This is a genomic window from Hyphomicrobium sp. B1 (assembly GCF_049532635.1).
Taxonomy (GTDB): domain Bacteria; phylum Pseudomonadota; class Alphaproteobacteria; order Rhizobiales; family Hyphomicrobiaceae; genus Hyphomicrobium_B.
Map to the genome: position 1 here is coordinate 2,265,898 of NZ_CP134871.1, position 115,343 is coordinate 2,381,240.

At 57.5% G+C, this 115,343-nt stretch carries 105 protein-coding genes and 1 tRNA gene (2 of these 106 only partly in view); 47 read left to right on the forward strand and 59 right to left on the reverse strand.

What is annotated here, in order from left to right:
• Positions 1-478: the 5' portion of a response regulator gene (locus RLW55_RS10890; RefSeq protein WP_423414185.1), read on the reverse strand. 224 nt of this gene lie to the left of the window's left edge; 478 of the gene's 702 nt are visible here — the first part of the coding sequence; its start codon is at positions 476-478; its stop codon lies beyond the left edge, outside the window.
• A gap of 572 nt (positions 479-1,050) precedes the next feature.
• On the opposite strand from RLW55_RS10890, the gene RLW55_RS10895 reads away from it, so the two are divergent.
• The 11 genes from RLW55_RS10895 (at position 1,051) to RLW55_RS10945 (ending at position 13,054) form a co-directional block, all read left to right on the forward strand.
• Complete coding sequence (locus RLW55_RS10895) at positions 1,051-1,350, forward strand: cysteine rich repeat-containing protein (protein WP_409560762.1); 300 nt, start codon at positions 1,051-1,053, stop codon at positions 1,348-1,350.
• 88 nt (positions 1,351-1,438) lie between these two features.
• Positions 1,439-2,281: a sterol desaturase family protein gene (locus tag RLW55_RS10900; protein WP_423414186.1), complete on the forward strand. Its 843-nt coding sequence runs from the start codon at positions 1,439-1,441 to the stop codon at positions 2,279-2,281.
• 289 nt (positions 2,282-2,570) lie between these two features.
• Positions 2,571-3,983: an ammonium transporter gene (locus RLW55_RS10905; RefSeq protein ID WP_423414187.1), complete on the forward strand. Its 1,413-nt coding sequence runs from the start codon at positions 2,571-2,573 to the stop codon at positions 3,981-3,983.
• A 68-nt stretch (positions 3,984-4,051) separates the two neighbouring features.
• The gene (locus RLW55_RS10910) at positions 4,052-4,243 is read left to right on the forward strand and encodes a hypothetical protein (protein ID WP_013948718.1); all 192 of its coding nucleotides are present in this window, start codon (positions 4,052-4,054) and stop codon (positions 4,241-4,243) included.
• Between the two features lie 322 nt (positions 4,244-4,565).
• Positions 4,566-4,655: a K(+)-transporting ATPase subunit F gene (locus RLW55_RS10915; RefSeq protein WP_035575846.1), complete on the forward strand. Its 90-nt coding sequence runs from the start codon at positions 4,566-4,568 to the stop codon at positions 4,653-4,655.
• Positions 4,656-4,668: 13 nt separating this feature from the next.
• Positions 4,669-6,372: a potassium-transporting ATPase subunit KdpA gene (gene kdpA, locus RLW55_RS10920; RefSeq protein ID WP_423414188.1), complete on the forward strand. Its 1,704-nt coding sequence runs from the start codon at positions 4,669-4,671 to the stop codon at positions 6,370-6,372.
• A 23-nt stretch (positions 6,373-6,395) separates the two neighbouring features.
• On the forward strand, positions 6,396-8,504 hold the full coding sequence (gene kdpB, locus RLW55_RS10925) for a potassium-transporting ATPase subunit KdpB (protein WP_423414189.1): 2,109 nt from the start codon (positions 6,396-6,398) through the stop codon (positions 8,502-8,504).
• An 11-nt stretch (positions 8,505-8,515) separates the two neighbouring features.
• Positions 8,516-9,121 carry a K(+)-transporting ATPase subunit C gene (locus RLW55_RS10930; protein ID WP_423414190.1) on the forward strand — a complete coding sequence of 202 codons (606 nt, stop codon included), beginning with the start codon at positions 8,516-8,518 and terminating at the stop codon, positions 9,119-9,121.
• A 40-nt stretch (positions 9,122-9,161) separates the two neighbouring features.
• Positions 9,162-11,885, forward strand: coding sequence for a DUF4118 domain-containing protein (locus tag RLW55_RS10935; protein WP_423414191.1), 2,724 nt, complete (start codon positions 9,162-9,164; stop codon positions 11,883-11,885).
• A complete protein-coding gene (locus RLW55_RS10940; protein ID WP_414463477.1) occupies positions 11,882-12,571 on the forward strand; it encodes a response regulator in 690 nt (229 codons plus the stop codon). The genes RLW55_RS10935 and RLW55_RS10940 overlap by 4 nt, the downstream gene beginning before the upstream one ends.
• A gap of 27 nt (positions 12,572-12,598) precedes the next feature.
• On the forward strand, positions 12,599-13,054 hold the full coding sequence (locus RLW55_RS10945) for a PTS sugar transporter subunit IIA (protein WP_409560754.1): 456 nt from the start codon (positions 12,599-12,601) through the stop codon (positions 13,052-13,054).
• Between the two features lie 22 nt (positions 13,055-13,076).
• On the opposite strand, the gene RLW55_RS10950 is transcribed toward RLW55_RS10945, so the two are convergent.
• The gene (locus tag RLW55_RS10950) at positions 13,077-13,994 is read right to left on the reverse strand and encodes a tetratricopeptide repeat protein (protein ID WP_423414192.1); all 918 of its coding nucleotides are present in this window, start codon (positions 13,992-13,994) and stop codon (positions 13,077-13,079) included.
• Positions 13,995-14,083: 89 nt separating this feature from the next.
• Positions 14,084-15,691, reverse strand: a complete 1,608-nt coding sequence (locus tag RLW55_RS10955; protein ID WP_423414193.1) for a cytochrome c3 family protein — start codon at positions 15,689-15,691, stop codon at positions 14,084-14,086.
• A 27-nt stretch (positions 15,692-15,718) separates the two neighbouring features.
• On the opposite strand from RLW55_RS10955, the gene RLW55_RS10960 reads away from it, so the two are divergent.
• Positions 15,719-16,165 (forward strand): hypothetical protein, encoded by a 447-nt coding sequence (locus tag RLW55_RS10960; protein ID WP_423414194.1) that lies wholly within the window; start codon positions 15,719-15,721, stop codon positions 16,163-16,165.
• A gap of 323 nt (positions 16,166-16,488) precedes the next feature.
• Here RLW55_RS10960 and RLW55_RS10965 read toward each other — a convergent pair whose 3' ends face one another.
• The 3 genes from RLW55_RS10965 to RLW55_RS10975 form a co-directional block, all read right to left on the reverse strand.
• A complete protein-coding gene (locus RLW55_RS10965) occupies positions 16,489-17,388 on the reverse strand; it encodes a hypothetical protein (protein WP_423414195.1) in 900 nt (299 codons plus the stop codon).
• Positions 17,389-17,461: 73 nt separating this feature from the next.
• Complete coding sequence (locus tag RLW55_RS10970; RefSeq protein WP_423414196.1) at positions 17,462-18,490, reverse strand: cytochrome c family protein; 1,029 nt, start codon at positions 18,488-18,490, stop codon at positions 17,462-17,464.
• 72 nt (positions 18,491-18,562) lie between these two features.
• Complete coding sequence (locus tag RLW55_RS10975; RefSeq protein ID WP_423414197.1) at positions 18,563-19,618, reverse strand: 2Fe-2S iron-sulfur cluster-binding protein; 1,056 nt, start codon at positions 19,616-19,618, stop codon at positions 18,563-18,565.
• Between the two features lie 556 nt (positions 19,619-20,174).
• Between RLW55_RS10975 and RLW55_RS10980 the strand changes: the two genes are divergently transcribed.
• Entirely contained in the window at positions 20,175-22,049 is a 1,875-nt protein-coding gene (locus tag RLW55_RS10980) for a multiheme c-type cytochrome (RefSeq protein ID WP_423414198.1), read from the forward strand.
• 125 nt (positions 22,050-22,174) lie between these two features.
• A complete protein-coding gene (locus RLW55_RS10985; protein WP_423414199.1) occupies positions 22,175-23,857 on the forward strand; it encodes a hypothetical protein in 1,683 nt (560 codons plus the stop codon).
• Positions 23,858-23,935: 78 nt separating this feature from the next.
• On the opposite strand, the gene RLW55_RS10990 is transcribed toward RLW55_RS10985, so the two are convergent.
• The 3 genes from RLW55_RS10990 to RLW55_RS11000 all read right to left on the reverse strand — a co-directional run bounded on the left by RLW55_RS10990 (position 23,936) and on the right by RLW55_RS11000 (position 25,409).
• On the reverse strand, positions 23,936-24,613 hold the full coding sequence (locus RLW55_RS10990; protein WP_423414200.1) for a YceI family protein: 678 nt from the start codon (positions 24,611-24,613) through the stop codon (positions 23,936-23,938).
• Entirely contained in the window at positions 24,600-24,791 is a 192-nt protein-coding gene (locus tag RLW55_RS10995; RefSeq protein ID WP_423414201.1) for a hypothetical protein, read from the reverse strand. The genes RLW55_RS10990 and RLW55_RS10995 overlap by 14 nt, the downstream gene beginning before the upstream one ends.
• 333 nt (positions 24,792-25,124) lie before the next feature.
• Positions 25,125-25,409, reverse strand: a complete 285-nt coding sequence (locus tag RLW55_RS11000; protein WP_409560744.1) for a hypothetical protein — start codon at positions 25,407-25,409, stop codon at positions 25,125-25,127.
• A gap of 377 nt (positions 25,410-25,786) precedes the next feature.
• Between RLW55_RS11000 and RLW55_RS11005 the strand changes: the two genes are divergently transcribed.
• Positions 25,787-26,758, forward strand: a complete 972-nt coding sequence (locus tag RLW55_RS11005) for an AI-2E family transporter (protein ID WP_423414202.1) — start codon at positions 25,787-25,789, stop codon at positions 26,756-26,758.
• Here RLW55_RS11005 and RLW55_RS11010 read toward each other — a convergent pair.
• A complete protein-coding gene (locus RLW55_RS11010) occupies positions 26,658-28,490 on the reverse strand; it encodes a metallophosphoesterase family protein (RefSeq protein WP_423414203.1) in 1,833 nt (610 codons plus the stop codon). The genes RLW55_RS11005 and RLW55_RS11010 overlap by 101 nt on opposite strands.
• Before the next feature lie 225 nt (positions 28,491-28,715).
• Entirely contained in the window at positions 28,716-29,285 is a 570-nt protein-coding gene (locus tag RLW55_RS11015) for an HdeD family acid-resistance protein (protein ID WP_409560741.1), read from the reverse strand.
• 552 nt (positions 29,286-29,837) lie between these two features.
• On the opposite strand from RLW55_RS11015, the gene ptcA reads away from it, so the two are divergent.
• Genes ptcA through arcC form a run of 4 tightly spaced genes read left to right on the forward strand, consistent with a single transcriptional unit; the run spans position 29,838 to position 34,337 of the window.
• Positions 29,838-30,869, forward strand: coding sequence for a putrescine carbamoyltransferase (gene ptcA / locus RLW55_RS11020; RefSeq protein ID WP_423414204.1), 1,032 nt, complete (start codon positions 29,838-29,840; stop codon positions 30,867-30,869).
• Between the two features lie 20 nt (positions 30,870-30,889).
• Positions 30,890-32,314, forward strand: coding sequence for an APC family permease (locus tag RLW55_RS11025; protein WP_414463464.1), 1,425 nt, complete (start codon positions 30,890-30,892; stop codon positions 32,312-32,314).
• A complete protein-coding gene (gene aguA, locus RLW55_RS11030; RefSeq protein ID WP_423414205.1) occupies positions 32,307-33,431 on the forward strand; it encodes an agmatine deiminase in 1,125 nt (374 codons plus the stop codon). The genes RLW55_RS11025 and aguA overlap by 8 nt, the downstream gene beginning before the upstream one ends.
• Before the next feature lie 3 nt (positions 33,432-33,434).
• Complete coding sequence (arcC, locus tag RLW55_RS11035) at positions 33,435-34,337, forward strand: carbamate kinase (RefSeq protein ID WP_423414206.1); 903 nt, start codon at positions 33,435-33,437, stop codon at positions 34,335-34,337.
• Positions 34,338-34,378: 41 nt separating this feature from the next.
• On the opposite strand, the gene RLW55_RS11040 is transcribed toward arcC, so the two are convergent.
• Positions 34,379-35,566 carry an SEL1-like repeat protein gene (locus tag RLW55_RS11040; protein WP_423414207.1) on the reverse strand — a complete coding sequence of 396 codons (1,188 nt, stop codon included), beginning with the start codon at positions 35,564-35,566 and terminating at the stop codon, positions 34,379-34,381.
• A 540-nt stretch (positions 35,567-36,106) separates the two neighbouring features.
• Here RLW55_RS11040 and RLW55_RS11045 point away from each other — a divergent pair.
• The gene (locus RLW55_RS11045; RefSeq protein ID WP_423414208.1) at positions 36,107-36,835 is read left to right on the forward strand and encodes a c-type cytochrome; all 729 of its coding nucleotides are present in this window, start codon (positions 36,107-36,109) and stop codon (positions 36,833-36,835) included.
• 154 nt (positions 36,836-36,989) lie between these two features.
• On the opposite strand, the gene RLW55_RS11050 is transcribed toward RLW55_RS11045, so the two are convergent.
• From RLW55_RS11050 to RLW55_RS11085, 8 genes are all read right to left on the reverse strand, one after another.
• Positions 36,990-37,562, reverse strand: coding sequence for a hypothetical protein (locus RLW55_RS11050; RefSeq protein WP_423414209.1), 573 nt, complete (start codon positions 37,560-37,562; stop codon positions 36,990-36,992).
• Between the two features lie 269 nt (positions 37,563-37,831).
• Positions 37,832-38,575: an arsenical resistance protein ArsH gene (arsH, locus tag RLW55_RS11055; RefSeq protein WP_423414210.1), complete on the reverse strand. Its 744-nt coding sequence runs from the start codon at positions 38,573-38,575 to the stop codon at positions 37,832-37,834.
• Entirely contained in the window at positions 38,572-38,985 is a 414-nt protein-coding gene (gene arsC, locus RLW55_RS11060; RefSeq protein WP_409560732.1) for an arsenate reductase (glutaredoxin), read from the reverse strand. The genes arsH and arsC overlap by 4 nt, the downstream gene beginning before the upstream one ends.
• 3 nt (positions 38,986-38,988) lie before the next feature.
• Positions 38,989-40,053: an ACR3 family arsenite efflux transporter gene (gene arsB / locus RLW55_RS11065; protein ID WP_423414211.1), complete on the reverse strand. Its 1,065-nt coding sequence runs from the start codon at positions 40,051-40,053 to the stop codon at positions 38,989-38,991.
• A gap of 2 nt (positions 40,054-40,055) precedes the next feature.
• Positions 40,056-40,580 (reverse strand): arsenate reductase ArsC, encoded by a 525-nt coding sequence (locus RLW55_RS11070; protein WP_409560730.1) that lies wholly within the window; start codon positions 40,578-40,580, stop codon positions 40,056-40,058.
• Positions 40,577-40,924, reverse strand: coding sequence for an ArsR/SmtB family transcription factor (locus RLW55_RS11075; RefSeq protein ID WP_013948685.1), 348 nt, complete (start codon positions 40,922-40,924; stop codon positions 40,577-40,579). Before RLW55_RS11075 ends, RLW55_RS11070 begins: the two co-directional genes overlap by 4 nt.
• A 71-nt stretch (positions 40,925-40,995) precedes the next feature.
• A complete protein-coding gene (locus RLW55_RS11080; protein WP_423414212.1) occupies positions 40,996-43,569 on the reverse strand; it encodes a cation-translocating P-type ATPase in 2,574 nt (857 codons plus the stop codon).
• A gap of 67 nt (positions 43,570-43,636) precedes the next feature.
• Entirely contained in the window at positions 43,637-44,074 is a 438-nt protein-coding gene (locus RLW55_RS11085) for a universal stress protein (protein ID WP_409560728.1), read from the reverse strand.
• Positions 44,075-44,236: 162 nt separating this feature from the next.
• Between RLW55_RS11085 and RLW55_RS11090 the strand changes: the two genes are divergently transcribed.
• From RLW55_RS11090 to RLW55_RS11100, 3 genes are read left to right on the forward strand one after another with little or no spacing between them, the layout of a single operon-like run.
• Positions 44,237-44,686 carry a DUF3775 domain-containing protein gene (locus RLW55_RS11090; RefSeq protein ID WP_409563293.1) on the forward strand — a complete coding sequence of 150 codons (450 nt, stop codon included), beginning with the start codon at positions 44,237-44,239 and terminating at the stop codon, positions 44,684-44,686.
• 18 nt (positions 44,687-44,704) lie between these two features.
• On the forward strand, positions 44,705-45,220 hold the full coding sequence (locus RLW55_RS11095; RefSeq protein ID WP_423414213.1) for a BCAM0308 family protein: 516 nt from the start codon (positions 44,705-44,707) through the stop codon (positions 45,218-45,220).
• A gap of 47 nt (positions 45,221-45,267) precedes the next feature.
• Entirely contained in the window at positions 45,268-45,597 is a 330-nt protein-coding gene (locus tag RLW55_RS11100) for an HPF/RaiA family ribosome-associated protein (protein WP_423414214.1), read from the forward strand.
• Positions 45,598-45,613: 16 nt separating this feature from the next.
• Here the strand turns inward: RLW55_RS11100 and RLW55_RS11105 are convergent, their stop codons facing one another.
• Genes RLW55_RS11105 through RLW55_RS11125 form a run of 5 tightly spaced genes read right to left on the reverse strand, consistent with a single transcriptional unit; the run spans position 45,614 to position 48,418 of the window.
• On the reverse strand, positions 45,614-46,294 hold the full coding sequence (locus tag RLW55_RS11105; RefSeq protein ID WP_414463454.1) for a phosphoribosyltransferase: 681 nt from the start codon (positions 46,292-46,294) through the stop codon (positions 45,614-45,616).
• Between the two features lie 9 nt (positions 46,295-46,303).
• Complete coding sequence (locus tag RLW55_RS11110; RefSeq protein ID WP_423414215.1) at positions 46,304-46,945, reverse strand: dienelactone hydrolase family protein; 642 nt, start codon at positions 46,943-46,945, stop codon at positions 46,304-46,306.
• Between the two features lie 10 nt (positions 46,946-46,955).
• Positions 46,956-47,375, reverse strand: a complete 420-nt coding sequence (locus RLW55_RS11115) for a CBS domain-containing protein (protein WP_013948679.1) — start codon at positions 47,373-47,375, stop codon at positions 46,956-46,958.
• A gap of 21 nt (positions 47,376-47,396) precedes the next feature.
• Positions 47,397-48,047, reverse strand: a complete 651-nt coding sequence (locus RLW55_RS11120; protein WP_013948678.1) for a BON domain-containing protein — start codon at positions 48,045-48,047, stop codon at positions 47,397-47,399.
• A gap of 41 nt (positions 48,048-48,088) precedes the next feature.
• Entirely contained in the window at positions 48,089-48,418 is a 330-nt protein-coding gene (locus tag RLW55_RS11125; RefSeq protein ID WP_423414216.1) for a hypothetical protein, read from the reverse strand.
• A gap of 200 nt (positions 48,419-48,618) precedes the next feature.
• Here RLW55_RS11125 and RLW55_RS11130 point away from each other — a divergent pair, with 200 nt between their 5' ends.
• On the forward strand, positions 48,619-49,149 hold the full coding sequence (locus RLW55_RS11130) for an Hsp20/alpha crystallin family protein (protein WP_409560721.1): 531 nt from the start codon (positions 48,619-48,621) through the stop codon (positions 49,147-49,149).
• Positions 49,150-49,243: 94 nt separating this feature from the next.
• Positions 49,244-51,268 (forward strand): protein-L-isoaspartate(D-aspartate) O-methyltransferase, encoded by a 2,025-nt coding sequence (locus tag RLW55_RS11135; RefSeq protein ID WP_423414217.1) that lies wholly within the window; start codon positions 49,244-49,246, stop codon positions 51,266-51,268.
• A gap of 21 nt (positions 51,269-51,289) precedes the next feature.
• Here RLW55_RS11135 and RLW55_RS11140 read toward each other — a convergent pair whose 3' ends face one another.
• The 9 genes from RLW55_RS11140 to RLW55_RS11180 form a co-directional block, all read right to left on the reverse strand.
• Complete coding sequence (locus RLW55_RS11140) at positions 51,290-52,078, reverse strand: creatininase family protein (protein WP_423414218.1); 789 nt, start codon at positions 52,076-52,078, stop codon at positions 51,290-51,292.
• Positions 52,079-52,133: 55 nt separating this feature from the next.
• Complete coding sequence (gene nikR, locus RLW55_RS11145) at positions 52,134-52,676, reverse strand: nickel-responsive transcriptional regulator NikR (protein ID WP_423414219.1); 543 nt, start codon at positions 52,674-52,676, stop codon at positions 52,134-52,136.
• Positions 52,677-52,767: 91 nt separating this feature from the next.
• A complete protein-coding gene (gene glnT, locus RLW55_RS11150; RefSeq protein WP_423414220.1) occupies positions 52,768-54,147 on the reverse strand; it encodes a type III glutamate--ammonia ligase in 1,380 nt (459 codons plus the stop codon).
• A gap of 85 nt (positions 54,148-54,232) precedes the next feature.
• On the reverse strand, positions 54,233-55,159 hold the full coding sequence (locus RLW55_RS11155; RefSeq protein ID WP_423414221.1) for an ABC transporter ATP-binding protein: 927 nt from the start codon (positions 55,157-55,159) through the stop codon (positions 54,233-54,235).
• A 5-nt stretch (positions 55,160-55,164) separates the two neighbouring features.
• Complete coding sequence (locus RLW55_RS11160; RefSeq protein ID WP_409560715.1) at positions 55,165-56,199, reverse strand: ABC transporter permease; 1,035 nt, start codon at positions 56,197-56,199, stop codon at positions 55,165-55,167.
• Positions 56,186-57,172 carry an ABC transporter substrate-binding protein gene (locus RLW55_RS11165; RefSeq protein ID WP_013948669.1) on the reverse strand — a complete coding sequence of 329 codons (987 nt, stop codon included), beginning with the start codon at positions 57,170-57,172 and terminating at the stop codon, positions 56,186-56,188. The genes RLW55_RS11160 and RLW55_RS11165 overlap by 14 nt, the downstream gene beginning before the upstream one ends.
• A gap of 286 nt (positions 57,173-57,458) precedes the next feature.
• Positions 57,459-58,586, reverse strand: a complete 1,128-nt coding sequence (locus RLW55_RS11170; protein ID WP_423414222.1) for an ABC transporter permease — start codon at positions 58,584-58,586, stop codon at positions 57,459-57,461.
• Between the two features lie 6 nt (positions 58,587-58,592).
• A complete protein-coding gene (rbbA, locus tag RLW55_RS11175; RefSeq protein ID WP_423416406.1) occupies positions 58,593-61,343 on the reverse strand; it encodes a ribosome-associated ATPase/putative transporter RbbA in 2,751 nt (916 codons plus the stop codon).
• A 2-nt stretch (positions 61,344-61,345) separates the two neighbouring features.
• The gene (locus RLW55_RS11180; protein ID WP_423414223.1) at positions 61,346-62,446 is read right to left on the reverse strand and encodes an HlyD family secretion protein; all 1,101 of its coding nucleotides are present in this window, start codon (positions 62,444-62,446) and stop codon (positions 61,346-61,348) included.
• A 380-nt stretch (positions 62,447-62,826) separates the two neighbouring features.
• On the opposite strand from RLW55_RS11180, the gene RLW55_RS11185 reads away from it, so the two are divergent.
• Positions 62,827-63,210: a c-type cytochrome gene (locus tag RLW55_RS11185; protein ID WP_423416407.1), complete on the forward strand. Its 384-nt coding sequence runs from the start codon at positions 62,827-62,829 to the stop codon at positions 63,208-63,210.
• Positions 63,211-63,612: 402 nt separating this feature from the next.
• The gene (locus tag RLW55_RS11190; protein WP_423414224.1) at positions 63,613-65,526 is read left to right on the forward strand and encodes a PAS domain S-box protein; all 1,914 of its coding nucleotides are present in this window, start codon (positions 63,613-63,615) and stop codon (positions 65,524-65,526) included.
• Positions 65,527-65,755: 229 nt separating this feature from the next.
• Here RLW55_RS11190 and RLW55_RS11195 read toward each other — a convergent pair whose 3' ends face one another.
• Positions 65,756-66,412: an HD domain-containing protein gene (locus tag RLW55_RS11195; RefSeq protein ID WP_423414225.1), complete on the reverse strand. Its 657-nt coding sequence runs from the start codon at positions 66,410-66,412 to the stop codon at positions 65,756-65,758.
• A 154-nt stretch (positions 66,413-66,566) separates the two neighbouring features.
• On the opposite strand from RLW55_RS11195, the gene RLW55_RS11200 reads away from it, so the two are divergent.
• Positions 66,567-67,562, forward strand: coding sequence for a GlxA family transcriptional regulator (locus RLW55_RS11200; RefSeq protein ID WP_423414226.1), 996 nt, complete (start codon positions 66,567-66,569; stop codon positions 67,560-67,562).
• 64 nt (positions 67,563-67,626) lie between these two features.
• Here RLW55_RS11200 and RLW55_RS11205 read toward each other — a convergent pair whose 3' ends face one another.
• From RLW55_RS11205 to RLW55_RS11260, 12 genes are all read right to left on the reverse strand, one after another.
• Positions 67,627-68,298, reverse strand: coding sequence for an alpha/beta fold hydrolase (locus tag RLW55_RS11205; RefSeq protein ID WP_423416408.1), 672 nt, complete (start codon positions 68,296-68,298; stop codon positions 67,627-67,629).
• A 253-nt stretch (positions 68,299-68,551) separates the two neighbouring features.
• The gene (locus tag RLW55_RS11210; RefSeq protein WP_423414227.1) at positions 68,552-69,136 is read right to left on the reverse strand and encodes a TetR/AcrR family transcriptional regulator; all 585 of its coding nucleotides are present in this window, start codon (positions 69,134-69,136) and stop codon (positions 68,552-68,554) included.
• Positions 69,137-69,168: 32 nt separating this feature from the next.
• On the reverse strand, positions 69,169-72,258 hold the full coding sequence (locus RLW55_RS11215) for an efflux RND transporter permease subunit (RefSeq protein WP_423416409.1): 3,090 nt from the start codon (positions 72,256-72,258) through the stop codon (positions 69,169-69,171).
• Positions 72,258-73,394, reverse strand: a complete 1,137-nt coding sequence (locus tag RLW55_RS11220; protein ID WP_423414228.1) for an efflux RND transporter periplasmic adaptor subunit — start codon at positions 73,392-73,394, stop codon at positions 72,258-72,260. Before RLW55_RS11220 ends, RLW55_RS11215 begins: the two co-directional genes overlap by 1 nt.
• Positions 73,395-73,691: 297 nt before the next feature.
• Complete coding sequence (locus RLW55_RS11225) at positions 73,692-74,255, reverse strand: TetR/AcrR family transcriptional regulator (protein WP_409560706.1); 564 nt, start codon at positions 74,253-74,255, stop codon at positions 73,692-73,694.
• Between the two features lie 355 nt (positions 74,256-74,610).
• The gene (locus RLW55_RS11230; RefSeq protein ID WP_409560705.1) at positions 74,611-74,814 is read right to left on the reverse strand and encodes a hypothetical protein; all 204 of its coding nucleotides are present in this window, start codon (positions 74,812-74,814) and stop codon (positions 74,611-74,613) included.
• 233 nt (positions 74,815-75,047) lie between these two features.
• Positions 75,048-76,616: an MSMEG_0569 family flavin-dependent oxidoreductase gene (locus RLW55_RS11235; RefSeq protein WP_423414229.1), complete on the reverse strand. Its 1,569-nt coding sequence runs from the start codon at positions 76,614-76,616 to the stop codon at positions 75,048-75,050.
• The gene (locus tag RLW55_RS11240) at positions 76,609-77,586 is read right to left on the reverse strand and encodes a sll0787 family AIR synthase-like protein (RefSeq protein ID WP_423414230.1); all 978 of its coding nucleotides are present in this window, start codon (positions 77,584-77,586) and stop codon (positions 76,609-76,611) included. Before RLW55_RS11240 ends, RLW55_RS11235 begins: the two co-directional genes overlap by 8 nt.
• The gene (locus RLW55_RS11245) at positions 77,583-78,128 is read right to left on the reverse strand and encodes an MSMEG_0567/Sll0786 family nitrogen starvation N-acetyltransferase (protein WP_423414231.1); all 546 of its coding nucleotides are present in this window, start codon (positions 78,126-78,128) and stop codon (positions 77,583-77,585) included. Before RLW55_RS11245 ends, RLW55_RS11240 begins: the two co-directional genes overlap by 4 nt.
• The gene (locus RLW55_RS11250; RefSeq protein WP_423414232.1) at positions 78,125-79,228 is read right to left on the reverse strand and encodes an MSMEG_0568 family radical SAM protein; all 1,104 of its coding nucleotides are present in this window, start codon (positions 79,226-79,228) and stop codon (positions 78,125-78,127) included. The genes RLW55_RS11245 and RLW55_RS11250 overlap by 4 nt, the downstream gene beginning before the upstream one ends.
• Positions 79,221-80,204: a Nit6803 family nitrilase gene (locus tag RLW55_RS11255; protein WP_409560700.1), complete on the reverse strand. Its 984-nt coding sequence runs from the start codon at positions 80,202-80,204 to the stop codon at positions 79,221-79,223. Before RLW55_RS11255 ends, RLW55_RS11250 begins: the two co-directional genes overlap by 8 nt.
• Positions 80,205-80,277: 73 nt before the next feature.
• Positions 80,278-80,760 (reverse strand): MSMEG_0572/Sll0783 family nitrogen starvation response protein, encoded by a 483-nt coding sequence (locus tag RLW55_RS11260; RefSeq protein WP_013948649.1) that lies wholly within the window; start codon positions 80,758-80,760, stop codon positions 80,278-80,280.
• 282 nt (positions 80,761-81,042) lie between these two features.
• On the opposite strand from RLW55_RS11260, the gene RLW55_RS11265 reads away from it, so the two are divergent.
• From RLW55_RS11265 to RLW55_RS11290, 6 genes are all read left to right on the forward strand, one after another.
• On the forward strand, positions 81,043-82,413 hold the full coding sequence (locus RLW55_RS11265) for a PLP-dependent aminotransferase family protein (RefSeq protein ID WP_423414233.1): 1,371 nt from the start codon (positions 81,043-81,045) through the stop codon (positions 82,411-82,413).
• 363 nt (positions 82,414-82,776) lie between these two features.
• On the forward strand, positions 82,777-83,643 hold the full coding sequence (locus RLW55_RS11270) for an ABC transporter substrate-binding protein (RefSeq protein ID WP_423414234.1): 867 nt from the start codon (positions 82,777-82,779) through the stop codon (positions 83,641-83,643).
• Positions 83,643-85,247, forward strand: a complete 1,605-nt coding sequence (locus tag RLW55_RS11275) for an amino acid ABC transporter permease/ATP-binding protein (protein ID WP_423414235.1) — start codon at positions 83,643-83,645, stop codon at positions 85,245-85,247. The genes RLW55_RS11270 and RLW55_RS11275 overlap by 1 nt, the downstream gene beginning before the upstream one ends.
• A gap of 46 nt (positions 85,248-85,293) precedes the next feature.
• Positions 85,294-86,535, forward strand: coding sequence for an acetamidase/formamidase family protein (locus RLW55_RS11280; protein WP_409560695.1), 1,242 nt, complete (start codon positions 85,294-85,296; stop codon positions 86,533-86,535).
• 102 nt (positions 86,536-86,637) lie between these two features.
• Entirely contained in the window at positions 86,638-88,983 is a 2,346-nt protein-coding gene (locus RLW55_RS11285; RefSeq protein WP_423416410.1) for an acetamidase/formamidase family protein, read from the forward strand.
• 13 nt (positions 88,984-88,996) lie between these two features.
• On the forward strand, positions 88,997-89,383 hold the full coding sequence (locus tag RLW55_RS11290; RefSeq protein WP_423414236.1) for a RidA family protein: 387 nt from the start codon (positions 88,997-88,999) through the stop codon (positions 89,381-89,383).
• A 650-nt stretch (positions 89,384-90,033) separates the two neighbouring features.
• Here RLW55_RS11290 and RLW55_RS11295 read toward each other — a convergent pair.
• Positions 90,034-90,855: a glycosyltransferase family 25 protein gene (locus RLW55_RS11295; RefSeq protein WP_423414237.1), complete on the reverse strand. Its 822-nt coding sequence runs from the start codon at positions 90,853-90,855 to the stop codon at positions 90,034-90,036.
• A 190-nt stretch (positions 90,856-91,045) separates the two neighbouring features.
• Between RLW55_RS11295 and RLW55_RS11300 the strand changes: the two genes are divergently transcribed.
• Genes RLW55_RS11300 through RLW55_RS11310 form a run of 3 tightly spaced genes read left to right on the forward strand, consistent with a single transcriptional unit; the run spans position 91,046 to position 94,216 of the window.
• Complete coding sequence (locus RLW55_RS11300) at positions 91,046-92,011, forward strand: polysaccharide pyruvyl transferase family protein (RefSeq protein ID WP_423414238.1); 966 nt, start codon at positions 91,046-91,048, stop codon at positions 92,009-92,011.
• A 5-nt stretch (positions 92,012-92,016) separates the two neighbouring features.
• Positions 92,017-93,012, forward strand: coding sequence for an alanine racemase (locus tag RLW55_RS11305; RefSeq protein ID WP_423414239.1), 996 nt, complete (start codon positions 92,017-92,019; stop codon positions 93,010-93,012).
• Positions 93,013-93,046: 34 nt separating this feature from the next.
• Complete coding sequence (locus RLW55_RS11310) at positions 93,047-94,216, forward strand: hypothetical protein (RefSeq protein WP_423414240.1); 1,170 nt, start codon at positions 93,047-93,049, stop codon at positions 94,214-94,216.
• Positions 94,217-94,678: 462 nt separating this feature from the next.
• On the opposite strand, the gene RLW55_RS11315 is transcribed toward RLW55_RS11310, so the two are convergent.
• The 4 genes from RLW55_RS11315 to RLW55_RS11330 all read right to left on the reverse strand — a co-directional run bounded on the left by RLW55_RS11315 (position 94,679) and on the right by RLW55_RS11330 (position 99,106).
• The gene (locus RLW55_RS11315; RefSeq protein WP_414463420.1) at positions 94,679-95,602 is read right to left on the reverse strand and encodes an acetamidase/formamidase family protein; all 924 of its coding nucleotides are present in this window, start codon (positions 95,600-95,602) and stop codon (positions 94,679-94,681) included.
• A 38-nt stretch (positions 95,603-95,640) separates the two neighbouring features.
• Positions 95,641-96,621: an ABC transporter substrate-binding protein gene (locus RLW55_RS11320; protein WP_423414241.1), complete on the reverse strand. Its 981-nt coding sequence runs from the start codon at positions 96,619-96,621 to the stop codon at positions 95,641-95,643.
• Positions 96,622-96,725: 104 nt separating this feature from the next.
• The gene (locus RLW55_RS11325; protein ID WP_423414242.1) at positions 96,726-97,589 is read right to left on the reverse strand and encodes a helix-turn-helix domain-containing protein; all 864 of its coding nucleotides are present in this window, start codon (positions 97,587-97,589) and stop codon (positions 96,726-96,728) included.
• A 125-nt stretch (positions 97,590-97,714) separates the two neighbouring features.
• The gene (locus RLW55_RS11330) at positions 97,715-99,106 is read right to left on the reverse strand and encodes a PLP-dependent aminotransferase family protein (protein ID WP_409560686.1); all 1,392 of its coding nucleotides are present in this window, start codon (positions 99,104-99,106) and stop codon (positions 97,715-97,717) included.
• A gap of 289 nt (positions 99,107-99,395) precedes the next feature.
• Between RLW55_RS11330 and RLW55_RS11335 the strand changes: the two genes are divergently transcribed.
• The 7 genes from RLW55_RS11335 to RLW55_RS11365 are packed head-to-tail and all read left to right on the forward strand — an operon-like array spanning position 99,396 to position 105,448.
• Positions 99,396-99,791 carry a RidA family protein gene (locus RLW55_RS11335; RefSeq protein WP_409563288.1) on the forward strand — a complete coding sequence of 132 codons (396 nt, stop codon included), beginning with the start codon at positions 99,396-99,398 and terminating at the stop codon, positions 99,789-99,791.
• Between the two features lie 13 nt (positions 99,792-99,804).
• Positions 99,805-100,605: an ABC transporter permease gene (locus tag RLW55_RS11340; protein WP_423414243.1), complete on the forward strand. Its 801-nt coding sequence runs from the start codon at positions 99,805-99,807 to the stop codon at positions 100,603-100,605.
• A complete protein-coding gene (locus tag RLW55_RS11345; RefSeq protein WP_423414244.1) occupies positions 100,602-101,477 on the forward strand; it encodes an ABC transporter ATP-binding protein in 876 nt (291 codons plus the stop codon). Before RLW55_RS11340 ends, RLW55_RS11345 begins: the two co-directional genes overlap by 4 nt.
• Positions 101,474-102,442 carry an aliphatic sulfonate ABC transporter substrate-binding protein gene (locus tag RLW55_RS11350; RefSeq protein ID WP_423414245.1) on the forward strand — a complete coding sequence of 323 codons (969 nt, stop codon included), beginning with the start codon at positions 101,474-101,476 and terminating at the stop codon, positions 102,440-102,442. Before RLW55_RS11345 ends, RLW55_RS11350 begins: the two co-directional genes overlap by 4 nt.
• A 24-nt stretch (positions 102,443-102,466) precedes the next feature.
• Entirely contained in the window at positions 102,467-103,102 is a 636-nt protein-coding gene (locus tag RLW55_RS11355; RefSeq protein WP_423414246.1) for a cysteine hydrolase family protein, read from the forward strand.
• A complete protein-coding gene (locus RLW55_RS11360; RefSeq protein ID WP_423414247.1) occupies positions 103,089-104,708 on the forward strand; it encodes a gamma-glutamyltransferase family protein in 1,620 nt (539 codons plus the stop codon). Before RLW55_RS11355 ends, RLW55_RS11360 begins: the two co-directional genes overlap by 14 nt.
• Before the next feature lie 41 nt (positions 104,709-104,749).
• Positions 104,750-105,448, forward strand: a complete 699-nt coding sequence (locus RLW55_RS11365) for a cysteine hydrolase family protein (RefSeq protein ID WP_423414248.1) — start codon at positions 104,750-104,752, stop codon at positions 105,446-105,448.
• Positions 105,449-105,669: 221 nt separating this feature from the next.
• Here the strand turns inward: RLW55_RS11365 and RLW55_RS11370 are convergent.
• Positions 105,670-105,745: transfer RNA gene (locus tag RLW55_RS11370), tRNA-Glu, on the reverse strand.
• 169 nt (positions 105,746-105,914) lie between these two features.
• Positions 105,915-106,289 carry a hypothetical protein gene (locus tag RLW55_RS11375; protein WP_409560679.1) on the reverse strand — a complete coding sequence of 125 codons (375 nt, stop codon included), beginning with the start codon at positions 106,287-106,289 and terminating at the stop codon, positions 105,915-105,917.
• Between RLW55_RS11375 and RLW55_RS11380 the strand changes: the two genes are divergently transcribed.
• The 3 genes from RLW55_RS11380 to RLW55_RS11390 all read left to right on the forward strand — a co-directional run bounded on the left by RLW55_RS11380 (position 106,281) and on the right by RLW55_RS11390 (position 109,506).
• Positions 106,281-107,366 carry an RluA family pseudouridine synthase gene (locus RLW55_RS11380; RefSeq protein ID WP_414463286.1) on the forward strand — a complete coding sequence of 362 codons (1,086 nt, stop codon included), beginning with the start codon at positions 106,281-106,283 and terminating at the stop codon, positions 107,364-107,366. The two genes, RLW55_RS11375 and RLW55_RS11380, sit on opposite strands and share 9 nt — an antisense overlap.
• Before the next feature lie 187 nt (positions 107,367-107,553).
• Positions 107,554-108,462 (forward strand): RNA polymerase sigma factor RpoH, encoded by a 909-nt coding sequence (rpoH, locus tag RLW55_RS11385; protein WP_423414249.1) that lies wholly within the window; start codon positions 107,554-107,556, stop codon positions 108,460-108,462.
• Between the two features lie 105 nt (positions 108,463-108,567).
• Positions 108,568-109,506, forward strand: coding sequence for a diacylglycerol/lipid kinase family protein (locus RLW55_RS11390; RefSeq protein ID WP_423414250.1), 939 nt, complete (start codon positions 108,568-108,570; stop codon positions 109,504-109,506).
• A 678-nt stretch (positions 109,507-110,184) separates the two neighbouring features.
• Here RLW55_RS11390 and RLW55_RS11395 read toward each other — a convergent pair.
• The 5 genes from RLW55_RS11395 to RLW55_RS11415 form a co-directional block, all read right to left on the reverse strand.
• The gene (locus RLW55_RS11395; RefSeq protein WP_409560676.1) at positions 110,185-111,465 is read right to left on the reverse strand and encodes an N-acetylmuramoyl-L-alanine amidase; all 1,281 of its coding nucleotides are present in this window, start codon (positions 111,463-111,465) and stop codon (positions 110,185-110,187) included.
• Between the two features lie 180 nt (positions 111,466-111,645).
• Entirely contained in the window at positions 111,646-112,110 is a 465-nt protein-coding gene (locus RLW55_RS11400) for a molybdenum cofactor biosynthesis protein MoaE (protein WP_423414251.1), read from the reverse strand.
• A 4-nt stretch (positions 112,111-112,114) separates the two neighbouring features.
• Positions 112,115-112,393, reverse strand: a complete 279-nt coding sequence (gene moaD, locus RLW55_RS11405; RefSeq protein WP_013948608.1) for a molybdopterin converting factor subunit 1 — start codon at positions 112,391-112,393, stop codon at positions 112,115-112,117.
• Between the two features lie 7 nt (positions 112,394-112,400).
• On the reverse strand, positions 112,401-112,988 hold the full coding sequence (pgsA, locus tag RLW55_RS11410; RefSeq protein WP_024276208.1) for a CDP-diacylglycerol--glycerol-3-phosphate 3-phosphatidyltransferase: 588 nt from the start codon (positions 112,986-112,988) through the stop codon (positions 112,401-112,403).
• A 98-nt stretch (positions 112,989-113,086) separates the two neighbouring features.
• Positions 113,087-115,343, reverse strand: partial view of a mechanosensitive ion channel family protein gene (locus RLW55_RS11415; RefSeq protein ID WP_423414252.1) — the 3' portion only. Its footprint extends 593 nt past the window's final position; 2,257 of the gene's 2,850 nt are visible here — the last part of the coding sequence; the start codon falls outside the window, past its right edge — the gene reads right to left on this strand; its stop codon occupies positions 113,087-113,089.

Below are 115,343 nucleotides of genomic sequence, written 5' to 3' on the forward strand. Positions count from 1 at the left end.
CGCTGGTCAATTCAATGGGAGCGGCGCTTGCGTCCGTCACCGAGCGCGCTTCGAGGTCTATGATCATATCGCCGAGCTTTAGGCGCTTCTTCTCGGCGGGCGGCGGCTCGTTGCGGCGCAGGATGGCGCGAATACGCGCCGTCAGCTCGCGAGGATTGAACGGCTTCGGAAGATAATCGTCAGCGCCGATCTCCAACCCGACGATACGGTCGATCTCTTCGCCGCGCGCCGTCAGCATCAGGATCGGCACACGGGACGTGGCGCGAAGTCTTCGGCAGATCGACAAGCCGTCCTCGCCAGGCAGCATGATGTCGAGCACGATCAGGTCCGGCTCTCCGAAAATTGTCAGATGCCGGTCAAGCGCCGCGCCGCCGTCTCCTGTCTCGACGCGAAACCCTTGCTTCTGCAGATAGCCTTGAACGAGCGACCGGATTTCGGCGTCGTCTTCGATGATGAGGATATGCGGGCGGTTGGTCATGTCGCGATGTGAAGCCAGCCCTCGTGTGAGTGCAAGCGTTCCGAGGTCCTGTTACAAAACGTAAAGTTCGGGGCGCGGTTTGAAATACACCGGATACGCGAGCGGGTGAGGTTCCCTGTCGTCACGCCACCCCGGAGTGACGATTGCAAAGGAGAACCCTCATGATCCTCAAGAAATTCGTCATAGCCCCGTTTTGTGTCGCGGCCGCTATGTTCGTCGCTGGCGCCACCGTGGCTGAGGCCGGATGGCAGCGCTCCGGTGGTGGCGTTGGCCCTCGCGGTGGAACTTGGCACTCGTCGGGATCAGGTTCGTGCGCCTACGGCTCGTGCGCTTCCCATCAGAGCTATACCGGTCCGCGTGGAAATACTGTGAACCGCTATGGCAGCACCAGCTGTTCTGGCGGGACGTGCAATCATTCCGCGACCTATAGCGGTCCATATGGCGGCAGCGTAACGCGCAATAGCTCGGTCACTCGAAACTGAAACCTGCCGCATAGAGACTATGCTCGGCGCGATGACGGCGCCAGGCCAACCCAAGCTATTTCATTTTTTCCTCTGACCTCGGAGTACGTGATGCGACCCGTCATTTTCGCTGCCTTGTTTGCCCTACCTTGGATCGGCTTTTCCGCGGGCGTCGCGCTCGCACAGGCTGCTTCCGACAAACCACTCACCAAGGCGCAGATTCAAGCTCTCGCCAATAATCCGAACGCCCGCGCGGCGCTCGCCGTCTGCAAGGACGATCGTGCGCGCCTCTGCGGCAGCGTGATGCCGGGTGGTGGCCGAATTCTCCGTTGTTTCTCGGAGAAGGCAGGAAGCCTCAGTCAGCCATGCCGCGATGCCATTATCGCCGTAAGGAATTCAGCGGCGAACTAACGCCGAAGACGACATGGCATCGAGACGGGGAGGGGAAATGCCCTCCCTGCCGTTGCGCGCACTCTCAAAATCAAAGGACGCAAGCCCCATGACGGATATTCCGGCATTTCTGAGCACTGCTCCCCGGCCGCTCTTCGGCTTCTTTCCTGTTGCGCTTGTATTCATTGCCGTCGAGCTTCTCTATATGCGGCTCGCACACCATGCTGACGAGCAAGATGGGCGGGAGACAGTAGCTTCGATGGGCGTCGCAGTCGGCGATCTTGCGTCGCGTATTCTGACCGGCGGCCTCGTCGCGATCCCGATGCTGTTCTTCTATCGGCATCGCCTTTTCGATATTCCGCTCGATACAGCATGGAGCTGGATCGCGCTGTTTCTCGGTGTGGAGTTCTTTTACTACTGGTTTCATCGCGCGTCGCACCGGGTCCGTTGGTTTTGGGCGACACACGCCGTGCATCACTCAGCGACGCACTTCAACCTGTCGGCCGCCATCAGGCTCGGCTGGACGGGCGTGATCAGCGGTGCGTTTCTGTTCTTCCTGCCGTTGGCGCTCATCGGATTTCATCCGGCTGCCATCGGGCTGACGCTCGGGCTGGGGCTAGTCTATCAGTTTTTCCTGCACACCGCCGTTCCCGTTCGCCTGGGTCCGCTGGAATGGGTCTTGAACACGCCGGCTCATCATCGTGTCCATCACGCGTCGAACGAAACCTGCCTCGACAAGAACTATGGCTCAGTCCTTATCGTCTTCGACCGGTTGTTTGGGTCGTTCGCGGCTGAGCCCGCTGGCGAGGCGCTGAAATTTGGCCTGAAGGGCCGCCAGCCCAGCACGAACCCGCTTCACATCGCGTTGTCGGAATGGGGCTATCTTTGGCGGGATTTCCGAAACGCGCCGAACCTCTCGCGCAAAATCAGGGTGTTGTTCGGTACACCGTAAGCTCGCACGTCTTCCGCGAACTCAAAAGATATTGAACGCAAATCATCCAACTCGAATGTCAAGTTAGACCGAACGGCATATCCGGGCGCTCGAGTGCCTACAATTTAAACAATTGCAAACGAATCGATCTATCTGGCCGTTTATTTTCTGGAAAATCGGCTGATTTTCCTGAGAAGAACATGAAAATACGACCAGGCACCATTTGGCACGATTCCTGCGCTTACGAATTTGTAAGGAAACTGCCTTGGACGGCCGCGACGGCAGGCCAGGCACGAGAGGGGAGTCGCTTATGGCCGATCAATCCGCGGCAATGCTGACGATATTCACCGAGTTCTATTTCTTTCTCACTATCGTCTTGATGTTCTTCATTCACATCGGCTTCTGCATGTACGAAGTCGGTGTCGCCCGCACCAAAAACGTCCAGCACACGCTTCTGAAGAACGCGATGGCGATCCCCGTCGTCGGCCTTGCGTTCTTCCTGTTCGGTATGTGGATCTACATCGCCTTGCAGGGTTGGCCTGTCAGCTCGACATCCGTCAGCTTCTCAACGGGCTTCGAGCCATGGTCCGATAAGCTCGCTCCCAACCTGTCTGACCGCATCTCCGGCGTTTTCTGGGGTGCATTCGCACTCTTCGGCATGACCGCGGCCTCGATCGTCTCGGGCTCGATCATCGAGCGCGCAAAGACGTCGGGCTTTTTGATCATCGCCATCTATGTCGGCGCAGTTGCCTGGGTCGTCCCCGCAGCATGGGGCTGGTCAGGCAATGGCTGGATGACGCAATACCTCGGGTTCCACGACCAGTATTGCTCGGCCGTCCTGCACTCGGTTTCGGGTTTTGTTACCCTCGGCATCCTGATGCACCTCGGGCCGCGCATCGGCAAGTTTGCGCCTGACGGCACGCCGCGCGAAATCCCGGCGCACAATCCGTGGATGGTCACCGTGGGTCTCTTCATGATCTACGTGGGCTTCTTCGGCTTCTATGCCGCTTGCCACATCCCGATGGCCAACGTCGCCGCCGAAGGCCAGCCCGCCTACTGGACCGCGACGAACATCTATGGCTTCCCGATCACGTTGTCGGGCGTCACGATGAACTTCTTGCTCGCCCTCTTCGGCGGCATGATGACGGCCTATCTGGTGTCCAACGGCAACGCCTTCTGGACGTTCTCCGGCGGCCTCACGGGCCTCATCTCGGCAAGCGCCGGCAACGACCTCTACCATCCCGTTGTCGCTCTTGCGATTGCCGTCGCCGGTACGATCATGGCGTACTACGCGCATAACTGGGTCGAAAAGAAATACAAACTCGATGACGCTGTCGGCGCGGTTGCGGTGCACGGCTATTGCGGCGTGTTCGGCGGCATCGTCGCCGGATTTGTGCTGTGGGGTTACCCGGCAATCATGCCGAGCTCCGGCGCAGCCGTTGCGCTTTCAGAAGGTGCAGGTTGGTTCGGGACGAACGCGCAAGGTCTGCCGGTCGTAACGCCGATCGGCAACGCCATCGCGACGCTCGTCTTCGCCCTCGGTTTCGGTCTGATCCCAGGCTACATTATCGGCTTTGTCCTGAAGATGCTGGGCCTACTCCGTGTCGATCCGAAGGTCGAGCTGACGGGTCTCGATGGCGAGCACATCGAGACGACCTACCCGAATCTCTCGGGAGCTGAAGCAGCCTTTGAGGCTCTGCAGCGTAAGGAACTCAAAATCTAATCTTTACGCCGGCGGCGGACTATGCCGCCGCCGGCTCTCTTATTCCATAAGATCCAAAGGAGAGCTTCATGAACACGGGTGTCTCTGGCTTCGAAAAACTTCCCGAGATGAGCGCTATCTATCCGTTCCATGGCGACGAAATTCTTTTCACGCTCGCCATCCTCGCATTCTTTATTGCCTTCTTCATTTTCCAGATCAGCATGGAAGCAAGGCATCACAAAACGATCATCGGCAATTTCACGGCCAGCCCGGCTGAGTGACGAACTGAGATATAGACGAGCCACAGAAAGGCCTCCCTTGCGGAGGCCTTTTTATTTTTGCTATCACGGTCATGCAGGCACCGAGCGCCTTTCGAGCCCCGCCGTCCTTATGAGATTCTTATACGGATCTCCCCCCGCCCAACTCGAATTCCTATGCGCCGCGTGTCACCTAAACGCGGCCCGCAATCCCTTTCGTGCGGGCGCTGCATGCCTCGGAGTAGGAAAACGAAAATGCTGGACATCATCCTTGTAGCGGGCGGGCTGGCGCTCTTTGCCATTGCTATCGCTTACGCTTTTGCCTGCGACCGATTGTGAGGTCTCCATGACATTCGACTACGCCCTGGCCGGCATCGTCACGGCCGGCCTGCTCGCCTACCTCGTTTACGCCCTTCTGCGTCCTGAGCGGTTCTGAAAGGCCAACGCATATGACACTTATAGGTTGGATCCAGATTGCGCTCTATTGCGCGATCGTCTTGGCGCTCGTGAAGCCGCTCGGCTGGTACATGACGCGCGTTTTCTCTGGCGAGAAAACATTTCTTTCGCCAATCTTGAGCCCGGTCGAAGCCGGTCTCTATAAAATCGCGGGCGTCGACGCACGCGGCGAGCAGGATTGGCTGCGCTATACCGTCTCGATGCTGCTGTTTCATATCGGCGGCTTCGTCATTCTCTATGCCGTGCTGCGCGTGCAAGGTGCTCTGCCTTTCAATCCGCAAGGAATGACAGCGCTGGCGCCCGACCTGTCTTTCAACACCGCCATCAGCTTCATCACCAACACGAACTGGCAGAACTACGGCGGCGAGACGACGATGTCGTATCTCACGCAGATGCTTGGACTGACGCATCAGAATTTTCTGTCGGCTGCAACGGGCATCGTTCTTGCGATCGTCTTGATACGTGGCTTTGCGCGCGCATCGACAAGAAATCTCGGTAACTTCTGGGTGGATGTTACTCGCTGCACGCTCTACATCCTGCTGCCGATTTGTATCCCTTACACGTTGTTTCTCGTCTGGCAGGGTATCCCGCAGACGCTTGGCGCGTATGTCGATGCGACGACGCTCGAAGGCGCCAAACAGACGATCGCCGTCGGTCCGGTCGCCTCCCAGGTTGCCATCAAGATGCTCGGCACCAATGGCGGCGGTTTCTTCAATGCCAACGCCTCACATCCGTTCGAGAACCCGACCGCGCTCTCGAACTTCGTCCAGATGATCTCCATTTTTGCGCTCGGCGCTGCGTTGACGAACGTCTTCGGTCGCATGGTCGGCAACCAGCGCCAGGGCTGGGCCATCCTCGCCGTTATGGGCGTGCTTTTCATTGCCGGCGTTGCAGTCTGTTACTGGGCCGAAGCCAACGGCACCACCGGCCTCAACGCACTCGGCCTGACAGGTGGCAACATGGAAGGCAAGGAAACCCGCTTCGGTATCGTGGGATCGGCCTTGTTCGCAGTCATTACGACGGCCGCATCCTGCGGCGCCGTCAATGCCATGCATGACTCCTTCACGGCCCTCGGCGGAATGATCCCGCTCCTGAATATCCAACTAGGCGAAATCATCGTCGGCGGCGTCGGGGCAGGGCTTTACGGCATGTTGCTGTTCGTCGTCCTCGCAATCTTCGTTGCCGGACTTATGGTTGGCCGCACGCCCGAATATGTCGGCAAGAAGATCGAAGCGACGGAAGTCAAGATGGCCATGCTCGCCATATTGATCCTGCCGCTGATGATCCTCGGTTGGACTGCTGTCGCGGCGGTGCTCCCATCCGCCTTAGCCTCCATCGCCAACCCCGGTCCGCACGGCTTCTCTGAGATCCTGTATCTCTTCTCATCGAGCACCGGAAACAATGGCTCCGCCTTCGCAGGCATCACAGGCAACACTTTCTTCTACAATGTAACGGGCGCGATCTCGATGTTTGTTGGGCGTTTCCTGATGATCGTGCCGGCGATGGCGATCGCAGGCGCGTTGGCAGAAAAGAAGACGCTCGCACCTTCTGTCGGAACGTTCCCGACCACCGGCGGACTCTTTGTCGGCCTTGTCGTCGGCGTCATCCTGATCGTTGGCGGACTGACGTTCTTTCCCGCGCTCGCACTCGGGCCCATCGTCGAGCACCTCTCGATGACGGCCGGTACGCTCTACTGATCTCTCTTTTCGGAGTTTCCAAGATGGATACGTCTATGGCGCGCAAGAAAAGCTCGGCGACGATGCTCGATCCCAAAATCGTGGTTCCGGCAATCGGTTCGGCCTTCGCGAAGCTTGATCCGCGCAAGATGATCAAAAATCCGATCATGTTCGTTCTCGAAGTCGTGACGGTCTTGACCACGATCATCTTTCTCCACGGCATGGTAACCGGCGAAGGTAACTTGGCGTTCACGTTCCAAATCATCCTGTGGCTTTGGTTCACTGTGCTTTTCGCAAACTTCGCGGAGGCCATCGCGGAAGGTCGCGGCAAGGCTCAAGCAGACTCCCTGCGTGTTCAGCGCCAGGAAACGCAAGCCAAGCTGATGACGGGATCTGGCCGCAACTACAAGCTCATTCCCGGAACCACGCTGAAAGTCGGAGACGTGGTCCTCGTCGAGCCGGGCGACACCATTCCCTCCGATGGCGAAGTCATCGAAGGCGTCGCGTCGGTCAACGAAGCCGCGATCACAGGTGAATCAGCGCCGGTCATTCGTGAGTCCGGCGGCGACAGGTCGGCAGTAACGGGCGGAACACTCGTGTTGTCGGACTGGATCGTCGTCCGCATCACGGCGGCCCAGGGTTCGACCTTCATTGATCGCATGATCAAGCTTGTCGAAGGCGCGGAACGCCAGAAAACACCCAACGAGATCGCACTCAACATTCTTCTCGCTGGCCTCACGATCATTTTCGTCTTTGCGACCGCAACGATCCCGAGCTATGCCGCTTATGCCGGCGGCACGATCTCGGTCATCGTCCTTGTCGCGCTCTTCGTTACGCTCATCCCGACGACGATCGGCGCGCTGCTTTCAGCCATCGGTATCGCCGGCATGGATCGCCTTGTGCGTTTCAACGTTCTTGCGATGTCGGGCCGAGCCGTTGAAGCCGCTGGCGACGTCGACACGCTCCTTCTCGATAAAACCGGAACGATCACGCTCGGCAACCGTCAGGCAACCGAATTCGTACCGCTGTCCGGCGTCAGCGAGTCGGAACTCGCGGATGCCGCCCAGCTCGCATCTCTGGCGGACGAGACGCCGGAGGGCCGCTCGGTGGTTATTCTCGCTAAAGACAAGCACGGCATTCGCGGTCGAGATGTTGCGGATATTAAAGCGCACTTCATTCCGTTCACGGCCCAGAGCCGCATGAGCGGTGTGGAATTCGAGGGATCGTCGATCCGTAAAGGTGCTGTCGACGCTGTGTTGAAATACCTAAATGCCCCGGTCGCGACGGCCTCGTCTGGCGCAACAGCACAAGTGCTTCGTCCGACAATCAGTGCTGAGGCAACACGCGAGATAAAGGCCATCACGGAAACGATCGCGAAAGCGGGCGGGACACCGCTGGCGGTCGCCAAGGACGGCCGTTTGCTCGGTGTCATCCACCTTAAGGATATCGTCAAAGGCGGTATTCGCGAGCGCTTCGCCGAGCTTCGCCGCATGGGCATTCGCACCGTGATGATCACCGGCGACAACCCGATGACGGCGGCCGCTATCGCCGCCGAAGCCGGCGTTGACGACTTTCTCGCCCAGGCGACACCGGAAGACAAATTGCGCCTCATCCGCGACGAGCAGGCAAAAGGCAAGTTGGTCGCCATGTGCGGCGACGGCACTAACGATGCGCCAGCGCTTGCACAGGCCGACGTCGGGGTCGCGATGAATACCGGAACCGTCGCTGCTCGCGAAGCCGGCAATATGGTCGATCTCGACAGCAACCCGACCAAGCTCATCGAGATCGTCGAAATCGGCAAACAGCTATTGATGACGCGCGGCGCGCTTACGACGTTCTCGATTGCGAACGACGTTGCTAAATACTTCGCGATCATTCCGGCGATGTTTGTTGCTTTCTATCCGCAGCTTAATGCGCTCAACATCATGGCGCTTGGTAGCCCGCAAAGCGCGATCCTGTCGGCGATCATCTTCAACGCTCTGATCATCATCGCGCTGATTCCGTTGGCGCTGAAGGGCGTCGCCTATCGCGCGATCGGTGCCGGACCTCTGCTCCGCCGCAACCTGCTGATCTACGGGCTCGGCGGCGTCGTCGTCCCCTTCATCGGCATCAAGGCCATCGACTTGGCCATCAACGCTCTGCATCTCGCTTGAGGTAATACGCCATGTTGAAAGAAATTCGCCCAGCCATCGTCGTGCTGCTCGCATTGACGCTCATCACCGGCCTCGTATATCCGCTCGCTATGACCGGCATAGCCGAAGCCATCTTTCCCAAGCAATCCCAGGGCAGCTTGATCGTCCGCAACGGCAAGGTCATCGGATCCGAACTCATCGGCCAGTCGTTCATGTCCGATAAGTACTTCCATGGCCGTCCGTCCGCGACAACGGGCTCGGACCCAGCCGACCCATCGAAAACGGTAGCGCAGCCTTATAATGCCGCGAATTCGATGGGCTCGAACCTCGGCCCCACAAACAAGGCCCTGATTGATCGCGTTAAGACTGACATGGCCAAATTGAAGGCAGAGAACCCCGGAGCGGAGGTGCCGATCGAGCTGGTTACGACGTCCGCGTCGGGCCTCGACCCTGACATTTCGCCGTCTGCCGCCTATTTTCAGATGACCCGAATTGCCAAGGCCCGCAACATGCCGGAAGCGGACGTTCGCAGCCTCATTGACCGCAACATCGAAAAACCGTTCCTAGGGTTGATCGGCGAGCCCCGCGTCAATGTCCTGGCGCTCAATCTGGCTCTTGACGGCACGACGGCACAGTGAATATTGCGCGGCGCGCTGGCGCCGCGAGGAAAGTAATAAGATGGCGGACGAAAACCGCACACCCGATCATCGACCGTCGCCGGAGGCGCTCCTCGAGGTTTTGAAACGCGAGGAGCGCCAGAAGGGACGGTTGAAGATTTTTCTCGGCGCGGCTCCCGGCGTCGGCAAGACCTATGAAATGCTTCGCACCGCCCGCGCCAAGGTTAAAGAGGGCGCTGACGTCGTTGTCGGCGTCGTCGAGACCCACGGACGCAAGGAAACAAAAGCACTTCTTCGCGGTCTTGACGTTATCCCTCCGCGTCAGGTCGAATACAAAGGTCAGACGCTGGAGGAACTCGATATTGACGCCGTCATCGCGCGGCGCCCCGAGATTGCGCTGATAGACGAGCTGGCGCACACCAATGCACCGATGAGCCGTCACCCGAAACGCTATCTCGATGTCGAAGAGTTGCTCGACGAAGGCATTGACGTTTTCACCACTATCAACATCCAGCATATCGATAGCCTGAATGACGTCGTTGCCCAGATCACTGGCATACGCGTCCGCGAAACGGTGCCGGATTCGATCCTCGCCCGGGCCGACGATGTCGAGCTTGTCGACATCACGCCAGAGGATCTTATTCAGCGATTGAAGGAAGGGAAGGTCTACGTCCCGGATCAGGCGCGCCGCGCGCTCGAAAATTTCTTCTCGCCCGTCAAGCTTACCGCATTGCGCGAACTCGCTTTACGCCGCACCGCCGAACGCGTCGATGAACAGCTCGTAACCCAGCTTCGCGCCAAAGCCATGTCCGGCCCGTGGGCGGCGTGTGAGCGCGTGCTCGTGTGCGTCAACGAAGATGTGCGCTCATCCGGGCTCGTGCGCTATGCGAAACGTGCTGCCGATCGCCTGCACGCGCAGTGGACTGCGGTCACTATCGAGACGCGCCGCAGCCTCAGATTTTCCGAAGGCGAGCGTAACCGCATTGCTGAAGCGATGCGTCTCGCCGAACTTCTCGGCGGCGAAACGCTGACAATGCCCGGAAGTTCCAAGTCGATCGCCGACGATATCATCTCGTATGCGCGCGCCCACAACGTGACGCAAATCATCGTCGGTAAATCCGATCGGCCGCGATGGTTCGAAATTCTCAACGGTTCGGTGGTCCACGATCTCGTCAGGCAATCTGGAAACATCAGCGTTCACGTCATTTCCGGAGAGCAATTGCCAGCCGAGCCGGCGACAGCGCAGGCGGTTCGAACAGCAAAGGATCAACCGCCGCATCGGCCGCTGAATTATTTCATCACGTTTGTAGCGATGGCTGTTGCGCTTGGCGTGGCCTGGGTGCTCAGACCATGGATCGGCGTGGAAAGCGTCGATCTTATATTCTTGACGGCGATTGTGGGCGTGGCAGCCAAGCTTGGCATCGGCCCCTCGCTTTTCGCCAGCGTGGCCGGCGCGCTGCTCTACAACTATTTCTTTCTGCCTCCGCTCTTCACATTTACCATCGCCGATGCCAAGAACGTCGCGGCGTTTCTTTGCTTCGTCGTCGTAGCGGTCGTCGTGTCGAACATCGCAGCGCGCATGCGCAGTCAGACTGTGATCGCCATGAACCGCGCCAGCACGACGGAGTCGCTGTATGGCTTCAGTCGCAAGCTTGCCGCAACCGGCACGCTTGATGATGTGCTTTGGGCAACCGTCTTTCAGATCGCCTCGATGCTGAAAGTCCGTGTCGTGCTGTTGCTGCCGGAGAATGGCTCGATTGCCGTCAAGGCGGGATATCCACCGGAAGATATGCTTGATCCGTCCGATATCGCGGCCGCGACGTGGGCTTGGACCAACGACCGCCCGGCAGGGCGCGGCTCCGATACGCTGCCCGGGTCGCACCGCCTTTTTCTGCCGCTCCGGACCGCACGCGGTATCGTCGGGGTCGTCGGCATAGACAGCGACCGTCCCGGACCGCTGCTGACGCCGGACCAACGGCGGCTGTTCGATGCGCTCGCCAACCAGGGCGCGCTCGCCATCGAGCGCGTCCACCTCGTCGAGGACGTCGAGCGCGCGAAACGCAGCATCGAGACGGAACGGCTCCGCGCTGCTCTGCTGACGTCGTTGTCTCACGATCTCAAGACGCCCCTGGCCGCTATTCTCGGCGCTGCAACGACGATGCGCGACCTGGGCGACAAGTTCGATGCCGAGGCGCAGTCGGAGTTGCTCGCTACGATCATCGATGAATCCGAACGCCTCAACCGGTTCATTGCCAACCTTCTCGATATGACGAAGCTAGAAGCCGGCGCCATCGTCGCCAAGACGGAAATTCAAGACGTTGGCGAGATTGTCGATGCAGCGCTCAAGCGCGCGAGAAAGATCCTTTCAAGACATAAGGTCCAGGCCAATCTTCCATCGGAGCCATTGAAGGTGGATGCTGATCCCGTTTTACTTGAGCAAGTGCTTTTCAATCTCCTTGACAATGCTGCAAAATACGCGCCCGAGAATACGTTGATTGAGGTCGGCGCTTGGAACGATCATGGACTCGCTGTCATTCAAATCCGAGATGAAGGGCCTGGCATCCCCGACCGTGATGTTGAAAAAATCTTCGATAAATTCTATCGCGCGAACAAGGCTGATCATGTCCGCGCCGGAACGGGGCTTGGATTGCCGATCTCCCGCGGATTTATCGAAATCATGGGCGGAACGATAACGGCGGGTAATCGGCCTGATCGCAGCGGTGCACTGCTGACCGTAACGCTTCCGGCATCCGCCCGATCAGAAACGCTGGAAAACGCCGCATGAGTGCGCCCGCCATCAAAGTTCTCGTCATCGATGACGAGCCACCAATCCGCAAACTTCTCCGCATGGGGCTTGCAACGCAAGGCTATCAGGTAATCGACGCGCCGAATGCGCGTAAAGCTCTGGAGCTGATGGCGGAGACTCCGGATATTGTCGTCCTCGATCTCGGCTTGCCGGATATGCAAGGCATGGACCTGCTGCGAGCCATCCGCGATCAGAATGAAGCCGTTCCCATCGTGGTGCTGTCGAGCCGCGCTGACGAAACCGCCAAGGTACAAGCCCTTGATTTCGGAGCCGATGACTATGTGACGAAGCCATTTGGCATCAACGAGCTTCTCGCCAGAATGCGAGCCGCACTTCGCCATCGGCTACAGATTCAGGGCGAGCGGCCCATTTTCCATGTCGGCGATCTGTCGGTCGATCTCGTGCGCCGCATCGTCAAGGTTGGCGAACGAGAGATCAAGCTATCGCCGAAGGAATACGACCTGCTGCGTCTCTTTGTTCAGCATGCGGGCAAAGTACTGACGCACAATTTCCTGTTGCGAGAGCTTTGGGATCCCTCTGCCGATTCCCAATACGTCCGCGTTTACGTCGCGCAGCTTCGGCAGAAAATCGAACCGCGTCCGAACAGCCCGGAATATATTCTGACTGAAACAGGCGTTGGCTACCGCCTCCGCGCTCCCGATTGAAGGTGGCGCGTGCGCCGAGGATTTCTCATGGCATCCTGCATTATTGACTTTCTTTCGCCGCGCGCCGTCATGCTGGACGTGCGCGTGCCGACGAAATTAGCGCTCCTTCGCACGTTGTCGGAACGGGCATCTGCGGCGACCGGGCTTCCTGCCGAGACGATCTTCGCCGAACTCAACAAACGAGAAAGTCTCGGCTCCACCGGAATGGGCGACGGCATTGCCCTTCCCCACGCAGCTTATGCCGATCTCAAGCAAACGTTCGGCCTTGTCGCGAGACTTAAGCCACCGGTCGAGTTCGAAGCGATTGATAGCAAACCGGTCGACTTGGCTTTTCTGCTTTTGACACCGGCTGGAGCAGAGAAGACGCATCTGAATGCCCTTGCCGCGGTTTCACGCCGACTGCGTAATCGCGACGTCGCAGAGAAGCTTCGCATGGCCAATAACGAGAACGCGTTTTACGACGTGCTTCGCGGTTCGGCTTAAAACGGGCGGTAAGACCGCGCCGTTAATCCGCTTTGATGCCAAGTTCGCGCGCGGCCGACACGAGGCGGACCTTGGCGGCAGCATCGCCGGAGAAGGCTTGGAGAGCTTTTGTCAACGCCGTTTTGGCCGCCTCGGTCTCGCCGAGCGTGACGCGCGAACTCATCAGACGCAACCAGCCGTTCTCATCGTTTGGGGAGGCCTCGAGTCTGGCGGTAAGCTTGTCGACCATGCCGCGGATCATGTCTTTGCTTTCTGTATTTGAAAGCTTTGCCGCCGCTGCGACGTCGTTGTCGGACGGCGACGCGACGCTGGGTGAAAATGTCTGCGGGGAGGCCTGCGCTGTGCGTGCCTCATCGAGCGCTTTCTTGAGCGTGGTATCGCCGGGCTGAAGCTTAAGGGCTGTCTCATAAGCCGTCGCCGCATCGCCTGGTCGCCCGGTATTGACATACGACCACCCGAGCATTTTCCAGCCATTGACGTCATTCGGTTGCTTTTCGAGACGAGCGATCAGTTTCGCAATCATCGTGTCGACGTCAGGCAAAGCAGTGGAAGTATTGTCCGGCGAGGCAACAGCCTTCGACGACGCGCCAGAATTTGTATTGGCCGCGTAGGCGCGAAGATCAGCAAACGCTTGTGCCGTGTCTGGTTCAATATTGCCGTCGGAGGCTTCCGGCGGCATCACATGCACGTCGCTACGGCTCATCACGGAAGAGCCGTCAACGCCGCTCGGGGCTTCTGCGATGTGCACAAAACAAGCCGCGGCGATCGCTACGAGAGATCCAAGGACAATGCCCGATGTGCGCGTGTCGACGTTAATCCATCGATGCGTAAGCGCAACGACCGGGCGGCGACCGTGTAGCGGCATGCGCAACAACAGAAGTACGGCGGCCAGAAGCGTGACAGCAGTCCCCACCGCGATCGATGCAAAAGCCTGGACCATATCCAACCTCGATGATCATTTGACGGAAGATTGGGATGCAAATGGGGGCCTAGCGTGGCGATGACGGCCATAGTGCCGACATCTTGGCACTACCGAGATGGATTACGCGTTGTCATGATCGGGGTGATAACGCCATTCACATGATAGTTGTGGCATGTTAGGCAGTCTTGGCGCACGCCGCTGCTGGCGTGGCAGCCCTGGCAGACATCCTTCTTCACCGCGCTGAAGTTCGACGCAAAATTCTGCGGATTTCCCTGCTCGTAGCTCTTCAGATATGGCCGGTCTTTTGCGAGGTCGTGGCATGTAAGGCAGCCGCGCTTGCCCACGATGCCGAAATGCGGCTCGTGAATAAAACGCGTAAAGCGTCCGTCTTTGGAGCTTGCCGAAAGCGGAGAAAAATTGACGACGCGCCCACCATTGCGGCCGTCATCGATGCTGTGGCACTTCGTGCATGATCCCGGTGCGTCCTTATTGGTCAGGATGTTGAAAACAGCCGTAGCGGCCGTCGTGCCATCTTTCTGCGTCTTCGGACCAGTCAGGAACAGCCAAGAGTAGATGAACTTGTCTTTGTGCCCGGTGGGTCGATAGAAAATCGCGTAATCCTGCCGATACCAGCCGCCATATTCAGCCCAGCTTTCAGCATCGATATCGCTTGCAATGCTGATAATCGGCGGCGTGCTCTTTTCTGTACTCGCAGTTCCCGAGGGCGACGCTGCGTCTTGTGTTGCACTGCTTTGACCGCCGGCGATGCCTTTGTTTCGCGCCTCAAGATCGCGACTCTCCTCTTCTGAGAGAGAGAGAAGGTCGTCGGATTGGCGCGAGGCCTTTGCCGCGGGTTGAGCACGTGCGTTGACCGCGGTTTTGCTCGTCGAAACTTGCGCCAATTGCATTGTGCGTTCGCCATCGGCTGTTGGCCGGAGATTTTTCAAGCCTGCTTGCATGGCAGACGGTAGAGGGGTGGCACGGGCCTTTTTCTTGTCCGTAGACGTGCTATCGCCATTGTCGTCGCCGTCCAAATGAGCCGCATCTGCAGAGTTCCCGGGCGCATTATTCATGATGCATTGACCGAAGACGCGTAGCAGGCACGCTGGAGGATCGCGCTTGACCTTATCCGCTGCCTGCCGCGTTTTTTCTTGATCGCCGTCAGCAGGAGGCGAACGTTTGTCCGTACTCGTCGCCTCGTCCTTCGCCGCAGAACGCAAAATACCGGGTGTTGAGTTGGACGCGCTCGGCGCCGGGGCATCTGGCAATGGGCCATTGGCAATCTCTCTCGCCAAATTTGGCAACCATTGCTGCTGCGCACCAATGACAACATCCCGCGGGATGTTCGCAGTCAAATCGGCGACGAGCGTCACACTCAACTTGGCGTTGCCGTTACCGATATTAAGATCGCCAAGAACGTCGGACGCTTTTCCGACGATCAGCGCGTAGAACAGCTTTTTTATGTTCCACGCCAGATCGGTCACAGCTTTGATTTGATCGTTGTTAGCCTGTGCAAGGTCCTGCAGATTGAGGCCGTCGACCGCTCTCAACGTCGCGCGACCTTCGTCGGTTCGACCGATCATCATTTTCATGAAAGGCGTGAGTTCGGCTTCCGACGCATCCGGCCATTCGCCGATTGCCGCGTTCTTCTTTTTCAGCGTTTCGAGATCGAGACCCGGCAGCGTCAGAAATGCAACGCCTTTCGGACCGTTCACGCGGTCCTTACCGGTAATTTGTCCCAGATGACAGCCACTGCACGTTCGCTCAAAAGGAACAACAGCCATAAACCGTCTGTCGTTTTGGCTGTCGTGACACGTCGAGCAGGCGACCGGAATCTGTCGCGACGGGTCTTTTTTCTCGACGTCCCGAAAGTGTTTGTCGAAATGTGCGGCGTGGTCATAGATGATCCGTGTGCGCCGCCGGAACGGGTAGGTATCGAATGCCGGATGACCATTATCGAAGCTGTCGAATTTCACCGAATGACAGGATCGGCATTGCTCATTGGAGATCTTGTCCAGATCGAAATTGATGCCCTGGTGCTCCTGATGACAGCTTGCGCAGTTAATGCCTCCGGAAATCATCTTCTGCATCGGCAGGGCAGCGGTTTGCGCGCGCGCGGACAACGGTTGAGGGCCGACAGCTGCAATATTTACAAGCCGCAGCGTGCTCTTCCTCAGGACATCAGCTGAAGCGCCGTGTGGGTTAAAGGCGCGTTCCGGGATCTTGTGACAGGTCAGGCAAGCCTTGCTGTCGGCGGTCGATCCAAGGGCGACGATGCCATGGACCCAACTCAATTTTCCGTCGCCGCTATGGGCATGGCACGAAGAACAATTCTTGATCGCACCGTGCGCGCTGCTCAATGGCCCCGGCATGAGAAATTGCGTACCGGGAGACGCGATGAACGCGGCGCTAACGCCGATGAATGTTGCGAGCGCCAGAATGCGCGCAAATCGGTCTCGCCCCAAGCTGGGAAGCGGACGCAGCTCCGTTGCTCGCCACGGCCGTAGCCGCATCACCAGGCCCCCGACGAATAGGAATAGACGACAAGGATGTGCAATGCCGACAGCACGAGGAGCGCGTAGGTGATGGGGACATGCACGAATAGCCACGCTCTTGTCAGAGCAAGATGAACGCGCGCAAAATCGAGACGATCTTTTTCAGCCGTCATTTTGCTGATCGTCGCGAGCTTGTCCTGTCGTGGGCCATCGACGTAGCGCGACAGGCGTTCGATCTCCGCCGTCAGGCGCTGGAGCGGCCGTCGCGAGCCGAAGAGATGCGACGAAAAATTGCGCGGCTCTGCGAAAAAGTGATTGAGATGGTTTGCGTAAAGATCGGTGATCCAAGCGTCATAAGGAGGAGCGGGCAGCGACAACTCCACAGCAATTTGATCTGGTGTAGAAATGAGTTCGCGCACGTCTCGCGCAAGATCAGCGCGGCGAGCGAGGATGCGCTCTAGGCTAATGTTGTCGTCGATTCCGCCCTTGGCGCGTGACGACCACGCGAGGTAAGTGCCGAACACACCACTGAGCGTCACCGTTACGAAGCCGCTCCACAGTGCCCACTCGAACGGGGTGTCTGGCATCGAAAAATTGGAATGTGAGAGGAATGCGGCGACAAGCGCGTAGCCGACGAAGATGTGAACACCCCGCCATCTCTTGAGGAGCTTCGGCGGAAGTTTGTTCGTCTTGACAGCGGCGTGAAAGCTGAACTGCAGGCTCATGCCGGCAGCAAGCACCCAGCCATCGAGATAGCGCGGATCGCGAAGCGCACTGGCATATATCCATACCCAGGAGAAGAAGCTCGCGGACAGCACGATCAGCAGGAGAAAGAGGCTCGCACGGCGGATGACTGTCCACGCCGAGCCAAGCACCCAGAACACGCTGCCGGGAACGCGTTGTGCTACCGTCTTCACGCGAGGCCACCAGATTTTCTCATTCCCACCCCCGTAGGAATCGCGCGCCGGTCGCGGCCGCGCTCCGATAACGTCAATTGACGGCTGAAGCTTTTCTCGCAGTGCCTTTGAACTGGCTTGGCTGCGGGATCATGATGTCGAGGCCGGCCATGGTGCTGCCGTCATACTTGTCGGTGATGCTGACGAGCAGCCGAGATATGCCATCGGCTGCCGCCGAGAGATCCTTCTCGTTGTTCAAGGTCAGCGCGGCCGAATGAGATAATTCCACGATCTTGGCGATTTCCGGCACGTTTGGCACTGCCGTTGCCACCGCTGCGAGCCTTCGTCGCGCTTTGTCTGCACGCTGAGCCATTTCGAGGGCATAAGCCTTTCGCACAGTCGCCTTTCCGACAGCGCGTAACGCGGTTTCAAGTTCGACGCCAAGGCCGATCAGATAAAGCATGCGTTTGCGCTCGGCATCGGCCGGAACATTTTCTTTGCCTCTTGAATACCATGTGTTGTGCAACACCTCGCCCTGCGACCAGGACACCAGCTCGAATAGGCTGCCAGCTCGATGTAGCCCTTTGTTTACGAGATCTTCTCGCGGCACGACGTGGCAGCCGTAGCAGTTCTTCGCCAGTTGATAGAGCGCATGACGTCGGATCATGCCTTTTGACTCCGCGAGCTTCCAGCGCGCCTGCGCTTCGCTTTTTGTTTCCGTCTTCGCGGTTTTACCGCTGAAGCTGCTATGGACTTTGATCCAATCCTTGGCGGCGCCATGACAGGACTCGCAGGAGATGCCGGACACGGCCGCATCGTTGTTATCCTTGCGTTGAACTGTGTAATGACAATTCACGCATAAGCTTTCCGATTTGATGCGCCGGACGTCCATCCTTTCCGCGATTTTCCTGGCTTCGGGGTTGCGCGGAAGCTCTCGGAACGTTTTGAAATGATGTGTGCCTTTCCAGGCATCGGCTTCCTGCTTGTGGCATTCGGCGCAGGCATTCGGCCCGACGACCTTCGTCGAATCCAACGCTACAGCGCGACCTATGTCGAGCGTAACGATCAATGGCAGTGCAACTAACAGACCGAACCGCACAGCATTGAAAACTGCGCTGAGCATCGACCAATTGATACGCTTTGAAAGAAGCAATGAAATATTCCTCGCGCATGTACCGTAAGCGAGCAGCGATTGCTACCTGAAACCTCCTGGGCGCTCGTAAGCGAGTTGAAGCATGTTGCGATCGAGGGGAGAGGAGAGTCTCTCGATGGTGCGCGCGAGAGGGCTTTGCCCGCCCGCTGTGTCAGGCGCCGGCAGAAATGGGTCGGCGTAACAGGTCGCGCCAATGTCTGCCGAAACTGCCCTTACCGACTCGACCATGCCCGGTGCCCCGCAAGCGTACAAAGCATCGGTGGGCAATAAGCGTGGAAGATAGTCGGTTGGCCGACCCGGTCTGACCGCCGGAATCGATACCTGCAAGGAACTGCAGACCGGTACGACGACGACGTTCGGAAAACGCGCCAGGCGCACAAGAGCGGGGGCCATATAAAGGGAATCCAAGGTGCGGCCGCCGGCAATGACCATCATTCTTCGTGAAGGATCTTCGCGAAGCGCTGCGACGGCGATTGCCCAGATCGGCGCAAAACCAGTGTTGGTTGCCACGAGAACGATCCGGCCACCGGGATTCGGCCGGAAGTGCGCAGTTCCGAAAGGTCCTGTGAGTTTGACACGGTGCCCGATCCCGATCCGCTTGCCGAGGGATGCGCTGACGCGGCCCTTCTCGACGCGGCGGACGTGAAACCACGTGGCATCGCAGTTGTCCGATTCATTCAGAGCATGCGTGATGCTATACGAACGGTTCGGATAACCGCTGAACTGTACGTGCGCGTATTGGCCGGGCAGATGCGGAAGGGGACGGTCCGTTGTAATGCCGATTTCCAGGACCTTCGACGACAGCGGCCGCAATGTGCCCAAGACGCCGTTGACGGAACGAATATCAGCGGGCTGCTCGCGCTCGATGACTGCGTCGGCAACGATCAGACACTGACAGGCGTGAATGAGCCCGGGCTCAGCTCCTTCGCCACCGTGTACGTCGCCGGATACAAGCCGCACGCAGCATGTTCCGCAATGTCCGGCGCGACAGCTGTAGGGCAGGTCGATACCGTTGTTCAACGCCACATCGAGCAGACGCGCACCGCGCGGCGCCAGAAAGCTTTTGCCGTCGATCGTGATTTTGTGGCGTTTTGACATAAGTTCATCCCAGTAGGGTTGAGGTTCATGATGTCGATCTATCCCGCTGAGATCAGGCGCTGAATTTCAAGTTCATCCGCCTGCATTTTATTTCCAGTAATGATCATTCGTGGTCAGACAATGGCCGCGCGAGTAATCGCACAAAAGCGGAAATGAAGACGGAATTGGAAACGAAGAAAAAGCAGTAATGAATGAGGCGATGAGAAAAATTAGATCAACGATATGAGGCTAGGCGCAGGCCGCAGTGGCCTACTGCGAACGGGAGTGCGAAGGGCACAAAAGTTTCGATAAACAGCAGCTTGCATTGGAAAGATAATCAGCAAGCTGATAGAGCGTGTTGCCGTAAGGAAGCGGGTGTCATCAGTAATTACGAAGGCGAGTAATTGTCCGAATTGAACGTTCCGGCGAGAGAATAAATTTGCGGCCATATCGCGGCCCATTTCGCGTTTCAATTAATCAGCAGGCCATCCATTCCAGACGGCTGTTCAGCGTCGTTTCGCGGGGCGATGCGAATTGAAATGATGCCCTGAAATGTACTGAGGACAGGGATAAGGCCATGACGCGATTATCAACATTCGCAATGCTCTCCGGTATGTTCGCCGGTGCCGCTCTCATATCTGCGGCACCTCCGTATAAAGCCGCAGCCGCGGAGAACAACAACGCATCAAGGCATACACAAGCCCTGCCGCGCACGCTTATGCTTGCTGAAAACGCAGGCGAGATCCGAAGGCCGGAGGCCGGCAAAGCCAAGCCTGACGGATTGGATAACAGCAAACCCGATGCGCACGGCAGTCCGAATAGCGACGAAGAGCTTTATCCGACCGCCGCGCAATGCGGCACTTGCCATAAGCAGATCTACGAAGAGTGGTCATCTTCGCAGCATGCTTATGCGTCGATCTCACCGATGTTCCACAAATTCGAGCAAAAGTTCCAAACGCTGACGCAGGGGACGGTCGGCACCTTCTGTGTGCGCTGCCATCAGCAGGTCGGCACGCAACTCGGAGAAGCGCGCGAGGCTCCGCTTTGGGCTAGAAGCCAAATCTCACGTGAAGGCGTCACTTGTATCACGTGCCACCGGGTTAAAGAACAGTACGGCAAGGTCAACGGCGAGCGTCGGGTTGAACCGGGTAAGATTTACGAACCCGTTTATGGCAGCGGCGAAAAAAGCGTCATCAAAAACGTCATAGCGAATAAGGAAACCTATTCGGTCAAGACGAGCGCAAAAGGCCGCGGCAACGACATCCATAAAGGCATGATCACGAACGACCAGATCACCAAGTCGGAGTTCTGCGTCAGTTGTCATCAGGTCGCCGTGAACCTCGGCATCAAGCTCGAAATCGTGTGGGACCAATATCGCGATAGCCCGGCGCGTAAAGCAGGGATTACTTGCCAGGACTGTCACATGGGCAAAGTTCCCGGCCAGTCGAAGGGCTATGCGACGGCGCCGTCGGCGATCGTCGGCGGCAAGGAGATCAATCCAGGTCGTAAACATGCCAACCACCGTTTCATCGGACCGGGCTATTCGATCGCTCATCCGGGCATCTTCCCGCACAACGTCAAAGCCCAGGCCTACAGCATTAAGGACTGGCTGCAGTTCGATTGGCGCGCTGGCTGGGGCACGAGCAAATTCGAAGACAAAGTCGCCGACGGCAAGATCAAAGTCTCGTTTCCGAAGCGCTGGAGCGATCCAAACGATCGTGAGGACGCGCGCGAAATTATCGACGAAAATCTGAAGAAGCTCGACGCACGAGATGTTCTTCGTCGTCGGGTGATGGAGAACAGCAGCAAAGTCGATGGCCCATTCATCGAAGGCACGCCGAAGGTCGGCTCGGTTCTTGCGTTCTCCTACAAGATCAAGAACACGAACACCGGCCACAACCTGCCGTCGGGATCTCTCGGCGCACAACCGCAGCTTTGGGTGAATGTCGCGCTTGTCGATCCGGACGGTAACAATGTCTGGGAGTCAGGTTACGTCGATAGCAACGGCGATATGGCCGATCTGCATAGTCTCGACGTCGCCGCCGGCCGCATCGATACCGACCAGATGCTGGTGAATTTTCAGACCAAGTTTCTGACGACCAACGTTAAGGGCACGGACCGCGAAATGTATCTTCCGGTCAATTTCGACATTGATCCGTTGCCGCAATTACGTCCGCCGAGCATCCCGACCACCGTCCTCAATCATCCGCCGCTGGTGCGCATGGAGAACCATTCGTTGACGCCGTTGGGTGTGAGGGAAGCCAAATATGAAGTGCCAGGTAATTTGATCAGCAAGCCTGGTCGATACCGCCTTGCTTTCCGCATGCGAAGCCGCGCCGAGCCGATCTATTTCATGCGCTTTGTCGGCGCCACCAAAGATATGGAGCGGAGCATGAACGAGCGCATCATGAACTTCCACGACTTCGCGGTTGATGTCGACGTAAAGGGCTAACGCCGAGAACCGAGCGTTTCGGATTTGGATCGAAGGAATGGTCCAAAGACGCGGGTCCGAAGCCTCTCTGAATCCTCCTGCCTGCGGTGAAGCGCTGGCCGGAGGCATGAAGTGGGAGCTTCAGCATGACTTCTGCCGTAAAAGGCAACTTGCGATCTTACGCCGGGACGGCAACGGCCATCGCGGCTTTGATCGCGGGCGGCAATCTTATGATCTCAGGTTCGCCTGCAGAGACGATTCTTTCCGAGGAACGCAACGACGCGCGCGAGCGGGACGATGTCGAGGGGGCGTCCGGAAAAGAAACGTCGGAGTGGAAGCCGGAAATAAAGCGCCACAACGAAACGATCGTTCCGAAGCAATATCTCGGCGCTGACGTTCCCGGCGATGGTAAGGCGAATACACCCGCGGAAGCGAATGCAAAGCCGCGCAAGAAAAAGACATCGACCAAGGGCGCCTTCCGTCCCGATCCGCAATACAACAAAAAGTACGATGCCAAGGGGCAGGCGGATATCTATGGCGGCAAAACCGCAGTCGAGCCGCCACGCCCGCTTTTGGAAATCGGTCGTGAGCAGTACACGTCGGGGATATACGACGAGAGCAGCACGCTGTTCGGCAAACTGAATCCGCTGCTTCCGGGGCTATCCGTCTATGGCGATTGGCGAACGGCGATCGCGTACAACAAGAACAACGGCAAGGATATCGCGCAGGTCGCAACCCGCTTGAACCTCGACGTCGATTTCAAGATCACTGCGACCGAGCGAATCCATGCGTTCTTTACGCCGTTTCAGGACGGGAATGCGAAATTCACTCGCTTCGAGTTCGGCGGTAACGATGGCGATCAGAAGTTTACCGACGAAATCGATCTTGATCCGCAGACGCTGTTTTTCGAAGGTGATGTTGGATCAATTTATTCGGGCGTGACAGGGAAATATGCTGGCTTCGATTTGCCGTTCACGGTCGGGCTCTTTCCGTTGTTCCTGCAGAACGGCATTTGGGCGAACGATGCGATCCTTGGCGGCGCCGTGACGATCCCTGCGCAGAACTCGCCGATGCTCGGCCTGTCAAACTACGATCTCACCTTCTTCGCGGCCTTCGACAACGTCGATAATGCGAGCCCTATCGATCGAAACGGCAAAGTCGATAACCACGCCGCTAATCTGTTTGGCGTTACAACTTTCATCGATGCGTACGGCGGTTATATCGAAGCGGGATACGGCTTCCTTCAAGGCAACGGAAGTCAGGAAGCCGTCGAGCAACACTTCCTAACCGCGGCTTATAGCCGGCGCTATGCCAACACCATTTCGAATTCGACCCGATTGTTCGCTAACTTTGGAGACGATGGTCGGGGAAGCGGAGATGGCTTTGCCTTCATCTCGGAAAACAGTCTGATCTCGCCCTTGCCGAGCACGCTTTTGCCTTATGCGAATTTCTTCGTCGGCGTCGGCAGTCCTGAACCGCTGGTCGATGGCAATAATGCGGGTATATTGAAGAACGTCGGTATCAACTTCGAAACCGACGCGCTGACGGGTTATCCGAAACTCGACGATACCGCATCAAATACGTTCGGCGGTGCGCTTGGCGTCGAATATCTCTTCAATCTCGACCAGCAGATTGTTTTTGAAGTGGCAACCGTGCAGCCATTCGAGAACGACGGCATCGGCGTAAGAGATCCGCAATATGGCTTCGGTGTTCGATACCAAATTCCGCTCGATCGAGCGTGGCTGTTTCGCGCCGATGCGACCTATCAGATCCAGGAAGGTGGCGAGGACAACTTCGGGTTCCGCACGGAACTCCGCAGGAAATTCTAGACGCCTCGCCAAAGGAATCGAATAGCGCCCCAAAAGTTGGGGCGCGTGGGGGATGAGATGAAAGGTGATTGGCGTGAGCTATCGCGGCCGAGCGATGGCTTCGATTTCGATATCAACATCATCGTCGACCATGGCTTGGTAGTCCACCATGTTGAACGCGCTGCGCCGAATGCGGGTCTTAGCAAGAAATTTGCGCGCGCCGACGTCATACTTCAGGGCGGGATCATCGTGCGGCTCAATTGTGACGTTCAGCGTCACCGGCTTTGTGATGCCATTAACGGTCACCTCGCCGGCAACCTCCGCGGAGGTTGCTGATCCGGCATGCACTTCAACGCTCTTGAACGTTATCACCGGCGACGTTGCGGCATTGAAAAAGCTCGCGCCCTTCAGCTCGCTGTCTATGAGCGTATCCCCAGTCGTAAGGCTGGAAGCCGCAATCAAAGCCTTGATTTTGCTCTTGCCGGGCTTGCCTTCGTCGTAGTCGAGAGTGCCGGAAACCTTGGTGAAGCGGCCGCGCTGTTTTGCATAGGCGATCTTGTAAATGAAGCGCACCTCGGTGCGGCGCTGATCGAATACGAAACGCGCCGCTTGCGCGATCGGAGCCGGTAACAAGTTGATCGCAAGCGCAGCACCAAACAGAACGCGCGTAAAAGTGGGTCTTTTATGACCCCGCTTCTCCAGCACATTTTGGCGCTTGCGGACACTGACAGTCCCGAAATCGCCATGAACATGATTGCCGGTCTTAGCGTTTTTCACTGCTCGTGCTCCCTCGTTTGGCGTGCGCGTCCGCGCCGCTGGGCTGCGTTAGGGCTGCCACGACCTGCGAAATCTCATCTCGAGCCGCCAGGGCTTTGATCGCAATGATCCATGCTACGGACAGAGAAATAAGTGGTCCGAGCAACAGAATGAGGAGGTCAGAAAAGACGTCGGCCATCGCGCTTCCCCCAATTGCGAGTGCGCTCTCTCGCTGCCAATCTCCCCTCCGACACGACGCGACGACAGAGTGGCGAAAATGGGTTCGGGAAATGCGCGATTGGTCGAAAACGCAGTGCCGGCGCGCGACGGCTGCCTCGTCAAAATGCAAAGTTTATGAGGCTGGTAGCGACGCGCCGACGTGGTCCGATCAGCTCTGCGCTGAGCAATCAAATTTCATTGCAGTGATTTTGACGCCGGTGCCAAACACGCCGTAAGGAAAGAGTTGCGGCGGCGCCAATTTTTTGCGCCGACGCCATTCGCAATGAAGTTAAGAAAAAGGTCATCAAAGGCGTCAATGGGGAATCTGGTTCTGTTCCTGCTTGACGATCGACTCATCGTTTCCCTGAGAGGCATTGGGATCGACGTCGGGCTTGGCGGAATCGCCGATCTGCTCATCCTCCTGCTTCACAATTGAGGAGTCTCCGCCCGTGGAGGCGTTCGGATCCACGTCGGGACGAGCTGAATCGCCGACTTGATCGTGCTCCAATTTGTTAAGTTCTCCCGCTCTCAAATCCGATACATAGGCCGTCGCAACGACGGTCGAAGCTATGAACAGCATCAAAACTTTTTTGGACATCGGAGCTTTATCCTTCAATGGCGTTGAATTTCATTGGGCAGTATTCGAGAAAGGATAGGGGACAGACCGAGCAACGCTCGGAGGCGGCATCGACGCCGTTCGCGAAATATGCAATTTTGTCCGATGACGGTCTTTTAGTTTCGCGCTTTTTTTAAAAAAGCCTAAATGGCATGTAAACGCCGTCGTCACAATCGATGCTTTGATGCGGCGCGGCAGAGTTTTCTCGACGGTGTCGAGCGCTCCTTGACCGAAGGCACGATGCCGGCTGATACTACGGCGTGGATTCTCATCAGCCGCCCTCACGACAAACCAACTCCCGTTCCCAGACTGCGATGCTGGGGGTGTGCGCCGCTATTCTCTCGTGCGCGGCGCTATATGTGGCCGAGACGATCTTCGCGCCGCTCGCTTTCGCGCTCTTCATCATCGCCATCACCTGGCCGTTGCAGAGGTTGCTGCAAGCCAGAATGGCCCGGCTCGTCGCAGTTGCAATAACAACAGCTGCGATCATCATCGTGATCGTCGCTTTTGCCATGTTGCTTGCCTGGGCCGCGGGGCGCGTGGGGCAATTTATCGTGAACGACGCAGCCCGCCTGCAGGCTCTCTATGGTTCGCTGACGTCGTGGCTGGAAGGTCATGGTGTCGAGTTGGCCGGGCTATGGGCGAGTTATTTCCGTGGCGATCAATTGTTGCGCCTGGCCCAGGAAGTCACCACACGGCTCAATACTGCGCTCAGCTTCCTGATTGTCGTCTTCATTTATGTGCTGCTCGGATTGCTCGAAGTTGACGACGCATGCGCAAGACTTCGTGCGTGGCGACAAGGAAGCCTTGGCACAGTTCTACTGACCGGAGGAGCGAACGCCGCCACCAAGCTTCGTCACTATATGCTCGTCCGCACACAGATGAGCGCGATCACTGGCCTTTTGGTATGTATGTTCGCGTGGCTTGCGGGGCTGCCGCTGGCGCTCGAATGGGGTGTGATCGCATTCGCCCTGAACTTCATACCTTTCATCGGCCCATTTATCGCGACCATGTTTCCGACCGTGTTTGCCGTCGCGCAATTTGCATCGTGGCCCGCGGCCGTCGCCATTTTCGCGTGTCTCAACGTCATCCAGTTTGTGGTCGGAAGTTATCTGGAACCGCGGTTCGTCGGGAACGCATTGTCGATATCGCCTTTCATCGTCCTATTTTCAGTCTTCTTCTGGACGTTCCTCTGGGGGCTTCCCGGAGCCTTCATTGGCGTACCGATCGTCATAGTGCTTCTTTCGCTGTGTGAGGTTCATTCGTCGACGCATTGGATTGCGGATCTTTTCGGCGCACCGCCGCTGCGGGGGCATGGGACACAGGATTGAGGGCGCCAGAAAGAACAACGCGCTCCGGCGTGAAGAGGGTAAATCGCCCGTCCGGTCCCGCGCCGAGCGTATGGATATAAAAATAGGTATCTTTATCGTCGGTCACGTCCATCACTGGCGACGGAGCAGAGACGATCGTCAGCTCGCCACAGCGCCCGATCCAATCGATATGACGATGGCCGTGCATGACGATGATCTTCTTCCCATGTCGTTGCATCCGACGAACGAACCAGCTGCCATTGATCAGAGCCGTGCCAATCCGCTCCGAAAGCGCCTTCGAGGCTTTGGGATACTCGACGACGTGATGATGAAGCGCAACGATCCAGTAGGCATTGGGAAATTGTGCGAAGACCTTGTCGGCGGCATGTATTTGCTCGGTGGTCACAAGGCCGAGCGCATTCGTGAACGAGAAATGGGTCTCGGCATTCGAATCCATCAGGATGACGCCGAGCCCGTCCGGCGTCTGCGGCGGCAGAATCATCGGAAAGCTTTGCGCCCAAACGTTTGCGAGGCGCCATGATAGGCGCATGGCGCCGCTATCGGCAAATTCTGCAATTTGCTCTTCCAAAGGCTCAAGCGACTTTTGCAAGCTCGCGCCGGACTGATCGCTCTCGTCATCGAAAATGCGGACACGCTTGCCTTGCACCTCGGTTATGGCGGCAAGCGCCCGAACTTCGCGCAATCGCATCTTGGGACTGAGAGGCAAATCGAGTCGCGCAGGATTTGCTCTGTCGACGACATTGAGATCGTGATTTCCCGGGAGTATCACGGTGAGTTCTAACAGCCGCGGATAGTGCGTCATTGCATCGAGAAATTCCGCCCATTCGGTCGAGCGGCCTGCGTCTGTGATATCGCCGGTGATCACGATCAAATCGAGTGGTGTTCGTGCGTGAATGGCGTCGAGCTTCGCCAAAAGCTGCATAAGGCGATTGTTGCCGCGTGGGCCGGAGCGTCCTCCTTCTATGCGAAAGCCATATCTCTCGCCGACAGTATGAATGTCGGAAAGGTGCACGACGCGCCAAAGTTTTGTTGCTGAAGCTGAAGCGGGCCTCGGAGAAAAATCCTGCGGCTGCGCCATCAGGGTATCGGGCAGTCCCCAAGTCAACGCCGCCGCCGCGAGATATGCGGTGACGATGGCGACGCTGTTGCAAAGCGCGATACCTATCAGTCTGGTCGGCGATGAAAGATCGCTGACGGAGCCCGTCCACCTCGTCTGCGGCCACACGAGCGTAAAGACCCAGATCGCAAATGCGCAAATCAGAACGCCGGCTACAGTAGCGCTCATTGCGCGCACGCGGCCGCGGCTTCGCTGGTCAGCGCTGGCGGTCATGAAGCGCTCGGCGAATTGACGGACCGCTTCCCGCACAATCGCGTAAGCCGGCTGCACCGCGAGTGCATTCAGTGACCAGAAATTCGTCTCGACGAATCGCCATAATGGCTTGCCGCCAAACCATCCGATCGCAATCAGGGCGAGCAACGCGATCGGCGCGAAGAGACCAGTATAAATCGCGGCCGTCTTCGATGAAACCGTTCCGATCCATATCGAAACGAGAACCGGCGCTGCTCCGAGCATGATCGCAGGAACGACGATCAGCGCAGTCCAGGCCGCAAGTAACTTTGGCAAACTGATTTCCGAGAGAAGCGTTCCGGCAAGGGATAACAATGTTCGTCGTTTCGTGCTCGATCCGTCGTCTTCGGCGTCGCCGTTCCGCGGGTCGATGATCGACTGCATGGTCGCTTCTTTCTGACGAGGTGGCAAAGCCACGAGACTTGCAACACTTAAGGCAAGCAGGCCGAAGTGTCAGCTCCGGCGTCCATGCTCTCTCCTCCCTCTCTCAGAGCTAGGGATCGACTGATTGTGGTCTCTACAGAATAAACGATAAAGAGGCGCCCCAGAAGAAGGCTCCATGCGAGCCTTCGCCCGGGGTGCCAAATGCCGCCGTCCGCGCAGCGTTCGTCAACCGAGTGCGGCGCTGTTCTCCTGGCGCACCCTGCTTCCGAAGAAGATCCACCAAATGCCATGAGACAGGAGATCGATGCCGACCAGAAGTCCCAAGACCCACAGGCCACTAAATGGCCATTTGGCGAGAATGACGAGGCCTGCCACGATGCCGATGATCCCGGAAATCAGCAGTAGTGGGCCGAACAAAGCCCAATACTGAAACGACTGGACGATCCGAACGCATCCCGAAGCGATCAGAGATAGCGCGAATACTAAGGTCAGGATAACCGAAGCACGTGCAGGGTCCGTGATCAGCATTATTCCGCAGACGCCGTAAAGAAAGCCGACAAGCAATCTCAAGATGAAGCCGCGCCAATGCTGTGTCGAAAACGCTTGGAATATTTCCGATATGCCTGCCACCAGCAGCAATATGCCAATGAGCATCGTACTGATTACCGTCGCAGCGACGACGTCTCCCAGGACGAAGATGCCAGCGAAGACGAAAATGGCTCCGACCAGAATAGCGCCCCACCAACTGGGGTCCGAGGCCTCTGTAGGTCTCGCAGAAACAGGACTGGCGGTCATGACGAACCTCTCAATCTATCGAACGAGGAACGGGAAATGCTGATCCATGAGTAGCGCCAAAGAGTGCGCGCCGACCGTTGGATCATAAGCGGCACGTGAAATGTTTAATGGCGCCATCGCCCAGCATATGACGTGCGCTTACGGACATCTGATCGTCTGCGATAGATGGCGTCGCTATGAAAGACAGAAGAATTTACCGGCGAAGCGGCCGCGAGGAGAGACTGCATGATACGGACTCCTTGGTTTGCTTGTTAGCTGCCAAGTGTCCCCCGTCTCCCACCATTATAGAGAGCGCGCCGAGGAACTGTCTTCTCTTTTGTTTCTCAATTGATTGTCTTGATGAATTCCTGATCACATGCCGCCAATTCGTAGGCGGGGAAAGCAAGGCGCCTGAAGCGGGTGATTGGATCGGGGGGCTGCCGCGTCATCGTTAAATCCCGAGTCGTAATGAGACGCGCCTCGACCGCATCCGTTCGACTGAACGTTGACCTCCATCAAGGCCGAAAAGAGCGCGAGCAACCAGAACTCCGATGAGCTCAACGGAGAAGACAGATGGCTGCAGCTTTAAGACACTTCATCGACACACAGGACTTCTCGCGCGAGGAGCTGCTGCGGATCATGGACCTTGTCCGCCTTCTTAAGGAAGCTGACAAGGCAGGCGCATGCCCGCGGCTCCTTCAAGGTGCGTCGCTGGGCATGATCTTCGAAGAGCCATCGACACGCACGCGTGTTTCGTTCGAAGTCGCGATGACCAAGCTTGGTGGTCACGCTCTCTATTTGAGACCGGGAGAGATCCACCTCGGCAAGCGCGAGAGCATCCGCGATACGGCAGAGGTGATCAGTCGTATGGTCGACGTGATTGAAGCGAGAACGCTCAAGCACAAGACGGTTCTCGATCTCGTGGCAAATTCGACCGTGCCGGTCATGAATGGCTTGACGGACTACAACCATCCGACCCAGGTCGTGTGTGACGTCTTCACGATGATGGAGCACAAGCTTCCGGATAAGTCGCTGACCGACGTCCATGTGACGTTCGTCGGTGATGCGACCAACGTTTGCTCCTCGCTGATGATGATTTGCACGCAGACGGGCATGCATTTCACGCACGCTGCACCTGTGCGTTATCAGGCCCCGAAGGCCTGGCAGGATATCGCCCGCGCCAATATCGCGAAGTCCGGCGGCACCCTTACTGTTACAGATGACGTTAATGCAGCGGTTAAAGACGCCGACTTCATCTATACGGATCTCTGGTGGTGGATCGGACAGGAAGCTGAAATTCCTGATCGCGAACGGGCTTTCATGCCGAAGTATCAGGTCAACGAAAGCCTGCTCGCACGTGCTCCCGCGCACGCCAAGTTCATGCACTGTTTGCCGGCATCACGTGGTGTCGAGGTGACAGATGCCGTCATGGATGGACCTCAATCAATTATCTACGACCAATCTGAAAATCGGCTCCATACCGAGAAGGCCCTGCTGGCCTACTTCGTCTATCCGCGCCTGAAGATCGCGGATCCAAGCGCTATCGCCCGGTATCGGAGCGCTGTCGATGACTTCCACATGCGTGCAACCGAACTCGTCAGCTAAAAACATAAGAGGATAATCCAATGGCGGTCTCAGCCCCGGGTGCAGTGCGGCCTCCGCGCTTCCAAAAGGTTCTCCACGGCTTGGATATGACCTTGTTTACCGTCTGTGCGGTACTCGTCATTGACCAGCTGACGGCAGCGGCCTCGATCGGCGTGCAATCGATCTTCTGGTGGATATTCACGCTCGTCTTGTTCTTCATTCCGTATGGTCTGATCACTGCTGAGCTTGGCAGCACCTACACGGAGGAGGGCGGCATCTATGCCTGGGTTCGCCGCGCCTTCGGACCCGTCTGGGCTGGACGTACCGCTTGGCTCTGGTGGGTCAACGTCGCCTTCTGGATGCCGTCTGTGTACATCCTCTTTGCAGGCATTCTGGCAGAATTGATTGCGCCGGATATGAGCCTGTGGACGAAGATTGTCATCACGCTGGGCCTGACGTGGCTCACCGTCGGCATCAATATCATCACCCTGGAGGTCGGGAAATGGGTGCCGAATATCGGCGCCATTTTCAAAGTGATTATCATGCTCGCGCTCGGCCTCGGCGGCATTGCCTACGCAATGCATAACGGTCCCGCGAACGAGTTCAGCCTCGCGACGCTCACGCCGCACTGGGGCGATAGTCTCGCGTTCCTTCCGGTCATTATCTATAATTTCCTCGGCTTCGAGCTGATGTCCGGAGCGGGTGAGGAGATGGAAAATCCTGGGCGGGACGTGCCGTGGGCAATCGTACGCTCGGGGTCGATCATCGCGTTCTTCTACATTCTGGCAACCGTCGGCATTCTGCTCGCACTCCCGCTTTCCGACATTGGCCTCATTAAGGGCCTGCCGGATACGTTTCAAAAGATCTTCGGCGCAGGCATCTCCGGCAATGTTCCGGTCATCGCCCTATGCGTGATGACGCTCTATACATTGATCGCCAACATGACGACGTGGTCGATCGGAGCAAACCGATCGGCCGCCGAAGCGGCCAATCGTGGTGATCTGCCGTCGATCTTCGCCAAGCTTCATCCTGTTTATAAGACACCCGCCAACTCGGCTATCCTGTGCGGTGTCATCGCCAGCGTCGTGCTGTTGATTTACGGGTGGCTCGCAAAAAGTTCCGAAGATCTCTTCTGGACGACCTTCGCGTTCTCGTCCGTCGTCTTCCTGCTTCCCTACTTCCTGCTGTTCCTCTCGTTCCTGAAACTACGTAAGGATGATCCAGATATTCGACGTCCTTATCGCGTTCCCGGCGGCTATCCGGTTGCTGTGCTGCTGAGCAGCATCTGCATGCTCTTTATCCTGCAGGCTATCGTCTTCTTCATCTACAAGCCCGGCGCGGTTGATATGACCTACATAGGCGCCGTGGTCGGAGGCGTCGTGCTCACGGTCATCGTCGGCGAATTCCTCGTCCATGGCAAACGTCCCGAACCAGCGAAACCGACGAAGGAGATTGCCCATGTCTAAAGTCCTCGCAACGACACCCAAGCAGGACGGCTTTCGTATGCCGGCGGAATGGGAGCCCCACATTGGTTGCTGGATGCTCTGGCCTGAGCGATCGGATAACTGGCGAAGTGGTGCAAAGCCTGCACAGCATGCTTTCGCGGCTGTCGCCGCCGCGATCGCCCAGGGAGAGCCGGTAACTGTCTGTGCATCTCCCGCTCAATATCTTATCGCCCGAGAGATGCTCGACCCGTCCGTACGTCTCGTCGAAATGACGAGCAACGACAGTTGGATCCGCGATTGCGGGCCGACATTCGTCGTAAATGATGCGGGCGCGGTGAGGGGTATCGACTGGAAATTCAATGCTTGGGGTGGGCTTGCCGGAGGGCTCTACTTCCCTTGGGATCAAGACGACCTCGTCGGTGAGAAAGTCATAGAACTCGAAAGGGATGATCGGTACGCGCCGGACTTCATTCTCGAAGGCGGTTCAATCGATGTCGACGGGCAAGGCACGCTCTTGACCACAGAAGAGTGCTTACTCAATCCGAACCGCAATCCCGATAAAAGCCGTGCCGAGATCGAGAAGTATCTCTGTGACTATCTCAATCTCGAGAAGATCATCTGGTTGGAAAAAGGCGTCTATCTCGACGAGACGAGCGGCCACACTGATAATTTCTGCCGCTTCGTTGCGCCCGGAGAAGTTGTGCTGACGTGGACGGAAGATCGCTCCGATCCGCAATATGCGATTTCGGCGGGCGCCTTGGAACGGCTCGAAAAGGCGACTGACGCACGCGGGAGGCGGCTGAACATTCACAAGCTCGTCGCGCCAAAACCAGTCTTGATCACGGCTGAAGAAGCCGCCGGAGTCGATAAGGTTGCTGGAACGCTACCGCGCGAAGCAGGCAATCGGCTCGCAGCATCATACGTCAATTTCTACATCGCCAACGACGTAATCGTGATGCCGCGCTTCAACGATCCAGCTGACGATCCGGCGCAGGATGCGTTGGCGAAACTCTTTCCGACCCGGCGGATCGTAAGCGTGCCCGGGCGTGAGATCGTTCTTGGTGGCGGCAACATCCATTGCATCACCCAGCAGGAGCCGCTCGGCCGACGTCTGCTCCGTATGGCAGGAGCCGCATAGCAGATGCGGATTGTCGTTGCCCTTGGCGGGAACGCGTTGTTGAAACGCGGCGAGCCTTTGTCTGCAGAAAATCAGCGGCGCAATATGCGCGCCGCTGCCGATGCATTGGCCCTGGCATGTAAGGGGCATGAAATCGTCATCGTGCATGGAAACGGTCCTCAAGTGGGCTTGCTCGCTCTTGAAGCCAATGCCTACAAGGCGCTCCCGCCTTATCCGCTCGATGTGCTCGGGGCCGAGTCGCAGGGGATGATCGGTTACGTCGTCGCTCAGGAACTGCGAAATGCGAGCCCGGAACGTCCCACCGCGGCGCTCATTACACAGACTATCGTCGATGGCAGCGATCCAGCATTTCAACGGCCGACGAAACCGATTGGTCCCGTCTACACTTCAGAAGAAGTTGCGTCGCTTCGGGAGCAGCATTCTTGGACGTACGCGCAAGATGGGAAGTCATTTCGCAGGGTTGTGCCTTCTCCCCAGCCGGTGGAAATCGTTGAACTCCCGATTATTGATAGTCTCGTTCGCAGCGGCGTTCTTGTCATCTGCGCCGGCGGCGGCGGCATACCCGTCCGTCGCAACCCGGACGGCAGGATCAGTGGCGTCGAAGCCGTCATCGACAAGGATCTAGCCGCAGCACTCCTCGCCGAGAAGCTTGGAGCCGATCAGCTGGCCATCCTCACTGATGTCGACGCTGTCTATCTCGACTGGGGAACGCCGCAACAAAAGGCCATCGGAAAAATCAAATCGCTCGATTTGCGCCGCCATGGCTTTGCGGAGGGCTCAATGGGACCGAAGGTAAGCGCAGCGTGCAACTTCGCCGAACGGACCGGTCGCGCCGCCGTTATCGGATCCTTGTCCGCTGTGCAGTCTGTATTGAGCGGAAAGGGTGGCACGATCGTGCTCCCCTGATGGCCTCATCGTTGCGGTGATTTCACCAGATCCGTGGATCCTTAGAAGGGCAGAAATCCCCCCAGGGACGATTCATAGGTAGGTTTTCGAACGGTGCGACGACCGCCGCTTCCTTTGCGCGCCAGATATCTCTTGGCGTCCGGGTCTCCCAAGGCGGCGGCTTTCTGCAGCCATGCACGGCCGTCTTTCGTCATGCGGGGACCGCCTTTCCCCTGGATCAAAGCAATGCCGTAGTCGTACATGCCGATGCGATCACCCGCATTGGCAGCCTTCTCGTACCACTGGCGGGCTTCCTGAAGATTTTTAGGGCCACCCAAGCCCCTTTCGAGGAGAAAGCCATATAGAGGCATCGCAAACGAACAGCCGGCTTCAGACGCGCTCTTAGCCCATGTACGCGCCGATGAATAATTCACGGCAACGCCTTGCCCGTGCGCGTAGATTGTTGCGAGCATCCCCATAGCGTCCGCATCACCTTTTTCGGCCGCTTTTTGAGCCCAGTCCCGCGCTCCGCTTAAATCCTTTCGACCGCCGGTCCCGTCATACAAAACTTTCGCATAGTAGGTCATGGCCCGAACGAGGCCCTTTTCGGCCGCCTTCTGATACATTTCGCGCGCGCCCTGGGGATTTGCCGGGCCACCCTTCCCGGTTTCAAAATAGTAGCCCATTCTGTACAAGCCGTTGGCGTCGCCCTGATCAGCCGCCCGCTGAAACCACGATCGCGCCGCCGCGAAATCTTGAGGGCCGCCCTCACCATCCTGATAAAGATAGCCCATCCAATCCATCGCCGGGACATTCCCGGCATTCGCTGCTTTCTCAAACCAGGAACGAGCAGAGGCAACGTCTTTGGGGCCGCCTTGGCCGTCATGCAGCATCATGGCCAGGCTGAACATTGCTTCTGATAGGTCACCGTTATTTGCGGCCGCTTCATACCATTTTCGAGCGGCTGGTAAGTCCGCGTCGCCCCCCAATCCTTTCTGTAGGATCGACGCCAAAAGGTTCATCGCAGAAGCATTGCCGGCGTCTGCTGCGTGTGACAGCAGCTCTCGCGCCTGAGTTAGGTTTCCGTCGTCGTATGCCTTGGAACCGGCTTCCCAGAGTGCCACCCCTTTCGGGTCAGCGTCCCTCGCGTAGGCGCCCGTGTGACTAAAGAAATTCATAAGCACGGCTGCCAAGGCGAAGACGAATATTCGTGCCAATTCTCTTCTCCGTCTTATGCCGTGCTTGTTCAAAACGATCCGCGATATGCGGCGGGTAGCTGCAACGGCTATCATCGCCTTCGAGGCATCGAATAGCTTCGCTCATGACATCACCGGCGGCACCAACGATTGCAGGATGTGTAAGATTCGCGCTAGGCCAAGGCATTGCATGCGCTGATGGCCATCTGACGTCTGCGGCAAATGTTTTAGTCATATCGCCCGGGCTCGTGCGGGGCACCGTAGACATGCATCAAGACATTGGTTTTCATTGATAAAATGGAATGGCGTGGCCATTTAAATGGCCGTTTTCAGACGCAGTTCCAAGTAATTTTGAGCCAACCTTCTAGGCTCGCGTGGTGCTAGCCCAGCTAAAAATTGATTTCAAACGGCTGGTACATCTCGGCCGCGGATATCGATCGTGCCGACTCGGTTGCTCCTTCGCGACGACATCTTTCAAAGAAGAGGCTTCCCTATGAGCCTCAGCTCTCGAGCAGATTTGATTGATGTGAATCAAGCATCACTGGCAGTGCATATGCGAGCCTCGAAGCCATTCATTGCTCGGGAGGTTTCGTCATGTCCAAGAGCGGGAATCACACGCCATTTCATTACGTCGCAATCGCGATAGGAGTTTTTGGGCTTCTGTTGGTCGGTAGCCCTGCGGCATTCTCCGAGCAATTTCAATCTGCGCAAACCACGTCCGAAACCCCAACGGATGCCGGGGAAGATGCTAAAGCGGCCATTGATGTCGCCAAGAAAGCCGCTTTGAACGCAATCGAAAAGGCAAGGCGAGCAGTCAAAGACGCAATCGACAAAGCGCGAATTGTCATTCCGCGTTCCATTGACAATGCTCACCATAAAACGACGGAAGTCTTGGACAAGGCGCAACGAAGCGCGGATGAGCTATTCGATAAGACCGAAGATGCGACGAAGGATGTCCTCGGCAAAGCTCGGGAAACTATCGATGAAGCGCCAAAGGCGATTCCCGATCAGAGGTTCAAAGCGGGCGAACAAACGTACCGAACCTACTGCGCCTTATGCCATGGAATAGGCGTAGGCCCTGGGATGTTTGCTGAAGCGCTGAAGAAGCCCGCTCCCGATCTAACCCAAATCTCCAAGCGCAACGGGGGTTGGTTCCCCAGAGGAAGGGTGGAACGAATTATCCGCGATGGCGGCATCAGTGGGCACGGAACAATGCGGCTGCTTGCGTGGGAAGGCTATTTCTACGAGAACATGCCACCTGATGCCGCTGATCGTGAAATTGATCAGCTGGTCTCCTATTTGGAGAGCCAGCAGGCACAGTGAACCCAATGCCAGTCTCGGCATCATTGTTAGCATGAGTTCATTGTAGCCGTGACCTGACAAGTTCTTCGGCAGTTGATGTTGGTCCCTAACGTATCGACGCGCCGAGGCCTGCGACGTCCGTCGATTGCACGCTCTTTTGAGAGCAGCTCCACGATCATCCCGACGGAATTCTCTCCAGGTGCACAGTCGCTTGCGCCAGTCTACGAAACAGATCTCGCCGGCGCTTCAGCGGCAACCAATCGTAAAGAAAAGTCTCGATCGGCTTCCAATTGGCGACCCATCCAAAGAAGACTAAGCTCTCGGAGACGATGGCCGCAAGCGGCCCTGCGCCGAGCGTGCTTCGCACCAATTGGCTGCCGAGGAGACACGCCACAAGGGTGGCGGAGCCCACGAATAAATAGAGACGTCCGATTCTAAACAGCTCATTTAGTTCGCGTTGCGCAAATTGCGCGCGTTCTGTGAAGTAGTTTGCCAGCGCCGACGGAAGCTCCCACTTTTGAGCATCATGCATCGCCTCGTCGGGCAAATGGATAACAATCTTCAGAGGCGCATCTGATGGTAACTCGCGTGCCCAGCCGACGATGTAATCTTCGGCATCTTGATCCAGATCCCGCTCGTGAAAAGGCGATGGGTCGAGCGAGTTAAAAAGCTGCGCCAGCTTTTGAATCCGCAGCTCGATGACGCCGTGGGCGTTCGATATCTTCTCGTCAGTGTTGCTTGTTGCCATAAGCCCGAGTCCCAATCCGAACCTGCGGTGGCGATGATAATATAAGGCTTAAGCAGACTTGCGCGACCCACAGGAGAGTGTGTTCGCTTGGCCGAAGTGCGAAATGGCATTTCTACCACTTAGGGACGACGACTTGGGGTACGCCTGGAGGCCACAAATGCATTTCTGAGTCTGTTTTCTATGCATCTCGGACGAGACGCTATATTTGCACCATTCGAGTGGCGGAACTCGGCGTAATGAGTGTCCGAACGAGCGGTCGTTTAAAGGTTTTACCGCCGCGGCGTGTCGTTCACGGCCGAGGGCAGGTTCACGCGACGCGACAGTTCCTCGGCGCTTTCCTTCCTTTCACTGTAACGGTCGACAAGATAATCAGCGCGGTCGCGGGTAAGCAGGGTGAACTTCACCAGCTCCTCCATCACATCTACAACGCGGTCGTAATACGCTGACGGCTTCATGCGGCCGTCCTCGTCGAATTCATTGAAGGCCTTCGCGACGGAAGACTGGTTCGGGATGGTGATCATCCGCATCCAGCGGCCCAGCACGCGCATCTGGTTCACAGCATTGAAGGACTGAGAGCCGCCGCTGACCTGCATCACGGCCAGCGTCTTGCCCTGGGTGGGACGAATAGCGCCCGTAGACAAAGGTATCCAATCGATCTGTGACTTCATCACGCCGCTTATCGCACCGTGCCGTTCCGGCGAGCACCAAACCTGGCCCTCGGACCAGGCGGCAAGCTCGCGCAATTCCTGCACTTTGGGGTGGGTTGCCGGCGCGTCATCTGGCAGCGGTAAGCCATGCGCGTGAAAGATCTTCGTTTCGGCCCCGAAATGCTCCAGCAATCGCGCCGCTTCCATCGTGAGAAAGCGGCTGTACGACCGCGCGCGTAGTGAACCGTAGAGCAAAAGGATACGCGGCTTATGGCTACCCGCCGCGGCGAGCTTATTATGGGCGGGAATGTGCAGATGCTCGTGCGCGATGTTGGGCAGGTCGCTGGCGCCGTTCTTGCTCATCAAGCCTTCTTTCTTGCCGCAATCACTTCGCCGTCCTCTTTGGTGAAGTTGCCGATGTTCGGCTCCGCCAGGATGTCGAGCACCTTCTCCGATGGCCGGCACAGCTTCACGCCTATCGGTGTGACAACGATCGGCCGGTTGATGAGGATAGGGTGCTCCATCATGAAATCAATGAGTTGATCGTCGGTCCACTTGGCATTGCCCAGGTCAAGTTCCGCAAAGGGCGTTCCCTTTTGGCGGAGCAGCTCGCGGGGAGTGATGTCCATGCGCCTCATCAGGTCCACCAGTGTTGTGCGCGAAGGCGGCGTCTTGAGGTATTCAATGATCTCCGGCTCCTCGCCGCTCTGGCGGATCATCGCCAGCGTGTTGCGGGAAGTGCCGCAGGCTGGGTTGTGGTAGATGGTGATAGCCATCGCTCATTCTCCTGCTTGCGCGGACAGGCCATGCTTTCTGACCGTCCGACCGGCCTCGTACCAGTCGCGCGACGAATTGACGATCTTCACCACAGACAACATCACGGGGACCTCGATCAGCACGCCAACGACGGTGGCGAGCGCTGCGCCGGAGTGTAGCCCAAAGAGGCTGATCGCGGCGGCGACTGCCAGCTCGAAGAAGTTGCTGGCGCCGATTAGCGCGGAGGGTCCCGCCACGCAATGAGCTTCGCCTGACGCGCGGTTGAGAAGGTAGGCGAGCGCCGAGTTGAAATAGACCTGGATGAGAATGGGTACCGCCAGCATGGCGATGATCAATGGCTGCGCCAAGATCTGCTCGCCCTGAAAGCCGAATAGCAAGACAAGCGTGGTGAGCAGGGCCACGAGGGATAGAGGCTGAATGCGCCGAAGCAATGCGTTCAGCGCCCCCTGGCCACCGGTCGAGAGGACGACGCTGCGGATCACCTGCGCGATGATGACCGGCACCACAATGTAAAGCACGACCGACAAGAGGAGCGTGTTCCAAGGTACCGTGATCGCCGAAAGACCTAGCAGCAGACCGACAATCGGCGCGAACGCGAAAACCATGATCACGTCGTTGAGTGCCACTTGGCTCAAGGTGAAATGCGGCTCGCCGTCAGAGAGGTTGCTCCACACGAACACCATGGCCGTACACGGCGCAGCGGCGAGGAGAATGAGGCCGGCGATATAGCTGTTGATCTCCTCGGCTGGTAGGTACGGCCGGAATATCCAGCCGACGAAGATCCAGCCCAGCAGCGCCATCGAGAACGGCTTTACCGCCCAATTGACGAAAAGCGTGACGCCGATGCCGCGCCAATGAGCTTTCACTTTGGACAGCGCTGAGAAATCGATCTTCACCAGCATCGGAATGATCATCAACCAGATCAGTGCCGCGACGACGAAGTTCACGTTGGCCACTTCCGCCGCGGCGATCTCTGCAAAGGCAACGGGAAAGAAATGACCAAGCGCGATGCCGAAAACGATGCAGAGCGCGACCCATACTGTCAGATAGCGTTCGAAGGTTGACATGCTCAGGCTCTCTCCGGCACGGCTGAAGCTTTCAATCGGCCAATATCGTTGAGGCGATTCTGGAGGCTGAGTTCGTCGAGTGACGCGAGCGGCAAACTGGTGAAAATGCCAATCCGGTTGTTGAGCATGCGGTACGTATCGGCGAAGGCGAGCGCTCGCTGAGCTTCATCCCCCTGAGCCTCGGCGGGGTCCGGCAGGCCCCAGTGCGCTGTCATCGGCTGCCCCGGCCAGATCGGGCAAACTTCGTTGGCGGCGTTATCGCAAACGGTAAAGACGAAATCCAATTCAGGTGCACCGGCTGCCGTGAACTCCTCCCAGGACTTTGAGCGGAGAGAACCGGTGCCATAGTTGAGCTTATTCAGAAGATTGACGGCCAGCGGGTGAACCTCACCTTTTGGCATGCTGCCCGCGCTGTAGCCTTTGAACTTCCCTGCCCCGATGCGGTTGATGATGGCCTCGCCCATGATGGAACGGGCGGAATTGCCGGTGCAGAGAAAGAGGACGTTATACGGTCGATCTCGGTTCATTTCGCTTCTCCCTTACACAGCTTACGCGCCTTTTTGATTGTCGAGCCGCAAAGCTCCGGATTTCCCTGGCAGCAGTCGTCGGTGAGAAAGCTCAAGAGTTGTCGCATTCCCTCAAAGTGCGCCGCATAGCGGATGTACCGGCCAACGCGCGTGGCATGGATTAGTCCGGCGCGGTCCAATTCTTTAAGATGAAATGACGCTCCTGTTGGGGTGGCGCCAACAGCTTCAGCGATCTCACCTGCAGGCAGCCCGTTTGGGCCCTCCCGCACCAGGAGCCGGAAGATAGCGAGGCGCTGATCGTGGGCCAACGCCGCGAGACGAGTGACAGCTTCATCAGTGTTCATAAATTGACAATACAAGAATTATTGAAATGTGCAAGCCTTATAAAGACTGCTCACTCACGTCTCCCCTCCCATCAACGGATGGGGCGATCAAATATGCCTTTCAGCAGCTCCAGGATTATCAGCAGTACAACGCCCACGCTGACTGATATGAGCGCGTCATGAGCGTGAAAAGCGCCAAAGTCGAAAAGGGCGCGTGCAGGTGTCCAGTAAAGAGTTGTCGCAAAGATTGCCGTAGCGAGTGTGAAGACTGCCCAGAGCATGGGGTTGGGTCGGACGAGAGATCCGAAGAGCACATTGTCAAAGCTGCGATTGATAATAACCAATGCAACCGAGGATGCGATCATTGCTCCGAAGGAGAGGGAGCGAGCCTGGTCGGCGGGAAGACCATACCGCAAAGACGCAACATAGAGGCAGGCAATGAGAGCAAACGCTATTGCACCCTGCAGCAAACACCATAGGAGCCGCGCCAATGAGAGGAGGGGAGCCTTTGTCGATCGAGGCGGGCGGCTCATGACATCGGATTCTTCCGGCTCGTTTTCGAAGGCGATCGAGCAGACTGGGTCGATGATGAGCTCGAGGAAGGCAATATGTAAGGGGCCAAGGATCGGTGGCAGTCCAGCGATGATTGGAAACAAAGCGACTCCTGCGATCTGCACGTGAATAGCTGCGATGAAGCCCGTTGCCTTGCGAAGATTGTCAAATATTCGACGGCCTAACCGAATAGCAGTGACGACCGAGCTGAAGTTGTCATTCAGGAGAACGAGTGCAGCCGCTTCACGGGCCACGTCAGTTCCGCGACCGCCCATAGCCACACCGATGTGGGCTGCCTTCAGAGATGGAGCATCGTTTACACCATCACCAATCATCGCAGTAATCTCGCCGTTCGACTGAAGCGCTTGAACGATGCGCAACTTGTCGGCCGGCGTAATTCGCGCGAAGATGGAACATTCCCTGATGTTGCGGCCGAGAGCCGCCGCAGCCATGCTCTCGATTTCGGGGCCCGAGACCACACGGCTTGCGTCGATACCGGCTTTACGGGCGATTGCAAGGGCAGTCGTCGGATAGTCGCCGGTGATCATGACGACGCGAACGCCAGCGGCCCTGCACTCGCTGACTGCATTGGCAATATCTGCCCTGATCGGATCAGCGAGGCCGATGAGTCCCACAAATTGAAAATTGAAAGCGTTCGGCTCGAGCGGCAGATCTCTTTCAGAAAACGTCGCTTCGGCAATGGCTAACACGCGCAGCCCCTCGCGCGCCATCGTATCCGTCATCGTGGAGACCCCGGCATACTCGGCGGCCGATAACCCGCACAGGTTGGCTATCGTCTCGGGCGCGCCTTTGGCCGCTATTTTAAATTCGCTCGTAGAATTCGCCCGCCAAGCATTTACCACGGCCAGGCGCTTCCGTGTCATGCCATAGGTGCGCTCCAAGACGTCCCGATTTCGCGATTCTGTGCCGCAAGAACGCGCCTCGGCAAAATCGACGATAGCGATATCCATGGCGTCGACAGGCGTCGGTTGCGAAGCCAGCGCTCCGGCGCGGATGAGGCGATGGAACTGAGTGGGCAACGAACCCGACGCCTCTGGCTGGCTCGCGCCAAATGTCTCGCCTGTCTGCAAGCGCAGTTCAGCAATCGACATACGGTTCTCTGTCAACGTCCCTGTTTTATCGGTGCAGAGGACGGTGGCTTCGCCGAGTGCCTCTATCGCGGCCGCACGTCGCGTTAAAACCTGGGCGCGCGAAAGGCGCCAAGCACCCATGACCGTAAAGACGGTGAGGACGAGCGGGAATTCTTCGGGCAGCATCGCCATGCCAAGCGAGATGCCTGCAAGGAGGGCGGGGAGCACGGAATGCCCCGATGCCCATTGCAATAGGAAAGCGAGAGAGCAGACCGCCACACCGATAATCGAGAACATCCGCACGAGACTATTGATCTCGGCCTTGAGCCGGGGCGGTTCCGGTTCAATTCGGGCGAGTGAGGCACCGATTTTTCCGATCTCGCTTCGGCCTCCGGTTGCGACAACTTCGGCTTTGCCTTGTCCCCGAACGGCGAGCGTGCCGGAAAACAAGTAAGGCGTATCATCGCCACCGGGTTTTCGGTCTATCGGAACCGAGGCATCCCTATCGACAGGAACCTTGCGGACGGCCACGGATTCCCCTGTCAAAAGTGACTCATCGGCCGACAAGTCACCTTCAATCAAAAGTCCATCGGCAGCAATCCGATCACCTTCGCTGATGATCAAAATATCGCCGCGGACAACATCTCTGCCAGCGATGCGGCGACGCTCTCCATCCCGAATGACGAGAGCACGGGGGCTCGAGAGCTCTTTTAGGGCGTCCAGCACACGTTCACTGCGAAACTCTTGGACAATTGCGATGGCGACGGAAGTTGTCGCAAAAAGACAGAGGACAATTGCTTCACTCGTTTCGCCAAGGATGACATAGATCCCGCCAGCGCAGACGAGGAACAGAAACATCGGCTCGCGCAGCACCTCCAACGCAATCGCGAATGCAGAGCGGCTGCTCTTACGTTCAAGCTCGTTTGGCCCCTCAGTGGCGAGCCGCTTCCGCGCCTCGTCCATGGTGAGGCCGGCTTCAAACTGGGAACTCCGCTCCACGTTGTCCGCGTCAAGGGCCATCATAAAAAATGACTATAACTTCTGGCCGCAAGCGTCGCCGTTGCATTGTCGGATAAGTGAAGGAAATCGCTCATCGGCAGATCAACACAGAGACAGCACAGGTCGTGACGACGCGGTGGGCCTGACTGCCAAGTACAAATTCCATCAGGCCGCGATGTCCGTGAGATGCCATAACAATCAGATCACAGGCCCGCGCTTGAGCCGCCTGGACGATGCCCTCAGCCGGAAATTCGTCTTTGATGTGCACGGTCTCGCAGGTTATTCCGACTTTGGCGGCTGCAGAAGCAGCATCGGCGAGAATTTTACTCGCATTTGAAGCCGCCGCTTTTTCATAATCTTCGATCGGATACACCACCGCGACTTCGGCCGGGGCGACCATCCTCCACGGTTCGGTGACTGTTACAATCGTTGCTTTCGACCCGAGCGCTTTCGCCAACTCGCAGCCCTGTGCGACCGCACGTTGAGCAAGCTCTGATCCGTCTGTCGCGATGAGTAAATGTTTGTACATATCGCTTTCCGAAAAGATGTTTGCGGATGATCTTCGCTAGCGCACTGTTTTCCTTGATGAACGTCAATCTCAAAGCAGTTTGAGCGTCCGGATGTGCTTGACGGCGATCAAGGTCGGTTCAGGAAACATAGCCATTTTTGCATCATTTGGAGGAATCCGAAAATGGCGAAGACTACTAGAATTATTGATGAAGCGCCTGCACTGCCTGAGCTTCAAATTTCTCCCGAAAAGGTTTGCTTTATTATTGCGAAGGCGCGGGAGTTCGACGCGAAAGACGCCGTCAGTGATCCAGATCCCGGCTCGAACGCGTCCGACGACAAGATGACATCTGTTCTCGAAGATCATGCGGACGATCCCGTCGTTGAAGAACTAACATCGGTAATCAACGACATGAATGAAGACGAGCAGATTGATCTCGTTGCGCTTGTTTGGCTTGGCCGCGAAGACTATTCGGCCGCGGATTGGGCCGATGTGCGCAAAGAGGCGACCCGGGCGCACAACAAAAACACAGCGCGCTATTTGCTTGGCATTCCATTGCTTGGGGACTTCTTGGAAGACGGCTTCGCGCTTCTCGGTCGTTCCTGCGAGAAATTTGAGCTGGACCACCTTTAATTGTGAAAGGCGACGACGATGAAAACACGAGATTTACATCGCACAGAACCGCGCCATGATCTTATGAAATCGCATCTTATCGAGCCGCATCGGCATGATCCTTACAAGGCGCGAGGGAAGCTGCAAGAGCCGACAGTCTGCAATCAGTGCGGAGCCGTATTTCTCGATGGTCGTTGGCAGTGGCTGGAAAGCGCGCCGACTGACGCTGCGAGGCAATTGTGCCCTGCGTGTCTGCGGGAGAACGATAAATATCCGGCAGGTGAAGTCACGCTGTCTGGCAAGTTTTTCCAAAAACACAAGGGCGAGATTTTCGAGTTAATTCGAAACACGCAATCCGATCAAAACGCCGAGCACCCCTTGTCGAGGATTATTGAGATCGCCGATGCAAACGGCTCGGCGATCATAACCACCACAGATATTCATCTGCCGCGCCGTCTCGGGCATGCGCTCGAACACGCCTACAAGGGCCAATTTGATATTGACTACAGCGAAGGGGACTATTTCGTGAGGGCTCACTGGCGTCGCGACGAGTAAGAGCCATTCAAATTCGCAGCAATGTTCGACATCGCGGGAGTGTTTCCATGCAGATCCCTCTTCAAATCTCGTTTGAGCACATAAAACCAGTTGATTACATCGCGATCCGGGTTCGCGACGAGGCAAAGAAACTCGAGCAGTTCTACGATCGGATTACATCGGCGCGGATCGTTATAGGGCGGCCGCAACATCGCCGCCGGCATGGAGATTGCTATAGCATCCGGCTACTCATTACGGTTCCAGGCGCCAACGATATTGCGGTGAGCCGTGAGCCGAGCGTGACGGGTCGCCACGAGGATATGAACGTTACAATTTCAGATGCCTTCGCGGCAGCGCGTCGTCAGCTTCAGGATCTGACTCGCAAGCGGCAGGCCTAGGACAGAAACACGAAGGTCAGGCCGTGTGTTGCGCAAGATTTGCGCCTTTTCGGAATTCGTGCAGTGCTTTCGCAATCTCATCATCGTCGATCTGATGGAAGTCCTTATAGTGCATACCGACAGCGTAAAACGGCTCCGGAGTTTGTAAGCAGATCACCGCATCTACATCGGAACGAAGCGAGTTGACAGTTTCCAGAGGCGCGACGGGAACGGCTACAATAAGTTCCTTTGGCTTCTTTCTGCGGAGTGCGTTTATTGCGGCCCGCATGCTGGTGCCGGTCGCGATGCCATCATCGACAATGATAGCGGTTCGTCCCGTGATAGCGGGTCCAGCCGCCGTGCTGGCATATTCCCGTCTTCGGCGCTCGATCTCATGAAGCTCAGCTTTCATCTCGCGATCGATATAGGCTTGCGGGATTTCGATTTGTGCGCTGATCTCTTCGTTGAGAACAAGCTCCGGCGCTGCACCATCGACGACCGCCGCCATGGCGACCTCTTTGTGCCCCGGAACGCCGATGCGGCGCACGAAAACAAAATCGAGCGGTGCCTTCAGCTGTTTGGCGATCTCGATGGCGACCGGCACACCGCCACGCGGCATGGCTAGAATGATCGGATTTTCGAACTTTTGCTTGGAAAGCACAGATGCAAGGGCGCGTCCCGCCTCTTCTCGGCTTCTAAACGGCAGCCAGAAACTCATCTGATATCCTCACGTCAAATATTGATCATACCAGCTGATTGAGAGTGCAATAACACGATCCAAAGTGCCCGGCTCCTCGAAAAGATGCCCTGCTCCTGGGACGATCTGCAGCTTTCGGGTACAAGTCATGTGCCGAGCGGCAAATTCGTTGAGTTCGATCACGCCAATGTCGTCGCCGCCAACGATCAGGAGCGTGGGAGCGGTGACGCCTCCCAATGCCTCTTTTGCTAAATCGGGACGGCCGCCGCGCGATACCACTGCCGAAATAGCCGGACCGAGTGCAGCCGCTGCGACCAATGCCGCGGCAGCGCCGGTGCTTGCGCCAAAGAGACCGAGGGTAAGGTCGGCTGTCTTAGGCTCCTCGAGCGTCCAGTTCACCGCCATCTGGACGCGACGCGCCAGGAGCGAGATATCGAACACATTACGGCGGTCGGAAGCTTCGGCCTCGGTCAAGAGATCGAAGAGGAGGGTGGCGTATCTATTTTCATTGAGGACGTCGGCGACATACCGGTTACGAGGGCTAAGGCGGCTTGAACCGCTGCCGTGTGCAAATATAACAATCCCGCGTGCGCCGCTCGGAATGACAAGGCTGCCCTGAAGCGCCGGCAACCCAATCGTCACATCCTCTTCTTCCAGAATATCGACCGCCACTGACGCCTCCTTAAGCGTGGTGTGCAGATACGGCGCTGATCACCTCGCCAGAGAGATTACGGACGACCGCGTGCGAGACGTCTCCGAGGCTAAGCATGCCCACCATTCTTTTCTTATCGTCAATGACCGGAAGTCGTCGGATCTTCTTCGATTCCATCAAACGGATGGCATCCTCGATATCTTCGTCGGCCTTGCAATAGATGATGCCCTTTGTCATGACCTTCTCTGCGGTCAGGGCGGAAGGATTGGCGGAGTCGGCAAACCCTCTGCACGTAATATCGCGATCGGTCACCATGCCGATGAGACGATCATCTTTCCCGATCGGAACAGCTCCGATATCGAGGTCTTTCATCATTCTGGCGACCTCCGAAACAAGTGTATCGGGGGCAACCCATTTGGCACCTTTATGCATGACATCTTTGACTTTCATGGGACTTACTCCCTTCCCATTTTACGAAGCAACGGTGAGACGATCATCGACCCCTTGCACGCCGGGAACGGACCAAGCGGCATTCTCGATGATGTCGTGATCTTCCCAGCTGTTGACATGGCCTTCGAGACAAACTCGATTGTCTAAAACGGCGACGCGGATTCCTTCAGCCTCGACATGGGCGTTGCGAGCCAGTGCGGCCTCGATTTTCTTTTTGATATCCGGGGCCTCAACGGGCGATTTCACCACTATGGAATTTGTTACGCCGATCACGCCCATCAGCTTTCTGACCTCGTCTTCAGCGATCTTCTTTTGGTATTGCCAATCGAGTTCGCCGCTCAGATTGACCCAACCTTTCTGCACCGTCACTCGGACGTGTTCGTCGGGTATCATGGCATGCCATTTCAAGACGCTCAGTACGCGCTTTGCAATCTCCTCATCCGACGTCTTGATTTCCGCCGGATAGCAAACATCGATTTCCTGGGCGATGGCACGAACGCCTTTCACCCGACGTGCAGCCTGAAGCGCGGCGACTTTTTCCGCGTAGCTGCGAACGTGTCCGTGGAGCGTGATGACGCCTCCGCTCGCCGAAACGCCAATATTTATCGAGTTGATGCTCGGTTCGAATTCCAGTTCGTCTATGACCAACTGACGAAGCTGCATATCGTTCATGGCCAAAAATCCTCTTACGATAAAGCTCAAAAAAAACTTCGCTAGGCTGTCGGTGCGCGCAGAGATCCGGTTGCGGTTCCCGACAATAAAATTTTTTGCAGCGCACTCAGTTCTGAGAAATAATCCTTCGCTGCGTCTTGCCAGAATGCGATGGCGAACGACGTGAATTCGTTTGGCGACTTGATCGCTATGGTGCGCTGCAACGCATCCACGTCCTTCAAGTAACGCTTCTGCAAAAATTCCATCCAATTGCGCGCGATCTCTTCATTGAGACGAAGGGAGACAGCGAGTGCTTGAAATCCAGGCCAATTGGGCATCAACGCTGCCAAGCCAGGTCCGGGCGCTTTTGGATCAAACATTTCGTGAAGCATATTGCGCACCTCCGAATTGTCAGTGCGATTTTTGCTGCTATTCCGCGCCTCTCATTGATGCATCTCAATGTTGCCGCGGAATGCTCAAGTGAGCGAAGTTCAATTTAGATCGTCATCTTTTGACGCTCATCAACGCGGCACCTGCGTTTGATCTGCCTAAAGATGATCGTTGAGTATCGATCAACAAGGAGTTTTGTGCCATGGCAGAACCTGCAGTAAAACTTCCGGTAAAATCTCAGAGAGAACCTACATCGAGCCGCGAGTGGTGGCCGCTCGAAAATATTCGCCATCAGTTCGAGGATCTTATCGAAGAGTTTGACCGAGGTTTCTTGCGATCGCCGTTCCGCGGCTCACGCCTCGGTATTGAGCCATTATTGCGACGGGAACTGAGCTTTGTGTCTACGCCGCCTGTCGACATCGTCGATAAAGACACAGCTTACGAGATCACCGCTGAGCTTCCGGGCCTTGATGAGAACAATATCGATGTAAAGTTCGCCAATGGAATGCTGACCATCAAAGGGGAGAAGAAGGAAGAGAAAGAGGAGAAGAAGAAGGATTATTTTCTCTCCGAGCGTCGGTATGGTTCGTTCGAGCGCCGCTTCAGCGTTCCGGAAGGTGTCGATACCGGAAAGATTGAGGCAAACTTTAAGAAGGGCGTCCTGACCGTAACGCTGCCAAAGACGAGCGAGGCCAAGACAGCCGAGAAAAAGATCGCGGTCAAAGCCGCATAAAGCAGCGCCACCTCCCGCCGGGGTGCGCATCCCGGCGGGGAGTGTGAAATCCAAATTTCGGATGGGCTTAGGGTATATTCATGGAGTTTCATCCATGCCTAAAGCGTTGTTGCAGAGGAAATCGGAATCTTCCGCGGAAGAGCGGCATCAGTTTGTTGCAAGCCAGATAGAAAGCCGTGGCGTCCGTGACGCTCTCGTGCTTGAAGCCATGAGGCATGTGCCCCGCGAGCTCTTCGTTCCGCGCGAACTTGCGGAAAAGGCTTACGATGATACTCCGCTCCCGATTGGATGCGGCCAGACAATTTCGCAGCCTTATATCGTCGGGTTCATGATCGAAGCCCTTCGACTTCGCGGCGGCGAGCGCGTCCTCGAGATTGGCACGGGATCGGGCTATGCAACCGCCGTTCTGGCCCATATCGCCGGCGAGGTTTATACGATCGAGCGTATCGGAGAGCTTGCCGCGAGAGCGCGGGATAATCTCCAGCGGGCGCGGACACATAGCGTGCACGTGCGTCATGGTGATGGTACGCAGGGATGGCCTGAGTATGCGCCGTTCGATGCGATCCTCGTCTCGGAGGGCGTGCCAAATATCACGGCGGCGCTTCTTCACGAGCTTAAAATCGGAGGCTGTCTGATCGCTCCTATTGGCGATAACCCACGTTCGCAGGAGCTTGTGAGAATTACGCGCGTAGCCGAAGAGGAATTTGAGCGCGAGGATATCGCCGATGTGCGCTTCGTGCCCTTGATCGGCAAAGACGGATGGGAAAGCCCCGAGGATGATTGGCGCGTGAAGCCGCCTCGGGTGGTCCGCGCACGGCTGGCTGTCAGCGTTTCTGTGCCCTCGATGATCGCCAAGGAAGGTGAGATTTTCACTCATCTCCATGACGCGGACCTCAACCCACTCATCGAACGCATCGGCGATGCGCGCGTCGTCCTCATCGGCGAGGCAAGTCACGGGACTTCCGAATTTTACCGTATGCGCGCGCGGATAACGCAGCGTCTCATCGAAGACAAGAAATTCAAATTCGTTGCCGTCGAAGCCGACTGGCCGGATGCTGCGCGCATCGATCACTATGTTCGTCACCGTGATGTGCCGCCGTCGGATTGGACAGCATTTGCACGTTTTCCCACTTGGATGTGGCGTAACGCCGAGACGAAAAGCTTCGTCGACTGGCTTCACAAGAATAATGAGACGCGAGCCTTTGAAACGCGTGCGGCCTTCTATGGCCTTGATCTCTATAGTCTCTACAATTCCGTTCGCGTTGTCTTGGAGTATCTCGACAGCGTTGATCCCGAACTCGCCGTGATCGCGCGTGAGCGCTATGGCTGTCTTAGCCCGTGGGAGGCGGATCCCGCTGCTTATGGTAGGGCGGCGCTGACGGGCGAATACCGAAAATGCGAAAAAGACGTATCCCGTGTTCTCGTTGACGTACTGCGAAATCAACAAGACTATGTGATGCAGGATGGCGAGCGCTATTTCGATGCGGCGCAGAATGCCCGTCTAATAGCTAACGCAGAACGCTACTATCGCACGATGTACTATGGTTCGCGCGCATCCTGGAACCTGCGCGACAGTCATATGTTCGAGACGCTCAATCAGCTATTGATCCATCATGGCGATCACTCGAAGGCGGTCATATGGGCGCATAATTCGCATATCGGTGACGCCTCGGCCACAGAGATGAGCCAGCGGGGTGAATACAATATCGGCCAGTTGTGCCGTCGCGCCTTTGGTGAGGCTTGTTTCAGCATCGGGTTCGGCACGAATGACGGCACGGTAGCGGCGGCATCGAACTGGGACGCGCCGATGCAAGTCATGAACGTGCGCCCGGCCCACGCCCAGAGCTACGAACGTCTCTTCCATTTGAGCAACGCGCCGGGATTGATGCTCTCGCTCAAGGAAAACGGCGCGCTGCGCGAGAAATTGATGAGGCCGCTGCTGGAGCGCGCCATTGGAGTTATCTACCGGCCCGATAGTGAACTTGCGAGCCATTACTTTGAAGCCACGCTGCCCCGACAGTTTGACGAGTATATTTGGATCGACCGGACGAGCGCTGTGAAGCCCATCAAGGGCATTGAACTCGAAGGCATGCCCGAGACTTACCCATTCGGGCTTTAGCGGACATCGTCCGTGGCAGCGTCACTTATTGGCCGACGTCGGCTTCACAAGGTCTGCACGATGAAAATAGGAGTGATCCAGCGGCGGTGCTTCACGCTTGCCTTTCTCAATAATCTCAGAAAGGTCATCCACCATCCAGCTAAAAAGCTTTTGTCCATCCTCTACAGTCGCCAGGCTCGGTTTGCCAGTGACACCGTTTTCGCTCGTTCTGTTTACGGGATGCGCAAAGACGAGGTGGTCCGTGCGATCCGGATCATCTGAGTTTGGGACAAGTTCAGCACGCACGATTTCCGGCGCGATCGCAAGCATAAGAGCCGTCTCGGCAGCATTGGCATGCCAATCCTGTGCATCGGAAAAATGCGCGTCACGCACGCGTTCGCTGATTGTCGCGGTGTTGATAACCGCAACCATCAGATCATCGTGATCTGCTCGCAGCATTTCGAGAGCACAGCGCAATGGCGCTGCATTCGTAACGTGACTGTTGACAATAAAGAGACGGCGAACTCCGCTATGGTAAGCCCAATCGCCAATTTCTTTGACTAAGGTGATCAATGTGATGGGCTGTAGCGCAATCGTCCCAGGCCATCTCCGGCTATGCCCAAGAGAGCATCCGTATGGAAGCGTCGGCAAAACCGGAACGCGCGTTCGCTCGCCGACCACCCGACAAAGCTTTTCTCCGAGAATAAAATCCATTCCGGTGCCGAGGTGCGGACCATGTTGTTCCGTCGCTCCGACCGGCAGAATTGCGACCCCGTGGCTAACAGCTAAGTCAGCCGGTAATTCAGTCCAGGTCTTATCGGCCCAATTCATGACGTTTCCCGAGTAAGCATGTGTTTGTTAGGCACCCGATTGAGTGCCATCGCTCCTAGCGATGCTTCCGAACCTTGAATGACGTAGGCTTCTTTTCGTCGTTGCCCCCGGCAGATGATTTCATACTCTTCTTGATATGAAGAGGCACATCTGGAAGGGGATGGAGCTGCGGAATGATCGCAGCCGCCAACTGCATTCGGCCGAAGATAACGCCGCGAAGCGTACTCAACTCGTCCGTGAGTTCCTGAAGCTTCACGGCTGGTCCCTGCACGAGAATAACTTCAAGCGTCTGATTTCCCGCCAAGTGCACGTGAAGGGAGCTGATAACCTCCGCAATGTTTTCGTATTGCAAATCTGCGAGCTTCTTCTGCAAGCCGCGAACCGTGTTGTCGTAAAAAAGCGTGATCGTACCGACCATAACTTCGGTCCCGGACTCACGTTTGTGCTCAACCAGCCAATTGTGCAGCATATCGCTGATGGCCTGCGATCGGCTTGCGTAACCCTTCGCTTTAACGACGGCATCGAGCTCCCACAGCTGTTCCTCCGGCAACGACACGCTCATCCTAGCGACGAGGTTACTCGTTGTTTCTACAGACATCGGATCCTCCGGCATGCGCGCCTCCGCATGAAAAAATGCGGACAGCAAATTATTGAGTTGGAATCACTTTATCATGCCGGAGGATCGATGCTCAGAAGAGATGGCTGTAGCGCTCGGTCTCCCAGCTGCTGATCGACAGATGGTAGCTTTCCCATTCGGCCGTTTTGTATTTCACGAACTCGTCGCGAAGTTCCTTGCCAAGCGTTTCCTCCACGAAGGGATCGTTGGCGAATGCGGCAACCGCGTCTTGCAAGTTCTGTGGTAGGAACTGAATGCCGCGCGCTGAACGCTCGGATTCCGAAATTGCGTAGAGGTTATCTTCGTTCGGCTCGCCAGGATCCATCTTCTCGCGAACGCCTTTGAGGCCGGCTGCCAAGGCAAGCGTGGCCGCGAGGTAAGGATTCACCGCGCCGTCGGCGTTTCGTGACTCGCATCGGCCGCCGCCCATCGGGACACGCAATGAATTCGTTCGGTTGTTTGAGCCGTAAGAGTTGAAGACCGGCGCCCACGAGAATGTTCCCATCGCTCCTTGGCGGACGAGTCGCTTGTAGCTATTGACCGTCGGCGCATACGCCGCGCACAGGGCGCGTCCATGACGCAGGATTCCGGCAATGAAGTGATAGCCCGTTTCAGTCAAGCCAAGGCCTCGCGGATCATCCTCCGGCTTGCAGGAAAAAACATTTGTCCCGGTCGCGAGATCGGAAAGCGACATGTTGAAATGGGCGCCGCATCCAGTTCTGTTTGCGAAGGGCTTCGGCATCATCGTCGCGATGAGACCTTCTTCTTTGGCGTAGTGCTTCGCCATAAAGCGGAAAAAGGTGAGACGATCGCAGGTCGTGAGGGCGTCCGAATATGTGAAATCAAATTCGAATTGACCGTTGGCATCCTCATGGTCGAACGAATAGAGATCCCAACCGAGATCGTTGATGCACGACGCAACCTTATCGAGCCAACCGAAGGCATTCACGAAGCCTTGCACATCGTAGCAAGGCTTGGCGAGCTTGTCGTCGGGATCTGGGATCGACAGGCTGCCATCCGCATTTTTCTTCAGCAGATAGATCTCGCATTCAATCCCGAGGTTGAAGCCGAATCCCATGTCTGCGGCTATTGCGAGCTGGTTTTTCAGTGCGACGCGAGTGCTGAGTGGATAGGGCTTGCCGTGGAACGTGAGATCCGCTGGCGCCCATGCGAGCTTTGGCTCCCAGGGAAGTTGGATGACGCCATTAAAATCAGGGACCGAAGCAAACTCATCTTCGTTCGGCTCCTGACCTAGTCCATCAAGCGCATATCCCGTGTAGAGTTCTGAACCTTTCGCCATATGCTTCAAATGCTCGATCGGGACGACCTTGCCTTTCGGCACGCCGTGAATATCGACATAAGCGCCGATACAATATTTGACGCCCTGAGCCTTCAGTCGCTGGTACGTTTCGTCAAGCGCTGACGCCGCGCCGACTGGGGTATGTTCATTCATCGTTTTTTCCTCATACTGGTGATTGTTTGATGCAGGTCGCGTCGGCGGTTGGCTTCTCTAACCGCTTCGCGAATTTGAGTTGTCTCTAGTCAATGGTGTCTGAGACGTCCGTCAGCCGCGTGAAAGTTGGAAACGGTTCGTCGGATGCCGCTTCGCTCTCGCTGCCGGCCGCTGCATGCTGGCTGCCATGAATGAGCATTTCCAACCGGGCTTTCGCCGCGACGTAACTGGGCGATGTCAAATCTTCGGGCGTGCGCGAACGTGGCACTGGCACTTCCATCAGTTCGATAACTTCACCCGGGTGCGGCTTCAGCACCAGGATGCGGTCTGCGAGGAGAATGGCTTCATCGAGATCGTGGGTGACGAATACAATGGTGATATCGATCTTGCGCCAGATCTCCATCAGGTGCCTTTGCATACGGCTGCGCGTCTGCGCGTCGAGTGCACCGAAAGGCTCGTCCATTAATAGAATGCGGGGCTGATTTGCGAGCGATCGGGCAATCGCCACGCGTTGTTTCATGCCGCCCGAAAGCTGGTGCGGATAGTGATTGGCGAACTTCGAAAGGCCGATCAAATCGAGCCACTGCAGAGCAGAAGTCTCCGGATCCCGCTTGCCGTCGTAAGACATCTCCAATCCGAACATGACGTTTTTCTTCACCGTCAGCCACGGAAAGAGTGTGTACCCCTGAAAAACCATTCCACGGTCACTGCCGGGACCGATCACAGGTTTGTTGTCGAGCAGTACGTCACCCGAAGTCTGCTGGTCGAGTCCGGCGATGATCCGGATAAGGGTGGATTTTCCGCATCCGGATGCGCCCACGACGCAAACAAATTCCCTACGATACGTCGTGAAATTGATGTCGCTCAGCGCCGTCGTTGTTTTGCCATTGCTGGAAAACGTTTTGCCGAGATTGCGCACCTCCAGAATAATATCGCGCGCCTTCAGCCGCTGGAATCGATCGTGCACCGCCAGCGATTGCTCGAGTACCGGAAGCGAACTCATGTCCTGCATCAGCGCTAACTCCGCTTCGTTGCTTGGTCCCAGGGGAAAAGACGCCGTCCGATCCGCGCGAGCACCATGTCGACGCCGAGGCCGATGATGCCGATCATGATGATGGCGGCGTAGACGTTGGCGAAATGCTGGTATCGCGCCTGCTGCGTGATGAACCAGGTTATTCCGGAAGAGGTGCCGATCAATTCCGCGACGATGAGATATGTCCACGCCCACCCAAGCAGGATTCGTTGGTCGCGATAGAGGTCCGGCATGATGCCGGGAACGACGACGCGCGTCAGGATTGCTCGGCCTTTAGCGCCGAGTGTCAGCGCAGCTTCGATCAATCCGAAGTCGAGTTTTCTAGTCGTATTCGCGATAATCAGAATCTGCTGGAATAAAGTTCCGATAACGATGATTGCGATCTTCGGGCCGTCATAGATACCCAGGATCGCAACAGCCAGAGCTCCGAATGCGGGTGCCGGAAGATAGCGAACGAACTCAGTGAACGGCTCGATCAGCCGTGAGATGCCGGAATAGGCACCGCACAATACGCCGAGCGGGACGCCGATGAGGGATGAGATTAGAAATCCCCAGAAAATGATAGTGATGCTGTGCCAAAGGCTTTCGTGCAGCCATTGACCGTCTCGCGTCTGAGGAGGTGTCGAGAACGCCGTGAACATCGCGATCGCGACTTCATGCGGCGCCGGAAGATAAACCGGATTTGCCGGATTGCCCTCAGGTTTCGCTAGACCGGCTTTCTCCATAGCCGCAGCCTGCTGATCGAATGCGTCTTGCTGAACCCGCATGCCGGGCCTGAAATAACTCACACCGCCGGGTTGCGTGACGACGACCAGTGGATGCCAAACGAACGGCACATAACTGACGACACACCAGAGGAGCACTGGCAATACGAACGACAGGATGCCGAGCGTGACGCGCGACGTGGGAGAAAGGGGGCGTCCGACCACAAACCAGCGCCGCGTCGACGTACGCTGTTGTGTCGCCGCCCCCGCCGTAACGGCAGGAGCGGCGACGACACCGACGTTAGGGCTGTGCATTGGTGAGCGATGGATCGATGAAGCTGTCGACGTCGAGCTTGTCCTTGTAGACAGCGTATTTCGTGTTGAAGTCGTTAGCGATTTCGGACGAGCCGTAAAGCGATCCGAAGCCTTTGGCTTTCACAAAGACCTTTTTTGCGGCCGCCACATCGAGCAGTTTTGTTCCGGCGATCAGAGGTTTGTATTCCTCTGGCTTCAGGCCAACTCGTGCGGCCATGATTTTCGCTGCATCATCGACCGTCGCGGGATCGTTGATGTATTTAACAACCCGATCCCAGACCTTAATGACTTTTTCCCAATCCGCTTTTCGGGTCGCCAGACTCGTCGGGTTTACAGTGATGACGTCGTAGATCAGGCCGGGTTCGTCGGCCGACGTATAGATTGGCGTCGATCCCGGTACTTGCTTCATCGCCTGGCCTGAGTTCGGCTGCCATGCGCCAATCGCGGAAACCTCGCCGGAAGCAAGGGTTTGAGGTGTCTCATTTGTCTTGGTGTTGACGAGCGTGACATCCGATTCCGTCATGCCGTTTTTCTCAAGGCCGTTCAGCAGCAGTAAGTGCTCGACGAAGCCAACTTCGATCCCGACTTTTTTCCCCTTGAGGTCCTTCAGCGACTTAATTCCTGGAACTCCAACAATCATGTCATTGCCGTTGGAGTAATCAGTCAGCATGATCATCGTGTTCTTGGTGCCCGATCCACCCATGACGAGTGCATCGCCATTCGTCACCGTCACGCCGTCGAGCTTCCCAGCAGAAAATGCGTCCATCGATGGCACGTAGTCGAACCATTCGAAATCGACGTCGACACCGGCTTCTTTGAACCATCCTTTGTCAATTGCGACCTGCCACGCCACCCAGCCAGGCCAATCGCTGTAGCCAATTTTCAAAGGTTCTGCCCAGGCGTTTGCCGCAGATACTGCAAACATTGAAACTGCCAAGACTGCGAGTTCACGGATGCGTAATCGACGCGCCATTCTCAACCTCCTGCGCAAAGGCGATATTACGAAAATGATGTTTCGTAATACCGGTCATTAGCAAGCGGCGTGCCATTGAGACGGCGCGCATAGCATCGGTGTTTTGAGGGTATAAGAGAGGCGATCTACGCTTGGATTTGCCCAATCGACGGTCGACACGCCAAAAGACTGCGCAGCATCCATCCTAACATCACGCTGGAATGCGACGGACCCGATACCGAACGTGGCAGACGTTCCGGCTCCAATCTTCCTATAATAGATTAATTGAAAAGAAGACCTGCGGAGACTAAGGCCCTGCGATAGCCATAACTCGACGAAACCGAAGAAGCGCCAAAAATAAGAAAATTCCACCGATCGCGCCAACAGCAACAAATCTTGGCCAAACCACGTCGAAACCGGCGCCCCGATAAAGGATCGCCTGTGCGAACGCCACAAAATGAGTCGACGGTGATACCTGCATGATGGTGCGCAGGAACGGAGGCATGCTTTCGAGCGGAGTATTGGCGCCGGATAGCAAGTTCAGCGGCACAGCAACGAGAATGTAAAGCAGGCCGAGTTGAGGCATCGTACGTGCGATCGTTGCAAGAAAGATCCCGACCGCCGTCGAGAAAAACAAATAGATCATCACGCCGCACATAAACAGCGGTATGGAACCTGCGATGGGAATGTGCAGCAGTCTCTGCACGACAAAAAACAACGAGAGGCCGACTGCAATCGTAATAACCACGGCGTTCGCCCACACTTTCGACATGGCAATTTCAAATGGCGTCAGCGGCATGACGAGAAGATGATCGAGCGTTCCGTGCTCACGCTCACGCACGACGGCCGCCCCCGCGAGGATGATCGCGAGCATATTCACGGAACTGATAATACCCATTACGGCAGTGAACCAAGCTGTCGTAACATTAGGATTGAAGGCTATCCGTACCGAGAGCGTGACGGCGGGCGGCGGGATATCCTCAATTCGAGAAACAAATTTATTGATCTCGGTTGAGATGATCTGCTCCGCATAGCTCGAGCCGATGCCCGCCTGGACCATCGCGGTTGCGTCCACATTAACCTGCAAGGCCGGCTTACGCCCTCCAAGGACATCGCTTTCGAATCGGGGCGGAATGTCGATGACGAACGTGTAGCGCCCTGTGTTCATAAGCCGGTCGACGTCGCGCTCTTCAACATATTGCGGCGTTTTGAAATAGGGCGGCAGAAAAGCGCCCGCGATACGCCAAGAGAGATCCGAATGATCTTCGTCCACAATGGCGATCGAAGCGTTGTGCAGTTCTTGTGAGTTGCTCTGGGCCTGCGCCATTACAGCGATAGAGAACGAATATATGACGAGCGCGAGGAGGACCCAATCGCGAAAGAAGCTGCGTAACTCTTTCACTCCAAGCCAATAAATATTCGAAAGCTTACGCATTGCCGATCACTTTTCTTGCTTACGCAGAAGGAACAGGCTGATTGAGGTTAAGGCGGGAACGAAAAGCGCAAGTGTTGCGATGTATCGCGCAAGATCGGGGAACCCTAGCCCCTTCGTAAAAGCCCCCACACTGATCGGGACGAAATAGGTCATAGGAAAAAGACGGCCCAGTATCGCTCCAAAACCGGTGATCGACGAAACGGGCGTCATCATGCCGGAAAACATCGTCGCTGGCAGGACAGTCAAAATAGAAGTCCCGAACAAGGCCGCAATTTGCGTTCCGGTGAAGGAGGAGATGACCATCCCATAGCCCGTCGTCGCAGTAACATAGATGAGCGATCCAACCAGCAGTGCTAAAAAGCTTCCCTTGAGCGGCACATCAAAAATAAAGATGGCCATCAGAAAGAGTATGAAGAAATTGAGCATTGCTACCGCGATGTACGGAAGCTGCTTTCCAATCAGGAACTCAAGCCGCGTTACCGGCGTCACGTAAAGATTGGTTATGGAACCCAGCTCCTTCTCGCGGACGATAGCGAGCGCCATCAAAATCGCTGGGATCAGCGCGAGTTGCATTGCGATCGTCGAGGGGACCATCGCATAAATGCTGTCGAAGTCCTGATTGTAGCGAAAGCGGATCTCTATATCCGCGGGCGTGTCCGTATCCGCAAGGCCAACGTGACCTCGGATTGCGGGATCGGAAAGGAACTGCTGGTGCACGCCCTCAATATAGCCGTGGATAGTTTCGGCTCTGAACGGCATCGCGCCGTCAATCCAAACGCCAACCTCGGTTGGCCTCCCGCGTCGTATATCGCGCCCGAAGCCCGGCGGAATCTCGATCGTCGCCGTAACCGTGCCGCTTTTTAGCCGGCTCTGCAACTCATCCTCATTCCTGAAGGGCTCTTGCTCGATGAAATAGCGCGAGCCTCGCAGCTCACTGAGATAAGCGCGGCTTTCAAAACTATTGTCTCGATCGAGAGCGGCGAACGACAATGAGTTGACATCTGTCGTGATGCCGAAACCAAAAATCAGCATTAGAAACGCCGTACCGAGAAGAGCGAAGCTCAACCGGATCGGGTCGCGAAGCAGCTCGAGCGACTCTCTTATGGTGTAAGCCAACATGCGCCGCACCGAAAAAATTCTGGATACGCCCGGTGAAGCGGTTGAACTATCCCCTTTTTGTCCGACATCGAGGATCGTCTCTGACCCGGAGGGCTGCGATCGTGATGAAGCCGATTCCTCGAGGTATGAAATAAAGGCATCTTCGAGTGTCGTCGCGTGACGCGCTTCGATCAGTTTGGCTGGAGTGTCTGTTGCCAAAACGCGTCCCGCGTCCATAAGAGAGATACGGTCGCATCGCGCTGCTTCGTTCATGAAGTGGGTCGAGACGAAGATCGTCACACCATTCTTTCTCGACAGCTCGATCAGCAATTCCCAGAACTGGTCTCTCGCGATCGGATCTACGCCCGATGTCGGTTCATCGAGAATGAGAAGCTCCGGCTCATGAACCACGGCCACCGCGAGCGACAGCCGCTGACGGATTCCAAGCGGAAGATCTTCCGCCAGTTTATTCAGGTGCTCTGACAGGCCAAAGCGCCGGACGAGGTAAGCAATCCGTCCCTCGACCGATCCAGCCGGAAGATGAAAGAGTCGGGCATGTAGCTCGAGATTCTGACGGACGGTCAATTCGCCATAAAGCGAAAACGATTGCGACATGTAACCGACGCGCATGCGAGAACTTATGTCGTCCGCGTTGACGGGTTCGCCGAAAAGCATCGCGCTGCCTTCGGTTGAGGGCAGGAGACCCGTGAGCATTTTCATCGTCGTAGATTTGCCGCAACCATTCGACCCGACGAACCCGAAAATCTCCCCACGTTCTATATCGAAGCTTACGTGGTCAACCGCAGTGAAGTCGCCGAACCGGCGTGTGAGATTACGGGCGACGATCACCGCACCATCGGCAATGCTCTGACGCGGCGGGATCGTCGGAGTGCGATGGTCTAACTTCGCCTCCGGAGGAAGCAGGTCAATGAAGGCTTCCTCGATTGCGCCCGCGCCGGTTCTCTCTTTGATGTCGCTTGGGGATCCCACCGTAAGGATCTTCCCGGCATTCATCGCGATCAGCCAATCGAAGCGCTCGGCTTCCTCCATATAGGCTGTTGCAACTAAGACGCTCATGCCCCCGCGATGCTCGCGCATCCGCTGGATAAGCTCCCAGAATTGCCGCCGCGATAGCGGATCGACGCCTGTCGTCGGCTCATCGAGTATCAAAAGATCTGGATCGTGAATGAGCGAGCAGCAGAGCCCAAGCTTCTGGCGCATGCCGCCCGAAAGTTTTTGCGCCGGCCGATCGGCGAAAGGTCCGAGGCCCGTGCTGTCGAGAAGTTTGGGGATGCGTTCTTCGCGTTGGCGCCGCCCCTGACCGAAGAGCCGGGCAAAAAATTCGATGTTTTCGCGCACGCTGAGATCGGGATAGAGGTTCTTGCCGAGGCCCTGCGGCATGTACGCGATACGCGGACAAACTGCCTCGCGGTCCACGGCCTTGGACATATCCGCGTTCAAGACCGTGACGTGCCCCGATTGAAGCATGCGCGCGCCCGAGACTAGCGCAAGCAACGTAGACTTACCGACGCCGTCCGGCCCGATAAGGCCGACCATTTGGCCAGCCGGAATCTCGACTGTTAGGTCGTCGAGCGCGAGGATGCCGCCATATCTGTGGGTCACGCGTTCGAGACGAGCAACTGCTGTCCCACCCGCCATCGTCACGATCCAGCTTTCAGGCGTTCCGGCCACTCAGTCTTGGTGTCGGTTCGAACGTAAGCGACTCCCGGTAAACCGCTCCGGACGTAGTCCGCATGAGCTTCCGAGCGCGCAGGATCGATACGCACGCGCACCCGGAACATCAGCTTGTCTCGTTCGGTCTGCGTCTCGACCATTTTCGGTGTAAATTGCGCCTGATCAGCAATAAACGTCACGTTCGCGGGAATGGGATGGTCTGGATATGCATCGAGCACGATGCGGGCGTCGTCGCCGATTCTGACTTTCCCGGCCTCGAGTGTTGGAAGATATACGTCCATGTAAACGTAACCGAAGTCCAGCATAGTGAAGACTTTGCCTCCAGCCGCGAGGACCTCTCCAGTATTGGCGATGCGATAAGCAATCCGGCCGTCTCGCGGTGCAACGAGGGTATTATCCGCAATATTCACCCGATAGAGTTCGGCGTCATGATTGGCTGCGTCCAGCGCATGCTCTGCCTCGGTGACGCGTGCCTGGGCCGCGAGTTCTCCGGCTTTGGACGAGTTGAGCGTCTGCTGGCGCTGATCATAGGTCTGCTTCGTGACCCAGCCGGATTTTAACAACGACTCGGCACGGTCCATCTCCTGCTGCGCGAGCACGACTTGAGTATGCTGCTGATTGAGGAGCGCCTTTGCCTCGCTGATGCTCTTCTTTGCCTGTTCTGCCTGAGCTTCTGCTTTTTTAAGCGACGCATCGAGGTCGCGCGTATCCATGACGGCAAGAACTTGCCCAGCTGTTACCCTGGCGCCCTCGTCGACGCGCAATTCAAGAACCCGCCCGGCAAATTTCGTCGCTATGTCAATCGGGTCGGCTTCAATTCGCCCATTACCCATTACGATCCCAGGAGGAAGCGGAGGCACCCTGTGCATCCACCAATAACCAGCGCCGCCTATGGCCATGATGACGGCGAGAACTGCCAGCATCTTCCGCCAGCGGCCGAATGGGCCCGTCGAGATGTTCCCTGCTGGAACGGGTAATTTTGCTGTTACGGGAACGAGCTGTCCATGAGACGGCGGCAGTTCTTTCAGAGCAATTGCTTCTTTCGCTGCATTTTGCTCGGATTGCATGATGGATTGCTCACTTGGCTCAATGCACGGTTAGAACGCGTTTGCTGGGCCATTGTTCGTCTGTCGGCACGAGCATTTCCAAATAAACATTGGCTACGAGGTGCGTGTGCCCGACATGCTCACTTGCCCCTTAGCCATTTCAAGTCGACGCTTAACCTTGCCCATGGATGAGAGCGTTGACTTGGAACAAATTTTCTCTGCCACCCCTCCGGCCAACGCTACGATAATTCTCTTTGCTTGATACTCGTCAACGTTTGAGCCGCCGCCTAGGGTCATTTGTTTATGCGTCTAATCTTGGAGGCGTCTTTTTGGGTATCGCAGCAATGATCAGTTTAAACCAAAGCCGATTCACGGTCCCTGGGATTGCTGGCGCGTTTGCTATGCTGTGTGTCGCCAGTACCGTTGCCGTCTCCGCGCCGATTGGGGAGGCTGAAGTTCCCTCAGGGCGAGAACTTTTTCTTCACCACTGTGCTCAGTGCCATGGCGATGATGGCGCGGGAGACGGACCTATGGCCAGCGTTCTGACCTTAAAGCCGGCAGATCTAACCACGCTAAGCAAACGTGCTAACGGAAAATTTGATGCACAGCGTATCGTCGAGATTATCCGCTATGGAGGCGATATCTCGGGACATGGTACGAGCGCCATGCCAATTTGGGGTATGATCTTTAGCATTGAAGGCGAGGGTGGAAAGGTCGGCGCCGCCTATTCGCGCATCGCTGTCATCAACCTCAAAAACTATATCGAAGCCCTCCAGACGAAATAGCTGTCTGAGCAAGACAAGCGAAGCTGCAGAAATGAGACTAAACGCTGGGCCTTTGCCGTTTGCGAATGTGCGACGGTGATTGTTACGATCTCTACCGTCGACCCGGGCGCTTTCGACAACTCGCAGCACCGAGAGCGCTAGAGATGGTAAGGTTCCTCCACCAAATCATCTCAAATTCACTGCGCCAAAAAGTTCGAGGATCTCGCCCCTCCGCGATCCTCTTTTTATTTCCTCCCTCGCAGGCGATTGGTGCGTGGATCGCCCCCAATGTCGCTTACTCCATTGAAGTTCCGGCATTTACGACTGCCGCCACGGCCGAAGTGCAAATTTTGCTCTTGACGTAAGCTTGCGCCAGATCAGAATTGGCGGCGTTCATTTTTTTCGGCACTTGGGCCTTCTCCTATGTCGCCAATTGCTGCTGACGACCCTGCCCCGGAGGCATCACTCGATCATCTTGCAGCGGTATTTCAGTCCGCAATCGATGCAATTATTGCTATCGATGGTCTGGGCCTCATCACGAGTGTCAACCCGGCGGCTGCAAGACTGTTCGGTTATACGAACGCAGAGCTAATCGGCGCGAATGTCAGCATGCTGATGCCGGCACCCGATTCGGAGCGGCACGACGACTATCTCCGGCAGTACCGTCATACGGGCCGTCGCAAGATTATCGGCATCGGACGCGAGGTTTTTGGGCGGCGACGGGATGGCTCGACCTTCCCCATGCATCTCTCGGTCAGTGAATATCAGATCGACGGCAAGGCGCATTTTGCGGGCATCGTGCGTGATCTCACCATGGAGAGGCGCGTACAAGAAGAAAGCGAACGCCAGCAAGTGCTTTTCGAGGCCATCATCAAGGATACACCCCGCGCGCTCGTTCTGACGGACAGTGGCCGGCGGATTTTTCTCGCAAATCCTGCCGTAAAATCTGTTTTTGGCTACGATGAAGCCGAGCTCGTGGGCCAGAGCTCCCGGCTCCTCTATGAGACCGACTATGACTTTGAGCGGGTCTGGAGAGCCTCTCTCGCGGGCTCGACGGGCCTCGATCCACTGGCGGTTAACTGCCGCCGCAAAGACGGAAAGGTTTTTCCGGCCGAGGTCGTTGCAACCTCTGTCACCGCCCGCAATGGACAGATCCTCGGGCATATGCGTTCCTTCCGCGATTTGACCAAGCAGGTTGCGCAGACGGAGGCACTTCACCGGTCACAACGGCTTGATGCGCTCGGCCAACTGACGGGCGGTGTCGCGCATGATTTCAACAACATCCTGACGATTGTCCTCGGAAACCTTGAGCAAGTTTTCGAAACCTCCGATGTTGCAGAGAAACACGATTTCTGCCGGCGAGCGCTAGAAGCTGGGGAAATGGGGGCGCGTCTGACGCGCCGCCTGCTGAGCTTTTCCCGTCAGAGAAAACTGGAACCGGCCGTTCTCCAGCTCAACACCTACATCACCTCGATGGTTGAAATGCTCGAAAGGGCCCTGGGAGAAACCGTCTCGCTATCGACGAACTTCGCACAAGATCTCTGGATGGTGTGCGTCGATCCCAGCGAAATTGAGAATGCGATCCTCAATCTCTCGGTCAACGCCCGAGACGCCATGAGGCGTGGTGGCCGTGTGAGCATCGAGACAGCTAATCTCCAGCTGACATCCGATGACGTTCTCGAAGAATACGGCATCCCGGCGGGGGATTACATACGTATAACAGTGGCCGACAATGGCGAGGGAATGTCACCGGAAATCGTGAAGCGCGCCTTCGAGCCGTTCTTCACGACCAAGGGTACCGGTAAAGGTACGGGTCTCGGGCTTTCAAGCATTCACGGCTTTGTCAAACAGTCAGGCGGTAATGTCACCATCTATAGCGAACTTGGAAAGGGGACCGTGGTCAATCTCTATCTGCCACGCGTGGCGATGGACGTGCCGCGAGATCTGCAAGCAACAGAAAAACACGCTATCCCTCCTGCAAACTTAAAGGTTCTTATTGTCGAAGATAACCCTGAACTACGACAGCTGGTGGCCGAGCGAATTCGAAGATTGGGATATACCGTTGAGGAAGCCGATTCCGGCGCCTGCGCGCTGCAAAAACTTTCCGAGGAAAGCTTCGATATTCTCTTCAGCGATGTGGTGATGCCGGGGGGCATGAGCGGCTATGAGCTTGGCTCCCTGGCCCGCGTCGCGAGTTCCGGTACGAAGATCTTACTGACCTCAGGGTACGACTCGGAGTTCGCATCCGAGCTTAATAGCACCAATGATACGTTTCATGTGCTCCGCAAACCGTATAGGCAGGCAGACCTCGCGCAGGCGCTTCGAGACTGCCTGTGACCAGCGTGTTTTTTAAGCATATTTGCTCTTCCGGAGACGATGTCAGCCAAAGCCCGAATGAGTAAGTCTCGAGCATGCCTTCGAGTTTAATGCCCTCGATGGGTCTCACAGCGTTCGTCCGGCCGATCCAAATATATTCGTCAAACTGTGGGATAGCGTGCTTCAATGTAATGGCTCGCAAGTTCGCTAGACGATAAGAAAAGAGTCCTCCGCACCGCCATTTTGGATATCAAGCCTTCCAGCGTGACTCGCGGATCACCGAGCAGAAGTTCCCTCGATGGAAGTGAGGCACCTTGTCGGCAATGACATCAGCCTTGACGTTGCCAAATGCCGTGTCAGGCTTGTGTTTGATGCCGTCGTAGAAGGCTTGAATGATATCTTCCTTAAAATGAGGCGTGCGCGGATAGGCCTTCACCACAGCCTCTCGGGTGTCATCGGAATATTGCCCATAGGTCAAGCCTAGAACATCCATTTCGACACCTGCGGTCGTCAGTGCAACGATGGGATGCATGAACTCAGGCACGCCCGGTGTCGTATGCAGCGCAATGGCCGTCCAGACTTTTTCTATGTCGGACGGATCGACATTATAGCTCCTGAGAAACTCGCGAGCCGCATTAGCTCCGTCCACTTCGAAACGAAGATTCGAGCTGCTGTGTTTGGGCATGAGGCCGACGTCATGAAACATTGCGGCAGCGTAGAGAAGCTCAGAATTGAAGGTAAGCTCTCGCTGCCCGCCGGCAATGGCAGCAAAGAAGTAGACGCGGCTGGAATGATTGAAGAGTAGGTCGCTTTCAGTGTCGCGGACGAACTCAGTTATAGCTCTGCCGAGCTTGCTGTCGGGCACCTTGACGCCTTCAATGCTCGTGGTTTCCAGCCTATCCGACATGGTTTGAAGCCTTTCCTCATCTCTATATTTCTGAGGGTGTTATTGCCCCGTTCGGCGGCATGGCAGCAATAGTAACGTTCATTGAAAAACTGCCAAATTCCGACGATATTCTGCCGACGCCCTGAGAGGCAGCTGACAAGGGAAGTTGGGCTGAATGGCAACGAAACCGGTTGCACTCGTTATCCATGAAGGTGTGCAAGCATTGGACGTAGCCGGGCCGCTCGACGTCTTTGCCGAGGCAAATGCATTTCTTAGCAAAGGCGAAGGTTATGATTGCATAGTCGTTGCAGGCCAGCGGGGTTCGCTGCGCGCCTCCAATGGCATGCTGATTGGCGTGCATAAGACGTTTGCGCAAGCCGCACGGAAATTTCACACGGTTCTTGTTGCTGGCGGCCCGACGCTTCCAAATGCCGAAGACGATACCGCTATGTCAAAGTGGCTTCGCACTTGGTGCAAGAGAGCGGTGCGGTATGGGTCAATCTGCACCGGCGCTTTCGCGCTCGGCCGAGCGGGTCTCTTAGACGGGCGGACGGTTACAACCCATTGGCAAAATGCTGCCAAGCTCGAAGCAGACTTCCCCAAAGCGCGGATCGAGCATGATCGTATTTTTTTGCGCGATGGCGCGTTGGTAACGTCCGCCGGCGTCACCGCCGGAATTGATCTTGCACTCGAACTCGTGAGCGAAGACTACGGGGCTTCAGTCGCTCTTTCCTGCGCAAAGCGTCTGGTGGTTGTGACGCAGCGCCAAGGCGGTCAGTCGCAGTTCAGCCCCTTGCTGCAGCCGCGCAGCGATCCGCGATCAGCCCTTGGTAAGGTCCAAGCATACGTGCTCAGTCACATTGGAGAGCCACTATCGGTTGCGCGCCTGGCGCAAATAGCTGGTACAAGTCCTCGCTCGATAGCCCGGCTATTCGTCAAAGACCTCAAGATAACTCCTCACGATTACGTCGAAGCGGTGCGCCTCGACCATGCGCGCAATCTCCTCGAAGCAACCGACCTTGCACTGAAATCGGTGGCTTTTGCTTGCGGGTTTGGAGGCCCCGAGCAGATGCGTGCTGCTTTTCAGCGTCGGCTAGGCGTAAGCCCTCAACGCTATCGAGAGAGCTTCCACTATGTGCACCGAAGAAGACTGGTTGACGCAAGATCTTGAATTCGCAACGCTCGAGTAAGGGGCGGCATCACTTTTTGAGTCACCAACTCTTCCTCTCGCTCTGCTAATCCGCCAAGATGATGCGCGCCAGATCGCCGGGATTTTCGACCGCTGAGAAGTGGCCAGTGTCTTTAAGAGTGATCAAGTTTGCCTGTGGGATTAGCGAACGAGTCCGATCCCTTTCGACAGTATGAGACCAGTCAGTGTCACCGTAAATCAAGGTAACCGGTGCGCTGATGCCGCGATAAAGGTCTCGCGCTTTGCTCCAGGATCGCCAGCCGGCCAGCACTTTGCGCGCAGCGCGCTTATATCCTGGTAGGTGGGCAACTTGATCGAATTCGACCAACAAATCGGCAGGAAATTTTTTTGGATCGTGATAGCCGCCGTCCATGATCTTCTTGAGCACGACCTTGTTCTCCAACGACGCGTTGAACGCCCCCAGTACAGGGATTTGCAAACTGCCGATGATGAAGTTCGAGAACCAGTTTCCGCGCCGGATGCCATCGCCGTAACGGGTTTCGTAATCGTAAGGGTTGATCGAATATACGCGCTTGATCCGCTGCGGTATCGAGGCTGCAACAGTCAGCGCAAGTGCACCTCCGATGGACTCGCCAACAAGCGTAACGTCTGTGAGGTTGAGCAATTCAATGAAGCCGATAACGGCTTCTCTCATATAGGGTTCATCCAATCTTGCGTTGGGGTCGATGGGCGAGCGGCCGTGCCCGGGCAGATCAATAGCGTAAACGGTTTAAGACTTGGCGAGAGTTGGCGCTAACTCACGAAAGTATTCAAGTTGCGTTCGGATCGTATGCATGAGAACCAAGGGTGGGCCTTCACCAATCTTTTGGAATCGCATGCTGAGCTTGTCCGAGACCTTAAGAAGGCTTGGTGCGGATACGCTGGCGGTCGCCATAATGGTATCTCCTATATTGATCTGTAAGATTTCGTTCAGGTTAAATGACGCTTGCGAAGGCTTACGCTCTGAGATCTCAATCCTTCTGGTCGATGATCTGAAGCGCGCGGCGTTTTGCATCTGCGAGGACTTTTTCCGATAGCTGGACATCGTTGCTCGCCCGCGCCATGACGAGGGCTCCGAGCATCAGTCCTCCGAGCTCGATGGCGCGTTCAGTGCGTATTTCCTTTGGGCAGGACAATCCATCTGCGACAAGCTCAATGAGCTGACAGATACCGGACGTGAACGCGCCGCGAATGACGTCGCTTTGTCTTGATGCTTCTGCGCCGCACGCCGAGATCATGCAGCCCACAGTGGGATCGTCGCGGTGCGTATCGGATAAATAGTCGAGCACGTACGCCGTGAGCGCCGCACGTGGCCCAGCCTCCTCCGCTTTTCTTTCAAAGCGTTCGACGACTTCCTCGAACGCCTTCGTTGCCGATGAGGCTATAAGCTCGTCCTTCGATTTGAAGTGGCGATAAAAACCACCATGCGTAAGCCCGGCCGCCTGCATGAGATCGACGACACTGGTGCGCTCGATGCCCCGTTCCCGCAGCATCCTCGACGCTACGGAGGTGATCTCTTCATGGTGTTGAGCTTTGGCCTCGCGCGAGAGTCGCACGGCATTTCTCCTTTATTCTTGCTCTTGTTCGGTCACGCCACTGCTGTGACTTCATCCGCGTGCGAATGAACCTTTTCTGTCGGACGGACGCGGAACCAAATCGCGTAAAGCGCAGGCAGAAAGAGTAGAATCAGGAATGTCCCGACCGCCGTCCCGCCTATCAGGGTGTAGGCCATCGAACCCCAAAAGACCGATGTCGTCAGTGGGATGAAGGCGAGCACGGCAGCCAAAGCGGTGAGGACCACGGGGCGCGATCTCTGGACGGTGGCCTCAACCACAGCATGATAATCATCGAGGCCTTCATCCTTGTTGGTCTTGATCTGCTCGATCAGGATTAGCGTGTTGCGCATCAAGATGCCGGAGAGCCCGATCAAGCCGAGGATGGCGTTGAAGCCGAAGGGCTGGTTGAAGATCAGCAGCGTCGGCACCACTCCGATCAGTCCAAGCGGTGCGGTCGCCAAGACCAGCCACATTGCCGCGAACGATCTCACCTGGAAGATGATCACGATCATTGTCAGTGCGATCATGATTGGAAACACGGGCACCAGCGCGTCGTTGGCTTTCGTCGCCTCTTCGATGTTGCCGCCCATCTCGATGCGATAGCCATCGGGAAGAGAGGCAATCAGTGGCTGCAAGGCTTTTTGAATTTCCAACGATACCGGCGGCGGCTGCATCGACTCGTCGATGTCGCTCTGCACCGTAATCGTCGGCGTGCGGTCACGCCGCTTCAGGATCGGATCCTCTTGCACAATCTCGATGTGGCCAACCTGACTGAGCGGCACCAATTGGCCGCTATCGTTTTGCAGGACAAGATTGCCGAGTTTGGTCGGATCCAGCCTGTCCGGACCGGCGCTGCGGGCAACGACTTGCACCGTGCGGATATCTTCTCGGACCCCGGTCACAGTCACGCCGGTCAGCAGGAACTGCAGCTGCTGGGCGACGTCGCTCGGTGATAATCCGATCAAACGAAGCCGATCTTGATCAACCGTGAAACGAACGGACGGTGTTCTTTCGGTCCAGTCGGTGTTCACATCACGCGTATGCGGATTGGCACGCATGATCGCGACCACTTTTTGTGAGATTGCTCTCAGCTTATCGAGGTCTGGCCCCATGACGCGGAAAGCGACCGGGAAGGGTGACGGCGGTCCGAACACGAATTGCGTTGCGCGAACGCGTGCCTCGGGTGCCAGTCCCTCGGCAATCTTCTGACGAATGCGCAGCTTCAGTTCATCACGTGCTTCCGAGCTTGGTGTCAGGACGACGATTTTCGCGAATGACGGGTCCGGTAGTTCCGGATCATAGGCAAGGAAGAAGCGTGCAGCGCCTTGTCCGATGAAGGAGACGATATTCCTCGTTTCGGGCTGCGTTTTTAGCCAAGCCTCGACTTTCGCGACGGCCGCGCTCGTCACTTCGATGCTTGAGCCTTCGGGCATCTGCACTTCGACAAGCAACTCACGTCGATCGGAGCTTGGGAAAAACTGCTGTTTTACCCCAGCCATGCCCACACCAGCCGCAACAAAGAGCAGGACGACGAAGCCCGCCACGATATACTTGCGACGCACCGCCCAGCTTACCGCTCGTCTGAAGCGCTCATAGTTCGGAGTTGAATAAATCGCGGCGTGCCCACCTTGGATGGGCTTAATGTTCGGCAGCATTTTCACACCGAGGTAAGGCGTGAAGGCTACGGCCACGATCCATGAAGTGATGAGGGCGAAGGCGACGATCCAGAAAATATTGCCCGCATATTCGCCTGCTGTTGACCTCGCAAATCCGACCGGCATTAGGCCGATAACGGTGACGAGTGTTCCCGACAGCATCGGCGCTGCCGTGTGGCTCCAGGCGTAGGCCGCCGCTTTTGTGCGTTCATAGCCTTCTTCGAGCTTCACGACCATCGTTTCGATAGCGATGATGGCGTCATCGACGAGAAGACCAAGAGCCAGGATGAGCGCGCCGAGCGTAATGCGATCAAAGTTTCTGCCGGTGATCATCATAATCACGAAGACTGCCGCGAGCGTCAAAGGTACGGCCGCCGCCACAACGATGCCGACGCGCCATCCAAGGCTCAGAAGGCTGACGATCATCACCACCGCCAAAGCGACGACAAACTTCAGCATGAACTCGTCAATGGATTCTCGGATGTTTTCAGCCTGATCGATAATCTTGTTTAAGGACAATCCGGCGGGCAAAGATTTCGCAATCTTCGCTTCTTCTTCGTCGAGTGCTTTGCCCAGATCCAGGCCATTCCATCCGTCTTGCATGACGACGCCTAGCACCATCGCCGGATCGCCGTTATGTCGGATCAAAAAGGTGGCTGGATCCTCGTAGCCGCGCTTCACCTCTGCGACGTCGGAGAGCTTCAGAACGCGGCCGCCAGCCGCGATTGGCGTATCGGCAATCTTTTGAAGATCGTCATATGCACCTTCGACCCGGACAAACACTTGCGGACCGTTGGTGTCGACGGAACCTGCGGCCGTGACGACGTTCTGGCGATTGAGCGCATCAAAGATCGTCCGGGCGCTGATGCCCAACGTCGCGAGCTTGGCGTACGAAAACTCGACATAAATGCGTTCTGGCCGCTCGCCGAGGATATCGACTTTCTTTACGCCCGCGACATGGAGCAGTCGCTGCCGCAGCGCTTCGGCCTCTCTAGTTAACTGGCGCGGCGGCATCCGATCGCCCTGTACGGTATAAAGAGCAAAGGTGACATCGGCGTATTCGTCGTTGATGAAAGGCCCAATTGTGCCGGACGGCAGCTTCAGCGCCTCATCGCCGAGCTTTTTGCGCGCTTGGTAGAATTGCTCGGGGATATCGGTTGGCGGCGTCTGGTCCTTCATCTCGACCTTCATCAGCATCAAGCCAGGGCGCGTGAACGTCTCCACCCGATCATACCAACGCAATTCTTGCATGCGCTTTTCGAGAGGCTCGGCAACGAGATCCTGCATCTCTTTTGCGGTCGCGCCGGGCCACATGGCGGTTACCGTCAAAACTTTGATGGTAAAAGGCGGATCTTCGGCTCGGCCGAGCTTGTCGAACGCATAGGCGCCCGCCAAGGTCATTGCGATGATGAGAAACAGCGTGATGGCACGTTCGCGGACCGCGAGGGCGGAGAGATTAAAGCTTATCATCGTGATGCCGTTTCTTCGCCTTCGACGCGAACGTTATCGCCGTTGTGCAGAAGTCTACCGCCCAGTGCGACTACCTGATCGCCAACGTCTACGCCGCTGCTGATGAATGCCTTCTCTTCACCGATGCCGGCGAGCTTCACCGGTCGGAAATTCACGGCCATCTTCTGCTGATCGACCAGCCATACGCCCGACGACGTACCGTTATCGATCACCGCGCTCACAGGCACTTCGACGATATCTTTGGCTTTGAACTGCGGGATGTGAACCGTTACCGTCGCACCGAGAGGAGCATTTGCTGCCGCCCCGCTAAGGACGTATCGCGCTTCATAGGTACGCGTCGCGGGATTTGCGGCATCAGAAAGCTGACGGAGCCGAGCGATCGAGCGAGACTTGAGATCGCCATAAAGCGTAGCGGTTGCTTCCGAGCCGATCGCAGGCCGCACGGTTTCGGGAAGATCAACGGAAGCCTCTCTCGCGCCGGCATGCGCGAGGCGAACCACGGTTTGTCCGGCAGAGACGACCTGTCCGGGTTCTGAAAGCGTCTCCATAACCACACCGTCAGCGTCGGCTGTCAGGACCGAATAATCTTCTGCGTTGCGGGCGAGTTGCGCATTGGCTTCAGCGGCGGCGAGCTGCGCTTCCGCGTTATCCAACGCAGACTTCGCCTGTTCGTAGCGCTGATGAGAGATCCAGCCTTCGCCGACAAGGTTCTTGTACCGCGCCTCATCGGCACGCGCTTGAATGGCAGTGGCGCGGGCCGCATTGATGGCGTTTGTCTGCGCGACGATGGTGAGTTTCAGGTCTACGGGATCGAGCTTCATCAATGGCTGACCAGCTTTGACGGTCTGCCCGGTATCGACGAGGCGTTCGATGATCTTTCCGGCAACGCGGAAGCCGAGATTGCTCTGCACCTTTGCCGCAATCACACCTGTGAAGGCGCGTTCGGCGGCGCTTGCCGAGTGAACTGTTGCCACACGAACGAGTGGAACGCCGCTCCTCGGATCGGCGTCGGTGGGTTTGCAAGCGGCTACGCCCACGGACACGAGCGTCAAAGCCACGACGGCGACGGATGCTTTCAATAATGACGTGCCGGCCAGATGCGAATGCCCGGCGTTCTTTTCTGGAATTTTCATCACGACCTCACTGCCTGACGGCGGTCCACTAACCTTCAAACCTAATTTCTAAATATAGATTATGCTCGACATCTTAAAAGTGCAAGCAGGAAAAGATGCTGGCCATAATCTTTTTTATTTTGGACGGGGGGGATGACGAGCAGCTTGGGGCGAGCCGGAGGGCGGAGGTCCGGCTATCAAGTAGGCAAAGTCTGGCATGACGGCTGCTGGCCGGTTGCCGCGACGCGACTAGGCGTGCGGGGGCAACCGCATTAGCGTCCCGAAGTAGGAGGAGCCCCGCGAGCCGGGAAGTTTCCGTTATTTACGGGCTTCAATGATTTGGTTTGCGCGTTTGCGGGCCGAAGCGATGATTTCGCCGGACAACTTTTCATCGTCCGTCGCGCGGGCCATAGCGACGGCCCCGGACAGAAGCGAAAGCAGCTCAACTGCTTTGTCTTTGCGCTCTGCCGCTGGGCAGGACAAACCCTCCATGATCAGGGACAGATTTGTCTTGATGCCGTTTGTGAATACGCCTCGGATGGCACCTTGCTCTCGACTCACGTCTGGGCCGAATGCCGCAATTGGGCAGCCCATTTCGGGCTTTTTAACATGCCCGAGCGTGAGATAATCCGTGACGTAAGCGATGAGAGCCGCCTTGCTCCCCTGCGACTCGACGCGTTCCTGAAAGCGCGCGTTGATCTCGGCAAAAATCCGCTCGGTCGCCTCGGCGACAAGCGCATCCTTTGAATCAAAGTGCTTATAGAAGCCACCATGCGTCAGGCCGGCCGCCGCCATCAAATCGGCGAGACTCGTACCGACGATGCCACGTTGGCGCAGCATTTTCGACGTCTCGGAAATGATTTCGTCGTGTCGTTGGGCCATCACCTCCCGGGACACTCGCATGGTCTCACCTCTTGTTTTGAACGTTTCTTTGTTGGGGCAGCTGTCTTAATTGGCTGGCGTAACTTGATCAGTCACCTTGTCCGAAGCGTCCTGATCTCATTTTCCAATCGCGTGACGCAGGCTTCCTGTATGTCGCCAGGCTCGTAGGCCATCGCCAGCGCGACCAGATCCACCCATTTCAAGAAACGGCCTAAATGCCTGTTGTATCATGTCTATCCAAAGCGTCATTGCGTATTAGATGTCGATCGAAATGCAATTGTCAAGGATTGTTTGGGCGGCGTCCAAAATCGAGGGGAGACCGAGGTGGCCACTCGGTCCCCCGATCGTTCTCCTGTTAGCGCTTATTATGCCGCACGGACGCGCCAGCATGGCTAACCTTGGCCGACGAGGAAGCTTGCCAGGCTCCCTGCTTAGAGCCGTTGGGGTTGACATAGGAGCCGGCGCCCATAGCGCGATCGGTCTCTTCGAGAGCCTGGGCGCTAAGCGCACCAGCAGAAAGGGCAGCGGCCGCAACAGTGGCGAGGATCAAAGCTTTCATTGTCGTTCTCCATTCAATTGTTTAGCCGCCAACCCGGTGGTCGCGGATTTTTAGATGACGAATGTCATCTGTATAAATAGATTGCTATTAACATCTAAAATATCAAGACATAGCCTGACGATGGGGAGGAAGAGACGATTGTGTCGCATGTTGGATGCGAGGCACAATCTAATCGAAGGAGTTTGCTAATCGCCGTAAGGGCGGACTTTCGCACCGAAGGCGCCTCAACCGCATCAAGCAACTTTGCCTGCCGTCAGAGCGGTATGATGCTTTTCGATTTTGTCGGCGAGATAGCGACTATCTTCATCGATGGCGAGGAAGCGACCGGAACCCCAGGTATTTAGCCAACCCAAGCCAATAAAATAGAAGCCGGGAACATCGCAGACGCCGCGATCGAATACGGGTTTTCCGCGCGCGCCGAACACGTCCACGTCGATCCAAGAATAATCCGGTCGGAAGCCAATAGACCAGATGACCGACGTGATGCCGAGCGCCGTGGCATCGATCTCCGTCGTTTCCGTCTCCGGGCGCCACAGTTTCTGGAATGCAGGCTCCGCCGGTACTTCGATGCCGTTCTTCTCGATGTAGGCGTCGATCTGCTCGCGGATGCCGACATAGCTCTTGTCGGCATCGTCGAGATTCTTTTCGAGATCGGGATCAAAGCTAATTTTTGCGCCGTTCATGCCGGAAACAGAACCGTAAAGTGATACGCCGCTATCGACGACGAACCGGCGCAAATCGATTTCTTTGCCGCCGTCGCGACCGGACATGTAATGGTTGGTCTGCGTGAGTGCCTTCATCGGATCCGGGTGTTCGGCGATCGTGATGGCGTAGTGGCCCATGTCGTAGAGCCAGTCCGTTGCGTCACGACCGCGATACTTGCGCGGGCTGCGCGGCGCTGGGCCGACCGCCATGTGGACCTTCCGCCCGTCGCGAACGAGATCTTCCATGATCTGTACGCCGGACTGCCCCGTGCCGACAACGAGCGTCGCGCCTTCTGGGATCTGGGACGGCCGGCGGTAATCGACGGAATGAATTTGAGTGATCGCAGGATCGAGATCTTTCGCGTAGGGCGGCACGATCGGATTGTCATAACCGCCCGTTGCAATGACAACCTGATCGCAGATCCAGCTACCGATCGATGTTTCAATGGCGTATCCGCCTTGCTCGCGCGGAGCGATCCGCGTTACCGCGACGCCCTCACGGAGCGGCGGATTGAACGAGGATGCGAAGCCGTCGAGATAGTCCGTGATTTCGTCCTTCAGCATGAACCCGTTCGGATCATCGCCAGCATAGGGGTAACTCGGCAGTCTGCATTGCCAGTTCGGCGTGACGAGGCAGAACGTGTCCCAGCGGTTCACGCGCCAGGAGTGAAACTTCCTGTGGCGCTCGAAGACGATATGCGCAATTCGCTTTCGCGTTAGATAATAGCTCACTGAAAGTCCGGCCTGCCCGCCGCCTATAACGACGACAGGAATATGCGGTACGCCGATATCCTTCATATCCGTCTCCTTAAGTGGCCTGATGTCCAGACAAGCCACCTCGGCGTCTGGCGTCGCTTCGAACAATTTGACCCGTGTCTCGATGCGATCGAGCTGTCCCATGGCGGCGGCGCAGGCATATCCGTACTTGCGCATTACGCGTGATGAAGCGCGCTCCATCGCGATACGAGCGCGCAGAAGAAATTCCTGGAGCGGATAGCTCGCACCCGGCGTCAATAATTCCGATACAATGCTTGATGGCGAATAGCAGTTCTCCGTGCTGCCATCGGGCCAGCGCAGGGTGAAAGAGGTCTCAGGCATGTTCGCAATCCCTCTGCCGAAAGCCGAGATAGGGTTCGTTCGCGTAGTTCCAGAAGGCGGCCGTTTCACCGCCCGCAGAAAAGCGCACTTCGTCCCCGTGGAAGACACTCCCGATCACGGCCGCGCTGATGTCGCGATCGGCAAAGTGGCTGACGACGCGATCGGCGAACGCCACGGGTACGGCGAGAAGGAAGCCGTAGCTTGGGAATGCGCGCAGCCAACGCGATAGCGAAATGCCGGCAGGCGTATCGATCGCGTCGAGGTCGAGATCTATTCCGACGTCGGAGCTTTCCGCTAGCATCAGCGACGTGCCGGCAATACCGCTCTGGCTGACGTCCTTGCCTGCCGATACGAGATCGTCTTCGGCGAGACGCGGGAGAATCTCGAGATCGTTCCGAAGTCGGTCGGCCGGCGCGCCCTCTGCTGCGAAGAAGTTGTCGTAGTTGCGGAACGCACCGCGCCTGTCTATCGCGGCGATGATGACGTCGCCCGGCGTCGCGTCGAAACTCGTGATGATGGCCTTCGCGCGGCCTAAAACTGTCACGGCGAGGCTGAGCTCGGTTGCGGAAAAATTCGTATGGCCGCCGACAAGGGGCACGCCATAAGCATCCGAAGCGGCTTTGAGGCCGGCGAGGAGGGGCCTGGCGAGATCGCTATTCGGCGCCCAAATCTGGTCGATGAGCGCGACACCGCGTCCGCCCATCGCGGCGATGTCGGAAAGGTTCACCATCACGCCGCACCAGCCCGCGAACCACGGATCGCTCGTCACGAATTGCGGAATGAAGCCTTCGCCCGCGAGAAGGTCGTAGCCGCTGGCGCGCGGCAGGATCGCGGCGTCGTCTCCCGGGTGGCCGACGCTTTGTTGGGCGAGGCCAAGTCCCTTGGCAGCGTCGCTGATCGCCCGCTTGGATTGGATCGCAGGATGATTGCGCAGCTCTTCGATCAGAGCGTTGAGTGCTGAGGCCGTCATGCCGCGATCCTCCGCGGCTTGTGATACCAGCCCATGGCCTCGTTCAAGATCGGCGGATAGTGGGCGAGATCCGCGCTCATGAGTCCATGTGGTCTGCCGTGCAGTTCAACCATCTCAAGCAGCCGCCAGTTCAGACGGCGGAACAGGATGACGTTCTGCTCCTGCACATGCGCGTGAAAGGTGTGGCAGCCGCGCGTGTTCGCCAGCGAAACAGCGAAGCGGATCAGCTCAGCGCCCAAGCGGCCGACTTGGCGAAAGTTTCGGTCGACGACGAGGCGCGATCCCCACCAAAGACCGGGCTCGGCCTGGTGAATGCGGACTGTGCCGACCACCGCATCGGCTTCGTGTGCGTAGGTTGAGATCGCGACGAGATGCGTGGCGATCAGATCAATGTCGTCGCGGTCGTGCTCCTTGAAGATTTTCTGCTCTTCGACGAACACGCGCTTGCGCAGATCGGATGCGCCGCGCGCTTCCCAAGGCATGGAGGCCGCACGAATGAAATAGCCTGGGCACTGATACGGACGAGGCTCGATCTCGATCATTGCATCACTCGCAGCTTTTCATATGTTGAGAGGGCAGAGCAGGCGCCGCACTTGCCGCAACCAGCTTTGATGTTCTCCGATGCCATTCCTGCCGCGACGATCATTTGGCCCAACGGGCGCAGGATCGACGCCATGAAGTCGGCGCTGGGGGCCGGATGACTTTCGAGCGGCGTGCCGGAGATCGGGACGAAGGGGACAACGAAGGGATAGACGCCCATCGTCACGAGTTTCTCCGACACGGCCAGGATGGCGTCGGGCGTATCGCCGAGGCCGGCGAGGATGTAAGTGGAAACTTGTCCGCGTCCGAACACTTTCACGGCGGCTTCGAAGGACGAGAAATATTTGTCGAGCGGAACGGACGCCTTGCCGGGCATGATCTGTTCGCGGATTTCTTGCGTCACTGCTTCGAGATGCATGCCGAGCGCATCGACGCCTGCCTCCGCCATGCGCTGGTGCCAGATATCGTCGTCCGGCGGCTCGCATTGCGCTTGGATTGGGATATCGACGGCGGCTTTGACGGCGCGTGCACTGTCGGCAAGGACCGCGGCGCCGCGGTCCTTTCCGGGCGGCGTGCCGGTCGTCATCACCATGTGCTTGACGCCGTCGAGTTCGACGGCCGCCCTGGCGACCTCGGCCAACTGTTCCGGCGTCTTGCGCGCGATGGTGCGACCCGCAGCGAGACTCTGACCGATGGAACAGAACTGGCAGGTCTTCTTCCGGCTTTCATAGCGGATACAAGTCTGCAGAACCGTGGTCGCCAGAACGTCGCGCGAATGCAGCGTAGCGATGTGGCTGTAGGGGATGCCGTCTTCGGTCTGCAAATCATAGAAGCGTGGACGGCCGGGAAAGCGGATCTGCGCGATTTCGCGACCGTCTCTCGTAATGCGTGCGCGGCCATCGGAGCCCGGAGGCTCAACGAGAAACGGGCTTTCAAACGCAGGTGCGGTATGGACCGGCACCATCACCGTCTTATCGCCGATCGTCAGAGCCTTGTGGTCGGAGGGCCCTGCACCGCCACGGCGGCTTTCGTGGCCGGCGCGCGGATCCAAGAGACGTACGCCGCGTGTCTGAAGTTCGTTGATGAGCGCCGAGTCAGACATAGTTCGCCTCCTCCTCGATCGATTGCGACTCCGATGCTTGTGCTGCGTGCGATATCTCGCGGGCGTTCGCGGGGCGCGTGTCGTGGACGAGGTGCAACAGCTCCGGCCGCGCGTAATGGCCGACGCTGTCCATCATCCGCTTGCGCTTCGTGATGAGCCGCATGTCGAGGTCGGCGATGAGGATGCCTTCGCCATTCGTGATGGGATCAGCGAGATGGCGACCTTCGGGCGAGACGATGCAGGTCATACAGCCATCACGCATTGCGGATTGCAGCTTGGGATCGGGATGAATCGATGCGATCTGCTCTTCCGTGAGCCAAGCTGTGGCGTTGACGACGAAGCAGCCGGCTTCGAGAGCGTGATGGCGCATCGTCACCTCGATCTGCTCGCCGAAGATCGGACCTACAAGACTGCCGGGGAAATGCGCTGCGTGGATCTCCTCGTGCTGCGTCATCAAAGCGTAGCGGGCGAGCGGATTGTAATGCTCCCAGCAGGCGAGAGCGCCGACCCGGCCGACTTTCGTCTCGACGACCTTGAGCCCCGCGCCGTCGCCTTGGCCCCACACCATGCGCTCGTGATAGGTCGGCGTGATCTTGCGCCGCTTTAGTAAGAGCGAGCCATCGGCGTCGAAGATCAGTTGCGTATTGTAGAGTGAGCCATGGTCTCTCTCGTTCACGCCGAGAACGATAACGACGCCGCGCTTGCGGGCGATGTCGGCGACCGCGTTCGTATCCGCAGAGGGAACGACCACCGCCTCCTTATAAAGTTCAAGGTGCGGGGCGCCCTGAAGGACCGGAGGAAGGACGAACGAAAAGTAGGGGTAGTAAGGAACGAACGTTTCCGGGAAGACGATGAACTGCGCGCCTTTGTCGGCCGCCTCAGTGATGGCATTCAGCACGCGCTCGATCGTGCCAGCGCGGCCCTTGAGGTCGGGAGCAATCTGGACGGCGGCGGCGCGGATGGTATCAGTTCGCACGACTGTCTCTCCTTCTACGCAAGCATGTTGCCGGTTGGAGCCGGACCGGCTCGTGCGCGGTCCGGCTCAGGGATCAGACGGTCCAGGTGTCGAGGATGACGGCGTTGGCCTTCTTGTGCAGAAGGACGCAATCGAGAACGTCCTGTGGCGCTATCGGACGAATACCGGGGAGTAGAGACGGCTCGCCGTGGCCATAGAGTGCCTGCAGCGCAAAGCGGCAGGCGTAGACCTTGCCGCCTTCCTTCATGAACTTGTTGAGGTTGGCGGCGAAGTTCTGGTGGCCCGGGAAAGCTTCATCACCGAGGGTCGGGAAGCCGCGCTGTATGCCAAGCGTGACACCCGGCCCGTAGAGCAGGATCGACGTCTCGTAGCCTTTCCGGTTAAGGCGGATGGCATTCAAGATGTTGACCAGACCGATTGAGCCTTCGAAGGCCACGGTGTGGAACGTCACCAGGGCTTTCTCGCCGGGCGAGGCTTTGACATCCTCGAAGACCTTCTCCTCGTAGTCGACGAAGTAGTCGCCGGCCTTATGGGCTTCCTGGGTCACTTGCGGCATTGCGGGCCTCCTTGTTGCGCCAACATGATTGAGTGTTTCGTCGATAATATGCATACATTTGACGGTCAATAAGACAATCAATTATACATACAATATAGTCGCATAATTTTCTCTTTTGTCGATTTTTCTGGCACAATGGTGAGATTTTTGCTCGAAATTCCGGCGAAAGCAGTGCTTCAATTTCCAATATTTGCATGGCCTACATGCATACAATATTGCATCCATACAATCGGCTTCAATTTCCGTGCGGCATCACTTAATGGTTCGGTTGAGGAGAACGAGATGGCGACCTGGAGACCGACGCTCACCGACAGCGGCAAACCGCGATACCTGGCGATCGCCGACGCCGTGGAAGAGGACATCCGTAACGGCACCCTGGCGCCGGGGGATCGCCTGCCGCCTCAACGCAAGCTCGCCGAATGGCTTGGAATCGATTTCACGACGGTTTCGCGGGCCTACACGGAGGCGCAGTCGCGCGGGCTGATCGATAGCCACGTCGGACGCGGCACGTTCGTTCTCGGTACGGATGCGGGCGACGTCGGCCCTGATCCCGCGAGATCGAGTCAGGAAGATCTGGCCATGAACATGCCGCCGGAGCCGACCGACGCCGCACTTCTCGCCAAGATGCGCGAAGGGCTCGAGTACGTCTCGACCAACCTCATTCCGCTCCTTCGGTATCAGTCCGCGATTGGCGGCGAGAAAGACAAGATCGCTGCCTCGACTTGGCTATCGCTAAGGGGCATGGTGCCGAAACTCGACCGCGTGGCGGTGACGCCCGGCGCTCACGCGACGATGACTGCGATCCTGGCGACGATCACCAATCCCGGCGACATCGTTTTATGCGAGCGCATCACGTATCCAGGCATTCGCGCCATCGCCGGCCGCCTGCGTGTGAAGCTCGTTGGTGTCGAGATGGACGGCCAGGGCATTCTGCCTGATGCCATCGAGAAAGCCGTCATGGCATCGGGCGCGAAGGCGCTCTACCTCAATCCTACTTTGCAGAACCCGACAACGATAACGGTGCCGACCGAGCGCCGCTTGGAAATATCGCAGGTGCTTCGCAAACATGGATTGCCGCTGATAGAGGATGACGCCTATGGATTCATCCCGACCAAGGCCCCTGCACCGCTTGCGGTCTCGGCACCGGAGCTCAGTTGGTATATCGGTGGACTGGCAAAATGCATCGGCGCGGGTTTGCGTCTTGCGTATACGGTTGTGCCGTCGGCAAAGGACGCTTACGCGCTCGCCGAAGCCTTGAAGGCCGTCTCCGTGATGCCGTCTCCGCTCGGAATGGTGTTGGCGACACGCTGGATTGAAGATGGTACCGCGGACCGCATCCGCCGGTTCATCCGCGCCGAAACGGCGGCTCGTCAGCAGCTCGCCTCAGAAGTGCTAAAAGATTTCGATTACATCGCCGCCGAGAATGCCTTTAACGTCTGGCTTCGTTTGCCGGAAGGTGCTGGGCGCGCCGATATCATCGCCCGCATGGCTGGGCGGCATATCGGCATCATTCCATCCGACGCATTCACCGTTGGCGGTTCGCCGAGCGAGCATGTCCGTGTCTGCCTTGGAGGCTCGATCGGCCGTGAGGCGCTCAGATCGGGACTTCTCTTCATGTCGCACACGCTCACGCAGAACGCCTATTCCGGATAGCGGTCTCGTCGAACCGCCGAGGCAGAGCGCGTCGCCTTCTCCATGTCAGGCGGCTCTATAGGGTCGTGAAGGTCCACGATCGCGGCAACTCGCCGACGTTCATTGCAGCGATTGATGTGCAGGAATATCCAGCGTTCGGACCATTTCGCGGCAATCGAGCCTTTGCACATTTTTTCTGCAACGCGATGCCTGAAAACCGGTCCGCCGAATCCAAATCTTTGTGCGCCTTAAGACAAGTGCACCGGCGCGCGTCGGGCATAGGCTTCTCAATCGAAATCGGACCATGGCATGCGCCATGACGATGTCGAGGAGACCAGGATGCACAATCGTTATTCTCGTGAATGTCCGCGGATAGCTTCGAGCATGCGTTGGCGATGGATCGCCGTCCTCTTGGGCGCAGCGCTCGTCGCGAATATTTGCGGAACCGCTCCGGCGAGCGCGGCTCCCGATGCGTGCGCGGCGCTGCAGGCAAAGTATCCCGCATGGAAAGGCAAGACGCTCGTCAACGCCATCAACCCGCACACGCCGGGCTACGAAGCGCTCGATCCCAATGACCCGTCGAAGTACGTTGGCTACGATATCGATCTCGGCGAGGCGATCGGCGACTGCCTCGGCTTCAAGGTGACCTACAAGGCTGTGACGTTCGCGGCGCTTCTGACCACGCTTGCCAGCGGCCAGGCTGACATTGTCATCTCCGACATCTACGCCACCGAAGAGCGCGCGAAGGCCGCCGACTTCATCAAATACTCAAAAGTGTTCGATGGCGTCCTCGTGGCGAAAGGCAACCCGAAAAAGATCGACGGCATCAATCTCTCGATGTGCGGCGCTGCCGCTGCCGAGAACACGGGTTATGTCGAAGTGCCTTTGATTCAGGCTCTCGTTCCCGAGTGTAAGGCCGCCGGCAAGCCCGAGCCGACACTACAGCTCTACGACAATAACGCAGACTGCATTCAGGCCATTCTCGCGGGCCGCGCCGACACCTACGTCAACGACGTCAACACTGTCGATCAGGCCGTGAAGGCGTATCCGGACAAGCTCGAGAAGGCGGTCGCGGTGACGATCCCCTATTCGGTCGGCATCGCCGTTCCTAAGGACAAGCCTGAGTTCCGCGAGGCTGTCTTCGCCGCCCTCAAGGAAATTTATAAGTCTGGCACCCAGGCCGGGCTTCTGAAGAAGTGGGGCCTTGATCCGAACAATCTCGAAGAGCCGAGCATCCTGTCGGTTAAATAATGGATCTCTTCTTTCACTACCTCAGCCTGCCGTACCTGCTCCAAGGCATCTGGTTCACCGTCGAGGTGACCGCCTTGGGGCTGGCCGGCGGGCTCATCCTAGGCGTGATGCTCGCGAGCATGCAGCTGAGCCGGTATAAAATTCTCGCCGCCTTCGCCCGCGCATACACCGTGATTTTCCGAGGCACGCCGCTGATCCTGCAGATGGTGTTCGCCTACGATGCCTTGCCGCGCATCGGCCTGACGTTGAGCGCTATCGGCGCCGCGGGGCTGGCACTGGCCGCCAACGAAGCGCCCTTCATCGCTGAAATGCTGCGCGCCGGCGTGCTCGGCGTCGAACGTGGCCAGATCGCGGCCGGACAGGCTCTCGGCATGACGCCGGGAATGCTGATCCTTCGCATCATCGCACCGCAGGCGATGCGCACGATGATCCCGGCGATCGGCAACGAAACCGTCAGCGCCTTGAAGAATTCCTCGCTGGCGAGCGTGATCTCGGTGCAGGAGCTGACGCTGCGCAGCACGCAGCTCGCCTCATCGACCTTCGATTTCTTTTCGATCTTCTTCGCGTCGGGCCTGATCTATCTCGGTCTCACGACGACGGTCAGCATCATCCAGCTTGCGCTCGAACGCATATTCGATCTCGACCGGCCCAAGGGCGCATCGACCTGGGTGAACTTCCTTCCCTGGCGTACCGAGGTTCCCGTAACTCCCACTGAGCCGGCCGCGACTGATCCCGAACCGCCGCAGATTTCCGCGCTCGCGCCCAAAGCCGCCGCCCGTCGTGAAGCGGCCGCACGCGCGGCGACACTTGCCGGCAACGACGTGGCGGTTGAGGTGAAAGGTCTGCGCAAGAGCTACGGCAAACAGCCGGTGCTCGACGGCGTCGATCTCGGCGTCCAGTTCGGCGAAGTCATCGCGCTTCTCGGGCCGAGCGGCTCCGGCAAGAGCACACTGCTTCGCTGCATCAATCACCTCGAAAGCTGGGACGCGGGCTCCGTTCTCGTCGCGGGTCGCCGACTCGACGTCAGCGAGAGCGGACGAGCCCTGACGCCGCGCGAAATCGCAAATGAGCGCGCGAGTGTCGGCGTCGGCATGGTATTCCAGCATTTCAATCTCTTCGCCCATCTGACGGCGCTAGAGAATATTGCGGGGCCTCTGCGCTGGATTCACGGCATGTCGCGCCCAGATGCGGAAAAGCGCGCCCGGTCGCTGCTCGCCCGTGTCGGCCTCAGCGACCGTGCCGATGCTTTGCCGCGGCATCTGTCGGGCGGACAGCAGCAGCGCGTCGCCATCGCCCGCGCGCTCGCACCCTATCCGAGCGTCCTGCTGCTCGATGAGCCAACGTCCGCGCTCGATCCGGAGCTCATCAGCGAAGTGCTCGATGTCATCCGCCAACTCGCCGTCGAGGACGGCCTGACGATGATCATCGCCACGCACCAGATCCGTTTCGCCGATGAGGTCGCCGATCGCGTCGCGTTCCTGAGCGGCGGCGCCATCATCGAGCAGGGGCCGGCGCACGAGGTTCTGAGCAACCCCAAGCATGCGCTGACGCAGCGCTTCTTGAGCATGATGGAAGGCGACAAGGCGCCGAAGCGCTCGGCATGAGCAGCCATTCGACAGACCATCCTAACCGCGCGCAAGAGGAATTCAAATGAAGCACTATAATCTGCCGGTTTCGCCCGCGACGATCCACTGGGGCTACTTCAGCAAGATCGTCACGCCGGCGCTGACATTGAAATCCGGCGACCGCGCCACTATCGAAACGCTGACGCACCACGCCAACGACGATTACGAGAGGATGATCGCCGATGATCCCGGCGCCGAGAGCGTGTTCAAATGGACGAAGGAACAAAAAAACGTCGCCCGCCGGGGTGCCGGCCCGACCGAAGGCCCCTTCGTACGCGGATCGGGCGAAGGCGTCGGCGTCCATATCCTGACCGGCCCCGTCGCCATCGAGAATGCCGAGCCCGGCGACGTGCTCGAAGTCCGCATTCTCGACATCCGCCCGCGCCCGTGCTGCCACGTTGCCCACGCTGGCCGCTGCTTCGGCTCGAATGCCGCCGCGAACTGGGGCTTCCATTATAATGATCTGATCGAGGAGCCGAAGCCGCGCGAGGTCATCACGATCTTCGAACTCGATACGTCCGGCGAACCGTTCGCCAAGGCCGTCTACAACTACGTGTGGGTGCCGCAGACCGATCCTGACGGCATCGTGCATTCGACCATCGATTATCCGGGCGTCCGGGTCGATCACACGATCGTCAAGAAGCGCGAGAACATCCTGCCGAACGTTAAGGTTCCCGCCCGCCTTCACTTCGGCACCATGGGCCTCGCGCCGAGCGAGCAGGATTTCGTCAGCTCGATTCCGCCGAGCTACACCGGTGGCAATATCGACGACTGGCGCATCGGCAAGGGCGCGCGCATGTATTACCCGGTCGCGGTGCCGGGCGCATATTTCTCGGTCGGCGATCCGCACGCCGCACAGGGCGACAGCGAGCTTGCCGGAACCGCCATCGAGACGTCGCTGACGGGCGATTTCGAATTCATCCTGCACAAGCATCGCGATCTCGGCGGCACGCCGCTCGAAGGCCTGACGCATCCGATGCTAGAGACCGAAAGTGCGTGGTCGGTCTACGGCTTCACGTACCCCAATTATCTCGCCGAGCTCGGTCCCGGCGCGCAGACGGAGGTTGGCAAGCACTCGAGCCTCGACCGCGCCATGCGAGACGCTTTCCGCAAGCTGCGCCGCTTCCTGATGACGGTTCACGGCCTGAGCGAGGACGAGGCGATTTCGCTGATGTCGGTCGGCGCCGATTTTGGCGTGACGCAGGTGGTGGACGCGAATTGGGGCGTTCACGGCACCATCAGAAAGAACGTGTTCGTCGGCGATTGAGTGCCCGCCTTGCGGCCCTATCTTGGATCGCCGCCACCCAACGGCTGTGTCAGCGGAGAATAAGCAGTGACTTGGCACGCGGGTTGCGAAGCGTCGTTGATGATGAACCAACGCACCGGATTTCAGCCGTTCTCCAGCGAGTCCTATCCCGAGGATGCTCGCACCGAGGCCTGGCAAGACGTCCTGAAGATCGCCGGATTGCAGGGCACGTCCCCATCTTGGGGGCAGAGCCGGCACGCCACGGCTTCCTATCGCCAGGCCGAGGGTGTTGCCCTCGTGAGGTTGTCCGCTGGCCCGCAGTCGGTTGCGCCACTTTCGGGCGGCGGCAGGGACCTGCCATTAGCGCTGATGCCTATTGAGGATGACCTCTGTCTGAAGACGTCCGACGGCCATCTAACCGTTTCGGCGAAAGAGCTTGTACTCGTGCCGCGCCGGAGCGGATCGACCCTTATTTTCCAGAAGACAATGCGCGCGCTCGTTCTCTCCGTCTCACCGGAAGCCTATCACGGCCGCAAGATCGACATGCGCGGGCTTCGCAAGGCGCAGGTCGTCGAACGCAGCGGCCTCAGCGAAGTTTTTGTGCAGATGCTCGAAACGGCGTCGCTCTGGATCGAAACGCTGTCGGATCCCGAGTGGCTGGCACTCGCCCGCAGCCTCAGCGATTTCTTGCCGCTGTTCCTGCCGAAGCTGTTGCCTTCTGATGAGCCCGTTGGCACGCATTCGCAAAGCGCCATCCTGCATCGGCTCTGCCAGACGATCGAATACCGACTTGGCGATCCTGATCTCAGCCCCTCGCGCATTGCCGTGATCGAAGGCATATCCGAGCGCTACGTGCAGAAACTGTTCGTCGGCATGGGGAGCAATTTCACCACTTACATTCGCGAACGGCGCTTGCAGCGGGCGTGGGCCGATCTATCAAACCCGGCCGACGCCCATCAATCGATTTCCGAGATCGCCTATCGCGTCGGCTTCTGCGATCCCGCCCACTTCAGCCGCGCCTTCCGTCACCGCTTCGGCATTCCACCGCGCGAGTTCCGCCGTCAGGAGGCCGAACGCGTGACGGCTTCCGCCGCAACGACGGGCCAGCGCGGTTGGCCGGCCGACGCCCTCGCGCAGTTGCGCGGCGCGTATCCTGTGCCAATCCCGCGCCCGAAAGCTCTGACATCGCTCGGGCGCGCCGCCGCGGGTAAGCACCATCACCATCTCGCAGTCAATGCCGGCAACGTCCATTGGGGCTACTTCTCGCGCTCCCTCCAGCCGCGCATCGAGATCAACTCCGGCGACGCGATTACCATCGAGACGCTGACGCAGCACGCCTCCGACGATCCCGAGCGCATGATCGCTGGCGATCCCGGTGCCGAAAGCGTCTTCCACTGGACGGCCGAGAAAAAGAACGTCGACCGTCGCGGCGCTGGACCTATGGACGCGTCCGTCTACGGTCGCGGCGCGGGCGAAGGCTTTGGCGTTCACATCTGCACCGGCCCGGTAGCGATCCGCGATGCCGAGCCCGGCGATGTGCTCGAAGTCCGCATCCTCGACATCGTCCCGCGCCGCAGCCGCAATCCAGACTTCAAAGGCCGGTCATTCGGCAGCAACGTCGCGGCGTGGTGGGGCTATCACTATAGCGAAATCATTACCGAGCCGAAGCAGCGCGAGACGGTAACGATCTACGAGATCTTCGAAAAGGACGAAGATCCGCACGCGCGCGCGGTCTATTCCTATTTGTGGGAGCAGCAGATCGATCCGTCGGGTGTGCTCCACGACACCTATGACTATCCGGGCATTCCGATAGCACCCGAGACGGTGAGACGACGCCACGCCGTGCTCGACGGCATCCGCGTTCCGCTTCGGCCGCATTTCGGTGTGATCGCGGTCGCGCCGGCTGAAGCGGAATTCGTCGATTCAGTTCCGCCCTCCTACTTTGGCGGCAACGTCGACAATTGGCGGCTCGGCAAGGGCGCGACGATCTATCTGCCGGTGTCTGTCGCCGGCGCGCTGCTCTCGGTTGGTGACCCTCACGCGGCCCAAGGCGACGGCGAACTCGGCGGCACCGCGATCGAATGCTCGATGACGGGCACATTCCAGATCGTGCTTCACAAGAAGGCTGACCTCCCGGGCACGGTTCTCGCCGATCTCACCTATCCGCTGATCGAAACCGAAACCGACTGGGTGCTGACAGGTTTCAGTCATCCGAACTATCTCGCTGAATTCGGCGCCCAGGGGCAGAGCGAAGTCTACAACACGTCGTCGCTCGATCTCGCGATGAAGGATGCGTTCCGCAAGATGCGCCGCTTCCTGATGACGATCAAAGGTCTCAGCGAAGATGAAGCCATCACACTGATGTCGGTTGCGGTCGATTTTGGAGTGACCCAGGTCGTGGATGGGAACTGGGGCGTCCACGCGATCCTGAGCAAAAGCGTCTTCGACGAGCCGAAATCCGATTTTTGAAGGAAGCCATCCATTGCAATTTCATATGATCACGGGCGGTCCACGCCCCGTCGCACCGTTCAGCCATGCCATCGAAACGGCTGGCTTCGTTTTCGTGACGGGACAGATGCCGGATACGCCGGAAGCTCCCGGCGTGCTGCCTGAAGGGATCGAGGCGCAGACACACGCAGTGATGAAAAATCTTAGGCTTGTGCTTGCTGGGCTCGATCTTGGCCTCGAGCATGTGGTCATGAGCCGGGTCTATCTCGAATGCTTCAAGCGCGACTACAAAATCTTGAACGAGGTCTATCGCAGCTATTTCGCGCCGGACCGGCTGCCGGCGCGAACATGCGTGGGTGTCCAAGGCTTGGCCTACGACGCGCTTGTGGAAATCGATTTGATTTGCCGGCGGCCGGCATGATTGCACGAGCTGACGTATGCCAATCTTCTGGTTAGATCGGCAATAGTTTGGGCCAACTTGTATCAGTTAGCGCCATAGCCGAGGCTTACTTGGGCACACCCACATGTCGGGCTCTATGGCGCCCGTGGGGCAGGTTTCAACGCCAAGGAGATCAAAAGCTTATTAGGTCCGGCGGAGGTTCGGCGGAAGGCGGGAAGCTGGGCTTTTTTGACTGCACCGAGATCGGGCAAGTGCTTTGCAATTCCTCGAACACAATTGACCTCTACAAAACTCAGTATGCGGAAGCCAATGACTGCAAGCAGAGTTCGGCAGCACACTCCCGCCAAGGCGACCTCAACTCTGAAAATAAATCCACGATCGTTATCGGGAGCGGCGTGAGCGTCCACGAGTGAGGTCCATTGCAAGTTGCACCTCAGTCGACTCTGCCGGAGGCGATTCATGGGTCCTCGACGAGAGCTCTTGGGCTTGCGAAATCGCCGCTCGGCGAACGCAGGACCTCGGCGTAGTGACCAGCCCACGCTGACTGCCTGAGAGCAGCCCCTTGAACTCGTGGCGGCGGCGTTCGTAGGCAAACATCAAGTTGGGTTGATGGTTCTCAGCAGGTGCAAAGCTGTTTTCTCCGAGGTGTGGGTGCTGAGCCTTCGGTCGAGCTAAGCTTTTTGAGGTTTGGTGGAAAGCATAACTGTACCTCTCGATAATTGCCCTTGATCGGCTGGCAGCCGCGTTTCAAGCCCAAGACAACACGTGAGATATGGGCCCAACCCCATTTTTCGAATATTGAAGACCATGCGTTGAAGTTGATTGTTCTTCTTCGGCCGACTCCTTGCCGGGATCGTTGTTTCGACTTCGGTCCCACTTGCTTGGGTCACGGGCGGCGGGTCAATCCCGTACACATTCAAGTCCAGTTGCCATGGCCAACGAATTTCGACGTCGATAGGCTCTTTTATCAGGCGAGGCGTCAGGAGTTTGCGCGCGCCGGACAGACTCACCACGAGACCTGTTGTGCTTCTAGGGACTCGCAGGTAGCGGACCAGGGATTTGCCCTGACCAATGTCCACCAGTCGTTGAAGCGGACGTGACGATGTCTCGATGAGACGAATGATGTCCCAATCCCGTGGCACCGTCTTCAATGCGATCGTGAGCGCACAGAGGCAGTCCCTTTCCAAACGAGCGTCATCTTCCAGGACCAATGCGTACGGAAGGCCTCTCTCGACGATTGAGCGGTAAATAACGAGATGGCTTGCGGAGCAACCGATTTCGCCGTCGCTCATGCGATTGTCATAGAACGTTTGCAGCCAGTCAGGAACAGCGCGCCCGTCGACCGCAGATATCCTTTCGGCACGAAGTCCGGCGGTTGCGAGTTCCTCTTCGAACCGCACGCGTCGAGAGTGATCTCTATCCAAATTGATGTAGAAGGCGGGGATCGACAAATTGGGCATGATTGGCACACCGCTTCCTTGCGCTGTTGCCAACGATAGGTGTCACCCGATTGCGCGATTCGCTATAGAGCGTGCCAGTTATAAACGTTTTCTTCGAAGCCAAGCGCTGACGACACATCGGACCGCTCTTTCTCCACATCTTCTCTTGGCGCGGTTCTGGCGGATTTTTCCCGCTGCGGATTATTATCAGGCACGACGACTGCCAGTCAGGTGAAAATCGAGCATGCAGACATTGACGGTCGCGATGCGACACCACATTGAGGGCTTCCTCGCGCAATTCGCAGGAACCAAAGCGGTGTTCGTTCCTAATGAGGGAAATGTTGGCGATTGTTTGATTTTTGCGGCTACGATGAATGCCTTCGCCAAGGCATCTATCGACGTTGATGTGGTGGACAAACGCGCGGATTTTCGTAACCGCGTCGTGTTTTTGGGGGGCGGCGGAAACTTGGTCGGTGCGTACCGAGGAATGCGAGAGACGATCGAAGCCTGCCGACAACAAGCCGACCGCATTATTTTGTTGCCGCATACGATAAGAGCCAACGTCGACTTGCTTGAATCACTCGATGACCGCGCGACGATCTGGTGCCGCGATCTCAGATCGTTTCAACATGTCCGTCAATCGAACCCGAGCCTGGACTGCCAATTGGCGCATGACATGGCTTTCCACTGCGATATCCCGCAGTTCATGAGCGACGAAGCTTGCAATAGGGCCGGGCCGGCAATGCTAGCGGAAAAGCTAGCATTGCATCGCACGAGCCTGGATAAAATATCGAGCCTGCCTGTCGTTCGATTTATGCGCACCGATCGCGAGGCGCGATTGTCGCATATTCAAACAGACTTAGACGTCTCGAGGGCGTTCGGATGCGTTACGGATGCCGAAACGTCGAGACTGGCGGCTTGGTGTTTCCTCAAGACGATTTCCGTCGCAAATAGTGTGCTCACCGATCGCTTGCACGTGGCAATCGCCTGCGCGCTCCTCGAAGTCGATTGTGAGCTGGTTGACAATAGCTACAATAAGAACAGGGAAATCTACGCGCATAGCCTGAGCCGCTTCGATTGGGTTTCGTTTTCGAAAACCGACGACGTGGAAGTGCCTGACATTCCATCTGCTAAATTATCATTGGTCACGAAAGTTGCTCGCCGTACCCAACGCTTCAGAGACCGTTGGTTGAATGGCGCTTTGCGATGATGGGAATGCTAGGCAGCGGCCAAGATTATTTCACCCCCGCTCGATCGCTTGAGTTAGTAGCTGACGAAAGTCGGTCCAGAAATCCGCATTTGATCGCGGAAATCGATTTGCGGATTGTTCGGAATAATGTCGAGGTCATCAGGAAGACCACCGGCGTTTCCGTTCTGCCAGTTGTCAAAGCGGATGCCTACGGGCTGGGAATACGGAGAGTCAGCGAGGCCATAGCTGATCTCGCTGACGGTTTTTGTGTGTTTAGCGCTTCGGAAGCAGTTGCGGTGAACCTGGCCCATCGTACCAATAGACGGGTGCTCGCACTGGGGCCGCCGGAAAGCAATGATCCAACAGACTACATCACTCATCGCATCACGCCGACAGTCTGCAATCATCAGCAGGCTCGGCAGCTTCGTCGCGCTCAGCCTGCGCTATGCGTTGATACTGGAATGCAACGCTTTTCCTGTCCCCCTGAAGACTGCCGCGAAGCCTTGACCGCAGGAGATTGTCGCGAGGTCTTCACGCATGCCGTCGAGCTGAGGCAAGTTGAGCAGCTGATCGACGTGACGAGCGGTTGCGATCTTCCACGTCACGCGGCGGCCAGCGGATTGCTTCATCAAGCGCTTGCCGTTCTCGACGCCGTGCGTCCGGGATTGGCGATGTATAAAGGTGCAGCCAATATTTCTGCGCGAATTGTCGAGATTCACCAGTCTCGTGGGCCAGCGGGCTACTCGGGCTTCACTGCGGAACGTCACGGGATCATTTTGGTCGGCTATTCGCACGGTCTCCGTCGAGGTCCCTGCTTAATCAACGGTCGGAAATCACGCTTGCTCGAAGTGGGCATGCAGACCGCTTTCGTCGAACTCGACGCCGAAGATCGCGTCGGCGATAGGGTTGTCCTGCTCGGCGACGGTCTGACGGAAGCGGACCTCGCGCAATACTGGAACTGCGGCCCTCATGAAGTCCTGACAGCATTATCCTCGGCTGCCACGCGCCGTTACCTCCAGTAAATTACGAGCGTCACGGATAATTTGGAGAACTCGAATGGCGGGTCTCAAACTGCGCATTTCTAACGATGGGCTTCGCCGCGAAGTCATAAGTAACGGTGAGCTTCCTCCGCTTTTTTTTGAGATCACGCCGCGCGACAACGCGAGTGCTCCAGCTTTCGATGGTGGCGATTTTGCTCTGATCGCGATGCTGCCGATTGCGATGCATCAAATGGTGGATTTGCATGCCGAGTTCGAATTGGACTCAACACTTCTTGACGGCCTTGATCATTATCAGGAGGTTTGGCACTCCTGGCGGCCCGACATTTATAAGAAGAAAATTCAAATCACGTCGGACTCAGAATCCTATCGCGCAAATGCTGGCCAGGTTACAAAGCGCGCCTTGGTTGCGTTTTCGTCGGGCGTAGACAGTACCTTCACGCTAAGTCGTCATGCCCACAACGAGGCTGGCAGGGCAGTTCGCGATGTCGCGACCGCTGTCATGGTTCATGGATTCGATATGCCTCTCGACGAGGCCGACGGGTTCGAGACAATGGCCAGACATGGCTCGGCGATATGTAGGGATCTGGGAGTTGATCTCGTCACTGTTAGGACGAACTGGCGACGCCTGGTAGCAAATTGGGAAATGACGTTTGGCGCTGGTTTGGCTTCCGTCCTGCATCAATTTTCCCTCCAACACAATCTTGCATTAATCGCAACTGAGGAAAGCTATCAGAACTGTTTCCCGGTTTGGGGGAATAGCTTTTGGAGCGATCGCTTCTTTTCTTCTTCGAAGCTGAAGATTGAATCGGACGGTGGCGCTTTCGATCGAATCGAGCGAGCGCGTTACATTGGGCGTTATCGGTCTCTTATTCCTCACCTTCACGTCTGCTGGGCAGGACCAAGGACAGGCAAAAATTGTGGTGTCTGTCCAAAGTGCATTTTGACCAAACTTAACTTTGTAGCGGCAGGTGTTCCGGAGCCATGGCCATTTCCGCAACCGCTGACCACCGGCTTGATCAGCGAGATGCCTCTAAAAACGCGCTGGCAGAGGCAATTCCTGGAACTCATTTTGACGAAGATGGAGGCTCAGCCGTCTGCAGACCCACAGATTGTTGCCGCTGTAAGACGTCGACTCGGCGTGGAGCAACCGCAAAAAGATCGCAAGTTTTCACCCGCCGTTTTGAAATCGGCTCTTTGGTCATCGTTTACTAGAAAAAAGGGGTAAACTTGCCCAAGCGCCGAAAAGCCTTGGGCTCCAGCGATCGACGCCGCTCCGCAGTGCGTTATCAGGCAATCAGCAAGCGCGCCAATCCAGTTTCGCATTCCAAAACCGGCACTGGAAACGCAGCTGGCGGCGGAAGAAAAAGAACGCGAGCATCCGTTTTATCCAAATGGGAAGACGTGATGACTAGAAGATAAGCGCGAAGGGCTACTTAGATACCGCGTTCGCGTGGGATGCGATCTGCCTCGGCAATTCTCTTTCCAGCAACGACGCGATAGCACGAACACGTGGTGGGATCGGTCTCATCGCGGAGTAGAGCAGATTGAGTTCGAAGCCGGGGACCGTTAACTCGGGTAGGTGATGGTTGGCCCGGTCGATGACTTCAGCGCTCAGGTCCCGCTTCTTACTGACGGACGCCGGGCAAATTCAATTGCGGATCGATCACCGAGCCTAATTAGTGCTGCATCAAAAAAGGCGACGCGGAAGCATGCAACCAATGACCCAATTCGGCTTGTCGACGACCTCGTGGATTCGTAACTCCCCGACCAACCCCAACATTGCATACGCTTCGAGCTCGCTCACGTTTTGCGATCGTGCAAGGGGAGCGATTGCCCGGCGAACCGCGTCGCGAGTAGCGGTCATCATATCGGGGCCGATGCCTGTAAAGATGCGATAGCCTTCCTCCGCTGCGAATGTATCTCCTGTCAGAATTTCAGGTGCTTCTATGCCCGCGTTTTTTATCAAGTTGATCTTGAGTGACATTTCCATCGGACATTCGATGGCGGTGCCATTGATTTCCCCGTCGCCTTGAATGGCATGACCGTCCGCGGCAGATAGCAATGCGCCGTCATTAAAGATAGGCACATACAGCTTTGCGCCGACTCCTAGATAACGGACATCGATATTGCCAGCCGCATTGGTTGGAGTGATGGAAGCGTAATCGCCGTCCTCGCCTGGAGCTACACCGATGCAGCCGATCATCGGGCGTAATTTGAACTTCGCTCCATTAGGCATTTCGATGTGGTCGCGATCAAGCTCCCAGATCTTTAGATAGGGATCCGTGATTTCGTCCGAGAGAAGACCGAAGTCAGGTAGGCATGCGTTCCAACCCCAGCTCAAAATCTTGAGGTCGAGCACTTCAATTTCAAGAGCATCCCCCGGAGAGGCACCTTCAACGTAGATCGGCCCTACCAACGGGTCGAGCTGGCGATAGTCGATTTTAGCGATGTCTGCCGTGGTCGATGCGCGCGTGATCTCGCCATTGGATGCGTCGGGCGATGAAATGGTCACCTGATCTCCGGGCTTGATGAACAGAAGCGGCTTTTGCGTTCTGTTCCAGGTTTTGTGAATGCATTTTTCGGAAAGACAGTAACAGGCGCTAGTGGCCATTGGGGCGGCATCCGGATTTCGGTTCCTACTCAAAGTCGTCAGGCTAACAAAGTGCCATCAATCATTGATGAGGGTTCGACGTTGTGGGGGATAAGTTTGGCTTCCACCATGAAGTTGGACATAGCCTTGACGGCTTCAGAATAAGGCCCGGGTTTTTCCGGTGTCCCGATGAGCTGGATATTTTCGGGACGCGAATACATTTTGACACCGGCCCACATGCCCGCGAATTCATCGACCTTGACGTCCGAATGCTTCGCCATGATCGCAAATGCCTCGTCTTTATTCGTACTTACGAATTCGAGGGCGTCGTACCACGCATCCAAAAGGCGCTTCACGTCGTCCCTGCGCGACTTCAGGATGTCGTTGCGCGCCGAGATGATGTCTATGATCAGGTTCGGAGTATCTTTGCTCGTCACCAGCGCCGTGCCGCCCGATGCGATGCCTTGAGAGGCGAACGGTTCCCAGGTCACGGACACGTCGATAGCCTTCGCTACGAACGCCGCGCCTGCGTCTTGCGCCGACATGTTGATGATGTTGACGTCGCTCTCCTTTAGACCAGCTTTTTCCAGCACTTTGCTGAAAAAGAAATGGCTGACAGAACCAATCTCAAGGGCAACCTTTTTGCCCTTCAGATCCTCAACTTTGTCGACGCCCCGCGCGATGATGATATCGGCTCCGGCTGACGCGTTCGTCAGAGTGATGACTTTAGCCACTGGTGATACGGCGTCGATAGCCAGCACGTCGGCTGTATTAAGGGCGCAGACGTCAAGGCTCCCCGCAGCCAGCGCTTGCCGTGCGTCGGTTTGCACCGTGAATTGTGTAAGCACAGCATTGAGCTTGTGCTTATCGCCAATCTTCTTCTCATCCATGATCCAGAATGGCATCCAGCCCACCCAGATCGGAATTCCAACTTTGAGAGGCGCATCGGCAAAAGAAAACTTCGTACCGAACGTCAAACCAGCGGTGGCACCCGCCAGAAGACCAAGCGCGCCGCGGCGAGACACAATTCCGGCGACCATCGAAAATCTCCTTTTCTGACGATTTCGACGAAAATGGCGGACCGGATGCCCCGCGTCTTGGAAGAAAGCGCAGACTTTTAGAAAGGCGCAAAAATTCCAGTGCGTCAGGAGCGCACATTCTTGCGATATTTCGCCGGCGGCAATCCCTCGTAACGGCGAAATACCGAAGTCAAATGGGCTTGATCGACGAACCCAGTGGCGTGCGCGACCTCCCAAATCGTCATGGTGCTGTTGGCAAGATAGTCTTTGGCGCGATCGATGCGCATTCTGATGAGGTATTGATAGGGCGTTTGGCCGGTAGAGAATTTGAAGGCGCTTGCGAAAGAACGTTCTTTCATCTGTACGCGCTTGGCCAAGTCGGCCAAGCAGAGTTCGTCTTCAAGGCGATCTGAAACAAAAGCATGTAGCGATGCTAGTTCTGAACGGGAAAGGCGTCGGCCTTTTTGGCTACGAATTGTTCCGTCTTGAGACCGCCGAACAAGCGCAGCCACGAGTGCCATTCGCATTGAATCGGCATACAACGCGCCGTTACCATTGTTTTCCCGGGCCTCGAGCCAAAGCGCACGCACGATTTCGGATAAAAGCGTATCCTCGAAGCCGTCTTCGTAAGCCAGGCGCGGAGAGAAGGGCGCATCAGAGTGCGCTCGCCAAGGCTCAAATGCGTTCTGTGGCAGCGTCAACATAAGATGCTGCATTGGAGCGCTCATCCAAAAGTCTGCGGAGACATTTGGAGGAGTGACGGGAACGAACATCCCCGCACGAAAATATTGTTTTCGGGCTCTTAATCCATCAAAAGAGGAACGAATGTCGCCGCACCCGCGAAGCACAAAACATAGGACAAAATGATCGCCCGCCGGGTCTGCGCTGCCGCCAGCTGAGAAGTCGACGAGATCGAGGCGCAACGGCACAGCGCCGGCAGTCCGCCAGGATTCCCGCACGTCAACAGTCGCGGCGCAGGTGCTTGCCATAAGTAAGGACTGTCCGAATTACGTCTTGCAGTGTCTGGGCAGGTCCAGCTTATGAAGAGATAACGCAGACGCCAACGGCAAAAAGACATCACGATGCCCAACGAATAGCCATCTTAGCAGCCGATTTATGCAATCGCCGCCGTCACCGCCCACGGGTTTTCACTCGTTATCAGGCTGGCTAGAGTTTTCGTAGCGCGCCGGAGAACATCATTATTTTCCGCTGCCGATAGGCAGACGCGAACGGCATCCCGGGCGTTCTTTGGATCCAAGTTGAAGAACGCCGCCGGACTGACTCCCACGCCGCGTAGTTTGGCTTCCGCAGCAAAGACCTCGCTTGGCCACTCCTCCGGCATGTGCAGCCAAACGTGAAAGGCGTTTGCGTTAGATGAATAATCCAGGCCACGGAAAGCCTGCTCGGCGATGCGTTGCCGTTCCGAGTTTTTTTCTTGTTGCGCGCTCTCTAGATGCGCAATGAGACCGGAACGCACGAGCCGAGCCGCAATCTCGGCCTCGATGGGCGGCGCCATGAGTGTGGTCGCGCGCAGCGCAGTTCCAACTGCCCGACGCCACTGCTCGGGCACGCGCATGTAACCGAGGCGGAAGCCTGGGCCGCAGCTCTTGGAGAAACTGGTGATATAGATTGCTTGAGAGCTGAGCCGAACGGACAGCGGTTCACGTCGCGGCGACATGAGAAATCCATATACGTCATCCTCGACCACGGCGATTTTGTAACGTTCGCAGATTTTAGCGATCGCTTTTCGGCGCGCGGGTGGCATGATCGTAGTGGTCGGATTATGCAGGGTGGGTGCACAATAAAGCACCCTCGCGTGGCTCGAACGCACCTTTTCTTCGAGCGCGTCCGGTACCAATCCCTCGTCATCTATCGTTACGGGGATGACGTTGCGGCCAAGCATCCGCGCCGCGGTCCGAGCGCCGTAAAATGTTGTCGCTTCCATGAGGATACTATCCCCAGGCTCGGTTAAAGCCGCAAAGGCGATTGCAATTCCGTGCTGCGCACCGGCACAAACGACGACATCGTCGCCCCCGGCCTTCACGCCTAAAGTCTCTAGATAAGCGGCTCCAGCCGCGCGATGTGAGACGGTCCCAACGTCGCTTTGCCTGCCGAGAAGCGCTCCGTAATCGAGGTCGCGAGCGACTTCGTTCGCAAGCTCGCGCAAGTTTGGAAGGGGCGGAGCGCCAGCAGGGAAGTTGTGCGAGAGATCAATAAATGGCGCACGGTTTGTCGCCGCAAACGATGACGCAGGCGAATCGGGAAGGCTCGCGAGTACGAAGGTTCCCTGGCCAACGCGAGCTTCCGCGAGTCCGCGCCGCTGAATTTCCGCATACGCACGCGTTACGGTAGTCACGTCGAGTTCCAACTGGTCGGCGAGTGAACGATGTGTCGGCAATCGGGTGCCGTTGAGAAGCTCGCCGCCGTCGATCGCTCGCGTCACTGCGTCTGCGATTGCGAGATACCGCGGCCCTCTGATGCGCCTGACTTCCGAAATCCATTTCATGCAGCATCCACGATCTGATCGCTTTGATTGTATGGATTTTTGCGCGCCTATAAAGACACTTTGTCTGCATATATTGGGAGCACGTCGCCGAACAGTTGGGCAAATAGCTCCTTCGTACATTCGCACAAGCAGGACGACCAGGTGCCGATCCCACAGATTTACTCGAGGAAACCGAATGCTACATCGCGTGACGAGTTAGCGAGCGGCGTGGCACATGCTTTGCAAAATTCCATGCAGACACTTCGGCTGTATGGATCAGTTCATGTCGGCAAAAATTGCGACTACGGGATTGAGCTTTTACATGGTCCCGAATGCCCCGGAGCCGGTTGCCACATTCTCGCACGCAGTTGAAGCCGGAAGTTTCGTGCACGTCACAGGGCAGATGCCGACATATCCCGGTGAACCCGAACGCCTCATCGCTAATGACATAAAAGAGCAGACGCATCGGGTGATGGCCAATCTGCATATCGTGCTCAAAGGGTTGGGCCTCGAGTGGTCGAATGTCGTGCGAGCCGGTGCCTACCTGACGAACTTCGAAGACGATTACGCCAGTTTCAACGAAATCTACTCGAGCTACTTCCCGGCGGACCGGTTGCCGGCACGGACATGCATCGGCGTAACTGCGCTCGCGCGTGGTGCGCGCGTGGAGGTCGATCTCGTGGCCTTCAGGCCCGCTGCGCGGTGAGGGGGCGGGACTGATGAACCAACCCGGCCTGACATTGCAAATACGCCGCAACATACCGACACGTCGCTATCGTGTGCTTGCCGTCGTCGGATTTGCGCTCTGCCTCGCCGTTTGGGGCTTGATCAGCGCCTCGGCGATCGTCGATCCGGTGTTCCTGCCGTCACCCGTCACGGTAGCACGCACGATGACGGAGATTTTTAGCGATCAAACGATCTGGTCGGATCTCTGGGTCAGCTTCGTAAGAGTGACGATCGGCTTTTTGCTCTCGGCCGTAGTCGCTTTGCCGATGGGGATCCTGATAGGATCGTTCAAGCCAATTGAAGCCATTGCGCAGCCGGTCACCGAATTTGTTCGCTACGTTCCTGTCCCGGCGCTCATTCCAATTTTGATGGTGACGCTAGGCATTGGCGAAGAATCCAAATGGGCGCTGATTTTCATCGGCACTTACTTTCAACTCGTCCTTATGGTCGCTGACGAGGTTCGACGTGTCCCATACGAGCTGCTGCAAGTCGCTCAGACGCTCGGCGCGAAACGAGGGGAGATTATCAGTCGTGTTCTCTGGCGATCGGCAATGCCCGGAATTTTCGATGCGCTTCGTCTCTGCAACGGCTGGGCCTGGACCTATCTGATCGTCGCTGAACTCGTTGCAGCAAACGAGGGGCTGGGCTTTCGTATTCTGAAATTCTCGCGCTTTCTGCAGACACCGAAAATATGGGTGTATCTGATCCTGCTCGGCGCGATCGGCCTGCTTCTCGACTTACTGTTTCGCGCGCTCAACCGCCGTTTGTTCAAATGGGCGGAGAGCGGAAAATGAGACCGATCCTGGAGGTTCAGGACGTATCGAAAGTCTATCCCACCGATAACGGGAGCGTCGAAGCCCTACGTCCCACCTCGTTCAAAGTCGAGCGCGGAGAGTTCGTCACGCTTATCGGTCCATCCGGCTGCGGTAAGACGACGATGCTTTTTATGCTCGCAGGCCTGGAGGAACCGTCGGACGGTTACATGCTCGTCAATGGCCGACAAGCCATCGGGCCAGGCGCGGACCGAGGCATGGTTTTTCAGAACTACACTCTCTATCCGTGGCTGACCGTAGCGCAGAACGTGCTTTTCAGCGCGACATTAAAGACTTTCCGCCAGGACGGAGGGGACCTGAAAGCCGCCAAGGAACGATGCGACGCGCTTCTCTATCTGATGGGGCTCGAAGCGTTTGCAAAGGCCTATCCACGCGAGTTGTCCGGGGGGATGAAGCAGCGCGTCGCCATTGCGCGAGCGCTGCTTCCGCGCCCGGCGATCCTTCTGATGGATGAACCGTTCGGTGCTCTCGACGCGCAGACGCGCGAAGAAATTCAGCAGCTAACCGCGCTTTTGACGAGGCACGAAGGCACGACCGTCTTGATGGTCACTCACGATGTTGACGAAGCGCTTTTTCTATCGACGCGTACGCTCGTGTTCTCACCTCGTCCGGGCAGAATCGTTGAAGACATTTCGGTTCCGTTCGGTGAAGTCCGCACACTCGATTTAAAGCTGACCCCAGAATTCATATCACTTAAGCGGCGCATGCTTGGCCTTCTTAGGCGCGAATCAGATGCAAACCGCGAAGACTATTTGCAACGGCTGCTGCAGGTGCAGGAGCCAGAAATGTCTGATGTGAGCCACCGGCCTAAAGCGCGAAAGGAAAGTCTATGAAAGCTGCGTTCAGAGTATTGGCAGTCAGCCTCGCCTTTGGATTTTCGGCCTTAACGTGTTCCGCCGTCAACGCGGATGGGCTGAAACCTTATAAGGTCGGATATAACAGTTGGATCGGCTATATCTCGCTCTTCATTGCGAAGGAAAAGGGCTTCTTCAAGGACGAGGGCTTGGACCTTCAAATGCAATCGTTCAGCTCTCCGGGGGATGGACTGGCACCGCTGCTCGGAGGGCAGCTTGACGCGCATTTTACGACGGCTGACAGTGTTATCACTGCGCTGGACAAAGCTCCTGGTCGCCTGGAGATCGTCTATATGACAGACACCTCCGCGGGCGCCGATGCGATCCTTGCGAAATCGGATATTGCGACACCTGCCGATCTCAAGGGAAAGACTGTGGCCGCGACCGCCGGACAGTGCAATGAACTGCTGCTGCGAAAGGCACTCGCGAAGTACGGCTTAGTACCGAGCGATATCAAGCTGACAAACATGAATCCGGACGATGCAGGCGCCGCCTTTGCCGCCGGCAAGCTCGACGCAGCGGTCACTTGGGAGCCTTGGATTACGAAGGTTCAGGGCGAGAAGAAGGGTCACGTTATCTTTTCATCCAAGGAAGCCCCGAACCTGATCCTCGACGTCGTTGCGATCAGTGACAAGACGGCGAAGGATAAGGCCGACGAGACCAAGGCGTTCCTTCGCGCGTTGAACAAAGCCAATGAACTGGCAATCGCCGATCCCAAGGCCGCTTCGGAAATCGCAGCGAAATCTCTCGAGCTTAAGCCCGAGGAGGTTCTGGATATGCTTCCTAAAGTGAAGCTCTACGGTGCCACCGATAATGTCGCTCAGATGAAGGGCCCGGCGATTGAGGTCGGAAAAGAGCTCGCAGCGTTCTTCAAGGAAGTCAAAGTCAACGACGGTGTCGTTGATACCTCAAATATCTTCAACCCGTCCTTCATAGGCAAATGAGCTATGGAGCCACTCTATAGAGCCATGCCTGCCGGCAAAGTGGGGACGCAAAACACGGCTTTGCTGGTCATTGACATGGAGCGCGACTTCATCGACGCGGGCGCGGTTCAAGAGACACCGGGAGGGCGGGAGATTATCCCCGCCATCAATAGGCTCATAAACTGGGCCAGAAACCACGCGCTCCCCATCATTTTCACACACGAAATGCATCGGTCGGATCAAAGCGACTACGGGATCGAACTTGAGTTCGATCCCGTTCACTGCCTCGAGGGCACGCCTGGTTGCGAGTTGGCCGAGGGGCTGAATGTTCGTCCCGAAGATTGGCGCATTCGAAACAAGCGCCGTTATGATTGCTTCGTCGGGACCGACCTCGATATCCTCTTGCGCTCGCGCGGTATCAAAAACCTTGTCTGCTGCGGAGTGACGACGCACTGCTGTGTAATGAGTACGGTTTATTCGGCCCGCAACCTGGATTATCGCGTCATCGTTCCGACCGACGCCGTCGCCGCTGTTTCTCCCGCGCATCAAGCCGCCGCGCTACTCTGTATGAGCGACGTATTTGCCTATCTGTCATCGACAGCCGCAATTACGTCATGGCCAGTCGTCGCGTGCAGCTTCGACACTTCAACAGTTGGTCATCCTCAGCATGTCGTTGCCTGAGACGTCCTTGGGGTGCCGGGAGGCGGTCCTCTACGCATCAGGCGAAAAGGGCTGCATTTCGGCGCCCCATCACGCCGCAGCAGAGGCTGGACTCACGATCCTTGCCGAAGGCGGTACCGCAATCGAGGCTATGGTTGCGGCCGCGGCGACTATCGCTGTTGTCTACCCACATATGAATGGTCTTGGCGGCGATGCGTTCTGGTTGATAAAGCGCAAGCACCAAGAGCCCATCGTCGTCTCGGGCTGCGGTCGCGCAGCCGAGCGGGCAACGGTGCGCTACTATCACGATCGCCGTTATGATGCGCTTCCGACGCGAGGCCCTGACGCGGCGCTGCTCGTTCCAGGTGCGATATCGAGCTGGAAGCTGGCGCTAGACCTCGTTCCCCCCACTCGGCGCTTTGCATTGGAGCGTCTGTTGCGAGATGCAATCGGCAAGGCGATCGGTGGCTGCCCCGTTTCGCGCAGCCTTGCCTCGACTCTCGAAATCTTCTCGCCCGAGCTCAGCACGATTGAAGGATTTGAGCAGGTATTCCTGCCCGATGGGCGAGTGCCGGGCGCAGGCGAGATTTATCGCCAACCGGCTCTTGGAGCGACTCTCGGTAAGCTCGCGGGTGAAGGTCTCGATAGCTTCTATCGCGGCACGGTTTCGAAAATTCATGCGCAGTTCCTTGAAGAAGCGGGCACTCCGCTTCGGCTCGAAGACTTTCAATCTTACTCGGCTGAGTATTCGAAGCCGCTATCTCTGCCTGTTTCTGTGGGAACGCTCTTCAACACCCCGCCGCCGACGCAGGGTCTGGCATCTTTGCTCATCCTAGGAGTTTTCGACCAACTGGGCGTGAGCACGGCCGACGAAACTTCTTATATTCATCACCTCGTCGAAGCGACCAAGTGCGCATTCGCGGTTCGAAACGCCAAACTTGGCGACCCCGATTTCATGGATGCTAGGCCATCGGAGTACCTAGCACCCGCGCTTATCTCCAAAGCCGCAGCATCGATTAATCCGGCGAAAGCGGTACCATGGCCTGGCCCATCGCAAGTCGGGGGCACAATATGGATGGGCGCTGCGGACAGCGAGGGCACCGTCGTGAGCTTCATACAAAGTTTGTTTTGGGAGTTTGGCTCAGGCTTGGCGTGCCCCGAAACAGGCATCGTCTTCGAGAATAGGGGTGCCGGATTTTCGCTTGCGAACGGACCTAATCAGCTAGCGCCGCGGAAGCGTCCCTTTCATACCCTCAACCCCGCAATGGCCGAGCTCAATGATGGTCGCGTAATGGCATACGGGACAATGGGTGGCGACGGGCAGCCGCAGACACAAGCGGCGTTGTTTACGCGTTACGTGCTCTCAGGCCGTCCCCTCGCGGAGGCGATCGACGACCCGCGCTGGCTTCTCGGCAAAACGTGGGGAAACAGCAGTCTTTCGCTAAAGCTCGAAGGACGTATTTCAGGTCAAACCGAAGAGCAGCTCAGCCGACTAGGGCACGATACTGAGCGCGTCTCCGATTACTCTGAGATGATGGGCCATGCCGGCGCGGTGGTTCTTCACCCTTCGGACCATCTGGAGGGTGCAAGCGATCCTCGCTCGGATGGCGCGGCCCTCGCGATATGACAGCGATCCGCTAGGTCGAAATCAGAATAAGGAAGGAAGCTTTGGCAAAATCATTTATTGACGCCGATCCCTACCCCTGGCCACACGACGGGCACTTGCAACCACAAACAACGGCGTTGCTCGTTATCGACATGCAGCGCGACTTTTGTGATCCGAATGGATATTTGGCTGCATCGGGCTACGACATTCGCACCACCCGCGCGATTGTTCCAAACGTCGCTTCTGTTTGCCAGAAAGTCAGAGACTGGGGTGGTTTAGTTGTCTACACGCGGGAGGGACATCGACCGGACCTCAGCGACTTACCGCCGTTGAAGCGCTGGAGGTCGGAACGAGGCGGAGGGAAGATAGGAACGCCCGGGCCGATGGGTCGTTTGCTCGTCAGAGGCGAGCATGGCTGGGACATCATTGACGAACTCAATCCGCAGCCAAGCGATGTCGTCGTCGACAAGCCCGGTTATAGTGCATTTTTCGCTACCGATCTCGAACGCATCCTCAGCACGCGAGGTATCCGCAATCTTATCCTGACCGGAGTAACGACCGACGTGTGCGTGCACTCAACTCTGCGCGACGCAGTCGATAGAAATTACGAATGCTTGGTCATCGAGGACGCGTGTGCTGCAAGCATTCTTGACAACCATGCTTCTGCGTTAAGTACCATCGCGACCGAGGGCGGGATATTTGGTGCGGTGGCAAAATCCGACAGTCTTAGGCGGACGTTAGGAGCAGCCCTTCGTGCCTGAGAGCAACCCGTAACTGCGTGGGCTACGTCTGCTGCCCGCGCAACGCACGCGAGTGGGGCCGCCCAGCACGAGATTGAGCTTCTTTGACCAATGACGGCGAGAAGATGATCGGCCAATCGCCAGGGCTGGCACCTCGCAGAGTAGCAGCGAAAGGTAGCAGCGAGTAAAGAAAGCCCTTGTTTCTCAATGGCTTTCTATAAAATCAATGGCTTAGCTTGAATTGGCGCCCCGTAGGGGACTCGAACCCCTGTTGCCCACGTGAGAGGCGGGTGTCCTAGGCCACTAGACGAACGGGGCCGGCGCAGTGCGACGTGTAGTCGACTGTCGGCAGCCGATCAAGCCCCGTCAGCGCGGCAATCACGCCAAACCGACGCATCCGTTCGGCAGGCTGCGAACCGATCTGAAGTGGGAACGGCAACTCATGCCCCCTCGATGTCCTTCGACAGTCTCATTGAGCAACCCCGGTTCAATTCCGCGGCAATGTCTCGGTCGGTTTCAATTCAATGACCCGTTGCCCGGTGTCCGTATCCAGAATTGTAATGCCGGGGCCCGATGGCCCGTCGTGTTGAATAGCAAGGCGGTTGCCTGACAGGGACATCGAAACGATCTTGGCGCCTTTGGGCAGTTCGAACGACACCGACGCATCTGTGCCAGGGACGGCTACGGACCGCGACACAGCCCCGCTTCCCGCCGGGCGCGTCGCTGTCGATATGATTTTGAAGGCGATGGCCGCTAATCCGGCAAAAATCATAAGCCCGAGAACGGCAATGACGATCTTCAGATTGCGTTGCAGCCGCTGTTCGCGCATCAAGTCGGCCGAAGGCGGCTCAGGATGGGTCATCTCTCAGGTTTTCTTTCTGGTAATCACGTGCCGATCGAGGAAAAAACAGCAAGCCACATCGACGTCGTCGCGGGGCCTGAAGATGCCGGCCAGCGTGTCGATCGATGGCTTGCAACGAAAATCGAAGGCGTCAGCCGCGCTCGCGTCCAAGCGCTCATTCGCGAAGGTCACGTCAGCGCGGGCGACACGATACGAGAGCCGCGCACGCCGGTCAAACCGGGCCTGACATACACGGTTAGCATTCCGCCTGCTGAAGAGTCTGGAGTTCAAGGCGAAGAGATCGCACTCGACATCGTGTACGAGGACGAGGACGTCATCGTGATCGATAAGCCGGCCGGCTTGGTCGTGCATCCGTCCGCCGGACACGACGCTGGGACCCTGGTGAATGCTTTGATTGCCCATTGCGGTGACAGCCTCTCGGGCATTGGCGGTGTCAAACGTCCGGGCATCGTTCACCGCCTCGACAAGGACACCTCTGGTCTTCTCGTCATCGCGAAGTCCGACGCGGCACATCAAGGGCTGGCGGAGCAGTTCAAAAGCCACGGCCGGGACGGCCGGCTGCATCGGAGCTATCTTGCGTTCGTCTGGGGTCGACTTCCCAAACCGGCCGGAAGTATCGATGCGCGCCTAGAGCGAAGCCGTGCCAATCGCCTCAAAATCGCCGTCGCGCGGGGAGAAAATGGTCGCGAGGCAAAAACCCATTACGAGGTTCTCGACGTCTTTCCAGGCGAAACGCCGTCCGGCGATATTTCGCTGCTTCGGCTCGTTCTCGAAACCGGGCGTACGCATCAGATACGCGTGCATCTCGCGCATATCGGCCATCCAGTCGTGGGTGACCCCACGTACGGCGCCGGCTTTAAGACGAGACTTGCATCGGTTCGTGCGAATGCGAAAGACCAAGCAACCGCGTTGATGCGACAAGCGCTACATGCTGAGCGACTTCAGTTCGAGCATCCGATTACCGGAAAAAAGCTGAATTTTTACAGCAAATTGCCATTGGACCTCGAACGTCTTGGAGAGGCCTTGCGGCCTATGCCATCAGTGCCGACGGATAAACGCCGCCGGCGGCGTTCGTAAAAGAGACAAGCTCCAAAACCTGGGGTTCGGTGACGGAGCATTCAAGTGGAAGTGACCGGAACCCCTGATGAAATTTTGGATTTTACTACTATGTAACACCCGACGTCGGGGGAGCGTATCGCTTCTCCGACACTGAGAAGGGAGCGCGGGGCCGAACCGGAAACGGGCGAAGGTTCTGCAGAGGGCAATGGCATCAGTAGCAAAAGGTCTTCCGTCCCTGGCCGGCGGTTCGCTCGGCCTGTCGCGGTATCTGGAAGAGATCCGCAAATTCCCGATGCTTGCGCCTGACGAGGAATTTATGCTCGCCAAGCGTTGGCAGGAACATCAGGACGCGGACGCCGCCGAAAAACTCGTGACGTCGCACCTCCGTCTCGTCGCGCGCATCGCGATGGGCTATCGCGGCTATGGTCTGCCGATCGGCGAAGTCATATCGGAAGGCAACGTCGGCCTGATGCAGGCTGTCAAACGCTTCGATCCAGACAAGGGCTTTCGCCTCGCTACATATGCGATGTGGTGGATCCGCGCGTCCATTCAAGAGTACATCCTGCGGTCGTGGAGCCTTGTGAAGATGGGCACCACCGCGGCGCAGAAGAAGCTCTTCTTCAACCTGCGGCGCGCCAAGAGCCAGCTGCAGGCGCTGGACGACGGCGATCTGAAGCCCGAACACGTCAAGACGATTGCGACTAAGCTGGGCGTTCCGGAAGAGGACGTCGTCAATATGAACCGGCGGCTTGGCGGTGACGCTTCGCTGAACGCGCCGATCCGTGCCGAAGCTGAATCCGGCGAATGGCAGGATTGGCTCGTCGACGATACGCCGACGCAGGAAGATCGCCTCGTCGAGAACGAAGAATTGCAACGGCGCAAGTCGTACCTGTCGTCCGCGATGTCGGTTCTGAACGATCGCGAGCGTCGCGTCTTCGAGGCGCGCCGGCTTGCCGAAGAGCCTGCAACGCTTGAAGAATTGTCGGAAGAGTTCGGCGTCAGCCGGGAACGCATCCGGCAGATCGAGGTCCGGGCCTTCGAGAAGGTCCAGAAGGCGGTGACGTCGACGGCTCGGCAGGCGGAAGCGCCTGCCGCCCTTGAGGCCCACCGCTAAAGGACAGTCTTGACGCCGCAACTCACGGCGCATACGCGATGTCCCAATGGGTATTCTGGCGGCGCTGAACGGCGCCGCCATTCTCTTATGGGGTTCGCCACGCCGATGCGGCGCCGATTTGCACTTGTTTTCAACGCGACTGCGGGCGTTGCCCTGCCGAGGCTGCTCGACGGGGTGTTGGGTGCATTGCGCGCAAGAAATGCGGACGTGTTTCAGGTCCCGGCGCGCAGTGCCGAAGAAGCGGCGGACCGCGTGCGGGAACTGGCCCAACGTCACGTCTGCGACGCCGTCATTGCGGCGGGCGGCGACGGGACGTTCCGCGCCGTGGCGACGGGCGCTGCCGGCACCCAGCTGCCGGTGGGCGTCATTCCGATCGGCACGGGTAACGTCCTCGCCAACGAAATCGGGCTGCGCAGGCGGGCAGGGGAGGTGGCCGATGTGCTGCTTTCGGATACTGCGGTTGACGTTCGCGGCGGCCTTGTGAATGGCGCGCCGTTTTTCTTGATGCTCGGCGCTGGATTTGATGCCCGTGTCGTCGCCAAGCTCAGCTATCGGACGAAACGGGCGTTCGGCCGCGGGGCGTATGTCTATCCGGTTTTGAAAACACTCGCTGAAGGTCCGCGACGCTTCGACGTCGAACTGGATGGCCGCAGGTTCGAGGCGAGCTGGACAATCCTGTCGTTTGCCAGCCGTTACGCCAGCGTGTTCGAGCTGGCGCCGGACGCCGGTCTCGGACGCGACAGGCTGATGGCGGTCGTGATGGAAGCAGGGACGCGTCTCGAAACGGCGGCCAACCTCATCTCGCTGGCGTTCGGATGGATTGCCCGGCCCGAAACGCGGCCAAAGGGCGTGCACGTTCTGCCGGTTAATACCGCCCGCATCGGCTACCTCACGACCACGCCCGTTGAGATCGACGGCGACGAAGCGGGCGGGTCGCCGGTCGAGGTCAACGCCGCGGGAAAGCCCGTGCGTCTCCTCGTCCCCAACCGCTATGTTGCTGATCTCACGAAACGTCACGCGAATCGCTTAGCCTATGAGTCGTGAAGCGTTGCGAGGTATGCGGCTAAAGCATGTCCTTACAACATTGTGCGAGCGTCAGAGCGAGAACTAGGGGTCCATGCCCTTCTCTTCTCTGAACCGGATCCAGACGGACCGGCAGATGGCTTCGAACGGCGCGTGGCAGCGATGGACAGGGCTGCCCGAGGGAGCGTCGTTCGTGTCCAGGCTCCACGACTTCACGTCTCTGTCCAACCCTCCCCGCCCCGTCGATACCGAACCCGGAACGTTAGCGCGCCGCTCAGTGAGCCCGAGTGCTGGACGAGCGCGTGCGTTGTCTCGGTATCGGAAAATCCGCTCTATCGAGCGGATGGGCGGTTACCTGGAAGATGGAGTGCCTCATGCAGAAGCGCTGTCACCGGCCAATCGAATTTCTCCGATCCAGCGAAGCGTACTCTTCGCGCGATATGTCGAGGAAACGTTGGCTTATTCTGCTCTGGCGTCAACACCATAAGCATCCTCCATGTAGGAGATAACTGATGCACTGCGGGAGGTCGGTGCGACGATCTCCTGCCACACCAGATACCAAGGCCGGCTTTGATGAGCCGGCCTTTTTTATTTGGCGTTTCGCGACGCCTGCCGGAAGCGCCGAAATATTCGCTGCATCGTCTGCGCCGGCGGCCGGGCTACCCGGAGGGAAGTCGCCGGCGCAATCAAAAAAGCCAGCTACATAGGCAATCTGGCGATGTCGCGTGAGAAGTAGTTGTCGATGGCGGCGACGATCGAATGCGCGACTTTCTCGCGCCATTCGTCTGACTTGAGGTTGCTCGCGTCTTTCGGATTGGTGACGTAGGCCAGCTCGATCAGCACGGACGGGAACTGGGCCGTCTTCAGAACGCGGAAAGCGGCCTGCTGCTCCGGCTCATCGCGAAGCGGCGTGCTTTCCCCCATGTTCTCGATCACCGACTTTGCGAACATGCCCGTGCGTTCGTGCGTCAACTCAACGTCGCGATCGGCGAGATCCGCGAGAATGTCTCTCACGGCATTGACGTCGCCGTTGACGCTCTTGACGGTGTCGATCTCGTCCGGCGACAGCACGTTGCGTGCGATTTCGCCTTTCGCGGAACGCTCAAGCTTTTTGGCGACACCGTCACGCAGCGAATAGATCGTTGCGCCGCGTGCACGCGAACCGCCGTCGGAATAATCGGCGTGGATCGCGATGAAAAGGTTCGCCTTATTTTTTTCAGCAAAGCGCGTGCGCTCGTCGAGCGGGATGAACGTGTCGTCGCTGCGCGTCATCAGCACTTTGTAGCGGCCGGTCTTCTCAAGCAGATCGCGCAACACTAGCCCAAACGCCAGGACAACGTTCTTTTCGACGATGCCGCGCTTCTCCGCGCCCGAGTCATAGCCGCCGTGCCCCGGATCGAGCACGATGATCGGCTTGAAGGTCCGCGCTGCCCGTTCCTTGGGGCTTTCGGCAAGACGGGGAAGCGGGGGTTGGATGCTGAGAGGTGCAAGCCCCGTCCGTGTCGCCACGCCTTTGACGTCGCCTTTAAGCGCCGCGCTGGCCGGGAGGATCGCGAGCGAAATTCTATACTGTCCCTTGTCGTCTTTGGAGATCTCGGAATTCTCGACGACGACAGGCTGCGTGACGCCGATCACGACGCGCATTTTCCCCGCTGCTGCGAGACCGGCGCGCACGCTGCGGACGAGGCCGACAGGTGTCTTGCCATTGAGTTCCGGCAGACGGACGTTGACCTCCGGCAACTCGATCACGACCCGGTTCGGGTTCGAAAGCGAGAAGATCTGGTATTTGACTTTGCTGTCGAGGCCGATGACGAAGCGTGTGCCGGTGATGCGATGTGCGGCAACGGGCACCGGTGCGGGCACGGCCGTCGCCGCCGTTGCTGCGACCTGCAACTCATCGGCGTAGGCGGTGCACATCGCAGCGGCGGCAATGACTGCCGCGAAGACGCCGCTCAATGCGCGTCGAGCCAAACTACGCATTCGTTCCGTTTCCCCCAAGGCGCGCCCACCCAGCCCGTGCGCCACAGATACGATCTGTATGCCTACGGAAGATGGCGTTTTGGCGGTCAAAGTGGCACAAGGATTAAGGTTATCCGGCTCAGCCGGTTAAGCGGCCGTTAACTGCCTCGCTAAAATGCCAGCTATCGAAGCCTCGAAAATCTATTTGCTCCTTAGAGCCCACGCCGCGGCGGCATCCTCATCGCTTTCTCGGGCATCGACCCACTGCGCGCTGCCGTCGCCGAGCGTTTCCTTTTTCCAGAAGGGCGCGCGGGTCTTGAGGTAATCCATCAGATACTCGGCGCCCGCGAACGCATCCTGCCGGTGCGGCGCGCAGGCGATGACGAGCACGATGTTGTCGCCAGGCTTGAGTTCGCCGACCCGATGTATGATCAGCGACGCCGAAAGCTTGAAGCGCGCGCAAGCTTCCGTCTCGATGCGTGCGAGTTCCGCTTCCGTCATGCCCGGATAGTGTTCGAGCGTCATCGAGACGAGAGGCTGGCCTTTAACGTCGCCGCGAACCTTGCCGACGAAAAGCGCCACGCCACCAATGGCCGTGTCGCCGTCCGAGAGTTTCGCCATCTCCTCGGAAATATCGAAATCGTCGGTCGAGACCCGAACGGCCACGGTATCAACCTCCCGTAACGGGCGGAAAGAAGGCGATCTCGCGAGCATTGCCGACGGCCGCCGTCGGCTTCACGTGGGCATGGTCGATGGCGACACGGATTGCTTCGGGCTTGGCAAACGCCTGGTCGAACGGTTGCCCACGGCGCGCCTGCCAGAGTAGCAGATCGCGGACCGTCACGATATCGGCCGGCAGCCTCAGACGCTCTTCGCTGACGCCCGCGCGTTCGCGCAACCACGCAAAATAGCGAAGCGTCACTTCGGGGGCTGATTGTCTGTCGGTCATGTCAGGCTCAGCGATAGATCGCGTGGCGGATACCGGCCTTCAGATAGTCATAGCCGGTCAGAAGCGTAAGGAGCGCCGCAACCCAAAGCAGCACCATTCCGGCCAGCGTCGTGCCGGGGAGCAGCTTCTCAGCGGCCGGCCCGGCCAGCAGGATCGCAAGCGCCACGAACTGGACCGCGGTTTTCCATTTGGCAAGCTGCGTCACATGCACCTTGACGTTCAGCTCCGCCAGGAACTCGCGTAGGCCCGACACCAGGATCTCGCGCGACAGGATCGTCAGAGCCGCCCAGATCGACCAGCTGCCAATGGTGTCCGTATAGACCAGCATGAGGAGCGTCGCCCCGACCAACAGCTTGTCGGCGATCGGGTCCAGCATCCGGCCGAGATTGGACTGCTGCTCCCAGATCCGGGCCAGATAGCCGTCGAGCCAGTCTGTTACGCAGGCGGCAACGAAAATCGCGAACGCCAGCCAGCGCGCAATTTCGCCCGTCCCGAAGAACAGCACGCCCGCAAGCACGGGCACGGCCGCAATCCGTCCGTAAGTTAGGATATTGGGCAGGCTCATTGACAGCGAGCGGTGCGCGACGTGATCCATGGTTTTGGGTAGCCGCAGCACCGCCGGCCCGTCAATCCCCAGTGAGCAAAGTGCGCGCCGATGGTGAACGGCTCAGGGCAGAAAGCCGCAGGAATTCGTTATGACGCCGCAGCCGAAGCCGGAACCGGAACCGGGGGAGGCACAGGATCGGGTGGCGGTGGGGGGGACACGGCAGCTGGCGGTGCGAAAGCCTGCCGACTGACAATGCCGGCCTTACGGAACGCCTCGTAGACTGCAATCCGAAGGTCCGATTGGACCTTCAGTGAATGCGTAATGTCGGGAAGCATGATCCGCAGGGTGTACTCGGTCGTCGTCGGCGTATAGCCGTCAAACGTCGCCAGCGGGGCCGGTTCCCGCAGGATCGTAGGATGCCGCGCAGCGCATTCGTTGAGGATCGGCAGGACGAGCCGGGGATCGATCTCGGCCCCGGCAGAAAATTTCAGCACCACTCGGCCGAGCGCGCTGCGGTGCGTCCAGTTCAAGACGCGGCCGGTAATGAGTTCGGAATTCGGCACGATGAGGCTTGCGCGGTCGAATGTTTCAATCTCGGTCGAACGGACCGAAATGCTTCTCACCGTCCCCTGTTCGCTGCCGACGACGATCCAGTCGCCGACTTTGATCGGCCGCTCGATCAGGAGAATGAGGCCCGAGACAAAGTTATTGACGATCGACTGCAGGCCGAAACCGATACCGACCGACAACGCACCGGCGACGATCGCGAGGTTCGTAATGTTGAACCCGGCGTAAGAGATCGCCATCACGGCGGCGAGCGCCGTACCGGCATAGCCGACCGCAGTGTCGATGGAGTTCGCGATGCCTGGGTCCATTTTCGGCGCGATGAGAATGTTCTCGCGCAAACGCCGCTGGATCATTCGGGTGGCGACGACCACCGCGATGAAAAGCGCGATGCCAATCAGGATTCGCACGATAGAGATGCGGATCGAGCCGACTTCGAAGCCGAAGAATGCCCGTTGCATCCAGTCGCGAATGTCAGGAGCCGAAAAACCCCACTGCAGCAGGAGCACTGGCACCGTGATCAGAGCTACGCCCAGGGTCAGCGCGGTTTCCGTCAGCCAGCCGAGCTGCTTGCGGCGGACGTCATCGAAGCCCATCCGAGCTTCGAGAAGCTCGCTGATATGTCCTCGCGACGTTGTGCTGCCGCGCGTAAAGGCGCGGATCGCGAGGATCAGAAGCATCGCTACGAGTCCGACAACACCGGTCATGACCAATTGCTGCGCCAGGAACCGGCCGAGCGCGATGTAGCCCGTGAGGCAAAGGCCGATGATGGACAACGCCGCAACCCATAGCGGCAGCTTGAGCCACAGCGGCTCACTGCGCGTAACCGGACGCGTGCGCGTCATTTGGTTGGACTCGAAGGGCGTCAGCAGGAGGCCGATCAGTACAAGCGCGAACGCAATGCTCGTGAACAGTGACTGCGCCACGCTCATCGAAAGCGGCAAATACAGAACCTGCGCGAACTTCGACAGGAAGAGATCGATCGAATAGATCAGCGCCAGTATGACGAGAAGCCGCGAGATGCGCCGCGCGCTGCGATCGGAAAGATGCATCAGCCGCCGCTCATGACTGCGCGGCGCGAAGACTGTAATGACCAGCGCGGACACCGCCACGAATACCAGCGATGTTTCAAGAAGGGCCACACCCACCGGAGCGGCGGTCGGATAATAGAGCAGTCCAAGATATTCGAGGCCGCCATAGGCCAGGAAGGCTGCTGCAACACCAGGAATCGCCCGTACCGGCGCGATCCATGCGGCGGAAGCTGCCCGCTGGAAGAACGTCGGCGGGGTTGAATTCGGAGGGGCCCGATAGCGCGTGATCGAAACGACCACGGTCTTGAGCAGCAGATAGAGACCGATGACTGCGACGAGCAGGATCAGGGCACTCGTCTTCTGTCCGGTAACAGCGTTCCACCAATCCCGCGCGTTATAATCAAGGCGCCACTGAATGGCCTCCCTGTGCCTGTGGAAGTCGTTCCAGAACTCGGGAAAGACCGGACTCGTCATCTGCTCAGTGAGGCTGCGTACGAACATTTTGAGGCGCAGCTCGGTGATCTTGTCGATCGCCTGGCGGGCGCGCCACCAAGTGTTTTCGAGCGTCTTAATGGCTCCCGAGACGTCCGCCTCGCGCGCATCAAGCCGCGACCGTTCCGCTGCTACGGCTGGCGTTTCCGACGGTTGATCCTTCGCGGGCGGCGGACCAAGCCGCTTGATCTGCGTTTGAATGTCGGACAAGCGCGGACGCAATGAATCTGCGGTTTCCGTTGTCTTTGAAATGACCGCGTCGAGCTTGTCGCGCAATTGCCCGAGGTCGTCGTCGGCGTTCGAGATGTTCGAAAGC

What these genes read in the sequence shown, in the direction of transcription:
- RLW55_RS11360 (WP_423414247.1), top strand. Translation starts at nt 103,089, where the DNA reads ATGTCGTTGCCTGAGACGTCCTTGGGGTGCCGGGAGGCGGTCCTCTAC.
- rbbA (WP_423416406.1), bottom strand. Translation starts at nt 61,343, where the DNA reads ATGGCGGGTGGGACAGCAGTTGCTCGTCTCGAACGCGTGACCCACAGA.
- RLW55_RS11120 (WP_013948678.1), bottom strand. Translation starts at nt 48,047, where the DNA reads ATGAACGATATGCAGCTTCGTCAGTTGGTCATAGACGAACTGGAATTC.
- RLW55_RS11375 (WP_409560679.1), bottom strand. Translation starts at nt 106,289, where the DNA reads ATGACCCATCCTGAGCCGCCTTCGGCCGACTTGATGCGCGAACAGCGG.
- RLW55_RS10910 (WP_013948718.1), top strand. Translation starts at nt 4,052, where the DNA reads ATGAACACGGGTGTCTCTGGCTTCGAAAAACTTCCCGAGATGAGCGCT.
- RLW55_RS11095 (WP_423414213.1), top strand. Translation starts at nt 44,705, where the DNA reads ATGAAAACACGAGATTTACATCGCACAGAACCGCGCCATGATCTTATG.
- RLW55_RS11045 (WP_423414208.1), top strand. Translation starts at nt 36,107, where the DNA reads ATGTCCAAGAGCGGGAATCACACGCCATTTCATTACGTCGCAATCGCG.
- RLW55_RS11085 (WP_409560728.1), bottom strand. Translation starts at nt 44,074, where the DNA reads ATGTACAAACATTTACTCATCGCGACAGACGGATCAGAGCTTGCTCAA.
- RLW55_RS11380 (WP_414463286.1), top strand. Translation starts at nt 106,281, where the DNA reads ATGGGTCATCTCTCAGGTTTTCTTTCTGGTAATCACGTGCCGATCGAG.
- RLW55_RS11195 (WP_423414225.1), bottom strand. Translation starts at nt 66,412, where the DNA reads ATGTCGGATAGGCTGGAAACCACGAGCATTGAAGGCGTCAAGGTGCCC.
- RLW55_RS11325 (WP_423414242.1), bottom strand. Translation starts at nt 97,589, where the DNA reads ATGGCAAGCACCTGCGCCGCGACTGTTGACGTGCGGGAATCCTGGCGG.
- aguA (WP_423414205.1), top strand. Translation starts at nt 32,307, where the DNA reads ATGTCTAAAGTCCTCGCAACGACACCCAAGCAGGACGGCTTTCGTATG.
- RLW55_RS11075 (WP_013948685.1), bottom strand. Translation starts at nt 40,924, where the DNA reads ATGAACACTGATGAAGCTGTCACTCGTCTCGCGGCGTTGGCCCACGAT.
- RLW55_RS10995 (WP_423414201.1), bottom strand. Translation starts at nt 24,791, where the DNA reads ATGGCCGACGTCTTTTCTGACCTCCTCATTCTGTTGCTCGGACCACTT.
- RLW55_RS11350 (WP_423414245.1), top strand. Translation starts at nt 101,474, where the DNA reads ATGAAAGCTGCGTTCAGAGTATTGGCAGTCAGCCTCGCCTTTGGATTT.
- RLW55_RS11275 (WP_423414235.1), top strand. Translation starts at nt 83,643, where the DNA reads ATGGATCTCTTCTTTCACTACCTCAGCCTGCCGTACCTGCTCCAAGGC.
- RLW55_RS11345 (WP_423414244.1), top strand. Translation starts at nt 100,602, where the DNA reads ATGAGACCGATCCTGGAGGTTCAGGACGTATCGAAAGTCTATCCCACC.
- RLW55_RS11170 (WP_423414222.1), bottom strand. Translation starts at nt 58,586, where the DNA reads ATGCGTAAGCTTTCGAATATTTATTGGCTTGGAGTGAAAGAGTTACGC.
- RLW55_RS11000 (WP_409560744.1), bottom strand. Translation starts at nt 25,409, where the DNA reads ATGTCCAAAAAAGTTTTGATGCTGTTCATAGCTTCGACCGTCGTTGCG.
- RLW55_RS10975 (WP_423414197.1), bottom strand. Translation starts at nt 19,618, where the DNA reads ATGTCAAAACGCCACAAAATCACGATCGACGGCAAAAGCTTTCTGGCG.
- RLW55_RS11320 (WP_423414241.1), bottom strand. Translation starts at nt 96,621, where the DNA reads ATGGTCGCCGGAATTGTGTCTCGCCGCGGCGCGCTTGGTCTTCTGGCG.
- RLW55_RS11240 (WP_423414230.1), bottom strand. Translation starts at nt 77,586, where the DNA reads ATGACGGCCTCAGCACTCAACGCTCTGATCGAAGAGCTGCGCAATCAT.
- RLW55_RS10900 (WP_423414186.1), top strand. Translation starts at nt 1,439, where the DNA reads ATGACGGATATTCCGGCATTTCTGAGCACTGCTCCCCGGCCGCTCTTC.
- RLW55_RS10945 (WP_409560754.1), top strand. Translation starts at nt 12,599, where the DNA reads ATGGCATCCTGCATTATTGACTTTCTTTCGCCGCGCGCCGTCATGCTG.
- RLW55_RS11225 (WP_409560706.1), bottom strand. Translation starts at nt 74,255, where the DNA reads ATGGCCCAACGACACGACGAAATCATTTCCGAGACGTCGAAAATGCTG.
- RLW55_RS11340 (WP_423414243.1), top strand. Translation starts at nt 99,805, where the DNA reads ATGAACCAACCCGGCCTGACATTGCAAATACGCCGCAACATACCGACA.
- RLW55_RS11265 (WP_423414233.1), top strand. Translation starts at nt 81,043, where the DNA reads ATGGCGACCTGGAGACCGACGCTCACCGACAGCGGCAAACCGCGATAC.
- RLW55_RS11285 (WP_423416410.1), top strand. Translation starts at nt 86,638, where the DNA reads ATGAACCAACGCACCGGATTTCAGCCGTTCTCCAGCGAGTCCTATCCC.
- RLW55_RS11010 (WP_423414203.1), bottom strand. Translation starts at nt 28,490, where the DNA reads ATGCAGTCGATCATCGACCCGCGGAACGGCGACGCCGAAGACGACGGA.
- RLW55_RS11300 (WP_423414238.1), top strand. Translation starts at nt 91,046, where the DNA reads ATGCAGACATTGACGGTCGCGATGCGACACCACATTGAGGGCTTCCTC.
- RLW55_RS10980 (WP_423414198.1), top strand. Translation starts at nt 20,175, where the DNA reads ATGACGCGATTATCAACATTCGCAATGCTCTCCGGTATGTTCGCCGGT.
- RLW55_RS11280 (WP_409560695.1), top strand. Translation starts at nt 85,294, where the DNA reads ATGAAGCACTATAATCTGCCGGTTTCGCCCGCGACGATCCACTGGGGC.
- RLW55_RS10930 (WP_423414190.1), top strand. Translation starts at nt 8,516, where the DNA reads ATGTTGAAAGAAATTCGCCCAGCCATCGTCGTGCTGCTCGCATTGACG.
- moaD (WP_013948608.1), bottom strand. Translation starts at nt 112,393, where the DNA reads ATGACCGACAGACAATCAGCCCCCGAAGTGACGCTTCGCTATTTTGCG.
- kdpB (WP_423414189.1), top strand. Translation starts at nt 6,396, where the DNA reads ATGGATACGTCTATGGCGCGCAAGAAAAGCTCGGCGACGATGCTCGAT.
- RLW55_RS11190 (WP_423414224.1), top strand. Translation starts at nt 63,613, where the DNA reads ATGTCGCCAATTGCTGCTGACGACCCTGCCCCGGAGGCATCACTCGAT.
- RLW55_RS11165 (WP_013948669.1), bottom strand. Translation starts at nt 57,172, where the DNA reads ATGGCGCGTCGATTACGCATCCGTGAACTCGCAGTCTTGGCAGTTTCA.
- RLW55_RS11090 (WP_409563293.1), top strand. Translation starts at nt 44,237, where the DNA reads ATGGCGAAGACTACTAGAATTATTGATGAAGCGCCTGCACTGCCTGAG.
- RLW55_RS11100 (WP_423414214.1), top strand. Translation starts at nt 45,268, where the DNA reads ATGCAGATCCCTCTTCAAATCTCGTTTGAGCACATAAAACCAGTTGAT.
- RLW55_RS11015 (WP_409560741.1), bottom strand. Translation starts at nt 29,285, where the DNA reads ATGACCGCCAGTCCTGTTTCTGCGAGACCTACAGAGGCCTCGGACCCC.
- RLW55_RS11050 (WP_423414209.1), bottom strand. Translation starts at nt 37,562, where the DNA reads ATGGCAACAAGCAACACTGACGAGAAGATATCGAACGCCCACGGCGTC.
- ptcA (WP_423414204.1), top strand. Translation starts at nt 29,838, where the DNA reads ATGGCTGCAGCTTTAAGACACTTCATCGACACACAGGACTTCTCGCGC.
- RLW55_RS11135 (WP_423414217.1), top strand. Translation starts at nt 49,244, where the DNA reads ATGCCTAAAGCGTTGTTGCAGAGGAAATCGGAATCTTCCGCGGAAGAG.
- RLW55_RS11245 (WP_423414231.1), bottom strand. Translation starts at nt 78,128, where the DNA reads ATGATCGAGATCGAGCCTCGTCCGTATCAGTGCCCAGGCTATTTCATT.
- RLW55_RS11125 (WP_423414216.1), bottom strand. Translation starts at nt 48,418, where the DNA reads ATGCTTCACGAAATGTTTGATCCAAAAGCGCCCGGACCTGGCTTGGCA.
- RLW55_RS11355 (WP_423414246.1), top strand. Translation starts at nt 102,467, where the DNA reads ATGCCTGCCGGCAAAGTGGGGACGCAAAACACGGCTTTGCTGGTCATT.
- RLW55_RS10985 (WP_423414199.1), top strand. Translation starts at nt 22,175, where the DNA reads ATGACTTCTGCCGTAAAAGGCAACTTGCGATCTTACGCCGGGACGGCA.
- RLW55_RS11270 (WP_423414234.1), top strand. Translation starts at nt 82,777, where the DNA reads ATGCGTTGGCGATGGATCGCCGTCCTCTTGGGCGCAGCGCTCGTCGCG.
- RLW55_RS11310 (WP_423414240.1), top strand. Translation starts at nt 93,047, where the DNA reads ATGGCGGGTCTCAAACTGCGCATTTCTAACGATGGGCTTCGCCGCGAA.
- RLW55_RS11390 (WP_423414250.1), top strand. Translation starts at nt 108,568, where the DNA reads ATGCGGCGCCGATTTGCACTTGTTTTCAACGCGACTGCGGGCGTTGCC.
- RLW55_RS11250 (WP_423414232.1), bottom strand. Translation starts at nt 79,228, where the DNA reads ATGTCTGACTCGGCGCTCATCAACGAACTTCAGACACGCGGCGTACGT.
- arcC (WP_423414206.1), top strand. Translation starts at nt 33,435, where the DNA reads ATGCGGATTGTCGTTGCCCTTGGCGGGAACGCGTTGTTGAAACGCGGC.
- RLW55_RS11200 (WP_423414226.1), top strand. Translation starts at nt 66,567, where the DNA reads ATGGCAACGAAACCGGTTGCACTCGTTATCCATGAAGGTGTGCAAGCA.
- RLW55_RS11155 (WP_423414221.1), bottom strand. Translation starts at nt 55,159, where the DNA reads ATGCAGGACATGAGTTCGCTTCCGGTACTCGAGCAATCGCTGGCGGTG.
- RLW55_RS10915 (WP_035575846.1), top strand. Translation starts at nt 4,566, where the DNA reads ATGACATTCGACTACGCCCTGGCCGGCATCGTCACGGCCGGCCTGCTC.
- kdpA (WP_423414188.1), top strand. Translation starts at nt 4,669, where the DNA reads ATGACACTTATAGGTTGGATCCAGATTGCGCTCTATTGCGCGATCGTC.
- pgsA (WP_024276208.1), bottom strand. Translation starts at nt 112,988, where the DNA reads ATGGATCACGTCGCGCACCGCTCGCTGTCAATGAGCCTGCCCAATATC.
- RLW55_RS11115 (WP_013948679.1), bottom strand. Translation starts at nt 47,375, where the DNA reads ATGAAAGTCAAAGATGTCATGCATAAAGGTGCCAAATGGGTTGCCCCC.
- arsC (WP_409560732.1), bottom strand. Translation starts at nt 38,985, where the DNA reads ATGGCTATCACCATCTACCACAACCCAGCCTGCGGCACTTCCCGCAAC.
- RLW55_RS10940 (WP_414463477.1), top strand. Translation starts at nt 11,882, where the DNA reads ATGAGTGCGCCCGCCATCAAAGTTCTCGTCATCGATGACGAGCCACCA.
- RLW55_RS11140 (WP_423414218.1), bottom strand. Translation starts at nt 52,078, where the DNA reads ATGAATTGGGCCGATAAGACCTGGACTGAATTACCGGCTGACTTAGCT.
- RLW55_RS11235 (WP_423414229.1), bottom strand. Translation starts at nt 76,616, where the DNA reads ATGCCTGAGACCTCTTTCACCCTGCGCTGGCCCGATGGCAGCACGGAG.
- RLW55_RS10905 (WP_423414187.1), top strand. Translation starts at nt 2,571, where the DNA reads ATGGCCGATCAATCCGCGGCAATGCTGACGATATTCACCGAGTTCTAT.
- RLW55_RS11220 (WP_423414228.1), bottom strand. Translation starts at nt 73,394, where the DNA reads ATGAAAATTCCAGAAAAGAACGCCGGGCATTCGCATCTGGCCGGCACG.
- RLW55_RS11330 (WP_409560686.1), bottom strand. Translation starts at nt 99,106, where the DNA reads ATGAAATGGATTTCGGAAGTCAGGCGCATCAGAGGGCCGCGGTATCTC.
- RLW55_RS11260 (WP_013948649.1), bottom strand. Translation starts at nt 80,760, where the DNA reads ATGCCGCAAGTGACCCAGGAAGCCCATAAGGCCGGCGACTACTTCGTC.
- RLW55_RS11070 (WP_409560730.1), bottom strand. Translation starts at nt 40,580, where the DNA reads ATGAACCGAGATCGACCGTATAACGTCCTCTTTCTCTGCACCGGCAAT.
- RLW55_RS10895 (WP_409560762.1), top strand. Translation starts at nt 1,051, where the DNA reads ATGCGACCCGTCATTTTCGCTGCCTTGTTTGCCCTACCTTGGATCGGC.
- RLW55_RS11315 (WP_414463420.1), bottom strand. Translation starts at nt 95,602, where the DNA reads ATGGCCACTAGCGCCTGTTACTGTCTTTCCGAAAAATGCATTCACAAA.
- RLW55_RS11185 (WP_423416407.1), top strand. Translation starts at nt 62,827, where the DNA reads ATGCTGTGTGTCGCCAGTACCGTTGCCGTCTCCGCGCCGATTGGGGAG.
- RLW55_RS11105 (WP_414463454.1), bottom strand. Translation starts at nt 46,294, where the DNA reads ATGAGTTTCTGGCTGCCGTTTAGAAGCCGAGAAGAGGCGGGACGCGCC.
- glnT (WP_423414220.1), bottom strand. Translation starts at nt 54,147, where the DNA reads ATGAATGAACATACCCCAGTCGGCGCGGCGTCAGCGCTTGACGAAACG.
- RLW55_RS11080 (WP_423414212.1), bottom strand. Translation starts at nt 43,569, where the DNA reads ATGATGGCCCTTGACGCGGACAACGTGGAGCGGAGTTCCCAGTTTGAA.
- RLW55_RS11160 (WP_409560715.1), bottom strand. Translation starts at nt 56,199, where the DNA reads ATGCACAGCCCTAACGTCGGTGTCGTCGCCGCTCCTGCCGTTACGGCG.
- RLW55_RS11305 (WP_423414239.1), top strand. Translation starts at nt 92,017, where the DNA reads ATGCTAGGCAGCGGCCAAGATTATTTCACCCCCGCTCGATCGCTTGAG.
- RLW55_RS11130 (WP_409560721.1), top strand. Translation starts at nt 48,619, where the DNA reads ATGGCAGAACCTGCAGTAAAACTTCCGGTAAAATCTCAGAGAGAACCT.
- RLW55_RS11025 (WP_414463464.1), top strand. Translation starts at nt 30,890, where the DNA reads ATGGCGGTCTCAGCCCCGGGTGCAGTGCGGCCTCCGCGCTTCCAAAAG.
- RLW55_RS10970 (WP_423414196.1), bottom strand. Translation starts at nt 18,490, where the DNA reads ATGCTCAGCGCAGTTTTCAATGCTGTGCGGTTCGGTCTGTTAGTTGCA.
- arsB (WP_423414211.1), bottom strand. Translation starts at nt 40,053, where the DNA reads ATGTCAACCTTCGAACGCTATCTGACAGTATGGGTCGCGCTCTGCATC.
- RLW55_RS10950 (WP_423414192.1), bottom strand. Translation starts at nt 13,994, where the DNA reads ATGGTCCAGGCTTTTGCATCGATCGCGGTGGGGACTGCTGTCACGCTT.
- RLW55_RS11180 (WP_423414223.1), bottom strand. Translation starts at nt 62,446, where the DNA reads ATGCAATCCGAGCAAAATGCAGCGAAAGAAGCAATTGCTCTGAAAGAA.
- RLW55_RS11395 (WP_409560676.1), bottom strand. Translation starts at nt 111,465, where the DNA reads ATGCGTAGTTTGGCTCGACGCGCATTGAGCGGCGTCTTCGCGGCAGTC.
- RLW55_RS10935 (WP_423414191.1), top strand. Translation starts at nt 9,162, where the DNA reads ATGGCGGACGAAAACCGCACACCCGATCATCGACCGTCGCCGGAGGCG.
- rpoH (WP_423414249.1), top strand. Translation starts at nt 107,554, where the DNA reads ATGGCATCAGTAGCAAAAGGTCTTCCGTCCCTGGCCGGCGGTTCGCTC.
- RLW55_RS10960 (WP_423414194.1), top strand. Translation starts at nt 15,719, where the DNA reads ATGACAGCCACTGCACGTTCGCTCAAAAGGAACAACAGCCATAAACCG.
- nikR (WP_423414219.1), bottom strand. Translation starts at nt 52,676, where the DNA reads ATGTCTGTAGAAACAACGAGTAACCTCGTCGCTAGGATGAGCGTGTCG.
- RLW55_RS11230 (WP_409560705.1), bottom strand. Translation starts at nt 74,814, where the DNA reads ATGAAAGCTTTGATCCTCGCCACTGTTGCGGCCGCTGCCCTTTCTGCT.